The organism is Lentzea flaviverrucosa, from assembly GCF_003350445.1.
Taxonomy (GTDB): Bacteria; Actinomycetota; Actinomycetes; order Mycobacteriales; family Pseudonocardiaceae; genus Lentzea; species Lentzea californiensis.
Genome location: NZ_QQAU01000004.1, coordinates 511,971 through 619,319 on the forward strand (window position 1 = coordinate 511,971; position 107,349 = coordinate 619,319).

Annotated in this window: 112 protein-coding genes and 2 riboswitches (1 of these 114 cut by a window edge); of the genes, 48 read left to right on the forward strand and 64 right to left on the reverse strand. The window is 69.0% G+C overall.

Annotated features, from left to right (window positions below; translation table 11 throughout):
• Together DFR72_RS16120 and DFR72_RS16125 are read right to left on the reverse strand one after the other, a co-directional pair.
• Window positions 1-351 carry the 5' portion of a hypothetical protein gene (locus tag DFR72_RS16120; protein WP_030480709.1) on the reverse strand. Its footprint begins 60 nt before the window's first position, so the window shows 351 of its 411 coding nt (coding positions 1-351); it begins with the start codon at window positions 349-351; its stop codon lies beyond the left edge, outside the window.
• Window positions 352-356: 5 nt separating this feature from the next.
• On the reverse strand, window positions 357-2,000 hold the full coding sequence (locus tag DFR72_RS16125; protein WP_090065375.1) for an ABC-F family ATP-binding cassette domain-containing protein: 1,644 nt from the start codon (window positions 1,998-2,000) through the stop codon (window positions 357-359).
• 86 nt (window positions 2,001-2,086) lie between these two features.
• Between DFR72_RS16125 and DFR72_RS16130 the strand changes: the two genes are divergently transcribed.
• Window positions 2,087-2,707 (forward strand): superoxide dismutase, encoded by a 621-nt coding sequence (locus DFR72_RS16130; protein ID WP_090065374.1) that lies wholly within the window; start codon window positions 2,087-2,089, stop codon window positions 2,705-2,707.
• 147 nt (window positions 2,708-2,854) lie between these two features.
• Here DFR72_RS16130 and DFR72_RS16135 read toward each other — a convergent pair whose 3' ends face one another.
• Together DFR72_RS16135 and DFR72_RS46915 are read right to left on the reverse strand one after the other, a co-directional pair.
• Window positions 2,855-3,604: an ABC transporter permease gene (locus tag DFR72_RS16135; protein WP_090065373.1), complete on the reverse strand. Its 750-nt coding sequence runs from the start codon at window positions 3,602-3,604 to the stop codon at window positions 2,855-2,857.
• Window positions 3,605-3,610: 6 nt separating this feature from the next.
• A complete protein-coding gene (locus tag DFR72_RS46915) occupies window positions 3,611-3,874 on the reverse strand; it encodes a DUF2530 domain-containing protein (protein WP_342768650.1) in 264 nt (87 codons plus the stop codon).
• A gap of 16 nt (window positions 3,875-3,890) precedes the next feature.
• Here DFR72_RS46915 and DFR72_RS16145 point away from each other — a divergent pair, with 16 nt between their 5' ends.
• The 3 genes from DFR72_RS16145 to DFR72_RS16155 are packed head-to-tail and all read left to right on the forward strand — an operon-like array spanning window position 3,891 to window position 7,141.
• Window positions 3,891-5,324: an NCS2 family permease gene (locus tag DFR72_RS16145; RefSeq protein ID WP_090065371.1), complete on the forward strand. Its 1,434-nt coding sequence runs from the start codon at window positions 3,891-3,893 to the stop codon at window positions 5,322-5,324.
• Window positions 5,325-5,364: 40 nt separating this feature from the next.
• Window positions 5,365-5,790: a MarR family winged helix-turn-helix transcriptional regulator gene (locus tag DFR72_RS16150; RefSeq protein WP_425459891.1), complete on the forward strand. Its 426-nt coding sequence runs from the start codon at window positions 5,365-5,367 to the stop codon at window positions 5,788-5,790.
• Window positions 5,791-5,848: 58 nt separating this feature from the next.
• Complete coding sequence (locus DFR72_RS16155; RefSeq protein ID WP_090065370.1) at window positions 5,849-7,141, forward strand: MFS transporter; 1,293 nt, start codon at window positions 5,849-5,851, stop codon at window positions 7,139-7,141.
• A 291-nt stretch (window positions 7,142-7,432) separates the two neighbouring features.
• On the opposite strand, the gene DFR72_RS16160 is transcribed toward DFR72_RS16155, so the two are convergent.
• Together DFR72_RS16160 and DFR72_RS16165 are read right to left on the reverse strand one after the other, a co-directional pair.
• Window positions 7,433-10,207, reverse strand: coding sequence for a sacsin N-terminal ATP-binding-like domain-containing protein (locus DFR72_RS16160; RefSeq protein ID WP_090065369.1), 2,775 nt, complete (start codon window positions 10,205-10,207; stop codon window positions 7,433-7,435).
• A complete protein-coding gene (locus DFR72_RS16165) occupies window positions 10,204-10,941 on the reverse strand; it encodes a DUF3027 domain-containing protein (protein ID WP_245983019.1) in 738 nt (245 codons plus the stop codon). The genes DFR72_RS16160 and DFR72_RS16165 overlap by 4 nt, the downstream gene beginning before the upstream one ends.
• A 58-nt stretch (window positions 10,942-10,999) precedes the next feature.
• On the opposite strand from DFR72_RS16165, the gene DFR72_RS16170 reads away from it, so the two are divergent.
• From DFR72_RS16170 to DFR72_RS16180, 3 genes are read left to right on the forward strand one after another with little or no spacing between them, the layout of a single operon-like run.
• The gene (locus DFR72_RS16170; RefSeq protein WP_090065368.1) at window positions 11,000-11,752 is read left to right on the forward strand and encodes a glutaminyl-peptide cyclotransferase; all 753 of its coding nucleotides are present in this window, start codon (window positions 11,000-11,002) and stop codon (window positions 11,750-11,752) included.
• Between the two features lie 4 nt (window positions 11,753-11,756).
• Window positions 11,757-13,259 (forward strand): MFS transporter, encoded by a 1,503-nt coding sequence (locus DFR72_RS16175; protein WP_245983020.1) that lies wholly within the window; start codon window positions 11,757-11,759, stop codon window positions 13,257-13,259.
• 31 nt (window positions 13,260-13,290) lie between these two features.
• Window positions 13,291-13,725 (forward strand): DUF2771 family protein, encoded by a 435-nt coding sequence (locus DFR72_RS16180; RefSeq protein ID WP_090065366.1) that lies wholly within the window; start codon window positions 13,291-13,293, stop codon window positions 13,723-13,725.
• On the opposite strand, the gene DFR72_RS16185 is transcribed toward DFR72_RS16180, so the two are convergent.
• The gene (locus DFR72_RS16185; protein ID WP_090065365.1) at window positions 13,726-14,310 is read right to left on the reverse strand and encodes an HD domain-containing protein; all 585 of its coding nucleotides are present in this window, start codon (window positions 14,308-14,310) and stop codon (window positions 13,726-13,728) included.
• A gap of 13 nt (window positions 14,311-14,323) precedes the next feature.
• Entirely contained in the window at window positions 14,324-14,713 is a 390-nt protein-coding gene (locus DFR72_RS16190; RefSeq protein ID WP_090065801.1) for a cold-shock protein, read from the reverse strand.
• Between the two features lie 288 nt (window positions 14,714-15,001).
• Between DFR72_RS16190 and DFR72_RS16195 the strand changes: the two genes are divergently transcribed.
• Entirely contained in the window at window positions 15,002-15,205 is a 204-nt protein-coding gene (locus tag DFR72_RS16195; RefSeq protein ID WP_245983022.1) for a hypothetical protein, read from the forward strand.
• On the opposite strand, the gene DFR72_RS16200 is transcribed toward DFR72_RS16195, so the two are convergent.
• Entirely contained in the window at window positions 15,177-15,794 is a 618-nt protein-coding gene (locus DFR72_RS16200) for an HAD family hydrolase (protein WP_090065363.1), read from the reverse strand. The genes DFR72_RS16195 and DFR72_RS16200 overlap by 29 nt on opposite strands.
• A 52-nt stretch (window positions 15,795-15,846) precedes the next feature.
• On the opposite strand from DFR72_RS16200, the gene DFR72_RS16205 reads away from it, so the two are divergent.
• Entirely contained in the window at window positions 15,847-16,389 is a 543-nt protein-coding gene (locus DFR72_RS16205; RefSeq protein ID WP_143086696.1) for a TetR/AcrR family transcriptional regulator, read from the forward strand.
• A gap of 45 nt (window positions 16,390-16,434) precedes the next feature.
• Here DFR72_RS16205 and DFR72_RS16210 read toward each other — a convergent pair whose 3' ends face one another.
• Complete coding sequence (locus tag DFR72_RS16210) at window positions 16,435-17,388, reverse strand: Gfo/Idh/MocA family protein (protein ID WP_090065361.1); 954 nt, start codon at window positions 17,386-17,388, stop codon at window positions 16,435-16,437.
• Between the two features lie 21 nt (window positions 17,389-17,409).
• Between DFR72_RS16210 and DFR72_RS16215 the strand changes: the two genes are divergently transcribed.
• Complete coding sequence (locus DFR72_RS16215) at window positions 17,410-17,784, forward strand: YccF domain-containing protein (protein ID WP_090065360.1); 375 nt, start codon at window positions 17,410-17,412, stop codon at window positions 17,782-17,784.
• A 4-nt stretch (window positions 17,785-17,788) separates the two neighbouring features.
• Here DFR72_RS16215 and DFR72_RS16220 read toward each other — a convergent pair whose 3' ends face one another.
• The 5 genes from DFR72_RS16220 to DFR72_RS16240 form a co-directional block, all read right to left on the reverse strand.
• Window positions 17,789-18,181 carry a VOC family protein gene (locus DFR72_RS16220; protein ID WP_090065359.1) on the reverse strand — a complete coding sequence of 131 codons (393 nt, stop codon included), beginning with the start codon at window positions 18,179-18,181 and terminating at the stop codon, window positions 17,789-17,791.
• 107 nt (window positions 18,182-18,288) lie between these two features.
• Window positions 18,289-19,884: an AMP-binding protein gene (locus DFR72_RS16225; protein WP_090065358.1), complete on the reverse strand. Its 1,596-nt coding sequence runs from the start codon at window positions 19,882-19,884 to the stop codon at window positions 18,289-18,291.
• A 14-nt stretch (window positions 19,885-19,898) separates the two neighbouring features.
• Entirely contained in the window at window positions 19,899-20,684 is a 786-nt protein-coding gene (locus tag DFR72_RS16230) for a metallophosphoesterase (RefSeq protein WP_090065357.1), read from the reverse strand.
• A 53-nt stretch (window positions 20,685-20,737) separates the two neighbouring features.
• A complete protein-coding gene (locus DFR72_RS16235; RefSeq protein WP_245983024.1) occupies window positions 20,738-21,529 on the reverse strand; it encodes an HAD-IIA family hydrolase in 792 nt (263 codons plus the stop codon).
• Between the two features lie 4 nt (window positions 21,530-21,533).
• Window positions 21,534-21,980: a MarR family winged helix-turn-helix transcriptional regulator gene (locus DFR72_RS16240; protein ID WP_090065356.1), complete on the reverse strand. Its 447-nt coding sequence runs from the start codon at window positions 21,978-21,980 to the stop codon at window positions 21,534-21,536.
• Window positions 21,981-22,095: 115 nt separating this feature from the next.
• Here DFR72_RS16240 and moaA point away from each other — a divergent pair, with 115 nt between their 5' ends.
• Window positions 22,096-23,154 carry a GTP 3',8-cyclase MoaA gene (moaA, locus tag DFR72_RS16245; protein ID WP_245983026.1) on the forward strand — a complete coding sequence of 353 codons (1,059 nt, stop codon included), beginning with the start codon at window positions 22,096-22,098 and terminating at the stop codon, window positions 23,152-23,154.
• A complete protein-coding gene (locus DFR72_RS16250) occupies window positions 23,151-23,414 on the forward strand; it encodes a MoaD/ThiS family protein (protein ID WP_090014830.1) in 264 nt (87 codons plus the stop codon). The genes moaA and DFR72_RS16250 overlap by 4 nt, the downstream gene beginning before the upstream one ends.
• Here DFR72_RS16250 and DFR72_RS16255 read toward each other — a convergent pair.
• Complete coding sequence (locus tag DFR72_RS16255) at window positions 23,378-25,765, reverse strand: ATP-binding protein (RefSeq protein WP_090065354.1); 2,388 nt, start codon at window positions 25,763-25,765, stop codon at window positions 23,378-23,380. The genes DFR72_RS16250 and DFR72_RS16255 overlap by 37 nt on opposite strands.
• Window positions 25,766-26,236: 471 nt before the next feature.
• Here DFR72_RS16255 and DFR72_RS16260 point away from each other — a divergent pair, with 471 nt between their 5' ends.
• A complete protein-coding gene (locus tag DFR72_RS16260; protein WP_090065799.1) occupies window positions 26,237-26,881 on the forward strand; it encodes a transglycosylase family protein in 645 nt (214 codons plus the stop codon).
• Window positions 26,882-27,386: 505 nt separating this feature from the next.
• Here DFR72_RS16260 and DFR72_RS16265 read toward each other — a convergent pair.
• The 5 genes from DFR72_RS16265 to DFR72_RS16285 form a co-directional block, all read right to left on the reverse strand.
• Entirely contained in the window at window positions 27,387-27,812 is a 426-nt protein-coding gene (locus DFR72_RS16265; protein ID WP_090065353.1) for a molybdenum cofactor biosynthesis protein MoaE, read from the reverse strand.
• The gene (locus DFR72_RS16270; protein ID WP_245983027.1) at window positions 27,809-28,270 is read right to left on the reverse strand and encodes a MogA/MoaB family molybdenum cofactor biosynthesis protein; all 462 of its coding nucleotides are present in this window, start codon (window positions 28,268-28,270) and stop codon (window positions 27,809-27,811) included. Before DFR72_RS16270 ends, DFR72_RS16265 begins: the two co-directional genes overlap by 4 nt.
• Before the next feature lie 5 nt (window positions 28,271-28,275).
• On the reverse strand, window positions 28,276-28,749 hold the full coding sequence (gene moaC, locus DFR72_RS16275; RefSeq protein WP_090065351.1) for a cyclic pyranopterin monophosphate synthase MoaC: 474 nt from the start codon (window positions 28,747-28,749) through the stop codon (window positions 28,276-28,278).
• 114 nt (window positions 28,750-28,863) lie between these two features.
• Window positions 28,864-30,246, reverse strand: a complete 1,383-nt coding sequence (locus tag DFR72_RS16280) for an NAD-dependent malic enzyme (RefSeq protein WP_090065350.1) — start codon at window positions 30,244-30,246, stop codon at window positions 28,864-28,866.
• 107 nt (window positions 30,247-30,353) lie between these two features.
• On the reverse strand, window positions 30,354-30,539 hold the full coding sequence (locus DFR72_RS16285; RefSeq protein ID WP_090065798.1) for a hypothetical protein: 186 nt from the start codon (window positions 30,537-30,539) through the stop codon (window positions 30,354-30,356).
• A gap of 86 nt (window positions 30,540-30,625) precedes the next feature.
• Here DFR72_RS16285 and DFR72_RS16290 point away from each other — a divergent pair, with 86 nt between their 5' ends.
• Both DFR72_RS16290 and DFR72_RS16295 read left to right on the forward strand, forming a co-directional pair.
• The gene (locus DFR72_RS16290) at window positions 30,626-32,878 is read left to right on the forward strand and encodes a helicase-associated domain-containing protein (RefSeq protein ID WP_090065349.1); all 2,253 of its coding nucleotides are present in this window, start codon (window positions 30,626-30,628) and stop codon (window positions 32,876-32,878) included.
• Between the two features lie 120 nt (window positions 32,879-32,998).
• Window positions 32,999-33,325: a hypothetical protein gene (locus tag DFR72_RS16295; RefSeq protein ID WP_090065348.1), complete on the forward strand. Its 327-nt coding sequence runs from the start codon at window positions 32,999-33,001 to the stop codon at window positions 33,323-33,325.
• A gap of 96 nt (window positions 33,326-33,421) precedes the next feature.
• Here the strand turns inward: DFR72_RS16295 and DFR72_RS16300 are convergent, their stop codons facing one another.
• The 4 genes from DFR72_RS16300 to DFR72_RS16315 all read right to left on the reverse strand — a co-directional run bounded on the left by DFR72_RS16300 (window position 33,422) and on the right by DFR72_RS16315 (window position 38,557).
• The gene (locus DFR72_RS16300) at window positions 33,422-34,027 is read right to left on the reverse strand and encodes a GTP-binding protein (RefSeq protein WP_093605474.1); all 606 of its coding nucleotides are present in this window, start codon (window positions 34,025-34,027) and stop codon (window positions 33,422-33,424) included.
• A complete protein-coding gene (locus DFR72_RS16305; RefSeq protein ID WP_245983028.1) occupies window positions 34,008-34,592 on the reverse strand; it encodes a DUF742 domain-containing protein in 585 nt (194 codons plus the stop codon). The genes DFR72_RS16300 and DFR72_RS16305 overlap by 20 nt, the downstream gene beginning before the upstream one ends.
• A gap of 216 nt (window positions 34,593-34,808) precedes the next feature.
• Window positions 34,809-35,228 carry a roadblock/LC7 domain-containing protein gene (locus DFR72_RS16310; protein WP_030470879.1) on the reverse strand — a complete coding sequence of 140 codons (420 nt, stop codon included), beginning with the start codon at window positions 35,226-35,228 and terminating at the stop codon, window positions 34,809-34,811.
• On the reverse strand, window positions 35,225-38,557 hold the full coding sequence (locus tag DFR72_RS16315) for a sensor histidine kinase (protein ID WP_245983029.1): 3,333 nt from the start codon (window positions 38,555-38,557) through the stop codon (window positions 35,225-35,227). The genes DFR72_RS16310 and DFR72_RS16315 overlap by 4 nt, the downstream gene beginning before the upstream one ends.
• A gap of 484 nt (window positions 38,558-39,041) precedes the next feature.
• On the opposite strand from DFR72_RS16315, the gene DFR72_RS16320 reads away from it, so the two are divergent.
• Window positions 39,042-40,019 (forward strand): ABC transporter substrate-binding protein, encoded by a 978-nt coding sequence (locus DFR72_RS16320; RefSeq protein WP_090065344.1) that lies wholly within the window; start codon window positions 39,042-39,044, stop codon window positions 40,017-40,019.
• A gap of 58 nt (window positions 40,020-40,077) precedes the next feature.
• Here the strand turns inward: DFR72_RS16320 and DFR72_RS46350 are convergent, their stop codons facing one another.
• Entirely contained in the window at window positions 40,078-40,920 is an 843-nt protein-coding gene (locus tag DFR72_RS46350; protein ID WP_177224538.1) for an LppU/SCO3897 family protein, read from the reverse strand.
• 83 nt (window positions 40,921-41,003) lie between these two features.
• The gene (locus DFR72_RS16330; protein WP_090065343.1) at window positions 41,004-41,561 is read right to left on the reverse strand and encodes an LppU/SCO3897 family protein; all 558 of its coding nucleotides are present in this window, start codon (window positions 41,559-41,561) and stop codon (window positions 41,004-41,006) included.
• A gap of 223 nt (window positions 41,562-41,784) precedes the next feature.
• On the opposite strand from DFR72_RS16330, the gene DFR72_RS16335 reads away from it, so the two are divergent.
• The gene (locus tag DFR72_RS16335) at window positions 41,785-42,150 is read left to right on the forward strand and encodes a hypothetical protein (protein WP_090065342.1); all 366 of its coding nucleotides are present in this window, start codon (window positions 41,785-41,787) and stop codon (window positions 42,148-42,150) included.
• 55 nt (window positions 42,151-42,205) lie between these two features.
• On the opposite strand, the gene DFR72_RS16340 is transcribed toward DFR72_RS16335, so the two are convergent.
• Together DFR72_RS16340 and DFR72_RS16345 are read right to left on the reverse strand one after the other, a co-directional pair.
• A complete protein-coding gene (locus tag DFR72_RS16340; protein WP_090065341.1) occupies window positions 42,206-42,688 on the reverse strand; it encodes an LppU/SCO3897 family protein in 483 nt (160 codons plus the stop codon).
• A gap of 50 nt (window positions 42,689-42,738) precedes the next feature.
• Entirely contained in the window at window positions 42,739-43,326 is a 588-nt protein-coding gene (locus DFR72_RS16345) for an LppU/SCO3897 family protein (RefSeq protein ID WP_090065340.1), read from the reverse strand.
• 109 nt (window positions 43,327-43,435) lie between these two features.
• On the opposite strand from DFR72_RS16345, the gene DFR72_RS16350 reads away from it, so the two are divergent.
• Both DFR72_RS16350 and DFR72_RS16355 read left to right on the forward strand, forming a co-directional pair.
• A complete protein-coding gene (locus DFR72_RS16350; RefSeq protein WP_090065339.1) occupies window positions 43,436-45,076 on the forward strand; it encodes a DNA repair helicase XPB in 1,641 nt (546 codons plus the stop codon).
• Complete coding sequence (locus DFR72_RS16355) at window positions 45,073-45,501, forward strand: hypothetical protein (protein WP_090065338.1); 429 nt, start codon at window positions 45,073-45,075, stop codon at window positions 45,499-45,501. The genes DFR72_RS16350 and DFR72_RS16355 overlap by 4 nt, the downstream gene beginning before the upstream one ends.
• Here DFR72_RS16355 and DFR72_RS16360 read toward each other — a convergent pair.
• A complete protein-coding gene (locus DFR72_RS16360) occupies window positions 45,498-46,955 on the reverse strand; it encodes a trypsin-like serine protease (RefSeq protein WP_090065337.1) in 1,458 nt (485 codons plus the stop codon). The two genes, DFR72_RS16355 and DFR72_RS16360, sit on opposite strands and share 4 nt — an antisense overlap.
• A gap of 129 nt (window positions 46,956-47,084) precedes the next feature.
• Here DFR72_RS16360 and DFR72_RS16365 point away from each other — a divergent pair, with 129 nt between their 5' ends.
• The 4 genes from DFR72_RS16365 (at window position 47,085) to DFR72_RS16380 (ending at window position 50,813) form a co-directional block, all read left to right on the forward strand.
• The gene (locus tag DFR72_RS16365; RefSeq protein WP_090065336.1) at window positions 47,085-47,765 is read left to right on the forward strand and encodes a response regulator transcription factor; all 681 of its coding nucleotides are present in this window, start codon (window positions 47,085-47,087) and stop codon (window positions 47,763-47,765) included.
• A complete protein-coding gene (locus DFR72_RS16370) occupies window positions 47,762-49,138 on the forward strand; it encodes an ATP-binding protein (RefSeq protein WP_090065335.1) in 1,377 nt (458 codons plus the stop codon). Before DFR72_RS16365 ends, DFR72_RS16370 begins: the two co-directional genes overlap by 4 nt.
• 83 nt (window positions 49,139-49,221) lie before the next feature.
• A complete protein-coding gene (locus DFR72_RS16375; protein WP_143086695.1) occupies window positions 49,222-49,884 on the forward strand; it encodes a GerMN domain-containing protein in 663 nt (220 codons plus the stop codon).
• 8 nt (window positions 49,885-49,892) lie between these two features.
• Window positions 49,893-50,813, forward strand: a complete 921-nt coding sequence (locus DFR72_RS16380; RefSeq protein ID WP_090065333.1) for an o-succinylbenzoate synthase — start codon at window positions 49,893-49,895, stop codon at window positions 50,811-50,813.
• On the opposite strand, the gene DFR72_RS16385 is transcribed toward DFR72_RS16380, so the two are convergent.
• The 9 genes from DFR72_RS16385 to DFR72_RS16425 all read right to left on the reverse strand — a co-directional run bounded on the left by DFR72_RS16385 (window position 50,798) and on the right by DFR72_RS16425 (window position 59,869).
• Window positions 50,798-51,352, reverse strand: a complete 555-nt coding sequence (locus tag DFR72_RS16385) for a Uma2 family endonuclease (RefSeq protein WP_090065332.1) — start codon at window positions 51,350-51,352, stop codon at window positions 50,798-50,800. The genes DFR72_RS16380 and DFR72_RS16385 overlap by 16 nt on opposite strands.
• Window positions 51,353-51,414: 62 nt before the next feature.
• Window positions 51,415-52,506 carry a CapA family protein gene (locus DFR72_RS16390; RefSeq protein WP_245983031.1) on the reverse strand — a complete coding sequence of 364 codons (1,092 nt, stop codon included), beginning with the start codon at window positions 52,504-52,506 and terminating at the stop codon, window positions 51,415-51,417.
• Between the two features lie 26 nt (window positions 52,507-52,532).
• Window positions 52,533-53,129 carry an SRPBCC family protein gene (locus DFR72_RS16395; protein WP_090065330.1) on the reverse strand — a complete coding sequence of 199 codons (597 nt, stop codon included), beginning with the start codon at window positions 53,127-53,129 and terminating at the stop codon, window positions 52,533-52,535.
• Entirely contained in the window at window positions 53,126-53,950 is an 825-nt protein-coding gene (locus tag DFR72_RS16400) for an FAD binding domain-containing protein (RefSeq protein WP_090065329.1), read from the reverse strand. The genes DFR72_RS16395 and DFR72_RS16400 overlap by 4 nt, the downstream gene beginning before the upstream one ends.
• Window positions 53,947-56,373 (reverse strand): xanthine dehydrogenase family protein molybdopterin-binding subunit, encoded by a 2,427-nt coding sequence (locus DFR72_RS16405; RefSeq protein ID WP_090065328.1) that lies wholly within the window; start codon window positions 56,371-56,373, stop codon window positions 53,947-53,949. Before DFR72_RS16405 ends, DFR72_RS16400 begins: the two co-directional genes overlap by 4 nt.
• The gene (locus tag DFR72_RS16410) at window positions 56,370-56,903 is read right to left on the reverse strand and encodes a (2Fe-2S)-binding protein (RefSeq protein WP_090065327.1); all 534 of its coding nucleotides are present in this window, start codon (window positions 56,901-56,903) and stop codon (window positions 56,370-56,372) included. Before DFR72_RS16410 ends, DFR72_RS16405 begins: the two co-directional genes overlap by 4 nt.
• 80 nt (window positions 56,904-56,983) lie before the next feature.
• On the reverse strand, window positions 56,984-58,075 hold the full coding sequence (locus DFR72_RS16415) for an XdhC family protein (RefSeq protein WP_090065326.1): 1,092 nt from the start codon (window positions 58,073-58,075) through the stop codon (window positions 56,984-56,986).
• Window positions 58,068-59,042: a vWA domain-containing protein gene (locus DFR72_RS16420; RefSeq protein ID WP_090065325.1), complete on the reverse strand. Its 975-nt coding sequence runs from the start codon at window positions 59,040-59,042 to the stop codon at window positions 58,068-58,070. Before DFR72_RS16420 ends, DFR72_RS16415 begins: the two co-directional genes overlap by 8 nt.
• Window positions 59,039-59,869, reverse strand: a complete 831-nt coding sequence (locus tag DFR72_RS16425; RefSeq protein WP_090065324.1) for an AAA family ATPase — start codon at window positions 59,867-59,869, stop codon at window positions 59,039-59,041. The genes DFR72_RS16420 and DFR72_RS16425 overlap by 4 nt, the downstream gene beginning before the upstream one ends.
• Window positions 59,870-59,898: 29 nt before the next feature.
• Between DFR72_RS16425 and DFR72_RS16430 the strand changes: the two genes are divergently transcribed.
• Together DFR72_RS16430 and DFR72_RS16435 are read left to right on the forward strand one after the other, a co-directional pair.
• Window positions 59,899-60,282 (forward strand): VOC family protein, encoded by a 384-nt coding sequence (locus DFR72_RS16430; RefSeq protein ID WP_030480634.1) that lies wholly within the window; start codon window positions 59,899-59,901, stop codon window positions 60,280-60,282.
• 84 nt (window positions 60,283-60,366) lie between these two features.
• On the forward strand, window positions 60,367-60,597 hold the full coding sequence (locus DFR72_RS16435; RefSeq protein WP_030480632.1) for a PspC domain-containing protein: 231 nt from the start codon (window positions 60,367-60,369) through the stop codon (window positions 60,595-60,597).
• On the opposite strand, the gene DFR72_RS16440 is transcribed toward DFR72_RS16435, so the two are convergent.
• The 5 genes from DFR72_RS16440 to DFR72_RS16460 form a co-directional block, all read right to left on the reverse strand.
• Window positions 60,598-61,968, reverse strand: coding sequence for a beta-N-acetylhexosaminidase (locus DFR72_RS16440; RefSeq protein ID WP_090065323.1), 1,371 nt, complete (start codon window positions 61,966-61,968; stop codon window positions 60,598-60,600).
• Window positions 61,965-62,798: a carbohydrate ABC transporter permease gene (locus DFR72_RS16445; protein WP_245983033.1), complete on the reverse strand. Its 834-nt coding sequence runs from the start codon at window positions 62,796-62,798 to the stop codon at window positions 61,965-61,967. The genes DFR72_RS16440 and DFR72_RS16445 overlap by 4 nt, the downstream gene beginning before the upstream one ends.
• A complete protein-coding gene (locus DFR72_RS16450; protein WP_090065322.1) occupies window positions 62,795-63,679 on the reverse strand; it encodes a carbohydrate ABC transporter permease in 885 nt (294 codons plus the stop codon). The genes DFR72_RS16445 and DFR72_RS16450 overlap by 4 nt, the downstream gene beginning before the upstream one ends.
• Before the next feature lie 2 nt (window positions 63,680-63,681).
• Window positions 63,682-64,959 (reverse strand): extracellular solute-binding protein, encoded by a 1,278-nt coding sequence (locus DFR72_RS16455; protein ID WP_090065796.1) that lies wholly within the window; start codon window positions 64,957-64,959, stop codon window positions 63,682-63,684.
• An 85-nt stretch (window positions 64,960-65,044) separates the two neighbouring features.
• On the reverse strand, window positions 65,045-65,704 hold the full coding sequence (locus DFR72_RS16460) for a copper homeostasis protein CutC (protein WP_090065321.1): 660 nt from the start codon (window positions 65,702-65,704) through the stop codon (window positions 65,045-65,047).
• 354 nt (window positions 65,705-66,058) lie between these two features.
• Here DFR72_RS16460 and DFR72_RS16465 point away from each other — a divergent pair, with 354 nt between their 5' ends.
• Window positions 66,059-66,664 carry an RNA polymerase sigma factor gene (locus DFR72_RS16465; protein WP_090065320.1) on the forward strand — a complete coding sequence of 202 codons (606 nt, stop codon included), beginning with the start codon at window positions 66,059-66,061 and terminating at the stop codon, window positions 66,662-66,664.
• A 5-nt stretch (window positions 66,665-66,669) separates the two neighbouring features.
• Complete coding sequence (locus DFR72_RS16470) at window positions 66,670-67,146, forward strand: carboxypeptidase regulatory-like domain-containing protein (RefSeq protein ID WP_169746023.1); 477 nt, start codon at window positions 66,670-66,672, stop codon at window positions 67,144-67,146.
• 209 nt (window positions 67,147-67,355) lie between these two features.
• Here the strand turns inward: DFR72_RS16470 and DFR72_RS45560 are convergent, their stop codons facing one another.
• The 6 genes from DFR72_RS45560 to DFR72_RS16500 all read right to left on the reverse strand — a co-directional run bounded on the left by DFR72_RS45560 (window position 67,356) and on the right by DFR72_RS16500 (window position 72,739).
• Window positions 67,356-67,775 carry an Imm1 family immunity protein gene (locus DFR72_RS45560; protein WP_170176282.1) on the reverse strand — a complete coding sequence of 140 codons (420 nt, stop codon included), beginning with the start codon at window positions 67,773-67,775 and terminating at the stop codon, window positions 67,356-67,358.
• 62 nt (window positions 67,776-67,837) lie between these two features.
• On the reverse strand, window positions 67,838-68,557 hold the full coding sequence (locus DFR72_RS16480) for a DddA-like double-stranded DNA deaminase toxin (protein WP_245983058.1): 720 nt from the start codon (window positions 68,555-68,557) through the stop codon (window positions 67,838-67,840).
• A 112-nt stretch (window positions 68,558-68,669) separates the two neighbouring features.
• On the reverse strand, window positions 68,670-70,289 hold the full coding sequence (gene groL, locus DFR72_RS16485; protein ID WP_090065317.1) for a chaperonin GroEL: 1,620 nt from the start codon (window positions 70,287-70,289) through the stop codon (window positions 68,670-68,672).
• Window positions 70,290-70,513: 224 nt separating this feature from the next.
• Entirely contained in the window at window positions 70,514-71,734 is a 1,221-nt protein-coding gene (locus DFR72_RS16490; RefSeq protein WP_090065316.1) for a serine/threonine-protein kinase, read from the reverse strand.
• 68 nt (window positions 71,735-71,802) lie between these two features.
• The gene (locus DFR72_RS16495; RefSeq protein WP_090014840.1) at window positions 71,803-72,009 is read right to left on the reverse strand and encodes a cold-shock protein; all 207 of its coding nucleotides are present in this window, start codon (window positions 72,007-72,009) and stop codon (window positions 71,803-71,805) included.
• Between the two features lie 88 nt (window positions 72,010-72,097).
• On the reverse strand, window positions 72,098-72,739 hold the full coding sequence (locus tag DFR72_RS16500; RefSeq protein ID WP_090065315.1) for an AIM24 family protein: 642 nt from the start codon (window positions 72,737-72,739) through the stop codon (window positions 72,098-72,100).
• Window positions 72,740-72,810: 71 nt separating this feature from the next.
• On the opposite strand from DFR72_RS16500, the gene moeA reads away from it, so the two are divergent.
• The 5 genes from moeA (at window position 72,811) to DFR72_RS16525 (ending at window position 79,649) form a co-directional block, all read left to right on the forward strand.
• Window positions 72,811-74,052, forward strand: a complete 1,242-nt coding sequence (gene moeA, locus DFR72_RS16505) for a molybdopterin molybdotransferase MoeA (RefSeq protein WP_170176284.1) — start codon at window positions 72,811-72,813, stop codon at window positions 74,050-74,052.
• A 31-nt stretch (window positions 74,053-74,083) separates the two neighbouring features.
• Complete coding sequence (locus DFR72_RS16510; RefSeq protein WP_090065314.1) at window positions 74,084-75,508, forward strand: M48 family metallopeptidase; 1,425 nt, start codon at window positions 74,084-74,086, stop codon at window positions 75,506-75,508.
• 205 nt (window positions 75,509-75,713) lie between these two features.
• Window positions 75,714-76,409 (forward strand): phosphatidylserine decarboxylase, encoded by a 696-nt coding sequence (locus DFR72_RS16515; protein WP_089908648.1) that lies wholly within the window; start codon window positions 75,714-75,716, stop codon window positions 76,407-76,409.
• On the forward strand, window positions 76,409-77,377 hold the full coding sequence (gene pssA, locus DFR72_RS16520; RefSeq protein ID WP_090065313.1) for a CDP-diacylglycerol--serine O-phosphatidyltransferase: 969 nt from the start codon (window positions 76,409-76,411) through the stop codon (window positions 77,375-77,377). The genes DFR72_RS16515 and pssA overlap by 1 nt, the downstream gene beginning before the upstream one ends.
• Window positions 77,378-77,489: 112 nt before the next feature.
• The gene (locus DFR72_RS16525) at window positions 77,490-79,649 is read left to right on the forward strand and encodes an AAA family ATPase (RefSeq protein ID WP_090065312.1); all 2,160 of its coding nucleotides are present in this window, start codon (window positions 77,490-77,492) and stop codon (window positions 79,647-79,649) included.
• A 371-nt stretch (window positions 79,650-80,020) separates the two neighbouring features.
• Here DFR72_RS16525 and DFR72_RS16530 read toward each other — a convergent pair whose 3' ends face one another.
• Entirely contained in the window at window positions 80,021-80,641 is a 621-nt protein-coding gene (locus tag DFR72_RS16530) for a LytR C-terminal domain-containing protein (protein ID WP_090065311.1), read from the reverse strand.
• On the reverse strand, window positions 80,641-80,919 hold the full coding sequence (locus DFR72_RS16535; RefSeq protein ID WP_089910320.1) for a DUF3263 domain-containing protein: 279 nt from the start codon (window positions 80,917-80,919) through the stop codon (window positions 80,641-80,643). Before DFR72_RS16535 ends, DFR72_RS16530 begins: the two co-directional genes overlap by 1 nt.
• Window positions 80,920-81,027: 108 nt before the next feature.
• Between DFR72_RS16535 and DFR72_RS16540 the strand changes: the two genes are divergently transcribed.
• A complete protein-coding gene (locus DFR72_RS16540; RefSeq protein ID WP_090065310.1) occupies window positions 81,028-81,609 on the forward strand; it encodes a peptide deformylase in 582 nt (193 codons plus the stop codon).
• On the opposite strand, the gene DFR72_RS16545 is transcribed toward DFR72_RS16540, so the two are convergent.
• Window positions 81,606-82,550 (reverse strand): aldo/keto reductase, encoded by a 945-nt coding sequence (locus DFR72_RS16545; RefSeq protein WP_211335438.1) that lies wholly within the window; start codon window positions 82,548-82,550, stop codon window positions 81,606-81,608. The two genes, DFR72_RS16540 and DFR72_RS16545, sit on opposite strands and share 4 nt — an antisense overlap.
• A gap of 87 nt (window positions 82,551-82,637) precedes the next feature.
• Here DFR72_RS16545 and DFR72_RS16550 point away from each other — a divergent pair, with 87 nt between their 5' ends.
• The 4 genes from DFR72_RS16550 (at window position 82,638) to thiD (ending at window position 86,516) form a co-directional block, all read left to right on the forward strand.
• Window positions 82,638-83,240: a LysE family translocator gene (locus DFR72_RS16550; RefSeq protein ID WP_090065308.1), complete on the forward strand. Its 603-nt coding sequence runs from the start codon at window positions 82,638-82,640 to the stop codon at window positions 83,238-83,240.
• 301 nt (window positions 83,241-83,541) lie between these two features.
• Window positions 83,542-83,778 carry a hypothetical protein gene (locus DFR72_RS16555; RefSeq protein WP_147290331.1) on the forward strand — a complete coding sequence of 79 codons (237 nt, stop codon included), beginning with the start codon at window positions 83,542-83,544 and terminating at the stop codon, window positions 83,776-83,778.
• Window positions 83,779-83,949: 171 nt separating this feature from the next.
• Window positions 83,950-84,074, forward strand: a riboswitch (TPP riboswitch).
• Entirely contained in the window at window positions 84,064-85,704 is a 1,641-nt protein-coding gene (gene thiC, locus DFR72_RS16560) for a phosphomethylpyrimidine synthase ThiC (protein ID WP_090065306.1), read from the forward strand. Its footprint overlaps the riboswitch before it by 11 nt.
• Window positions 85,701-86,516: a bifunctional hydroxymethylpyrimidine kinase/phosphomethylpyrimidine kinase gene (thiD, locus tag DFR72_RS16565; protein ID WP_090065305.1), complete on the forward strand. Its 816-nt coding sequence runs from the start codon at window positions 85,701-85,703 to the stop codon at window positions 86,514-86,516. The genes thiC and thiD overlap by 4 nt, the downstream gene beginning before the upstream one ends.
• Before the next feature lie 323 nt (window positions 86,517-86,839).
• On the opposite strand, the gene DFR72_RS16570 is transcribed toward thiD, so the two are convergent.
• From DFR72_RS16570 to DFR72_RS16590, 5 genes are all read right to left on the reverse strand, one after another.
• Window positions 86,840-87,292: a type II toxin-antitoxin system PemK/MazF family toxin gene (locus DFR72_RS16570; protein WP_114773691.1), complete on the reverse strand. Its 453-nt coding sequence runs from the start codon at window positions 87,290-87,292 to the stop codon at window positions 86,840-86,842.
• Window positions 87,293-87,399: 107 nt separating this feature from the next.
• Window positions 87,400-87,843 carry a MarR family winged helix-turn-helix transcriptional regulator gene (locus DFR72_RS16575; RefSeq protein ID WP_229693556.1) on the reverse strand — a complete coding sequence of 148 codons (444 nt, stop codon included), beginning with the start codon at window positions 87,841-87,843 and terminating at the stop codon, window positions 87,400-87,402.
• Window positions 87,844-87,918: 75 nt separating this feature from the next.
• Window positions 87,919-88,674 carry a thiazole synthase gene (thiG, locus tag DFR72_RS16580; protein ID WP_090065304.1) on the reverse strand — a complete coding sequence of 252 codons (756 nt, stop codon included), beginning with the start codon at window positions 88,672-88,674 and terminating at the stop codon, window positions 87,919-87,921.
• A gap of 1 nt (window position 88,675) precedes the next feature.
• On the reverse strand, window positions 88,676-88,876 hold the full coding sequence (thiS, locus tag DFR72_RS16585; protein ID WP_170176285.1) for a sulfur carrier protein ThiS: 201 nt from the start codon (window positions 88,874-88,876) through the stop codon (window positions 88,676-88,678).
• A complete protein-coding gene (locus DFR72_RS16590; RefSeq protein ID WP_342768652.1) occupies window positions 88,873-89,820 on the reverse strand; it encodes an FAD-dependent oxidoreductase in 948 nt (315 codons plus the stop codon). The genes thiS and DFR72_RS16590 overlap by 4 nt, the downstream gene beginning before the upstream one ends.
• Window positions 89,821-89,823: 3 nt before the next feature.
• Window positions 89,824-89,935, reverse strand: a riboswitch (TPP riboswitch).
• A gap of 26 nt (window positions 89,936-89,961) precedes the next feature.
• On the opposite strand from DFR72_RS16590, the gene thiE reads away from it, so the two are divergent.
• Complete coding sequence (gene thiE / locus DFR72_RS16595) at window positions 89,962-90,600, forward strand: thiamine phosphate synthase (protein WP_090065301.1); 639 nt, start codon at window positions 89,962-89,964, stop codon at window positions 90,598-90,600.
• A gap of 31 nt (window positions 90,601-90,631) precedes the next feature.
• Window positions 90,632-91,393 (forward strand): dioxygenase family protein, encoded by a 762-nt coding sequence (locus tag DFR72_RS16600; protein WP_090065300.1) that lies wholly within the window; start codon window positions 90,632-90,634, stop codon window positions 91,391-91,393.
• A 6-nt stretch (window positions 91,394-91,399) separates the two neighbouring features.
• On the opposite strand, the gene DFR72_RS16605 is transcribed toward DFR72_RS16600, so the two are convergent.
• Together DFR72_RS16605 and DFR72_RS16610 are read right to left on the reverse strand one after the other, a co-directional pair.
• Window positions 91,400-92,350 (reverse strand): S1 family peptidase, encoded by a 951-nt coding sequence (locus DFR72_RS16605; RefSeq protein ID WP_342768651.1) that lies wholly within the window; start codon window positions 92,348-92,350, stop codon window positions 91,400-91,402.
• A gap of 583 nt (window positions 92,351-92,933) precedes the next feature.
• A complete protein-coding gene (locus DFR72_RS16610; protein WP_090065298.1) occupies window positions 92,934-93,422 on the reverse strand; it encodes a hypothetical protein in 489 nt (162 codons plus the stop codon).
• Window positions 93,423-93,485: 63 nt separating this feature from the next.
• Between DFR72_RS16610 and DFR72_RS16615 the strand changes: the two genes are divergently transcribed.
• Both DFR72_RS16615 and DFR72_RS16620 read left to right on the forward strand, forming a co-directional pair.
• Window positions 93,486-94,415 carry a threonine ammonia-lyase gene (locus DFR72_RS16615; RefSeq protein WP_090065297.1) on the forward strand — a complete coding sequence of 310 codons (930 nt, stop codon included), beginning with the start codon at window positions 93,486-93,488 and terminating at the stop codon, window positions 94,413-94,415.
• A complete protein-coding gene (locus tag DFR72_RS16620; RefSeq protein WP_090065296.1) occupies window positions 94,412-95,320 on the forward strand; it encodes a threonine ammonia-lyase in 909 nt (302 codons plus the stop codon). Before DFR72_RS16615 ends, DFR72_RS16620 begins: the two co-directional genes overlap by 4 nt.
• Here the strand turns inward: DFR72_RS16620 and DFR72_RS16625 are convergent.
• Window positions 95,294-96,754, reverse strand: a complete 1,461-nt coding sequence (locus DFR72_RS16625) for an MFS transporter (RefSeq protein WP_256238789.1) — start codon at window positions 96,752-96,754, stop codon at window positions 95,294-95,296. The genes DFR72_RS16620 and DFR72_RS16625 overlap by 27 nt on opposite strands.
• Entirely contained in the window at window positions 96,751-97,506 is a 756-nt protein-coding gene (locus DFR72_RS16630; RefSeq protein ID WP_030480591.1) for a GntR family transcriptional regulator, read from the reverse strand. The genes DFR72_RS16625 and DFR72_RS16630 overlap by 4 nt, the downstream gene beginning before the upstream one ends.
• A 224-nt stretch (window positions 97,507-97,730) precedes the next feature.
• On the opposite strand from DFR72_RS16630, the gene DFR72_RS16635 reads away from it, so the two are divergent.
• The 5 genes from DFR72_RS16635 to DFR72_RS16655 are packed head-to-tail and all read left to right on the forward strand — an operon-like array spanning window position 97,731 to window position 103,294.
• A complete protein-coding gene (locus DFR72_RS16635) occupies window positions 97,731-99,005 on the forward strand; it encodes an extracellular solute-binding protein (protein WP_090065295.1) in 1,275 nt (424 codons plus the stop codon).
• Window positions 99,006-99,015: 10 nt separating this feature from the next.
• On the forward strand, window positions 99,016-100,014 hold the full coding sequence (locus DFR72_RS16640) for a carbohydrate ABC transporter permease (protein ID WP_090065294.1): 999 nt from the start codon (window positions 99,016-99,018) through the stop codon (window positions 100,012-100,014).
• A complete protein-coding gene (locus DFR72_RS16645; protein ID WP_090065293.1) occupies window positions 100,014-100,832 on the forward strand; it encodes a carbohydrate ABC transporter permease in 819 nt (272 codons plus the stop codon). Before DFR72_RS16640 ends, DFR72_RS16645 begins: the two co-directional genes overlap by 1 nt.
• A 3-nt stretch (window positions 100,833-100,835) precedes the next feature.
• A complete protein-coding gene (locus DFR72_RS16650) occupies window positions 100,836-102,254 on the forward strand; it encodes a glycoside hydrolase family 3 protein (RefSeq protein ID WP_090065292.1) in 1,419 nt (472 codons plus the stop codon).
• On the forward strand, window positions 102,251-103,294 hold the full coding sequence (locus tag DFR72_RS16655) for an SIS domain-containing protein (protein WP_090065291.1): 1,044 nt from the start codon (window positions 102,251-102,253) through the stop codon (window positions 103,292-103,294). The genes DFR72_RS16650 and DFR72_RS16655 overlap by 4 nt, the downstream gene beginning before the upstream one ends.
• A 107-nt stretch (window positions 103,295-103,401) precedes the next feature.
• Here DFR72_RS16655 and nagA read toward each other — a convergent pair whose 3' ends face one another.
• On the reverse strand, window positions 103,402-104,601 hold the full coding sequence (gene nagA, locus DFR72_RS16660) for an N-acetylglucosamine-6-phosphate deacetylase (RefSeq protein ID WP_090065290.1): 1,200 nt from the start codon (window positions 104,599-104,601) through the stop codon (window positions 103,402-103,404).
• Window positions 104,602-104,790: 189 nt separating this feature from the next.
• Between nagA and DFR72_RS16665 the strand changes: the two genes are divergently transcribed.
• Window positions 104,791-105,465, forward strand: coding sequence for a FadR/GntR family transcriptional regulator (locus tag DFR72_RS16665; protein WP_090065289.1), 675 nt, complete (start codon window positions 104,791-104,793; stop codon window positions 105,463-105,465).
• Here DFR72_RS16665 and DFR72_RS16670 read toward each other — a convergent pair.
• Window positions 105,451-106,329, reverse strand: coding sequence for a LysR family transcriptional regulator (locus DFR72_RS16670; RefSeq protein ID WP_090065288.1), 879 nt, complete (start codon window positions 106,327-106,329; stop codon window positions 105,451-105,453). The two genes, DFR72_RS16665 and DFR72_RS16670, sit on opposite strands and share 15 nt — an antisense overlap.
• 71 nt (window positions 106,330-106,400) lie before the next feature.
• Here DFR72_RS16670 and dapA point away from each other — a divergent pair, with 71 nt between their 5' ends.
• Window positions 106,401-107,258 carry a 4-hydroxy-tetrahydrodipicolinate synthase gene (gene dapA / locus DFR72_RS16675; RefSeq protein ID WP_090065287.1) on the forward strand — a complete coding sequence of 286 codons (858 nt, stop codon included), beginning with the start codon at window positions 106,401-106,403 and terminating at the stop codon, window positions 107,256-107,258.
• Window positions 107,259-107,349 lie beyond the last annotated feature (91 nt).

A 107,349-nucleotide genomic window follows, 5' to 3' on the forward strand; every position in this document is an offset into this window, starting at 1 on the left:
CTCGTCGGGCGTCACGGCCTCGACCGCCAGCGTCAGCTCGCCCTTCACGCCGGTGTAGATCGACTCACCGCGCGACGCGAGTGAGGCGTGCACGCGGTTGGAGTCGGTGAAGTCGCGTTCGTCCTTCACGCGTTTCTTGCCGGTCTCCTCGGGCCTCGTCGCGCTGCGGAGGTTGACCTCCAGCCACGCGGCGACCTCGGCCGGCGACGTGAGCACTTCCTCTGGGGTGCGTTCCAGCCGAACCTGCCGAGGAGAGGCGTGATCGAGTGACGTGTGCTCCACATAGGCGTGCCAGTGGGTGTTGCGCATCGACCAGGTCTGTTCGACCGGCCAGTCCTCCTCGGTGGTCATGACTCCTATCTTCCACCCTTCACACGAGGAAACGTGAGAAGGTCGCGGACGTTGATCTCGTGATCCACCCGCACGGCCGATGCGAGCCGCCGATCGTGCGTGACCAGCAACAACGTTCCCTCGTAGCTTTCGAGCGCCTGTTCCAGCTGTTCGATGGCCGGCAGGTCGAGGTGGTTCGTGGGTTCGTCCAGGACCAAACAGGTCGTGCCACGAGCTTGCAACAAGGCCAAGCCGGCGCGGGTGCGTTCGCCCGGTGAGAGCTCCCGTGCCGGCCGCAGCACGGCGTCGGCACCGAGCCGGAACTTGGCCAGCAGCGTGCGCACCTCGACGTCCGGCAGCCCGGCCGCGTCCGCCACGATCCGCAACGCGCTGTCGTCGCTCGCGAACTCGGCCCGCAGCTGGTCGACCTCACCGACGACGACACCGGGGCCGGTCGAGCGATCTCCGCGCGTGAGCGGGATGCGGCCGAGCAGCGCGCCGAGCAGCGTCGACTTGCCGGAGCCGTTGGGCCCGGTGATCCGCCACCGCTCGCCGGCGCCGATCGTGAGGTCGATCGGCCCGAGCGTCACGTCGCCGCGGCTGACCACGGCCTGGCGCAGGGTGAACGCGACCGAGCTGCCGCGTCCCGCCGACGGGAGGGTGAGCCGGAGCTGCCACGCCTCGCGCGGTTCCTCGACCTCCTCCATCCTCGCGAGCTGACGGTCCACAACGGACGCTTTGGCGGTCAGGCCCTCCGCGCCGCGTTTGTGGGCGGCCCGGATGTTGCGGTCCGGTTCGTCGTTCTGCGTCTTGGCACTCGTCGCCCGGCGCACACCCTTGCGCGACCACTCCCGCACCTGACGGCTGCGCTGAGTCAGCGACTCGCGCTTGGTCTCGTACGCCTCGTACTCCTCGTGCGCCCGGCGTTCCGCGTTCGCCTTCTCCTCGACGTAGGCGTCCCACCCGCCACCGAACACGGCGATCTTGTGGGAGAACTCGTCGAGTTCGGCGATCGCGGTCGTGGTGCGCGCGAGGAACTCCCGGTCGTGGCTGACCAGCACGATCGCGCCCTGGTACGCCCCGACGTGGGACTCCAGCAGGTCGAGCCCGGCGGCGTCGAGGTCGTTCGTCGGCTCGTCGAGCAGCAGCACGTCGGCACGCGTGAGGAGGACCGCGGCGAGCCTGAGCCGCGCCTGCTGGCCACCGGACAACTCGTCCGGCTCCCGGCCGTCGAGCAGGTCGGCCCGCAGCCCCAGGCGTTCGCAGACGACGTCAGCGCGTTCGTCGAAGTCACCGGCACCGATGGCGGTCCAGTGGTCGAACGCGTCGGAGTAGCGCTCGCCGCCGCCGTCCGCGAGTGCCTCGGCCTCCCGCTGCAGCCACCGCTCGGCCTGCGCGACGCCGGTGCGGCGCGCGAGGTGGTCGCGCAACGACTCTCCGGCTACGTGGAGGGTCTCCTGCGTCAGGTGCGCGACGGTCCCGGTGCTGGAGACAGATCCGGATTCCGGCGGCAGCTCACCGGCGAGCAGGCGGAGCAACGTGGACTTGCCGACGCCGTTGGGCGCGATCAGGCCGACGCGGTCACCAGGCGAAACATCGAAATCAACCTCCGAGATCACGGTCCTCGGACCGAACGACAGCGAAACGTTCCTGGCTGTCAGCACGGACACGCTGTCGACGGTACGGCCCTCCGCAACTGGTTTACTCGGCCTTGTTGCTAGTAAGTTGCAAGTACCAATAGATTGCAGGAGACGTCATGGGCCAGTACGTGCTGCCGGATCTCGACTACGACTACGGCGACCTCGAGCCGGCGATCATCGGCGAGATCAACGAGCTGCACCACGGCAAGCACCACGCGGCCTACGTGAAGGGCGCGAACGACACGCTGGAGCAGATCGAGGAGGCCCGCGACAAGGAGTCCTTCGGCTCCATCGTCGGCCTCGAGACCACGCTGGCGTTCCACCTGGCGGGCCACGCGCTGCACCAGGTGTGGTGGAAGAACCTCTCACCCGACGGCGGCGACAAGCCGGTCGGCGAGCTCGCGGCGGCGATCGACGAGCACTTCGGCTCGTTCGACAAGTTCCGCGGCCAGCTCAACGCCGCCGCGTCCTCGATCCAGGGCTCCGGCTGGGGCATCCTCGCGTGGGAGCCGATCGGGCAGAAGCTGGTCACGCTGCAGCTCAAGGACCACCACTCGAACCTGTCGATCGCGACCACGCCGCTGCTCGCGTTCGACATCTGGGAGCACGCGTACTACCTGCAGTACCGCAACCTGAAGGCCGACTACATCTCGGCTCTGTGGAACGTCGTCAACTGGGACGACGTCAACGCCCGCTTCGAAGCGGCGCGTGCGGGCCAGAACGGCCTGCGGCTCTGACCCGCTGAGGCTTCGGCAGTGGATGCTCCGACAAGCTCCTGCTGCTGAAAAACGACGAGGCCCCCCTCTGCCCAGAGGGGGGCCTCGTCCGTTCCCGAACTGACTGCCGCTCCCACCACGAAGCGACGAGACTTAGGTTAGCCTAACTTAGCTGTCTTGGGAAGGCCTCCTGATCAGACCCCTCGCGACCAGTTCGACGACGGTCGCCACGGCGGCGGCCTCGACGGCCAGCAGGGCCAGGAGCACCACGATCTGCAGGGCACCGGCCTGCCAGACCGGCGCGCCGCCGAGCAGCATTCCGACGAATGCACCCGGAAGGGTGACAAGCCCGACCGTCCTGGTCTGGTCGAGCGGCGGCAGCAGCGCCTCGGCAGCGGGGTGGCGGATGATCAGGCAGACCGCGTCACGTTCGCCGAAGCCCATCGCGCGGGCCGCCTCGTACTCGCCGTGGCGGTCCCTGAAGGTGTCAAGGGCCCTCCGTGCGGACAGCGTGGTGGCGGTCATGGCACCACCGATCAGGATGCCGCCCACCGGGATCAGCGCGATGCCCTGGACGGGAAGCAGACCGATGGCGAGCAGCAGGCCGAGCGCGGGGACAGCGCCGACCAGGATCGAGAGCGCGACCCAGACACCCTTGCGGCCCGCCCCGGTGCGCCGGGCCGAGGTGGCGGTGGCCACGACGGCCATCACGCCGAGGAACGCCCACGTGAGCCCGAGGTGGGTCAGGACGAACGTGATCACGGCCGACACGGCCGCGAGCTGGAGGGCGGCACGTGCCGCCGCCTTGAGGAACGGCTTCGGCGTGGCGAGACCGGCGAACCACGCGATGGCACCGGCGGCGGCCGTGAAGACGACGCAGACGATCAGCAGCCGAACCCAGTCGGTGGCGAGGATCATGCGCGGCTACGCGTCTTCGAGGCCCTGCTGGGCCCCGCGTGACCCTCGCCTCGCGGCCCGGCGTTGCCAGTAGAACACTCCGTACCCGATGATCCCGAGCGAGCTTCCGGACAGGGTCGTCCAGATCAGGGTGCTGTTCGATCGATCGAAGAGCAGGACCACGAAAAACCCGAGGAACCACAGCGCGGTACCACCCAGCACGACAGGCACGGGATCTGCCAGCCTGTGCGGCAACGAAGGCGGGTGTGGGGCGGAGTCGCGTTCGGACACATCGTAAGGAGAGCAGATGCTGGACGGGTTCTTCAAGATTTCCGAGCGCGGGTCGACCGTGGCGCGCGAGGTGCGCGGCGGTGTCGTGACCTTCTTCACGATGGCGTACATCGTCGTGCTGAACCCGCTGATCATCGGCAGCTTCGCGCCGACCGGTCCCGGATCGCACCCGGACGTGCTCGGCAACATCCTCCCCGTCGGCCAGGTGGCGGCGGTGACGGCGCTGGTCGCCGGTGTGATGACCATCCTCTTCGGACTCATCGCCAACTACCCGTTCGCGCTGGCCACAGGTTTGGGCATCAACTCGTTCGTCGCGGTCTCCGTCGCGGCGAAGGTCACCTGGCCCGAGGCGATGGGGCTCATCCTCGTCAACGGCCTGGTCGTCCTCCTTCTGGTCGTCACGGGCGTGCGGACCGCGGTGTTCAACGCCGTGCCGAACGAGCTCAAAGCCGCGATCGCCGTCGGCATCGGCCTGTTCATCACCTTCATCGGCCTGGTCGACGCCGGCTTCGTCCGCCGCCTCCCGGACGCCGCGAACACCACGGTGCCGGTCGGTCTCGGCATCAACGGGTCGATCGCGAGCTGGCCGACCCTCGTCTTCGTCGTGGGCCTCGTCGTCACGGGTGTGCTGTTCGCGCGCAGGATCAAGGGCGCGATCCTCATCGGCATCGTCGCGACGGCGATCTTCGCGATCGTCCTCGAGGCGATCGTCAAGGCGGGCCCGTCCGCCGGCGTCAACGCCAAGGGCTGGAACCTCGGCTACCCCGCCCTGCCCGACCAGGTCTTCGGCGTCCCGGACCTCAGCCTGCTCGGCGACGTGTCGTTCGGCGCCTGGACCAGGATCCCGGCACTGGCCGCCGCGCTGATCGTCTTCACCCTCGTCCTGACCGACTTCTTCGACACCGTCGGCACGATGACCGGCCTGGGCAAGGAGGCCGACCTGATCAAGGAGGACGGCCAGCTGCCCAACGTCAGCAAGGCCCTGTTCGTCGACGGCCTCGGCGCCGTGGCCGGCGGTGCCGCGTCCAGCTCGTCGAACACCGTCTACATCGAATCCGCGTCCGGCATCGCGGAGGGCGCCAGGACGGGCCTCGCGAACGTCGTGACCGGCGTCCTGTTCCTCCTGGCGATGTTCTTCACGCCGCTCTACGAGGTCGTGCCGATCGAGGCCGCCGCGCCCGCGCTGGTGATCGTCGGCGCGCTGATGATGATGCAGATCCGCGACATCGACTTCAGCGACTTCAGCATCGCCCTCCCCGCGTTCCTCACGATCGTCGTCATGCCGTTCACCTACTCGATCGCGAACGGCATCGGCGCCGGCTTCGTCAGCTACGTGCTGCTCAAGGCCATGACTGGCAAGGCGCGCGGAATCCACCCGCTGATGTGGGTCGTGGCGGCCGCTTTCGTCGTCTACTTCTCACTGGGACCTATCCAGGCCCTGGTGAGTTGACCTTTCGGCAGGAAACTATTTCGTGAGGTATGCTAACTACGTGGCGATCGATCAGCACGGACTGGCGAGCAGGCTCAGGCTTGCCGTCGTTCGCCTCAACCGCCGCCTGCGGGCGCAGCGCACCAACTCGTCGGTGTCGCTCACCCAGGTGTCAGCACTCTCCACACTGCACAAGTGCGGCCCGCTGACCCCAGGCGAACTGGCGGCAAAAGAAGGCGTGCAGCCGCCGTCGATGACGCGCGTGATCGCCGCCCTGGAGGAGTTCGGCTTCGCAACCAGGAGCCCGCACCCCACCGACGGCCGTCAAGCCATCGTCGAGCTCACGGGCGAAGGCTTGTCGTACCTGGAAGACGAGATCACGGCCCGCGAAGCGTGGCTGGACAAGAGGCTGGCCGAGCTGGACCCCGAGGAACGGGAACTGCTCACACACGCCGCCGAAATCATCGACAGGATGGCGGGTCGGTAAGAACGTGTCGGGTTACGCGGGTGGTGGAGCAGACAGTTCGCCACCTCGTCGTACCGGAATGTTCGGATCGTTAGGCATATACAACTACCGCCTCTACGCCTCGGGCCAGATCATCTCGCTGGTCGGCGTCTGGATGCAGCGAGTGGCCCAGGACTGGCTGGTCCTGGAACTGTCCAACGGCTCCCCGATGGCCCTCGGCATCGCCGCTTCACTCCAGTTCCTCCCGGTCCTGCTGCTCTCCATGTGGGGCGGCGTCCTCGCCGACCGCATGGACAAGCGCAAACTCCTGCTCTGGCTGGAATCAGCACTGGGCATCTGCGCCCTGGCCCTGGGCATCCTCGACGTGACCGGAGTGGTGGAACTCTGGCACGTCTACCTGCTTTGCTTACTGCTAGGCGCCTTCTCAGCGGTAGAAACCCCAGTGCGCCAATCGTTCGTGGTCGAAATGGTAGGCCGCGACCAGCTGACCAACGCCGTGGCGATCAACTCGATGATGTTCAACCTGGCCCGCATCATCGGCCCGGCCATCGCAGGCTTGGCGATCGTGGCCATTGGCACGGGTTGGGTCTTCCTGGCGAACGCCATCAGCTTCATAGGCGTAGTGGGCGGCATCTGGCTGATGCGGACAACACAACTACTGCGCTCCGACCCCCTCCCAAGGGAAAAGGGCCAACTGCTCTCAGGCCTCCGCTACGTGAGAAGCCGCCCAGACCTCATGACGGTCATGCTCCTGGTGTTCTTCATCGCCACCTTCGGCATGAACTTCTACATGACGCTGGCGATCATGGCCCGCAACGTCTTCGGCGGAGACGCAGACGCCTACGGCCTGCTCTCCACCCTCATAGCGGTAGGCACCCTCGCAGGCGCAACCCTGGCAGCCAAACGAAAAACACCGAAGATGTCGGTCTTCATCGGCTCAGGCGTCATCTTCGGCGTACTGGAAATCATCTCGGGCATGATGCCGACGATGCTCCTGACCGGCCTGATGATGATCCCGGTGGGCGTAGCGATGATGACCTTCAACACCACGGCGAACGCCACCATCCAACTAGCAGTAGAACCAGAGATGCGCGGCCGGGTGATGGGCATCTACATGCTGGTGTTCCTGGGCGGCAACCCGGTGGGCGGCCCACTGATGGGTTGGCTGGGCGAGATCAACGGCAGAGCCCCGATCATCATCGGCGGAGCCGTGTCCATGCTGGTGACGATCACAGCGTGGATCATCCTCGTGAAGCGAGGGGACATCGGGAAGCCGCGGCTGAGAAGGCGACAACCCCCACGCAATGCCGAAGGCGAGCCGTCTTTACCAAGCGGGCCTGGCGGTGGGGTCCCGTCACGAGTCGCGCCATAGCTCTTGCTGCATGAGAGAAGGGGTGTCAAGCGGACACGCTTTTCGTCCGCTTGACACCCCTTCTCTCATGTGGCCCGCTCTTGGTGCGGCTCGTGACGGGACCCCACCGCCACAACGCACTCTCTGAGCAACCGGCGGCCGCCCAACGCAACAGGCGTGCCATCAACCCGCCCGTGGCGCCCTCCCCCGATCAGATTGCCGGGGGTCTGGGGGCAGCGCCCCCAGGAAAACGCACGCAACCGCGACCAGGCCGCTCGCAAGGCGACCGCCCGCATGGTCGCCGCCCGCAAATCAACCAAGCAACGTAGCCGCAGAGGGATCAGAAATCAGCGCAACAAAGGTGTGCCGATCCCCCCACCGCCCAGAAACCCAAGCCAACGCCCGCCCAAGCCCTTCAGGCGAGTCAGCAGCATGGGGAACCCCATCCACCATCCACCACTCAACCCGCTGCCCGTCGACCTGCAAATCCTCATGCACAACCACAACACCGTCAGGCAGCGCAACCTCGAGCAACTCACAGGCCATCCGAACAGCCCCAAGTTCCTGCCACTGAACAACCTCACCGACGTGATCCGGAGACCCCTCGAACTCCTCAGAGGCCAACGCCAGGTCCAACAGGTCAGCAAGCTCCTCAGACCCGTCAGCCAGCAAAACCCGGGAAGCCGGAACCACCCCGAGCAACCACGGATGATCCAGCACCACAACATCGTCAGCGGCAACGACGGCCCCGGACAACACCCGAACCCGCTCAGGCGGCGAAAAATCCCCCTCGGGCAGCCCCGCATGGGCCCGCAAAACCACAGCGTCAGCGACTACACGATCAGCATCCCCAAGCCGCTCCAACACGAACTCGGCATCGTCATCGTCGAGAATCTCCAACGAGGACCGAACCCCAGCCGCCCGCAACACATGCTCAGGCAACTCAAAATCCGGCACAACGTCGAAAAGCCCGTCCAACAACGACGCACCAGGAAGCCGGTACGAGCGAGGCGCGGCACCCCCGAGCGACGCGTAGCGAGCAATCCACCAGCCCGTGTACCCATCAGGCTCGGTGACCGCGCGCCAAGTCACCGGATCAGCGGCCAGCATCCGCAACGCCGCAGGCCAGTCGGCGACGAGGTCCAGATCCCGGACCCCCACCACCCGACGGGGCTCATCAACAACGGACGACCACCACGCCGACTCATCGGCAAGATCATGATCCGGCCCGGACGGCTCGTCATCGACCACCAACGAGAACCCGTCGACAACCCCGGCCGCAACCAACGCGGCACGCGAGTAAGTCTCAGCGATCTCCTTGGACAACAACGGAAAAGCATCAGCCTCGACCACACCGACCAACGGCGAATCAGGCAGAAGCAACTCATCGGCCCGATGCCATTCACCATCGGAGTCCGGCAGGGCAAGCGCCCCCAGCCAGGGCTCCTCACCGGCCCGAACCCCAGCGAGATCCACCAGCCGCAACACGGTCTCGACCAGGTCCAGCCCGTCGAGCCCGGCCTCAGCGTCCTCCAACGACCGAGCCACGTTCTCGCGCAACGAAGGATCGGCGAGCAACTCGGCAGCGCCGGCCTCGACAGCCCCCAGCCGCACCAGCAACGGATGCACGGCGTCGGGGTGGACGACCCGCAAGCCGGGCAACGGCTCATCGGCGATCAAAGTAGTGCGCGGCCCGGTGACCACACGCCCGTCGGCCAACGGCACCGGCAAAGCCGCCAAAGCCTCACGAACGTCCGGATCCACCTCGGCCAACGGCGAAAACGCCGCATAGACGTCACGCCACCAGCCGGGATCACCAGAGACCCCGGACAAAGCCGCGACGACCTCGGCGGTGGTGACCCGCGGAACCTCCAGCGCAGCCAAGGCAGCCGCGTGCACAGGGGCGGACAACTCAGCGTCCAGCAACCCGGGCAGAGCGTCCTCGACGAGGTCGACGAGCTCCTCGGAGCCGACATCGAGCACACGCGCCCGAGAAGGCTCGATCCACTCACCAGAAGCCAACGGCAACCAGGCGGAAGCCCGCAACGACCGCAGCACACCGGTACGCAGCCGATCGTCCACTTCGGACAACGGGAAACCGGGCAGCGGCACCAGCGAGGTCCGCTCGATGGCAGGAACGCGAGCGACAAGCGCCGGGTAGGCAGCAGCAGCGGCGTCCAGCACGGCCCACGCCGCAGGCCCGGGCAGGATCCGGCGACGAGAAGGCTCGACCGGCAGGGTCGCGATCAACCGAGCCGGCAACGACAACCGCTCGTCGGTCGGGGTCGGCGCGTGCAGCACGTCCTCACCCAACGGAGAATCCAGCGGGTAGGCCCAGGACACGGTCCACTGAGGACGCTGCTCGACACCCTGCACGAGCTCGGAAGGCAGCTCGCCGACGGTCCGCTCGACCAGCCAGCGCGCCGGACCGACCGTGACGACGCCGTCGTCGGAGACGGAGCGTTCCCACGACTGGGAACCGATCTCGATCCGCCGCAACCCCGGCAGGGCCAGCAGCAGGTCCGGGACCTCGGCAGCCAGGTCGTCCAGCGACAGGTCGACCTTCAACGGCAGCCGGACCTCGGTCGCGAACCCCTCCGGCACGTCCTCGACGACCGGCCAGACCAGGCGCAGCACCGGCACGTCGCCGCCGCGTTCGGAAGCGAGGTCCGGGACCTCGGCCTGCGTCCGCGCCAGGGAGAACTCGACGCCACCGGAGACGGACACCACGCGCGGGGCGTCCGAGACGGTCAGCACGGCCGCGAAGCCGACGCCGAACTGCCCGACGCCGGACTCCTTCGACGACGCCCGCAGCGAAGCCAGCGCGGCGACGCCGGCGGACGTCAGCGGAGCGCCGGTGTTGGCGGCACGCAGCTCACCGTCGATGAGAGTGATCCGCAACACACCCGGCGTGGAACCGGCCGCGTCGGAGGCGTTCTGGGCCAGTTCGACGAGCAGCCGGTCCCGGTAGCCACCGAGGCGCAGGTCTTCTTCGGCGTTCGCGTCTTCACGGAAACGGGTGGGCGAACCACGCCATGCGGCGAGGACCGAGGTGCGCAGGGCCTCGGTGCCGAACGGATCGGTCACTCCGAATCTTCCAGGACGTCCAGCTGCGCGTCGTCGTAGACGAGGTCGGCCACCGGCACCATCGGGCTGATGTCGACCTCGACCTGGGAGTGCGCGCCGCAGCCGTACTCGACGTGCACGACGTGGCCGTCCGCGGGCGCGATCTCGTTCGCGCAGACGCCGAACGCGGCGCCGAACGCGCCGGCCACGCGGGTGTAGAAACCGCAGGTGCCGCAGTGCGCGGGGGCGCTGCGGGCCATGTCGGAACGCGGGCCGAAGTCCGAGGTCTCCCAGCGGTCGGCAGCTTCGAGGCGGCCCTCGCGGGACAGGACGCGGGTGCGGCCGAGGCCGATCTCCAGCGCCACCTCCTCGATCGCGGGGTCGTCGGAGTGCACGTAGGCCTCGACCAGGCGCGGGTCGTTCTCCCGGGGCGGCATGAGGTCGCCCACGCCCAGGTCACCGGCACGGACCCGTTCGCTCCACGGCACCCACTCGGGGGCGACCAGGGCGTCCTGGCCGGGCAGCAGCACGACCTCGCTGATGGAGACGGGGGAACCCTCGCCTGCGTAGGCGACGGTCACGGCCCAGCTCCAGCCGCGGTAGCCGGCGTGCTCGGCTTCGAAGAGGTGCGTGACGGAGTACTCGTCCTCTCCGTGCACCCCGACATGAGCGCCGACGCTCTCCACACCCGCCTCTTCTTCTGCGGCGGCGCGGGCGAGATCAACGGCGTCGAGGAGCATCTCAGTCGCGGTCACGTCATGAATTGTGCCGCAGGACTTCGCCGGGACGAAAACTCGTGCCACCCTCCGTTGGGTGCGCTCACCCGTCTGGCTGGTCGTCGTCGCGGTCTTGGCCGCCTGTTCGACGCCGCAAGAAGCAAAACCGCAGGTAGAAGTCCTGCAGAAGATTCCGCATGATGCAACGGCGTTCACCCAGGGGTTGGAACTCGTCGACGGAGTCCTCTACGAGGGCACCGGCCTGGAGGGCCAGTCGACGATGCGCGCGCTCGATCCGTCGAGCGGCGACGTCCAGAAGAAGGTCGACCTGCCGCCGGACCTCTTCGGCGAGGGCATCACGGTCGTCGGCGACACCATCTGGCAGATCACGTGGCAGAACGGCATCGCGATCGAACGCGACCGCAGGACGCTGGACGAGCTCCGCCGCGTGAGCTACCAGGGCGAGGGCTGGGGCATCTGCGACGACGGCCGGCGCCTGGTGATGAGCGACGGCACCGCCAAGCTGACCTTCCGCGACCCCAGGTCGTTCCAGGAGACCGGCAGCGTGCAGGTCACCCGCGACGGCAAGCCGCTGACGCAGCTGAACGAGCTGGAGTGCGTCGGCGGCAAGGTCTGGTCGAACGTCTGGAAGACCGACGAGATCGTCCGCATCGACCCGGCCACCGGGAAGGTCGTGAACACCTACGACCTCGCGTCGCTCAAGCCCTCCGGTGACGTGGACGTCCTCAACGGCATCGCGCACGTCCCGGGGACCAACGAGTTCCTGGTCACAGGCAAGAACTGGCCGACCATCTTCCGAGTGAGGTTCAACGGGATGGGGCAGGATTGAGGGTGTGACCGGCGACCGCGGGTGGAGTGACGAACCGACTCCGAAGCGCTACCCGTGGCAGGACGACGAGTACCAGCCGCGGCAGCGTCGCGGAACACCGTCCGAGCACGGTTTCCAGCCGCCACCGAAGCGTCCCCAGAACACCCGTCCGCTGCCCAACCAGGACCAGCAGACGACGCCGACGCCCAAGCCGCCGCGCAAGCTGACGGTCACGCGTGTGGCGTGGTTCCGCAGCAAGCAGATCTCGCAGAAGGCGGTCGCGGCGTTCCGGCGCGCGGCCCGCGCCGACGGCGCCGGCAAGTCCGGCATGACGTCGGTCACCTACGCGGTGATGATGAACTACGCCGCCGACGCCGCGATGGCCGTCGCGCTGGCGAACACGCTGTTCTTCAGCGCGGCCACTGCGGAGTCCAAGACCAAGGTCGCGCTCTACCTGCTGATCACGGTCGCGCCGTTCGCGTTGATCGCGCCGGTGATCGGCCCGTTGCTCGACAGGATCCAGCGCGGCCGCAGGCTCGCCCTCGCGGCGTCCTGCGTGCTGCGCGTCGGGCTGGCGGTCGTGATGGCGCTGAACTTCGACAACTGGCTGTTGTACCCGGCTGCGCTGGGCAGCATGGTGCTGTCCAAGTCGTTCACCGTGCTCAAGTCCGCGATCACGCCGCGGGTGCTGCCGCCGGACATCACGCTGTCCAAGACCAACGCCCGCATGACGATCTTCGGACTCGCGGCGGGCGGGGTGTTCGGCGCGCTCGCCGCGGGCTTCGCGAACGTGTTCGGCTCACCGGGCGCGCTGTGGTTCACCGCCGCGTTGTGCCTGGTGAACGCGTGGCTGTGCATGAAGATCCCGTCGTGGGTCGAGGTGACCGAGGGCGAGGTCCCGGCGACGTTGACGGCCAGGCCCGCCAAGCAACGCATCTCCCGGCACGTCGCGGTCTCTTTGTGGGGCAACGGTTCCATCCGCATGCTGACGGGGTTCCTGACGCTCTTCGCGGCGTTCGTGGTCCGCGAGCAGACCGAGGGCGACGCCGTCCAGCAACTGCTTCTGCTCGGCGTGATCGCCGGCGCGGCGGGCGTCGGCAGCTTCCTCGGCAACGCGATCGGCGCGCGCCAGCAGTTCGGCAAGCCGGACGAGGTGGTCATCGCCTGCGTCGCGACGGCGCTGGCCGCCACCATCGTCGCCGCCGCGCTGCCCGGCCTGGTCACCGCCGCGATCGTCGGCCTGCTGGGCGCCACGGCGTCGTCGCTGGCCAAGATCAGCCTCGACGCGGTGATCCAGGACGACCTGCCGGAGGAGTCGCGCGCGTCCGCGTTCGGCCGCTCCGAGACGATCCTGCAGCTCGCGTGGGTCTTCGGCGGTGCGCTCGGCGTGCTGCTGCCCGCCACGTTCTGGGTCGGCTTCCTGGTGCTCGCCGTGCTGCTCGCCTTGGGCCTCGCGCAGACGTGGATGTACCGCAACGGCACGTCGTTGCACAGGCTGGTCCGCAGGCCCTCACCGGTGACCCCGTAGGCTGCCTGACGTGCGTCGACTTGCTTCTGTGATGGCTGCCAGTGTTCTCGTGCTGTCCGGCTGCTCCCTGCAGCGGCACGACCCCGAGGTCACGTTCTACGCGAACGGCAAGACCATCCGCATCGAGCCGACGATCTACTGCGACGTCGAGGGCTCCAACTGCGCCGAGAAGAACCCGCCGGGCGCGCTGAAGGTGCCGGCGGGCAAGGTCGTGCAGATCTCGGTGGACGGTCAGCTCGCCAGCGGCCTCTGGGAGGTCGTGTGCGTGTACGAGAACGCCGCCCGCGTGCAGGAGGGCTGCTCCTCGCCGTTGCTCGGCAAGGGCGACGACTACACGTACACGCTGGCCGTGCCGAACGACTCCGACCAGCTGCTGCGCATCGAGGTGCACGAGGCGGCCGGCGCGGTGCTGGAGACCGGCCAGCCGCTCATGCGCGGTTCGTGGGTCGTCGACATCACCCGCTGATCACCGCCTGCCGAACGCCTCCCACCACTCGCTGGGAGCGATCCGCAGAGCGGAGTCGAGCAGGGCCTTGCCGGTGTCGGTGACCACCGACTCCTGCATGGTCTGGATGAAGCGCTCCATCTTGGAGACGCCCGCGGCCTGGTACTCCCTGGCCTGCAACAACAACTCGAGCTTGTCCGCGTCACGCGAGCAGCGCGCCTCGGGCGTGTGGTCGAAGCCCTTGGCGGACTCGTGCTCGGCGACGAGCGCCTCGATGTGCGCGGCCAGCGGCGCGGGCAGGTGCTGGACCTGGTCGCGTGCCACGGCCTCCGGCGGCATCTTGACGTCGAGGTAGAGCTTGCCGACGTACGGGATGTCGCCGATGCGCGCCTCCGGCACGTCGTGGAAGAGGCCCAGGGTCGCCGCCCTGTCGGGGTTCGCGCCTTCCTGGACGGCGATCGCGAACGCCAGAACGCCCACCCGGAACGAGTGGGCGGCCACTGTCTCGGGGTTCTGCACCCCGGCGAAGAGCCACCCCGCTCTGGGCAGGCGTTTGAGCTGGCCGACCTCGTAGACGAAATCGACGATCCTGTCAGCGTCAGACATGACGCTGATCCTTTTACGGATCGAGGTCCCGCGCCACCACGCGGACGGCCTCGGCGACGAGCTTCATGGTCTTCTTGTCGGACGGGTAGCGGCCGCGGCGCAGGTCAGGCTGGACCTTGTTCTCGAGGAGCCTGATCACTTCCTCGATCAGGCCGTGCAGCTCCTCGGCGGGACGGCGACGCGCCTCCGCGACGGACGGCGCCGGGTCGACCAGGCGCACGGACAGCGCCTGCGGACCGCGGCGCCCTTCCGCCATGCCGAACTCGATGCGCTGGCCGGCCTTGAGGCCTTCGACTCCGGCAGGCAGGGCGGCTTTGCGGACGTAGACGTCCTCGCCACCGTCCTGGGTGACGAATCCGAAGCCCTTCTCCGTGTCGTACCACTTGACCTTGCCGGTCGGCACCGCGCTCACCATTCCCTTGCTTCTGCACAACGAACGCGCCCGGGGGCGTGCCCAGGACGCGTCCCACCAGAGTAGCCAGAAGACCTCGGGTAAGGCACCTCCGTTAGGGCCTGCATCGAAGTCCGGTCCGATGAGAATCGCGCTTGAGGTGGTTCCTGGTGGTGCGGCCGGATGGCCCGCATACCGGTGTTGTATGTGGGTCGTCCGGCCGTGCCGCCAGGGGCCGCCTCGGGCCCGGCTATCGCGGGCCGGACTTCGATGCAGGCCCTACCGCACTATCCTGGTCTTATGACCGCTTCGAAGTTGATGCCGCTGGCCATCGGCCTGTTCGCCGTGGGCGTACTGGCGATCATCGTGGTCTTCGCGCTGTTCCTCGCCGGCCACAGCGACCTGCCGGTGGCGCTGAACGTCGCGGCCACCTACCTGCCCGCGATCGGGCTGGGCCTCGGGATCATCGCGGTGGTCAGGAAAGCACGCCAGAAGAAGTCCTGAGCCACTCCGGGAACTCGCGCAGGTCCTCCAGCACGACCGCGGCGCCCGCCTCCGTGAGCTCGGCACGCGAGCACGGCCCCGTGACGACGCCGACGCCCAGTGCTCCGGCCCCGGCCGCACCCCGCATGTCGCCGACGTGATCGCCCACGTACACGGCGGCGCCGTGCAGCTTGAGCGACTCGGCCTTGCCCGTGGCCCACAGCTCGCCGTAGAGGTGGTCGACCTCCCAGCCCATCGCCTCGAGGTGCAGCGCGGCGTTCTTGCGGTACTTGCCGGTGACGACCATGGTGCTGCCGCCCAGTTCCCGCACGCACTGCAGGGCCATCGCCGCTCCCGGCAGCGCGACGGTCGACGGGATCACGACCTCCGGGTACAGCGCGCGGAAGAGCGACACCAGGTCCGGGACCTCCTCCTCGGGCACACCCATCTCGCGGTAGATCATGTCGAGGGGCGGGCCGAGGTTCGACGCGAACTTCTCGCCGTCGAGGGCGTAGCCGGTGCGGGCGCCCACCTCGTTCATCACCGCGGCCATTCCCGGTCGCGGGTCGATGAGGGTCATGTCCAGGTCGAAACCCACGGTGAACGGCACAGAACCCCACTTTACGTCTTTACAAGAACCATAACTGTGTAAAGCTGAGGTGGTGAGCGACATCACCGAGCTCTTGCTGGACGCGGCTGCCGACCTGCTGGCCGCCCGAGGCTTCCACGGGTTGCGCATGATCGAGGTCGCCGGCCGCGCCGGCGTGAGCAGACAGACCGTCTACAACGAGTTCGGCAACAAGGAGGGGCTCGTCCAGGCCGTCGCGGTCCACAAGACGGAGGAGTACCTGACCGGAATCGCGACCCGGCTCCAGGACGACCCCGACCCGTGGGAGGCGATGCGGTCGGCGTTCCGCTTCACCTTCGAGCAGACCGAGAAGGACCGGCTGGTCTCGGCCGTGCTGACCGGGCAGAACGCCGAGGACCTGCTGCCGTTCATCACGATCCGCGGCCACCCGATCCTGTTCCACGCGACCGAGGTCGTCGAACAGCACCTCAGCAGGCACTTCCCCGGCCGCCACGTGCGGTTCACGGCGGAGACGACCGTGCGGCTCGCGCTGAGCCACCTGCTGATGCCGAGCGGCGACCTGGACGGCGCGATGGACGCCGTCGTCAGGGTCGCCAGGGTGACGATGGACGCATGACCGAAGGCCCCTTGCTGCGTCAACCTGCGACAAGGGGCCTTTGACCTACTTGACGATGTCCGCGTAGGAGACGCCGAGCTGGCCGAGCGCGGTTTCGAGGATGCGGATGATCTCCAGCGAGTCGTTCCACGACATGTCGGAGTGCTCGATGAAACCCATCGCGACGAAGTCTTCGACCGACCGGATCTGGTGCGTGTAACCGCCGTCCTCGATCTCGTGCTCGACGCCGTTGATGACCACCTTGGTGGGGTTGTAGAACGCGTCGGGGATGTCGATGCGTCCCTCGGTGCCGACGATGGTGGCGCTGCTGCCGGTGTTCGCGGCCAGTGAGCAGCTGAGCAACGCCTGAGCGCCGTCCTCGTACCCCAGCAGGATGCCGGCGTCGGCGTCCACTCCGGTCGGTGCGATGCTGCCGTGCGCGTGGATGTGCGTTGGCACGCCTAGGAGTTGGTGCGCGAGCGAGACCGGGTAGACACCGAGGTCGAGGATCGAGCCACCGCCCGCTTCCTTGGCCCACAGGCGGTCGGCCGCGTCGAAGGTGTGCCGGAACCCGAAGTCCGCGCGGATCAGCCGCACGTCACCGATCTCACCGTCGTCGACGGCCTGCGCGATCTTCTGGATCAACGGGTTGAAGCGCGTCCACATGGCCTCCATGAGGAACAGCTGCTTCGACCTCGCCCGTTCGACCATCTCCTCGGCCTGCGCGACCGTCAGCGCGAGGGCTTTCTCGCACAGCACGTTCTTGCCGGCGTCGAGCGCGGCGAGCACGACCTCGTGGTGCTGGCCGTGCGGAGTGGCGACGTAGACGACGTCGACGTCCGGGTCGGCGAGCAGGTCGCGGTAGTCGCCGTACGCACGCTCGATGCCGAAGTGCTCAGCGAACTTCTGGGCCTTCGTGATGTCACGCGAGGACACCGCGAGCACCGTGACCCCCGCCTTCAGCATGTCGGCCGTCACGGCATGCGCGATTCCGCCCGTTGCGATCACACCCCAAGTCATGGCTTGAGCTTAGATGGAGGCATGCGCCTCATCCTGAACGTGATCTGGCTGGTGCTCGCCGGTTTCTGGATGGCCGTCGGCTACGCGGTCGCCGGCGTCATCTGCTGCATCCTGATCATCACGATCCCGTGGGGCATCGCGTCGTTCCGGATCGCGAACTACGCCCTGTGGCCGTTCGGCCGCGAGGTCGTGGACAAGCCGGGCGCGGGCACCGGATCACTGCTCGGCAACGTCATCTGGATCGTCGTCGCCGGCATCTGGCTCGCGATCGGCCACATCGTCACCGGCATCGCGCTGTGCGTGACGATCATCGGCATCCCGCTCGGCGTCGCGAACTTCAAGCTGGTGAAGGTCTCGCTGGTGCCGCTGGGCAAGGAGATCGTCGAGGTCCCGTGAGCACTCAGGTCTCACCGTCCGACAGCTCGTGCAGGCACAGGACGTTGCCCTCGGTGTCGTGGAACCAGGCGGCGCGCTCGGTGCCCATGACCGCGATGTGGTTCGTGGTCTTGAAGTCGGGCAGGTCGTAGTCCTCGAAGCGCACGCCCCTGCCTTCGAGCTCCGCGATCTCGCCCTCCAGATCGGGCACCTCGAAGCTCAGCACCGTGTGCCCGCTCTGCGCGCCCTTCCCGGCGGGCCTCAGGCCCAGCGCGTCGCCCTGGCCGAGCGCGAAGATCCGCGTGCCGTCCCCGGCCGTGGTGATGGGCTTGAGGCCGAGCATGTCGGCGTAGAAGCGGCCGGCGCGCTCGGGGTCTTCGACGGGCAGCATCGTCGTGGTCCTGGTGGCGGTGAGCATGCGCGCCTCCTTCGGCGGAATGCACTGATGCTGCGCCGGTCACACCTCCGCTCACCAGGGTCTTTAAGCCTCATCGCCCTGTAGCGCGGCGACCACGTTCCGTCCGCTCAGGCGTGCGTCGCGCCGTCTTCGAGACCGAGCAGCTCCACCGACTTCGCCCGCATCTCCACCTTGCGGATCTTGCCGGTGACCGTCATCGGGAACTCGTCCACCACGTGCACGTAGCGCGGGATCTTGTAGTGGGCGAGCTTGCCGGCGCAGAACTCCCGGACGGCCTCGGCGGTCAGCCCCGCAACGCCCTCGCGCAGGCGCACCCAGGCCATCAGCTCCTCGCCGTACCGGGTGTCCGGCACGCCGACGACCTGGGCGTCGAGCACGTCGGGGTGCGTGTAGAGGAACTCCTCGATCTCGCGCGGGTAGATGTTCTCGCCGCCGCGGATGACCATGTCCTTGATGCGGCCGGTGATGTTCACGTAGTCGTCGTCGTCCATCACCGCGAGGTCGCCCGTGTGCATCCAGCCGGCGCTGTCCACGGCTTCGGCGGTCTTCTCCGGCTCGTTCCAGTAGCCGAGCATCACCGAGTAGCCGCGCGTGCACAGCTCCCCCGGCTCACCGCGCGGCACCGTGCGGCCCGTGTCCGGGTCGACGATCTTGACCTCGAGGTGCGGGCCGACCCTGCCGACCGTCCCGACGCGACGGTCGAGGGAGTCGTCCACGCGCGTCTGCGTCGACACCGGCGAGGTTTCGGTCATGCCGTAGCAGATCGAGACCTCGCGCATGCCCATGCGATCGACGACCTGCTTCATCACCTCGACCGGGCACGGCGAGCCCGCCATGATGCCGGTGCGCAGGCTGCTCAGGTCGTAGCCGTCGATCAGGTCGAGCATCGCGATGAACATCGTCGGCACGCCGTACAACGACGTGCAGCGCTCTTCCTGAACGGCCGCAAGGGTTTTCGCCGGGTCGAACGCGGGCGCCGGGATCACGACGCACGCGCCGTGACTGGTGGCGGCGAGGTTGCCCATGACCATGCCGAAGCAGTGGTAGAACGGCGGCACCACGCAGATGCGGTCGTGCTCGGTGTAGTTGATCAGCTCGCCGACGAAGTAGCCGTTGTTGAGGATGTTGTGGTGCGAGAGCGTGGCGCCCTTGGGGAAGCCCGTGGTGCCGGACGTGTACTGGATGTTGATCGGGTCGTCGCGGTCCAGCTCGACGTCCGGAACTTCCTCACCGGTCCACTGTGGATCGTCGACGTACACGACGTGGCGGAGCCCGGGACAGCGCGGCCGGACCTCCTCGATCATCGCCGCGTAGTCCGACGTCTTGAACGACCGGGCGGACACCAGCGTGTGGATGCCCGCCTGGTTCAGCACGTACTCCAGCTCGCTCACCCGGTAGGCCGGGTTGACGTTGACCAGGATCGCACCGATCCGGGCCGTCGCGTACTGCACGAACACCCACTCGGCGCGGTTCGGCGCCCAGATCCCGACCCGGTCGCCCTTGCGGACGCCCAGCGAGTGCAGCCCGGCGGCGGCGCGGGAGACCTCCTGCGCGAGCTCCGCGTACGTCCAACGTCGATCTGTTGCTTTGTCGACAAGTGCCTCACGGTCGCCGAAGCGCGCGACGGTCGCCGCGAGGTTCGCGTGGATCGTGTCGCCCAGCAGCGGGGCGCCGGACGTGCCCGAGGAGTAGCTGGCGGTCATCCCCCAGACGGTAGTCAGGCCTCGGCGTATGGCAAGGGCACGACCAGGCACGGACCGCCGCTGTAGAGACCCGCGTCGATCGCCAGCACCTTGTCGCCGGCGTAGACGAGGGGCCCGTCGATCTGGTCCGGCGGCACCCCCAGCTGGTCGGCGATGACGCTGTGCCCGTGCACGATCGTGCTGCCGCCGAGGGTCGCGAGCAGCTCGTCCGCGATTTCGGGACCCTGCGGACCCCGGAACGCGTACCGGGTCGTCATCTTGCGCCAGCACTCCCACCAGTCGACGAGGTCGTCGCCCTTGAGCACGTGCCGGACGGCCTCGTTGACCTCTTCGATCGAGGACCCCCATTCGAGGTAGGCCGCCGTGTCGGAGTGCATCAGCAGGTGGTCGTCGCGCAGCTTCAGCACCGGCCGGTTCGTCAGCCACTCGACGTGCTCGTCGGTCAGCCGGTCCTGGTCGCTGCGCAGCCCGCCGTTGAGCAGCCAGCTGCGCGCGAACGACCGCGGCCCCATGCTGTCCGGCACCTGCTCGTCGCCGAACCGGTACATGCCGAGCAGCAGCACCTCGTGGTTGCCGATCAACGAGCTGACCGTGCCACCGGCCTCCGCGGCCTCCTCGCCGAGGCGCATGACCAGGTCGATCACGCCCACGCCGTCGGGCCCGCGGTCCACGAAGTCGCCGAGGAACCACAGTTCGGCCTCGCCACCCGTCCAGTGACCGTCCTCGTCGCACAGCTCCGCGACGTGCAGGGCCCTGGTCAGTTCTGCGAGGTGCCCGTGCACGTCACCCACGACGTACATCGGGCGTCGATCCGTGTCCACCTCCGCGACGATAGGTGATGAACCCTCGCGCGTCAGTGGTCAGTCCAGTCGCCGAACGGGTCCGCAGAGTGACCGACGAGGTCCGCGATCGACTTCAGCACGCGCGTCGGCCGGTACGGGAACATCTCGGCGGACTCGGCGGTGAAGACCCCGGACAGCACGAGGATGGTCGACAGGCCCGCTTCCAGGCCCGAGCGCACGTCGGTGTCCATGCGGTCACCGATCATCAGCGCCTGCTCCGAGTGCGAGCCCAGGGTGCGCAGGGCCGAGCGCATCATCAACGGGTTCGGCTTGCCGACGTAATACGGCTCACGGCCGGTGGCGCGCTCGATCAGCGCCGCCACGGCGCCGGTCGCGGGCAGCGAGCCCTCGCGCGACGGGCCGGTCGCGTCGGGGTTGGTCGCGATGAACTTCGCGCCCTCCTCGACCAGGCGGATGGCCTTGGTGATCGCGGTGAAGCTGTACGTGCGGGTCTCGCCGAGCACGACGTAGTCCGGGTCGCGGTCGGTCAGCACGTAGCCGATCTCGTGCAGCGCCGTGGTGAGGCCGGCCTCGCCGATGACGAACGCCGAGCCGTTCGGGCGCTGCGAGTCGAGGAACTTCGCCGTGGCCAGCGCGGACGTCCAGATGGACTTCTCGGGGATGTCGAGGCCCGTGCGCTGCAGGCGCGCACGCAGGTCCCGTGGCGTGTAGATGGAGTTGTTCGTGAGCACGAGGAACGGGGTCTCCGACGCCCGCAGCTCCGCGACGAACTCGTCCGCTCCCGGGATCAGGTGCTCCTCGTGCACGAGGACGCCGTCCATGTCCATCAAGTAGTGCCACATGGGTCTAAGTATCGATCACGCGCTTGCGAAACGTCTCGGTCTGGAGCTTGAGATAACGCTCGATCACCTGAAGTTCGTCCTCGTCGAAGTGGCCCAGGACCTCGACCAGGCTGTCCCGGGCCTTCTCGAACGGTTCGCCGAACTTGTCCACGTCGCCCACCGTGACCTCGACCAGGACCTTGCGGCGGTCGTGAGGGTCACGGACACGACGGACATATCCGGCACGCTCCAGGCGGTCGATCACGCCCGTGACCGCCCCGGTGGAGAGACCGGACAGATCGGCGATCCGGCCCGCGGTGAGCGGTCCGTCCGCCCGCATGGCGAGATCGAGGCACTTCTCGTCCGTCGCGGACAGGCCCATCTGCTCGGCGACCCGAGCGTGGAACATGACGGTGAGCGCGCTCTGCTCCCGCATGTACCAGGTGAACCTCTCCAGCACTTCAGGTTCCATGTTGAACATCTTAGCGGCTAAGACATTTCGTTGTCAGAGTGCTCCAAACGGGCGGAAGGTGAGAAACCTCGTTTGTGGAGTCACCTACAAGGAGTTGTTCATTAAGCTAAATAAGGTGACAGCAGTCGAGTTGGGCCTACCCATCGTGCGCGGTACGCCGGACGTGTCCGCACGTCCGGACTCGCCGCTGCTCGTCGACAGGTTCGGGCGGGTGGCGAAGGACCTCCGGGTCTCGCTGACCGACCGGTGCAACCTGCGCTGCACCTACTGCATGCCCGCCGAGGGCCTCGACTGGCTGCAGAAGGACGAGCTGCTCACCGACGCCGAGCTGATCCGGCTCATGCGCATCGCCGTGGTCGACCTGGGCGTGACGGACATCAGGTTCACCGGCGGCGAGCCGTTGCTGCGCCGCGGCCTGGAGCAGGTCATCGCCGCGACGGCCGAGCTCGAACCGCGCCCCCGCATGTCCATGACCTCGAACGGCATCGGCCTCTCGCGCCGCGCGCAGTCGTTGAAGGACGCCGGCCTCAACCGGATCAACGTCTCGCTCGACACCCTCGACCCGGACCGGTTCGCGACGCTGACCAGGCGCGACCGCATCACGGACGTGCTGGACGGCCTCGACGCCGCCCGCGAGGCCGGACTGGAGCCGGTGAAGGTCAACTCCGTGCTGATGCGCGGGATGAACGAGGACGAAGCCGTCCCTCTGCTGCGGTTCTGCGTCGAGAACGGCTACCAGCTGCGGTTCATCGAACAGATGCCGCTCGACGCGCAGCACGGCTGGACGCGCACGAACATGGTCACGGCCGATGAGATCCTCACGATGCTCACGACCGCGTTCACGCTGACCCCGTCGGAGGTCCCGCGCGGCGGCGCCCCGGCCGAACGCTGGCTGGTCGACGGCGGCCCCGCGGTCGTCGGCGTGATCGCGTCGGTGACCAGGCCGTTCTGCGCCGCCTGCGACCGCACCCGGCTCACCTCGGACGGCCAGATCCGCAACTGCCTGTTCAGCCAGGGCGAGACCGACCTGCGGGCACTGCTGCGCGACGGCTCCCCCGACGCCGCGATCGCCGACGCCTGGCGTGCCACGATGTGGGCCAAGGCGGCCGGTCACGGCATCAACGACGCGGGCTTCTCGCAGCCCGACCGTCCCATGAGCTCCATCGGAGGATGACAGTGACGGCCGTGAAGATCCGCTACTTCGCAGGTGCGCGGGCCGCGGCCGGGGTGGCCGACGAGGACCTGCAGCTCGACGCCTCCGAACCCACCGTGGCGCTCGTGGTCAGCACCATCGGCGAACGGCACGGCTCGAAGCTCGGCAAGGTCCTCGCGGCGTCGAGCTTCCTGCTGGACGGCGTCGCGGTGCGCGACACGTCGGTGCGCGTGCCCGCCGGTTCTCAGCTGGACGTGCTGCCGCCGTTCGCGGGCGGCTGAGCGCTCAAGAAAGCCTCGGCTCCGGCCACCACAGCACTCTGTTCGCGCACCTTCGCCAGTTCCAGTGCTTCTTTCGCGATGGCCGCGTCACCAGTCGCCTCGGCCAGCACCAGCAGCGCCTTGGACTCCATCAGCAGGTCACCGCTGTCCCGCACGTCCCGCACCAGCTCGCGTGCCAGTTCCACATCGTGTCTGGCGAGCACCAGCTGTGCCTTGTGCCGTCCCAGCGGGTAGTTGATCCGGTTCGCCAGCTCGACCGCCGCACCCAGGTCCCCCAGGACGATCAGCGCTTCGACCTCGACCCGAACGGCGGCGATCTGCCGTGCTGCTTCGAGAGCCCGTGACGCCAACGTCCGAGCGTGCTCGTCGTCACCGGTCGCCACCGCGATGTCGGCCAGGTTGACCAGCACGTTCGGCACGGGCTCCGCGGCGTTGGCCTCCTGGTAGCCGGCCAGCGCGGCCTCCAGATGCCTCCGCCCCTCCTCGTACTGCCCGAGTTCGAGGCGTGCGATGCCGATGCTCTCCCTGGCCACCGCGACCTTGATCTTGAACCCGTGTTCCTCCCCCAGCCGCACGGCCTCCTCCAAGTACCCGATCGCCTTGCGCAGTTCGGCGCGGGCACCGAGCACCGTGCCCAGGTTGAACAGCACGGTGATGTACAGAGGTGGCTCTCCCGGCGACAGGCGCAGCGCCTCTTCCAGGTCCGCGAGCGCGCCGGTGAGATCGCCGATCTCCCTCTTCACCGAGCCCATGTTGCTGAGCAGGACCGCTCTCATGAAGTCGGACGTGGCCAGGTCCGCGGCCCGGCCGAACGCCTCCAGCGCGTCGCTGTACGCACCTCGGATCAAGTGGAGCTGGCCGCGCCCGTTGAGCATCGCGATCTCACCATCGACATCACCCGCGGCACGCGCCGACGCGAGACCGGCGGCCAGCACCACGTCCAACTCGGGCCGGTAGGCGCCGTAGACGAGGTAGCCGCGCAACGAGTCGGCGAGATGGCTCGCGAACGGATGCGGCGCTGCCGCCACCGCCGCCACGAGCGTCGAACGCTTCGCGTCGAGCCACTCCTGTGCCTCCTCGGAGTTCGCGAACCTGCGACCGGTCACATCCAACGGCAGCGGGTCGAGCCGCTTGATCGGGGTGGCGGCGAGGTCACTGGCATGGCGCGCGGTGTCCAGGTAGAAGGACAGCAGCCGGCGCACTGCGGGTGGCCCCTCCGCACCCACCTGTTCGGAGGCGAAGAGCCGGATCAGGTCGTGCAGGTGGAACCGTTCTCCTGCCTGCTGGACGAGGCCGGCCCGCACCAGCACGCCCACGAGTTCCGCACTGTCCTCAAGGGACGACTCGGCGAGCACGGCGGTGTCCGGCAGGTCGAAGTCGCCGCCGGGATGGACGCTGAGCAGACCGAACAGGCGGCGCGCATCGTCCGGCAAAGCTTTGAAGGACAAGTCGAACGCGGCCCGTACTGCCGCGTCGCCCTCGATCTCCAGCGCGTCCAGCCTGCCATCGCCGCGCAGGTCTGCGAGGTAGTCGGGCAGGAGGCGATCGGCGAGGTGCGCGCCCGCGATCCGCAGCGCGAGCGGCAGGTTTGCGCACAATCTGATCAGTTCGGCGCGGTCCTCCGGCGAGCCGCCGATCTTCATCCGGTCGAGCAGCGCGCCCGCCTCGTCGTCGGCCAGCACGTCCAGCCTGACCTGACCGGCCAGCTCGTTGCGGCTTGTCACGATGGCCGTGCAACCCTCGACGCCCGGCACGAGCGGACCCACCTCCGTCGCATTGTCCAGCACCACCAGCACGCGGCGGCCGCGCAGCTTCGACCGGTAGAGCTCTACCTGCTCCTCGCGGTCGAGCGGGACCTTCGCGGGCGGCACGCCGAGGGCACGCAGGAACCGGCCGAGCGCCTGCTCGACGGTGACCGCCGGTCCTGTCGCGAACCCGCGCAGGTTGACGTGCAGCTGACCGTCGGGGAACCGGTCGCGGATCCTGTGCGCGAGCCTGATCGCGAGCGAGGTCTTGCCGACGCCCGGTGGGCCGGTGATCACGACGACCGGTGCGTCCATCGCGGACAGCGCGGCGAGTTCCGCTTCCCTGCCCACGAAGTCCGGCAGGTCGGCGGGCAGCTGCGACGGGCCGGGCGCACGCGCCACGAGCCGGTAGCCGGAGACGTCCGTGACGATCTCGTCCTCGGTCGACTGCCGCAGCCGGCGCATCAGTGTGCGGAGCGCGGGAAGAGGCTTGGCGGGCGGCTCGTCACCCCAGACCGCCTGGACGAGATCCCCGAACAGCACAGGTTCTCCCGCACGCGCGGCCAGAGCCCGGTGCAACGCCACCAACCGCGATTCTCCGTTCACAAGGGGCGATCGTAGAACCGACCGGGAGAGCGGACGACGAGCGGTTCCGAGGGGCGTTCCGGCGAGTCCGCCCGGCCGTCCCTCAACCGTGCGGAGCGTGTCTCCGACACCCGGAACACCGTGAGCCACGCCTCACTTTCCGTAATAGTTTTCGACTGATCTCAGAATGGAAACGGACCGGTAACGACACCTTTGAGCTGCGTGTTTGTGGACGTGACACAACGACACAAACCGTTACCGTGATGCGCGTCACACGCGGAAACCTTTGGTGAGGCCGCCATCGGTTACGTACGGTCGCTTCTCGGCTGGCCCGAACCAGCTACGAGCACGACCGGAGGACCAGCACCGAACCCAGTCCGAGGGTTCTCCGGAACACACCCCGAGCGAGAGAAACCGCCGGACTGGGACGCAGGAACGCACCGGGCCCCGAACCCGAGTTCCTGATCGGAGGTGCGGTGGACCGAGAGGCACATGGTTTTCAACCGAGGCAACAAGGGCAAGCAGAGTTCCGCAGCTCGCACTATCGCCAAGGTCGCGGTCGCCGGCATCATCGCCGGTGCCCCTCTGGGCTTGGCCGTTGGCACCGCCAACGCCGCCCCTGGAATGGACTGGGACGCACTCGCGCAGTGTGAAGCCAGTGGCAACTGGGCCGCCAACACCGGTAACGGGTACTACGGCGGCCTGCAGTTCACTCAGCAGACGTGGAACGGCTACGGCGGCCAGGGCAACCCGGCCAACGCCTCGCGCGAGCAGCAGATCGCTGTCGCCGAGCGCGTGCTCGCCGGCCAGGGCCGCAACGCCTGGCCTGCCTGCAGCGCCAAGCTGGGCAACTACACCGGCCAGGCCCCCAAGAAGGCCACCCCTGCCCCGCAGCAGCGCAAGGCGCAGCCGCAGCAGCGCCAGGCCGCCGCTCCGGTGCAGCAGGCACCGGTCGTGCAGCTCGAGGGCTCGAAGACGAACCCGAGCGGCAACTACGAGATCAAGGCAGGCGACACCCTGTCGAAGATCGCGGACGCCAACAAGGTCGCAGGCGGCTACCAGGCCATCGTGGAGAAGAACAAGGGCTTCGTCACGAACCCGGACCTGATCTTCCCGGGCCACAAGATCCTGATCTGAGCCTCGCAGGCTCGGACCGATCTTGATCGGTCGCACGAACGCCGGCCCGTAGACGTGGGCTGACACAGGACCAGGGATCTCACCGTTACCCCCCGACGGTGAGGTCCCTGCCTGCATTTCCGGGGTGGGGCAGGCCCACAGCGGGCCGGGCAGGCAGCCCCGCGCGGCGCCAACCGGCGCCCGCCACCGCAAAGCAACTACCCACGAGTCCTGGCGTGGCGATGCGAAGCGAGCCGTCTGAACCTGACGGGCTGGGTTAGCGGTTCAGGCCCTTCAAGGCGATTGGGGCTTTACCTTGAGTGGGCGGGATGCTCCCCTCAAGGGCACGGCCGGGCGCTTTTCAGCCCGGCCTCTTCCCGGAACGCGACCAACCCCGCTGGAACCGCCGCCAGCATTCGCAAGGCGACCCCTCAGCCGGTACCGGCGCCGACCACCGCAACCCGCCCCCCGCGGTGCCCACCGGCGCCAGCCAACGCAAGCCGACCCGCTCAGCCAGGCTCAGAACTCAGGGACAGTTCACCCACTCGTCCTCGCCCCCCGGAAAGACCTGCCTCTTCCACACAGGCAACCGAGCCTTGACCTCGTCCACCAGGTCAGCACAAAGGGAGAACGCCTCCCCCCGATGCTCAGCGGCCACAGCACAGGCCAGCGCCACATCACCGATCTTCAACGGCCCGACCCGGTGCGAGACAGCGATCCCGTGCACCCCGGAGTACTTGGCAGCCAAGGAGGAAACCACCTCGGCCACGACGTCCGAAGCCGAGGGGTGCGAGTGGTACTCCAACTCCAGCACCGCCCGCCCACCGTCGTGATCCCGCACGACGCCGGAGAAGGTGACCACGGCACCTGCCCGGTCAGACCCGACCAGGGCCGCGTGCTCCTCCACCGACAAGGGCTCCTCGGTCACGACGGCCCGCAGCACCACGCTCATTTGTGGTCACCTCCACGCAGTTGGTCGAGCGCATGCTCCAGCACGCTCGACAACACCTCCAGCCCGTCCCGCACCCCGCCGGTCGACCCGGGCAGGTTCACGATCAACGTCCGCCCGGCAACGCCGGCGACGCCACGCGACAGCACGGAGCCGGGCACTCGCGGCCACCCGGACATGCGAATCACATCGGCCAGCCCGGGCACCTCGTAGTCCAGGACCGCGCGAGTCGCCTCAGGGGTCCGGTCGGTCGGGTTGATCCCGGTCCCCCCGGTCGTCACCACCAGATCAGCACCGGCGGACACCGCGGCAGACAGCGCCTCGCGCACCGGATCACCATCGGGCACCACCACCGGTGAGGAAACCGAGAACCCGCGCCCGGCGAGCCACTCGACGATCAAGGGTCCGCTGCGATCGGCGTAGACGCCGGCGGCGGCGCGGTTGGACGCGGTGATCACCACCGCCTTCACGGGCGTTCCCACAGGCCGGACTTGCCGCCTTCCTTGCGCTCCACCCGCACCGCGTCCAGGGACGCGGCGGGATCCACCGACTTCACCATGTCGTGGAGCGTCAGGCCGGCCACGGAGACCGCGGTCAGGGCCTCCATCTCCACGCCCGTGCGGTCGGTGGTGCGGACGGTGGCGGTGATCAGCACGGCGGACGGTGCCAGCGCCAGGTCGACCACCACCGACGACAACGAGATCGGGTGGCACAACGGCACGAGTTCCCAGGTGCGCTTCGCGGCCATGATGCCCGCGATCCGGGCCGTCGCCAGGGCATCGCCCTTGGGCAGGCCGTCGGCGCCCAGCAACTCAACCACTTCGGCGGTCGTGTGCAGGACCCCTGTGGCCACGGCGGTCCGGGTGGTCTGCTCCTTGCCGGAGACGTCGACCATCCGGGCCGCGCCTTGGGAGTCCAGGTGGGTGAACTGCTTGGTCATACGGCGATCGTATGCCTGGCCCACGCAAACGGCCCGTGCCGAAAGAAGTCAGTGGGCACGCTTTTCGCCCGCCGACTTCTTTCCGGCTTTGGCTTGTACTGGTGTCACAGGCCCTCAGGAAGTCGCTGCCTTGCGCACCGCTTCGGCCACGGCCGGGGCGACGGTGTTGTCGAAGACCGACGGCACGATGAACGACGCGTTGAGGCGGTCGCCGTCCACCACGTCGGCGATGGCCTGCGCGGCGGCCAGCAGCATCGCGTCCGTGATGGTGCGGGCGTGCGCGTCCAGCAGGCCGCGGAAGACGCCGGGGAACGCCAGCACGTTGTTGATCTGGTTCGGGAAGTCCGAACGGCCGGTCGCGACGACGGCGGCGTGCTGCTGGGCCTCCATCGGGTCGATCTCCGGGTCCGGGTTGGCCAGCGCGAACACGATGGCGTCCTTCGCCATGGTCGCGACCTGGTCCGCGCCGAACAGGTTCGGAGCGGAGACGCCGATGAACACGTCCGAGCCGACCAGCGCGTCGTGCAGGCGGCCGGACTCGTTGCCCTTGTTGGTCGTCGCGGCGATGGACTTCAGGTTCGAGTCCAGGCCGGGGCGGTCGCGGTGGACGATGCCGTCGACGTCCACGGCGATGATGTCGCCGGGCTCCTGGGCCTGCAGCAGGCGGATGATCGCGGAACCGGCGGCACCGACGCCGCAGACCGTGATGCGGCAGTTCTTGATGTCCTTCTTCACGACGCGCAGGGCGTTGCGCAGAGCGGCGACGACGACGATCGCGGTGCCGTGCTGGTCGTCGTGGAACACCGGGATGTCGAGCTTCTCGCGCAGGCGGGCCTCGATCTCGAAGCAGCGCGGCGCGGAGATGTCCTCGAGGTTGATGCCGCCGTACACGGGAGCGATGAGCTCGACCGCGCGGATGATCTCCTCGGTGTCCTGGGTGTCCAGGCAGACCGGCCAGGCGTCGACGCCGGCGAACTTCTTGAACAGCGCGGCCTTGCCCTCCATCACCGGCAGGGCGGCGGCGGGGCCGAGGTTGCCGAGACCGAGCACGGCCGAACCGTCGGTGACGACGGCGACGGTGTTGCGCTTGATGGTCAGGCGGCGCGCGTCGTCCGGGTTCTTGGCGATGGCCTCGCAGACGCGGGCGACACCCGGCGTGTACGCGCGGGAGAGGTCGTCACGGTTGCGCAGCGGCACCTTGGACGCGATCTCGATCTTGCCGCCGAGGTGCACGAGGAACGTGCGGTCGGACACCTTGCGGACGACGATGCCGGGCAACGTCTCCAGCGTGTCGGTGATGTCCTTGGCGTGGTTGGCGGACAGCGCGTTGCACGTGAGGTCGATGACGACGCGGTCGTTGTGCGACTCGACGACGTCGAACGCCGTGATCACACCGCCGGCGCGGCCGACGGCCGAAGTGAGGTCACCCGCGGCGCTCGCTGACGGCGGCGCCTCCAGACGAACGGTGATCGAGTAACCAGGGCCGGGGACCGGCATCGTCGTCCTCCCACGAAGTACAGCTCAAGCGGGAAACGAGCCTATCCCCGGGCCCTTTGCGGTACTCACCCGACTCGGCGAGTCTTAAGACCGGCCTGACAATCCACTCAGGACTTGTTGATCTCGGTCACCGGGTGCTTGTACGGGAGGTCCTCCGACGGCAGCGGGAACGTCACCGTGCCGAACGGGGAGAGCGCACCCTGCAGGTCACTGGTCAGTTCGGTGACGGGATGGCTGCCGTCCGCACCCTCCGGCCAGTGCGGGTCGACCCGTCCCGGGCGTCCTTTCGCCACGTTCTCCTCCTCGGTGGTGCCTGCTGACGGGCACAAGTGTGACAGAGCACGACGTCATCTCCAGAGACCCATATACCGTGGTGAGAATGTCCGGCATCACACTCGCCGACTGGCTGCGCGCCCAGGACGACGTCGCTCTCGTCGCGCTGCTGCGTGCGCGCCCCGATCTGGCAACGCCCCCACCTGCTGATATGTCCGTGCTCGCGACACGGGTCGGCACCAGGGCATCGATCGCGCGCGCCTGCGAGGACCTCGACACCTTCACGCTGACCGTGCTCGAGGCCCTGGTCGTGCAAGGTGCGGACGCCGGGCCCGTGGCGTTGCCCACACTCGCGCAGATCCTCGGTCCGGACGTGAAGCCCCGGCCGCTCAAGCAGGCGGTCGCGAGACTGAGGTCCCTCGCTCTCGCCTGGGGCGACGACGACGCGCTGTCGGTCCCGCCGCTCACGCGCGAGGCGTTCGGCGCGTATCCGGGCGGCCTGGGCCGCGCGACCGGGCAGACCTACGACCTCGGCGGCATCACCGAGGGCGAGCAGCGGGTCCTGCAGAAGCTCGCCTCCGGACCGCCCATCGGCGACACCAAGGACGCTTCCCGCGTCGTGCCGCTCGACAAGGCCGACACCCCCGTGCAACGGCTGCTCGCCCGCGGTCTGCTGCTGCGGCGCGACCCCGGCACGGTCGAGCTGCCGCGGGAGATCGCTCTCGAACTGCGCGGCGACCGCCCCCTGGGCCCGGTCCAGGTCACCGAGCCGAAGCCGAAGACCACCACGTTCCAGCAGAGCAGCGTCGACGCGACCGGTGCTGGCGAGGCCCTGGAGCTCGTCCGGCACGTCGAGAACCTCATCGCGAGCTGGTCGGCCGAACCGGCGCCGGTGCTGCGGACGGGCGGTCTGGGCGTCCGCGAGCTGCGCAAGGCCGCCAAGGACCTCGACGTCGACGAACGCCGCGCGGCGCTGCTGATCGAGCTCGTGGTCGGCGCGGACCTGGCCGCGAACACCGAGGCCGCGGAACCCGAGTGGGTGCCGACGACCAAGGCCGACGTGTGGCTCGCCGCGACCACCGAGGTCCGCTGGGCCACGCTCGCGCACGCGTGGCTCGACCTGCCGCGGCTGCCCGCGCTGATCGGCCGGCGCGACGAGAAGGACAAGCTCTTCAACCCGCTCGCGGACGAGATCCGACGTGCGCAGGCCCCGCGCGACCGGCGGTGGATCCTGGAGGCGCTCGGCGCGTTCCCCAAGGGCACCGCGTTCTCGACCGCGGCCGACCTGGCCACCGTGCTCGGCTGGCGGGCACCGCGCCGGGGCGGCCGGCAACGCGACGAACTGGTGCGCTGGACGGTCGAGGAGGGCACGGCAGTCGGCGTGCTCGCTCTCGGCGCGATCACCAGCGCGGGCCGCGTGCTGCTCGACGAGGGTGCCGGCCACGCCGCGAAGTCCCTCGGCGACGCCCTGCCCGCGCCACTGGACCACGTGCTGGTGCAGGCCGACCTCACCGTCGTCGCCCCCGGCCGCCTCGAACCGGAGCTCGCGGACGAGCTGGCACTGGTCGCCAACGTCGAGTCGGCCGGCGGCGCCACGGTCTACCGGATCAGCGAGGCCACCGTCCGGCGCGCCTTCGACGCCGGACGCACCGCCGACGAGCTGCAGGAACTCTTCAAGACCCGCTCGCGCACGCCCGTCCCGCAGTCGCTGACCTACCTGATCGACGACGCCGCGCGCCGCCACGGCAGGCTCCGCGGCGGGGCGGCGGGCTCGTTCCTGCGCTGCGACGACCCGGTGCTGATCAGCGAGGTCCTCGCGCACCCGGAGGCCACACGGCTGGAGCTGCGCCGGATCGCCCCGACCGTGCTCGTCAGCCCGTTGCCGCTGGCAGAGGTGCTGGACGGGCTGCGCTCGGCCGGGTTCGCCCCGGCCGCGGAGGGCCCGGACGGCCAGGTCCTCGACCTGCGGCCGGGCGGCCGCCGGACCACGCCGAGGCAGCGCAGTGCCCGCAAACCGGTGTCACCCGCCGTGCACGCCGACGAGCGGCTGGGTGAACTCGTCCGGCTGGTCCGCGCCGGTGATCGTGCCGCCGCGACACCACGGGGTGAACGGATCTCCGTTCCCGGGCACCTCGGTGCCGGTCCGTCCGCGACCCTGTCGTTGCTCCAGCAGGCCGCACGGGCGCGCCGCAGCGTGCTCGTGGGGTTCGTCGACTCGCACGGCACGGCGGCACAGCGCGTGATCGAGCCGCACGTCGTCGGGGGTGGCGTGCTGGAGGGCTACGACCACAGCTACGGAGAGGTGCTCAGGTTCCCACTCCATCGCATCACGTCCGCCGCGTTGGTGGACGAGGCCTGACGGTCTGTCATCCCCCTTCGGGGGTCCGCAACCACACTTGAGTGGGCGCGCCGCGACCTAGCGTCGATTGACGTGGACGTACCCGAGACACGTCCGCCATCGACCTAGGAGGACTCCACAATGGTCAGCTCAAGGTCGGCGCTCCAAGCAGCCGCCGTCTTCACAGCCCTGGCATTCGCCTTGCCGTTCTCGTCCGGCACGGCGTCGGCCGATCCGATCCCGGACACGGACCGCGCGCAAGTCGCAGCCGTTCTCGCTCACCAGACCGACACCACCGACGGGCGGGACATCGGCCTCGGCCTCGGCATCGGAATCGGCGTCGGACACCACTGTCATGACTGGGACGACGACTGGGACGAAGATTGGGACTACGACTGCCACCACGGCCACCACGGCCTGCTCGACGGCATCTTGATCGGCATCGGTGTCGGCCTGCACATCGGCTAGCCGCCGGCGAACACGACGACGAGGCGAGCGCCGTACCCGAAGGTGGCGCTCGCCTCGTTCAGTCGTGCGTGCGGTCGTACTCCGGCGGAAGGAGTATCAGCCCGCGCGGACGGACATCCACTGGCGCATCGCGTGCTCCACCAGCGTGATGAGCGTCTGCTTCGTCGACTGCCGGTTGCGCGCGTCGCAGGTCACGATCGGCACCGACTCGTCGATCGTCAGCGCTTCGCGCACGTCCTCCAGCCTGTGGTGGAGGAGGCCGTCGAAGCAGTTGACGCCGACGACGTACGGCAGCTGCCGGTCGTCGAAGAAGTCGATCGAGGCGAACGCGTCGGCCAGGCGGCGGGTGTCGACCAGCACGATGGCACCGATGGCGCCGCGTACCAGGTCGTCCCACATGAACCAGAACCGGTGCTGACCCGGTGTACCGAAGAGGTACAGGATCAGGTCGCTGTCGAGCGACACACGGCCGAAGTCCATCGCGACGGTCGTGGTGACCTTGTTGGGCGTGGCGGAGAGGTCGTCCACCCCCGCGCTGGCCTCGGTCATCACCGCCTCGGTGGTCAACGGGACGATCTCGGACACCGAGCCGACGAACGTCGTTTTGCCCACACCGAAGCCACCCGCCACCACGATCTTGGCAGACGTCGTCGGCTTCCGTGCGCCCTCGGCGCCCTGGGGACTAGAGCTTGCGAAGCCCACTGAGCACCCTCTCCAGGAATTCCATGGAAGGCCGGTCCCCCACGACCAGACCGCCCTGGTGAATCAAAACCAAACCCATGCTTGCCATGTCGCCGATCAACACCCGCACGACGCCAAGTGGCAAGCGTAGGAGTGCCGCGACCTCGGCCACCGACCGCGTGTCCACACACAGCCCGCAGATCGACCTGTGCTCGGGAAGTACTGCGGCATCCCGTTCGAGGCCCTTTTCGCTGGTCGAAATCAGCGCCTCGATAGCAAGGTCGTAGTCGGGTCGTGTGCGTCCACCGGTGCGTGTGTAAGGCCGCACCAGTGAACCCGAGTCCGCAGAAGCATTCTCCTCCGGACGCACTTGAGGCTGCGCACCGGTGCTGTACGCCGGTTGGCCGCCAGTGCTGTACACCGGATGCGGACCGGTTGTGTACGGCAGTTGCTCCGGCACGGCCTCCGGCATCTCGTGCTGGCCGAAGAGGTCCGCGCCGGGGCCACCGAACAGCCCGGAGCCGTACCCGTCTATGTCGAACCGGTTCGGCACGTCGTCGTACGGATACGACGACGAGTCGTCCACCTCACGCTGAGACATATCGCCTAGCCCTTGCCCTGTAACCCGCTCATCGTGGGGCGCGTCCTCGGTTTCCTCTGGTTCTTGGGGTATCGCGTCAGGCTCGTCGAACTGAAACCCGCCAGAAGCCCACTCCTGGTAGTTGAAGTTCCTACCGAAGCCCCGGCCTCTAGCGCCAGATCTACCAGCCATTGGTTCTCACCCCTGAACTTCAGATGAGGTCTAGCGACGGACCACGCCCTGAAGCTGCGCGCGCAGCTCAGGGGTGAGTTGTTGACCGACTCTCTCCACCAACAGCGTCATCTCGTAGGCCACGAGGCCGATGTCGCAGTTGGGTGCCGCCAGGACGGCAAGGCAAGAACCGTCACTGATCGACATGAGGAACAGGTAGCCCCGCTCCATCTCGACGACCGTCTGGTTGACCCCGCCTGCTTCGAAGCAGCGGGCAGCACCCTGGGTGAGGCTGACCAGTCCGGACGCGACCGCGGAAAGCTGCTCTGCACGGTCCCGGGGCAGGCCCTGGGATCCCGCGAGCAACAGCCCGTCCGCGGACACCACAACGGAATGTGCCACTCCGGGCACCCTCCGCACGAAGTCGGTGATAAGCCAACCAAAGCTGCCTGGCTGCGCTGCGGTCGTCACTCCTGCTCCTCGTTCTGCCGGCTCGATTGGTCACCAGCGTATGCCTCGATCAATGCGTGCCGGCCTCGCTTGACACCACTCTGCAGGCTCGACATCCGTCCGCGCACCGCGTCTGCGGTACGGGGCGGCAGCGGCGGGCGCTGCGCTGTCGACGTCAGGGACTGCGGCTTGGGTGCTGCAGATCCTGGCACGAGCTGAGCCTTCGGTGTCCGTTTCGGCAGTCCTGCCGTGGTCTTCGTATCCGGCGTCTTGTTCAACAACGCCTGAGCCGCGTGCCATCCCTCATCGGCAGGCGATTGCCAAGCCGACTCGGAAGTAGGTGCCGCCGCTGGAGTCTCCTCCACAACGGGCTCGGGTTCCACAACTCGCTCCTGCTCGGCGGGTGCGGGTACTTCCTCGGCCGCCGGCTGGACCTTCGAGCGCGGCGTGCGCACCGGAAGACCAGCGGCCGACGTGGTGGTGGGTGCCACCGCCGGTACAGGCTTGCGAGATCGGGTCGGCAGCTCCGGTTCGGGCCCGTCCGAGAGCGGCGGGATCGTCGGGGGCTCGTCGATGTACTCGACAGAGCCCTTGTCCGTCCCTCCGAGCTTCGACGAGACGTGCCCGTTGGTGGCGGCCGGTGCGTCGTCCTCGGCGGTCGCACGGACCGGCTGAGCCGTCGATGCGGACGTCTCGCTGCCCACGGCCTGGAACCACTGCGACAGGACGGCCTCGTAGATCGGGAGGCGTTCGGTCGGGGCGTCCAGGTCGTGCTCGATCTTCTTGCGCGAGGCTTCCGAGGTCCCGTTGCGGTGACCCATCCCGATGTCGAGACGACCCTCGTCCGCCGAGGCGCGCGAGATGCCGTTGGACGAGACGGGCTCGTCCTCGATCGGCGGGATCGGCACGAACTGGGTGGTCTCGTAGCCCGGCTCGAAGGAGATCTCGCCGGCCTCCTCGTTGCGGTCCTCGTAGGCCGTGAAGAGGGTGGACTCGAACGAGGTCTCCGGGTCGACCGCCGCGAGCTGGTCACGACGCCACCGCTCGGACGGCGTCGCGTCCTCGATCGGCGGGTCGCTGTACACGGGGATCGCCGTCGCGCCCGCACCGGTGTCGGTGATCGAGCTGGGCACGAAGTTGACCGGGATGCCCGGGTTGCTCGGGCTCGACTCGTCGATCCGCGGTGTGACACCGGTCGCACCGCCGAAGGCGCCGGCGATGCCGCTGGCCCTGACCGCGGTGGTGCCGATCTCCGTCGTGTGCTCGGCCGGCGGCATCGGCATCGGCATGGGCATCGCCGGTGCCGACGCGGACGGCGACATGCCGAACGCGGAGGCCAGCGAACCCGAACCGGTCGGCGGGGTCGAGACCGGTGCCTGGCCGGGGATCGCGGTGAGCGTCTCCGGCACGATCACCAGTGCCGTCGTGCCGCCCTCGATGTCCTCGTTGCCGCGCAGGCGGACCTTGATGTCGTGGCGCTTGGCGAGCCGCGCGACCACGTACAGGCCCATCCGGCGGGAGACGGCGACGTCGACGTCCGGCGGGTCGGCCAGCCGCTCGTTGGCGTCGATGATCTCCTGCTCGCCCATGCCCACGCCGCGGTCCTGGATCTCGATCGCCAGCTCGCCCTTGCGGGTCTTCGCCGTGCGAACGGTGACCTTGGTGACCGGGTCGGAGAACGCCGTGGCGTTGTCCAGCAGCTCGGCGATGAGGTGCACGAGGTCGTTGACCGCGCGGCCCTGGACCGTGAGGTCCGGGGTCTGACCGACCTGCACGCGGGCGTACTGCTCGACCTCGGAGACCGCGGCGCCGAGGACCTCGGCGGCCGGGACGGGCCGGGTCAGGCGCCGCGAGAGGTCCGTACCCGAGAGGACCAGGAGGTTCTCCGAGTTGCGGCGCATGCGGGTCGCGAGGTGGTCCAGCTCGAACAGCGAGGCCAGCTGGTCCGGGTCCTGCTCGTCCTGCTCGAGCCGGTCGATCAGGTTCAACTGGCGCTCGACCAGGGCCTGCGAACGACGTGACAGGTTGACGAACATCGCGTTGACGTTGTCACGCAGGAGGGCCTGCTGGGCGGCCAGTCGCACCGCTTCACCGTGCACCGCGTCGAACGCGCGCGCCACCTGGCCGATCTCTTCCCGCGTGTGCACCGGCACCGGTTCGACGGCGGTCTTCGCCGCGTTCTCCGGGTTGGCGTCCGCGAGGATCCGCTCGACCGCGTCGGGGAGACCGTGGTCGGCGACGTCGAGGGCCGTGCGGCGCAGCGTGCGCAGCGGGTTGAGGATCGAGCGGGCGACGAACAGCGCCATCAGCAACGCGAGCGCGAGGATCACGAGGACGACGCCGGACTCGACGTACGCCCTGGTGCGCGTGTCGCCGGCCAGGTCGTCGGTCTTGGTCTGCAGCTGCTCGACCAGCAGGTTCTCGACGTCACGCGTCAGGTTGACCGTCAGCGTGGCGGCGATGTCCCACTTCTCGGGCGTGATCTGGGTGAAGTCCTTCGCACCCGCCTGCTGGTTGATCGCCGATTCCTGCATGTCGTTCGCGTTGTCGACGATGAGACCGGTGACGGTGTCGTCGTAGATCTTGGCCTGCTCGGGCGTCGCGGACTTGCGGAAGTCGTTGCGGGCCGCTTCGAGCTCGGCGTTCGCGGCCTGCAGGGAACGCAGCTGGGCCGGCGTGAAGGCCTTGCGCTGGAAGACGTCCAGGAGGATCGCCCGCTTGAGCGACTCCTGTTCCTTGATGCGCGCGATGGCGTTCGTGGTCAGGTGCAGTCGCACCAGTTCCGGGTCGTTGATCTCGGAGATCGTCTGCTCACCGAGGCCGATGAGCGTCTCGATGGACTCCGAGTAGGTGCGCTGGACTGCCTCGGCGGGGTACTGCGTGTCGCGCACCGAGTTGCGGAGGCTGTTCAGGCGGTCGAGCTGCTTGGCCGCGACCTGGAAGCGCTCGACGGCAGCCGAGTTCAGGTCGGAGCTGAGCTCGGCGATCCGGTTGCTGAACGCCTCGCTGGTGTCGTTCACGCGGCGCAGCTGCCGTTCGAGGACGACCCTGTCGACCCTCTTGTTCGACGCGACGTAGCTGACCGACAGGTCGCGTTCGCGCTGCAGCTGCTGCACCAGGTCCGCGACCGCGGTCTCGAGGCGGATCTGGTTCGCGAGGTTGTTGAACTCCGTCGCGGCCTGGAGGTCGCTGCGGACTCGCAGACCACCCAGGGCGAGCGCACAGACCGTCGGGATGAGCAGAACGGCGAGCAGCTTCGTGCGCAACCGCCAGTTGCGCAGGCGCCAGCCCGCGGATCGGGTGGATCCGGGGCCGGTGTCGTGCTTCACCGGGTCCGGTGTCACGTTCATCGGTCCGTTACCCAGCGCAGCCAGTCCGTCACCCGATTCGGGCCTTTCGGAGCGTGTGGTGTCACCCACGCCAAACTGGCTGGGACCTCTCTCACGTCGGGCCACTCTGGGCTTCCTCTTCCAGCAGCAGTGTCCCGGTCTCTCCCCAGGACCGAGCATGGACTCGTCAAACGGGCCGAATTGCAGCACAGAGGTCGTTCGCCCGGTGAGGCGCCCTACCCCGTCTGAAGACACGTCGGTCTACTACGACCAGTGCCACCCGAGCCGGAAGGGTAATGGTCACCCCCACCCCGGGGGAAGTCTCCAGAAGCACTCACCGTATCGGGATGGGGTGTCGTTTCATACGTTCAGGTGGTTAACATCCCCGGTTGTCGGCATGCTTCGCCTCCGTCGGAACGCCCAGTTGGGGCTGCGGAGGACCCGGTCTGTAACGACACTCACTGATCAAATCGATGCTACTTAAGCCCTACCGGCGAGAGGTGCCATGGCTACCCGAGCCACAGCCCTGCGGCTTGCTGCAGTGCTCATCACGTGTGTCCTGACCGCGAGCTGCGGCCTGTTCGGAAGTTCGTCGAGCGGCGGCGACGCGGACGTGGAGCGCAACGTCATCCGCATCGGCGTGCTGCCCGTCGTCGACGTGGCCCCGTTGCGCATCGCGCTGACCGAGAAGCTGTTCGAGAAGGCGGGCCTGCAGGTCAACCTGGTCCCGCAGCCCACCGAGGCAGAGGCCATCAAGCAGCTGGACACCACGCTCGACCTCACGTGGGCGACGCACGTCAGCCTCTTCCGCGCGGTCGCCGAGGGCACCGAACTGCAGCTGCAGGGTGAGGCCTACCAGGCCGGCCCGAACTCGATGGCGCTGGTCGCGGACGCGAAGTCGGACTACGACGACCCCGGCAAGAAGTCGGCTCCGACCATCGCCGTGAACAGCGAGACCGACATCGGCGCGCTGACCACGCGTGCCGTGCTGGACACCGCCGCGGTCGAGAAGCAGAAGATCAAGTTCAAGCCGATGGCGTTCGCCGACATGGAGGCCGCGCTCACGGCCGGCCAGGTCGACGCGGCGTTCATGATCGAGCCCTTCATCACGAAGGCGCAGCGCAAGATCGGCGCGAAGATCGTCACCGACACCGCCCGCGGCCCGACACTGGACTTCCCGATGTCCGGCTACGCGTCGTCGAAGAAGTTCGCCGAGGCGAACCCGAAGACGCTGAAGGTGTTCCGGGACGTGCTGCGCGAGGCGCAGCAGCGCGCGCAGGCCAACAAGCTGGCCGTGCAGGACTCGCTGACCAGCTACGCGGACGTCGACGCACCGACCGCGGCCCTCGTGTCGGTGGGCACGTTCCCGCTGTCGCTGAACCCGATCCGGCTCCAGCGCGTCGCCGACATGATGGACACCGAGGACGTGCTTTCCGGGCGTCTGGACGTGCAGCAGCTACTGCCACCGGGAACGACCAACTAGTTGTTCCTCGGCATGAGAAATGGCGGACCGGAGAACCGGCCCGCCATTTTTCGTGCGCTCACTGGCCGCCGGCGGCCGAGATGCAGTACGTGATGCCCGGCGCGGGTTCCGCGTAGGCGATGGCCGTCGCCTCACCGCAGTCCGCGGTCGCCGCCCTGACTACCTTCTCGACCTTCAGGACCTTCTGGACGGCGAACTCGTTGTTGCCCTTGGAGCAGTCGACGGGCTTCATGCCCTCCATGTTCATCTTCACGAGCTCTTCCTCGTAGCACTTGCCCTCTTCGAGCTTCTCGACGAGGCAGAGCTTCAGCGACGAGCTGCGGCGGCCGGACTCGGTGTACTCGGCGTAGTCCTCGCTCGGGCACGCCTCCGACGTGGACTTCATGACCTTCGCGATGAAGTAGTTCGCCTCGGCCGCGGAGCAGTCGACCTTCTTGTACTTCGGGCTGAACGTGGTGCCCGTGACGCTCGCGCAGTCGCCCGCCTTGGCCGACGGCTCGGTGATGGCGCTCAGGCCGCCGCCGATCAGGACCTTGACCAGGATGCCGACGCCGACGAGCACGACGATGGTGACGATCGAACCGATGATCTTGCCGGCGCCGCTCTTCTTGGGCGGCGGGCCGTAGGGCATCGGCTGACCCAGGGGCTGGCCTGGCATCTGGCCGGGAGGCGGGCCGTACTGGCCCGGCTGCTGGGCGTACGGGTCGCCGGGCTGACCGGGCTGGGCGTACGGGTCGCCGGGCTGGCCGTAGGGCTGACCGGGCTGGCCGGGATAGCCCTGCTGGGGCGGCTGACCGTAGGGGTTGGGCTGGCCGGGCTGCTGGCCGTACGGCTGCTGCGGCTGTCCACCGGGAGGCGGTCCGTAAGGCCCTGGCTGCTGGGGGTAGTTGGGGTCGGTCACTGGATTCCTCTCGGATGAGTCACGCGAAAGACAGCGAAACCGGAGCCGTGGGACACGACTCCGGTTTCGCTGGATCAAGCCTGTTACGCGGGAGCGCCAAGGCAGTAGTGCAGCTTCGCCTCGGGGAAGGACTGCGGCTCCTCACCCTCCGCGCACTGCGGCGCGGCGGTGTCCTTGACGGTCTTGGTCACCTTGAAGGCGGCCGACCCGCCGCACTCGACGGCCTTCGCGCCGACGCCGCCGGTGTTCTCGGCGTAGCACTTGCCCTCGGCGAGAAGCGGTGCGAGGCACAGCTTCGTCTTCGGCCCACGGCGCTGCGACTGCGTGTACTCGTCGTAGCCCTTGCCGCACACCTCGCTCGTGCCGCCGGCCTTGCCGACCGTGTAGTTCGCCTCGGCGGCACCGCAGTCGACCGGCTTGTACTCAGGGCTGGTCGACGTGCCGGAGACGACGGCGCAGTCGCCGGCCTTCGCCTGCGCGACGTCGCTGCTGAAGTAGTTGAACGCGTAGAACGCGCCGCCAACGACGATCAGGCCGACGACGTAGGTCAGGATCCGCTTGCCGATGCTCGACTTCTTCGGCGCGGGCTCCTGCGTGGGCTCCGGCGCTGACGCGGGCGAAGCGGATTCAGTCGTGCTCATGCGGTTCTCTCATTTCCCAAATACCCCAGATGGCCCATGCCCCCCGACACAGCCGGAGCAGACAGTGCCATGTGGCGCAGCAAAGCGCTTGGGCTTTACGGAAACGTTACGGCCGCCTGGATCACGTCACCCTCAGCACTCGCTCGCTGACCCGGCGGAGACCGCCGAACCTCAGTACGGTCCGATCCGGACAGTCGAAACGATCTTGAAGTCGAGGGTGCACATGAAGTTCGGGTCAGCTCTGCTCAGTGCGGCGGCAGTCGCCGGCATGGCCGTCGTCAGCGCGCCGGTCGCGCACGCGGACTCCTACACGCAGGTCGGCTACGCGAGCAAGGCGGGAAGGCAGGTGTACCTGTTCCGCAACAACGGGAACGGGTGCCTGCACGCGCAGGGCAGGAGCCTGCGCTGGGGCGACACGGTGTACGTGCTGGCCAGTTACGGCGGCAACGCGTCCGTGACCGCGAACGCCGACGGCATCGTGCTCGACACGCCGTCGCGCTGTGCCAAGCACGGCACGGACTACCAGGGCTGGGTCGACATCAGGGGTTCCGACGGCGGACCGATGACCGGGTCCTACCGCAACTTCTGAGACAGCGACTTCGGGGACAGCGACCCCCGGGACAAGGGCGGCGGTCAGGGGCAGGTCACTGCTTCTGGTCGCCGCGCTCCAGGCAGAAGGTGGTCGCGGGCTCGGGGAAGACCGCCGCGCGCGAGACCCCGCAGGCGGTGCGGTCGGCCTTGCCGCTGAACACCTTGGCGACCTTCACCGAGTCCTTCGTGGAGCAGTCGACCTTCGCGATGCCGCTCTCGGGGTTCTGGCCGTAGCAGGCGCCCTCGACGAAGTTCGGCATGAGGCACAGCGTGGCTTCGCCCGTGTACGTCGAGTAGTCCATGCCGCCGGACGGGCAGGCCTTCTCGTTCCAGTCGAGGACCTTGGCGATCTTGACGTTCGCCTGCTCGGAACCGCAGTCGAGCGCCTGGTAGGTCGGGTTGTCGAGCGCGCCGGAGATCCGCGCGCAGTCGCCCGCCCGCGCAGCCTTGGCCACGTCGCCGAGCTGGTTCACGACGAACCCGCCGAGCAGCAGGAGCGCGATGACAGCGGCGATACCCAGGCCGACCTTCTTCATGGCCTGGGTATCGGCGTCAGAAGGGGTGCGACTCAACCGAGTTCACCCGATCAGGATCCTTCGTGGACACCCATGCAGTAGACCGAGGCCGGCTCGCTGAACCTCAGCTCGCTGGAGCCCTCGGGGCACACCGAACCCTCCTCGGGCAGCCCGTCGACCTTCTTCACGATCTTCACGGGCGACTCCGTGGTGCAGGCCTCCTTCTTGAAGGCGCCGTCGTCGCTCGAGGTGTAGCAGTTGCCCTCGGCGAGGTTCGGCATCAGGCACATCGACTTGTCGCCGCCCGACTGCATCTGCTCGTAGATGCCCTCGGCGGGGCACTGGTCCTCCGCGTTGGCCAGCACGGCGGCGACCCGGTGCGTGGCAGCGGCGTCGTCGCAGCTCTTCGTCGAGATGTTCCAGTCGCCGTCCGGCTTGTCCACGTCCTTGGGCGAGGCGCTGACGCAGTCGCCGACACCGGTGGTGTTGAGCGCCGTCAGCGCCCACACGCCGCCGCCGACGAGCACGACCGCCAGCACACCGACGATGGCGAACTTCAGCCAGCTGTTCTTCTTGGGCGACTCGTCGGTCTCGGTCTCCGCGGGTTCCGGGGTCACCACGGCCGGCGGCTCGACGGGATCAGTCGACTCGGTGCTCATGGGCGAGAACGTACGACACGGCATGTTGGCTTCGTGTGTCGCCTCACAGTTGTCGTCACCAGTTGACGCAGGTCGAACGCATTTGGCGTCGTCAGGGAGACTTGTCGGCGTGACCGATGGCCCCTTGATCGTCCAGTCGGACAAGACGCTGCTGCTCGAGGTCGACCACCCGCTCGCGAACGACGCGCGCACGTCCATCGCGCCGTTCGCCGAGCTGGAGCGAGCTCCGGAGCACGTGCACACGTATCGCGTGACGCCGCTGGCCTTGTGGAACGCGCGAGCGGCCGGGCACGACGCCGAGCAGGTGGTCGACGCGCTGGTGCGGTTCAGCCGCTACCCGGTGCCGCAGCCGCTGCTGGTGGACGTGGTCGACACGATGGGCCGCTTCGGGCGGCTGGTGCTGACCAACAGCCCCGTGCACGGGCTGGTCCTGCACTCCAACGACCGCGCGGTGCTCGAGGAGGTGCTCCGCAACAAGAAGATCGCGCCGATGTTCGGGGCCCGCATCGACGACGACACCGTCGTCGTGCACCCGAGCGAGCGCGGGCGGCTCAAGCAGCTGCTGCTCAAGGTCGGGTGGCCGGCCGAGGACCACGCCGGGTACGTCGACGGCGAGGCGCACGCGATCGAGCTGGAGGAGAACGACTGGAAGCTGCGCGACTACCAGCGGATGGCCGCCCAGGCGTTCTGGGCCGGTGGCAGCGGCGTCGTCGTGCTGCCGTGCGGCGCGGGCAAGACGCTGGTCGGCGCGGCGGCGATGGCCGAGGCCCAGGCGACCACGCTGATCCTGGTCACGAACACCGTGGCGGGCCGGCAGTGGAAGCGGGAGCTGATCGCGCGCACCTCGCTCACCGAGGAGGAGATCGGCGAGTACTCGGGTGAGCGCAAGGAGATCCGCCCGGTCACGATCGCGACCTACCAGGTGATCACCCGCAAGTCGAAGGGCGAGTACAAGCACCTCGACCTGTTCGACTCGCGCGACTGGGGCCTGATCGTCTACGACGAGGTCCACCTGCTGCCCGCGCCGGTGTTCCGGATGACCGCCGACCTGCAGTCGCGCCGCCGTCTCGGGCTCACCGCGACGCTGGTGCGCGAGGACGGCCAGGAGGGTGACGTCTTCTCGTTGATCGGGCCGAAGCGGTACGACGTGCCGTGGCGCGACATCGAGGCGCAGGGCTGGATCGCCCCCGCCGAGTGCACCGAGGTCCGGGTGACCCTCACCGACAACGAGCGGCTGCAGTACGCGACGGCCGAGCCGGAGGAGCGCTACAAGCTCTGTTCGACGGCCCGGACCAAGATCGCGGTGGTCAAGCGGGTGCTGGAGCGGCATCCCGGCGAGCCGACGCTCGTGATCGGTGCTTATCTGGACCAGCTCGACGAACTGGGCGAGGAGCTGGGGGCGCCGGTGATCAAGGGATCGACGAAGAACAAGGAGCGCGAGGTGCTGTTCGACCAGTTCCGCAAGGGTGAGCTCCGCACCCTGGTGGTGTCCAAGGTCGCGAACTTCTCCATCGACCTGCCCGAGGCGTCCGTCGCGATCCAGGTGTCCGGCACGTTCGGGTCGCGGCAGGAGGAGGCCCAGCGCCTCGGCCGGATCCTGCGCCCCAAGGGCGACGGCCGGCAGGCGCACTTCTACTCGGTCGTCTCGCGCGACACGCTCGACACCGACTACGCCGCCCACCGGCAGCGGTTCCTGGCCGAGCAGGGCTACGCGTACAAGATCGTCGACGCGGACGACCTGGTCGGATGACGTCCTGGTGGATGTGGAACCCGGCCGGGACGCCGCCGGTGCGGCGGTTCCGGTCGGAGGAAGCACTCGCCAGGACGGCACCGGACGCCCAGGTCGTCCGGTCCGCCGACTTCACCTGCCCCGCGCAACGCCGCCGCGCCACCGCCGTGCGTTCGGACTTCCAGCGCGTGACGGGAGACCCGGTGCAGGTCGCCCTGGTCGAACAACGGCTGTGGACGCTGCTCGTGGCGTTGCGCCGGGCCCAGCCCCTGCGCGACGCGCTGGCGTCCGCCGTGCCCAGACCGGGCCGGGCGGCGCTGGTCGCGGAGCCGTCGCGCGAACTGGCCGAGTTCGACCGGCGCTTCGACCAGTTCGCGGACGCGGTGCGGGTCCTGGTCGCGGACCCGACCCCCGAGCAGCTGCGCCACACCGCCGCTCTCGACTAGCCGGGCCTTCCGGCCAGGTGCTTGACCTGCTGGCCGTAGCGGGTGCCTTGGCGCACGGTCACCGAGCCGTCCGCCGCGACCTCGCAGGGGTTGTTCGCCGTGCACCGCTCACCGCTGTCGTTGCCGGTGCTGTGCACGCCGACGACGGTGACGCCGTCCCTGAGCACGATCGGCGAGCCCGAACCACCGTGCGACGGCGAGCACTTCGGGTCGTAGCGGTAGGCGTTGTCCTGCGTGTAGCCCTCTTCGCGCAGATGCGGGACGACGGCGTCGATGGTGCAGCTGAAGCGCTTGCCGTTGCCCGCCGAGATGATGTCGACGCGTTCTCCTGGCCTGGCCGACCTGTCCGAGAGCTTGAAGATCTTCACGCCCTCGGCCTTGAGCTGGGCGTAGGTCTGGTCGAGCTCGAAGAGCGCGGTGTCGGTGCCGGTCATGGTCGCCGAGACGAGACGTCTCGTCTCGGTTTTGGCCTGCGGGTAGCCCTGGCGGTCGCCGATGGTCACCGGGAGCTTGATCGCGACGTCCCGCAGGGTCTCGCCGGGTGCGGGGCGTTCCGGGACGCAGTGGCCGTTGGTGAGCAGAAGCGCCGGGTCGCGGGGCTTGCTGCGATCGGTCCTGACCACGGACGCGGAGCAGACTCCCGCCAGTGACGCGGCGCCCTCGAGGTTCGGGACGGGAGTGTCCGGCGGGTTGATCTTCCCCGTGACGACGTCGTTGATCCAGCCTGTGAAGTGGTGGACGTCGGTGTACATGACCGGCCGGTCGTCGCCGCCGGAGCCGCTCACGAGGCCGGCGATCACCCAGCGGTCGCCGTCGCGGACGAGGGCGGGGCCGCCGGAGTCCATGTTCGTGGCGGCGACGCTGCCGTCCAGCGCGCCGATGCACAGCTCGCGGTCAGCGAAGATGCCGTCGCAGGCCGCTGCCGGCTGGATCACGGTGTCCGCCTCGCGCAGCTTCTGCGGGTAGCACTCGGGCGCACGGCGGTCGCACGTCATGCCCCACCCGAGGATCCGCGCCGTCGTGCCCTCGGCGGGCCGGGCCGACGGCAGCGTGACGGGCTTGGTCCGCGCGTTCTTCCTCAGCTCCAGCAGGCCGATGTCGCCGTCGTGGACGGGGTTGGGCGAGTAGGTGATGAACCGCTCGACCTCGACCACCTCGCCGCCGCTGCCCGCGTCGAGCGTGCCGAGCCGCACCGACCAGTTCTTCGGCCTGCCGACCTGGGCGAGGCTGGGGTTGTTGCGGGTGCAGTGGCCCGCGGTGACGGCCCAGCCCGGCGCGACCAGCGTGACGCCGCAGGTGTGGCCGTCCGCGCGAGGTGAGTCGGGGCGTTGCAGCGAGCCGGAGAACGGGTAGGGCGCCTGGGCTTCGACGCCGCCTCTGATGGCCAGCGCCGGGGCGGCGGTGGTGATCACCGCGATGGCCGCGAAGCTCATCGCCAGTAGCACTTTTCGCATGTCGCAGAGGCTGTCGAACCTGTGTCCGCACGGCGTGATGGCTCTGCAACAACTGCGCACGGGCGGTCGTTACGCAACGATGACGTCGCACGAACGTCCCCATGAGACCCGTCGGGAAGGCTGGAGGGCATGCCGCGCGTACTGCTGATCGAGGACGACGAGGCGGTCCGCGAGGGACTGTCGCTCGCCCTGACCTACCAGGGACACACCGTGGACGCGGTGCGCACGGGCGAGGAAGGCCTCGAGCTGCTGGGCAGCGTCACGCCCGACGTCGTCGTGCTGGACCTGATGCTGCCGGGCGTGGACGGGTTCGAGGTGTGCCGCCGCATCCGTGCCTCCGGCGACCTCCCGATCATCATGCTGACCGCGCGCAACGACGACATCGACGTGGTCGCGGGCCTGGAGGCGGGCGCCGACGACTACGTGGCCAAGCCGGCCCAGGCCCGTGTGCTGGAGGCCCGCATCCGCGCCGTGCTGCGCCGTTCGTCCGCCTCCGTCACCGAGGTCGTGGCCGAACGCCACGGCGACCTGACGATCGACCGCGAGGGCCTCGTCGTGACGCGGTTCGGCAAGCCGGTGTCGCTGGCGCCGACGGAACTGCGGCTGCTGCTGGAACTCTCGTCCTCGCCGGGCCGCGTGCTGTCACGGCAGCAACTGCTGAGTTCCGTGTGGGACCAGGGTTACCTCGGCGACTCGCGGCTGGTCGACGCGTGCGTGCAACGGCTGCGGTCGAAGATCGAGGACGACCCGGCCGCACCCGTGTACGTCCAGACGGTGCGGGGCTTCGGCTACCGCTTCGGACCGCTGTGACGCTCCGCCTGCGGTTGCTGCTCGCCTTCACGTTCCTGACCATCGTGACCGCCGCGGCCGTCGCCGGTGCGGGTTACGTGCGGGCGCGCGACGCGATCGTGCAGCGAGCACAGGACAACGCCGTCATCGAGACCACGAACCGCGTCGAGCAGCTCTACCCACTGCCCGCGCGAGCCGTGGACGCCGCCGTCCTGGAACGGGTCGCCGCAAGGGTTTCCGGGCGTGAAGGCCAGGCTTTGGCTTACGGCAACGGCACTTCCGCGGGAGGCATGAACCCCGCGGTGATCACGGCGGAGCTGCGTTCGCTCGTCTCGTCCGGACGCGTCGGCTGGCAACGCGTGTCGTACGCGGACAGCGTCTGGCTCGTCGTGGGCATGCAGCTGCGGGTGTCTTCCGGCGCCCCGTCGGGCATCGAGGTGTACGTGCTGCGGCCGTTCACGTCGGAGATCGCGTTCGTCGACGAACTCGCGCGCAACGCGTGGCTGATCGGCGGTGCCGTGCTGCTCCTGGCTCTGGGACTGGGTTTCCTGGCGGCCCGCGGCGTGCTGCGCCCCGTGCGGGAGCTGCAGCTGGCCGCCTGGAAACTCGGGCAGGGCGAGCTCTCCGCGAGGGTGCCGGTGCGCGGGCGGGACGAACTGGCCTCCGTCGCGTCGACGTTCAACAGCACGGCTTCCTCACTGGAACACCACGTGGGCGAGCTGCGCCGGATGGAGGCCGACGCGCGTCGATTCGTGGCGGACGTGTCGCACGAACTGCGAACCCCGCTGGCCGCGATGACGGCCGTGACCGACGTGCTGGACGCCGAAACCGCCTCGCTGCCAGGCGTGGCGGGCCAGGCGGCACGGCTGGTGAACCGCGAGACGCAGAACCTGACGCGGCTGGTGAACGACCTGATCGAGGTCACCAGGTTCGACTCGGGAACGGCGGCCCTCGCGCTCGACGACGTCGACGTGGCCGAGGTGGTGCGGACCTGCCTGCGCATGCGCGGCTTCTCGGAGGTGTCCGCGTCGCTGCCGGACGGAGTGCGCGCCCGACTGGACCCGCGGCGGCTGGACGTGATCGTGGCGAACCTGGTCGGCAACGCACTGCGGCACGGTTCGCCGCCGGTGTCGCTCGAGCTGTCGGTGTCGGGACCTGTGTTGGTGATCGAGGTGGCGGACGCCGGGCCGGGACTGCCCGACGAGGTCCTGCCGCACGTGTTCGCACGGTTCTACAAGGCCGACTCGTCGCGGGGGCGGTCCGAGGGCTCGGGGCTCGGGCTGGCGATCGCGTGGGAGAACGCGCGGCTGCACGGGGGCACGCTGGTGGCGGCCAACCGGGCGGGTGGCGGTGCCTTGTTCACGCTGCGGCTGCCGCTGGACGGTGGGTCTTGAGGCCGGGAACTGTCGGTGCCGCCTGGGAGGATGGAAACAGGGGGACCCCCGGGAGGGGACCCCTGCGTGAGCTTGGGCTCGCGGTGCCGCGGACAGGTGCTGGTGCGGGCGCACCTGCCCGCAACCTGGATGCCGTCCCCGGCGCCGGGCCTGATGCCGACGTGCCCGGCAAGAGCCCAGGCAGCATCCGCACCGCCGGTCCCGACATCGCTGCGCGCGACCGGAGCCGACGCAGCGCCCACCGACCACGCCGCCGGGGTACCGGGCAGCGGAAGGCGCCAAGGCGAACGCACCTGCGTGAGCTCGGGCTCGCGGTGCTCTTCCTCGCCGTCCTCACCGCCTGCGGCATCCGCCCCACCGACCCGATCCCGGGCCTCGAAGCGCCCAGCGGCGCCGTCGAGAACACCTCGCCGTCGCTCTTCTGGGTCTCCCCCGGCGGCGGCGTGGTGCCCGTCGGACGGCCGGAGGGCAGCCTGAGCGGGTTCGACGTCGTGGCGTTGCTCGCGCAGGGGCCCACCAACGCCGAGCAGGACCGCGGGCTGTCCACCGAGGTGCCGTTCGACGCCGCGCCCGCGACCGTCGACCGGGTCGCCAACGGCCTCGACGTGAACCTTTCGAGCGACGTCTCGCAGCTCAGTGGTGCTGCTGTGCAGCAGATCGTGTGCACGTTGCTCGCCGTGCAACCCGTCGGCACGGTGAACCTGCGTGGGGGCGGGCGTTCGCTGGAGCTGCAGAAGTGCGCTTGAATCGGGCCGTGCACGCCTACTCCATCCCCATGCGCGCCCGGTTCCGCGGCATCACCCAGCGCACCGGCCTGCTGTTCGAAGGACCGGCCGGGTGGGGCGAGTTCTGCCCGTTCGAGGAGTACGACGACGCCGAGGCCGCGGCCTGGCTCGCCTGCGCGCTGGAGGCCGCGGACGACGGCTGGCCGGCGCCGGTGCGAGACCGCATCCCCGTCAACTGCACCGTGCCCGTGGTCAGCCCTGAGGAGGCACACGAGATCGTGGCCAGGTCGGGCTGCTCGACGGCCAAGGTGAAGGTCGCCGAGTCGACGCTGGCGGAGGACTGCGCGCGCCTCGAAGCGGTGCGGGACGCGTTGGGGCCACAGGGGTTCGTGCGGGTCGACGCGAACATGCTGTGGGACGTCGACACGGCCGTCGCCGCGATCAAGGCCATGGACAAGGCCTCCGGCGGACTTCAGTACGTGGAACAGCCGTGCCACACCCTGGACGAACTCGCGGCGGTGCGGCGCAGGGTGGGCGTGCCGATCGCGGCGGACGAGTCGATCCGCAAGGCCGAGGACCCGTTGAAGGTGGCCGTGTCCGGGGCCGCGGACATCGCGGTGATCAAGGTGGCGCCGCTGGGCGGGGTGCGCAAGGCGTTGGAGGTGGCCGAGGCGTGCGGGCTGCCGTGCGTGGTGTCGTCGGCGCTGGAGACGTCGGTCGGGATGGCGGCCGGGGTGGCCCTCGCCGCCGCGCTGCCCAGCCTCGACTACGCGTGCGGGCTGGCGACGTTGCAGTTGCTGGACGGGGACGTCACGAGCGATTCGCTCCTGCCCGTGGACGGCTATCTGCCCGTGCTGCCGACGGCACCGAAGCCGGACCGGATCGCGGAGTTCGAGACGGGCGACCAGGCCTGGGTCGAGCGGTTCCGGCGGGTTCAGTCGACGAGCTGACCCAGCTCGATCTTCACCGGGAACGGGTCACGCGCCTCGTAGGTCGTGGTCGCGGGAGGCGCCTCCTCGAAGGAGCGCTCCGGGGTCAGGCGCAACGGGGTCAGCGAGACCGGCTCGGCCAGGTCGACCAGCCAGTAGAACGGGATGCCCGCTTCGGCGTAGTCGAGGCGCTTGGCGAGGCGGTCCGTGTAGTGCGAGTGCGGCGACAGCACCTCGACGGCGAGAACCACCTCGCGGGCCCGCACGAGGGCCTGGCCCGCGGCGCCGCGGTGGAACACGACCAGGTCCGGGCGCCGGACGAAACCGGGGGCGTCCGGTGGGGCCAGCTCCAGGTCCACGTCCGGGGCGTAGGTGACCTGGAGGTGCGCGGGCAGCTGGCCGGCCAGCTGCGAGATCAGGTTCCCGCAGGCGAAGTTGTGCTCGGCCAGACCGGCGGGAGAGAGGACCGGGCGGCCTTCCACGAGTTCGGTGTAGCCGGATTCGGCTGCTCCCAGGGCGGCGAACTGGGCGACGGTCAGCGGAACACCAGGTAGAGGCACTCAGTCACGGTCGCACATGGAGAAGCTCCAATCCCGCTCACAAGTACACACCTTCAAGCGATCTAAGGCTTGCCCCGAGCCAGCCCCTGCTTGTCAGCCCCCAGGCTGAACACGATCCCCTCGGTCCGGTTGATCGCCTCGGTCCGCCGTTCGGAAGCCGGCACCCGGGTCAGGTCCACCAACCGGATCGGCGGCCCCAGCTCCACCAGCGTCGGCGTGTAGGAAGCCTCGACCACGGACCACCCGGCGGCCCCCTGCTCGAACTTGAACCGAGCGATCGCCCCTTCCTCGGTCACGCCACGAGGCTCAGCGTGCCGGGCGACCTCGTTGCCGAGCCCGTAGGCGACCCACTTGTTGCCGATCTTCTCGAACGGCTGCACCACGTGCACGTGCGTGCCGATGATCAGATCGAGGGCGGGATCGGCCAGCAACTGCCGGGCCAGCGCCTTCTGGTCGGCGGTGGCCTCGTGCTGGTACTCGTTGCCCCACTGCACGGACAGCACGACGACCTCGGCGCCGGCGGCACGGGCGGCTCGGGCATCGGCGAGGATCTTGGCCGCGTTGATCTGGTTCGCGCGCCACGGCTGGGGCAGCGGGATGCCGTTGAAGCCGTAGGTGAACGACAGCTGCGCCACCTTCACGCCGTTCGCGTCCAGGATCAGCGGCGCCGCCGATTCCTCCTGCGTGCGGAACGAGCCGGTGTGCTTCAGGCCGACGGCGTCCATCGCGTCCAGGGTCGTCGTGATCGCGGAGACGCCGCGGTCCAGCGTGTGGTTCGAGGCCGTCGAGCACGAGTCGTAGCCCACGTCGACGAGGCCCTTCGCCACCTCGGGCGGGGCCAGGAAGGCCGGGTAGCCGAAGAACGGGCCCTCCTTCGGGCCCAGCGGCACCTCGAGGTGGCACAGCGAGAGGTCGGCCTTCAGCGTGTCCTTGATGCCCGAGAACAACGGCAGGAAGTCACGGCCGGCCGCGCCTCCGTCGGCGACGGCCTGGTCGGTCAGCGCCGGGTGGATCAGGATGTCGCCACCGGCGGTGAGCACGAACGAGCGTGGCGGGGGCGGGCCCTGGGAGGTCGGCGCCGGGGCCGGGGGTGCCGAGGTGACGACTACGGGCGAGCCGGTGCACGCGGACAGCAGCAAGCCGGTGACCAGCACGGGTGCCGACCACCGGACCGCACGCTTCAGCGCTGCCGCCTGCGTCGCAGGACCACCAACAGCACGACCGCCAGCGCTGCCGCCGCGAGGGGCAGCACGCGCTTCAACACCGGAACGCCTGCCGTGTCGATCAGGTCGATCGGCTCGTCGGGGACCACTCGGAGATGCTGCTGTTGCGCCACCTCGTCAGGATCCACGGATCCCAGCGTGCTCGCCAGGCATTCCGCGAACTGGTCGACGAGCCTGCCGCTGACCTCGGCGATCAGGCCGCGACCGAGTTGGGCCGGACGGCCCGTGATCGCCAGATCGGTCTCGACCTCGACCGAGTCCCCGACCACGAAGGTCACCACCGCCGATGCCGTGCCGTTGCCGCGGGTGTCCTTGCCCGCGGCTTTCATGACGGCACGGCGCAGCACCGGGTCGATCTCGACGAACTCGCCGGTCCCCCGGTACAGCAGCTGCACCGGGCCGAGCTTCACCTTCACCTCCCCGCTGAACGTCTTGCCGTCCACCGAGGTCAGGGTGGCGCCGGGCAGGCACGGCGCCACCCGCCCGGGGTCGATCAGCGCGTCCCACACCTCCTCGGCGGGCGCCGGCGACGTGAACGAGTGCGTCAGCTTCATCCCGCGACCGCCGCCGTCAGCGCACGGCCGGTGAGCACCCGAGCCAGGTTGTCCTTGTAACCGTCACCCGAGGACGCGCGCAGGGCCGCCTCGGAGATCGCCTCGGCGGAAGCCGGCTGCCCGACCAGGGCGGCCTCGACCCCGGTGGCGCGCAACGGACCGGACCCCACGTTGGTGAGACCCACCCGAGCGGCGGAAATAGCGCCGTCACGCACCTGCACGGCCGCCGCGACCGCGACGATCGACCAGGCCTGCGCGACCCTGTTGAGCTTCTCGTAGTGCGCACCCCAGCCCGTGTACTTCGGCACGCGGACGTCGAGCAGGATCTCGTCGGGCGCCAGCGCCGTCGTGAAGTAGTCGACGAAGAACTCCGCCGCGGGCACCTCACGACGGCCCGAAGGCCCAGCGATGATCATCACGGCGTCCAGCGCGAGCACCGGTGCCAGCAGGTCACCGGCCGGGTCCGCGTGGCACAGCGAGCCGCCGAACGTGCCGCGGTGCCGGATCTGCGGGTCCGCGATCGTGTCCGTGACCAGCCTCAACAACAAGGCGTGGTCCTGGACCAGATGATCGCGCTGCACCTCGTAATGCGTGGTCATGGCGCCGATGAGCAACGAGTCGCCGTCGTCGCGCACGCCCGTCAGCTCGGTCAGGCCACCGATGTCGATCAACGCCGTGGGCGCCGCCAGCCGCATCCGCAGCACCGGCACGAGCGACTGCCCGCCCGCGATGACCTTGGCGTCCTCGCCCTCCTCGGCGAGCATCCGCACGGCCTCGTCCACAGTGGACGGGAACAGGTACTTGAACTCCGCCGGGATCACGACTGTCCTCCCTGCGCGTCGATCGAACCGAGCCCGCCCGCGGCCACTTCGCCCGCGCCTTCGTCCGGCCTGCCCTGCAAAGCGGTCCACACCCGTTCCGGCGACATCGGCATCTCGATGTCCCGGACGCCCAGGTGCCGCAGGGCGTCCAGCACGCTGTTCACCACGGCGGGCGTCGAGGCGATCGTGCCCGCCTCGCCGACTCCCTTGGCGCCCAAAGGGTTGGAGGTCGCCGGTGTCGTCGTGCGGTCCGTGAGGAACGCCGGCAGGTCCGCCGCGCAGGGCACGAGGTAGTCGGCGAGCGTCGCCGACGTCAACGTGCCCATCTCGTCGTGCGTGGCCTCTTCGTACAGTGCCTGCGCGATGCCCTGCGCGAGCCCGCCGTGCACCTGACCGTCGACGATCAGCGGGTTCATGACCGTGCCGACGTCGTCCACCGCCACGTACCGGCTGATGCGCACCATGCCCGTCTCGGTGTCGACTTCCGTTGCGCACAAGTGGGTTCCGTGCGGGAACGAGAAGTTGTCCGGGTCGAACGTGGCGTCGGCGTCCATGCCGGGTTCCATGCCCTCGGGCAGGTCGTGCGCGACGTGCGCGGCCAGCACCACGTCACCCAGCGAACGGGCCGTCGACGTGCCGCGGACGGAGAACGAGCCGGAGGCGAACTCCACGTCCGCCTCGTCGCACTCCATCATGTGCGCGGCCAGCGTCCGCGCCTTGGCCAGGACCTTGTCCGCCGCGTGCACCAGCGCCGTGCCACCGACCGCCAGCGAACGCGACCCGTAGCTGTCCATGCCCTTGTGCGACGTCGCCGTGTCGCCGTGCAACACCTCGACGTCGTCGAACGGCACGCCGAGCTTGTCGGCGACGATCTGCGACCAGACCGTCTCGTGGCCCTGCCCGTGCGGCGAGGTTCCCGTGATCACCTCGACCTTGCCGGTGGGCAGCATGCGGATCGACGCGGTCTCCCAGCCACCTGCGGCATAGCGCAGAGCGCCCAGCACGCGGGACGGCGCGAGGCCGCACATCTCGGTGTAGGTGGAGATCCCGATGCCGAGCTGGACCACGTCACCGGAGGAACGGCGCCTCGCCTGCTCCTCGCGCATCTCCTCGTACCCGAACAACTCCATCGCGCGAGCCGTCGCGGCCTCGTAGTTGCCGGAGTCGTAGGTCAGGCCGGCGACCGTGTCGAACGGGAACTCCTCGTGCCTGATCCAGTTCATCTCCCGGATCTTCATCGGCTCCACGCCGAGCTCGACCGCGAGCTCGTCCATCATCCGCTCGATCGCGAACGTGGCCTCGGGCCGTCCGGCGCCGCGGTAGGCGTCGGTGGGCACCTTGTTCGTGAAGACGTTGGTGCAGACGAACCGGTAGGCGGCGAACTTGTAGATCGAGTTGAACATGAACGCGCCCAGGATCGGCACGCCCGGCGTGACCAGGCGCAGGTAGGCGCCCATGTCGGCGAGCAGCTCGACCTTGAGGCCGGTCACGGTGCCGTCTCGGCGGGCGGACAGCGTGATCTTCTGGATCTGGTCGCGGCCGTGGTGCGCGGAGAGCATCGACTCGGTGCGCGACTCCGTCCACTTCACCGGACGGCCCATGCGGCGCGCGACGAGCAGGCACAGCAGCTCTTCCGGGGTGACCTGGAGCTTGCCGCCGAACCCGCCGCCGACGTCCGGCGCGATCACGCGGAGCTTGTGCTCGGAGATGCCCGTGACGGCGGACAGCATCCAGCGCAGGATGTGCGGGATCTGCGTCGCCGACCAGACGGTGAACATGCCCGCGGTCGTGTCCACGACGACCGACCGCGGTTCCATGAACGCCGGGATCAGCCGCTGCTGCTTGAACGTCCGCTCGATCACGACCTCGGCGGACGCGATCTCGTCCTCGACGTTCGTCCCGACGCCGGCCTCGGCGGAGTCGAAGATCCACGTCGCGCACTTGTTCGTGCCGAGGTCCGGGTGCACGAGATCGTTGTCCCGCAACGCTTCTTCCATGTCGAGCACGACCGGCAGCTCGTCGTAGTCGACGTCGATCGCTTCGAGCGCGTCCGCGGCGTGGTAGGCGCTGTCGGCGATCACGAGGGCGACGGCCTCGCCGGCGAAGTTGACCTGGTCGACGGCCATCGCGGGCGCTGGAGGTGCCTTCATGTCCTCGGTGATGGGCCACGCGCACGGCAGCGAACCCTGCTCGGCGGCGAAGTCCTCACCGGTCAGCACCACGGCCACACCGGGCATCGAGGTCGCGCGGCTGACGTCGATGCCGGTGATGCGGGCGTGGGCGACAGGGCTGCGCAGCACGGCCATGTGCAGCATGCCGTGCAACTGGAGGTTGTCGGTCCACGTGGTCTGGCCGGTGATCAGCCGCGCGTCCTCCTTGCGGAGCCGGGCCCTGCCGATCTCCGGTTCCGCTGTGGCGGTCATTCGCCACCTACCGGCTGCTTGGAGCTGATGTGCTCATCGCTGTGCTGTTCCTGCACGGGGCCGGCACCCGGTTTCATCCGCTGCGCCGCGTCCTGCACCGCCCGCACGATGTTCTGGTAGCCCGTGCAGCGGCAGAGGTTGCCCTCCAGGCCCTTGCGCACGGTCTCGTCGTCGGGATCGGACTCGTCGGCGAGCAGGTCGATGGCCTGCATGATCATGCCGGGAGTGCAGAAACCGCACTGCAACGCGTGGTTCGAGTGGAAAGCCTCCTGCACCGGATGCAGCTTGCCGTCGCGAGCGAGGCCTTCGATCGTGGTGACCTCGTGCCCGTTCGCCTGCACGGCCAACACCTGGCACGACTTCACGCTGTGGCCGTCGAGGTGAACAGTGCAGGCGCCACAGTTGCCGGTGTCGCAACCGACCACGGTGCCGGTCTTGCTCAATCGCTCCCGTAGGTAGTGCACGAGCAGGAGGCGGGGTTCGACCTCGTCGGCGTATGTCACTCCGTCGACGTTGACCGAGATGTGCATTGACCCCTCCCAGGGGTGGTGGGCCTTGAGTGACGAGGGTCACTCAAGCTTGCTCCCTGTTTGCGGGTTCAACAACCCGATCAGTGATGAATCGGTTCACCAAGATCGACCAGACGCCGGCCGGATCCCTTCCACCGCAAGGAAATGATCTCCGCGGCGATCGACACCGCCGTCTCCTCCGGCGTCCGCGCTCCCAGGTCCAGGCCTATCGGCGAGGCCAAAGCCTCTAGCTCACCTTCGGTCAAACCTGCTTCCCGCAACCGTTGCAGACGATCTTCGTGCGTGCGGCGGGATCCCATCGCTCCCACGTAACCGACCTTGAGCCGCAACGCGACCTCCAGCAGCGGCACGTCGAACTTCGGGTCGTGGGTCAGGACCGCGATGACCGTGCGTTCGTCGAGCTTGGACGCTTCGGCCTGCAGGTACCTGTGCGGCCAGGCGACGACGACCTCGTCCGCCTCGGGGAACCGGCTGCGCGTCGCGAACACCGGCCGCGCGTCGCAGACGGTGACGCGGTAGCCGAGGAACGCGCCGAGCCGGGCCATCGCGGCGGCGAAGTCGATCGCTCCGAACACGAGCATGCGCGGCGGCGGTTCGAACGAGTTCACGAAGACGCTCATGCCCTCGCCCCGCCGCTGACCGTCCGGCCCGTACTGCAGCACGCCGCTCCGTCCTGAAGCGAGCATCCCGCGCGCGTCGTCCGCGACGGCGTCGTCGATCCGCGCGCTGCCCAGACTGCCGTCACGGCGGTCCGGCCAGACGACCATGCGCCGGCCGATGCCGTCCGGGTGCTCGATCACCGTCGCGACGGCCACCGGCTCCTCGGCGCGAACCGTCTCCACCACCTCGCCGAGTTGGGGGAACGTGCTGGCGTCGATCTTCTCGACGTAGATGTCGATGATCCCGCCGCAGGTCAGCCCGACCGCGAACGCGTCGTCGTCGCTGACCCCGTACCGCTGCAGAACCGGGGTGTCCAACGACTGCGCCAGTTCGTAGACGGCACCCTCGACGCACCCGCCGGACACGCTGCCGACCGCCTCGCCGTCCTGCGTCACCAGCATCGCCGCGCCCGCCGGCCGGGGCGCCGAACTGAAGGTCGCGACCACCGTGCCGACCCCGACCGTCTCACCGTTCGCCACCCGCTCGGCGAGGTCGTAGAGGACATCACGCACGGCGCACCTCCTTCAGCAGTTCTTCCAACGCGTGCACGCTGTGGCCCGCGACCATCGTGTCGACGTGCGGCAGCGCCGCCAGCACACCCTGCTGGACGGGCCGGTAGCCGGGCTTGCCCGCGTGCGGGTTGGCCCAGATGACCTTGTGGCTCACGCGCCTCAGCCTCGCCATCTCGGTCGCCAGCAGGCTCGGGTCGCCGCGTTCCCAGCCGTCGCTGAACAGCACGACCACCGCACCCCGCTGCCGCCACTGCTGGTTGAACCGCCGCAGAGCGTCGCCGAGCCGGGTGCCGCCCTCGTAGTCGGGGATCGCGCGGCCGGCGGCCCGCAGAGCCCGTTCCGGGTCGCGTTCCCGGAGCTGACGGGTCACGCGCGTGAGCCGGGTGCCGATCGTGCGGACCTCGACGGGCATCGCGTGGGCGATGACGTGCGCGAACCTCAGCAGCGCGTCCGAGTAGGCGGCCATCGAGCCGGAAACGTCGATCAGCAGCACCAGCCGGCGTGGCTTCGTGCCCCGCCTGCGGTGGCGCGGCAGGGCGATCTCACCGCCGGTCTCGATCATCGCGCGCACCGTGCGGGCCAGGTCCATCCGGCCGCGACGGGCCTTGCGCAGGCGGCGTGACCGCCTGCGCGGCGGGAGCGGGTTCAGCCGGGCGATCAGCGGTGCCGCGTTGAACTCCGAGATGTCCTTGTGCTTCACCACTTCCACGTCGGACGCGGCCACACCGACGGTCATCGAGTCGAGTTCTATCGTCGTGCGCGGACGGGGCGGGGTGCCGCCGAAGTATGCCCGGTACGCGGCGTCGTAGCGCGGCAGGTCGTCCGGGTCGGCGCACAGCGTGAGGCGCCCGGCCCAGTAGAGGTCGACCTGCTCGGTGGCCCGCAGGAACGCCTGGACGCGGTCGGGCCCGCACTGGAGTCCGGCGCCCCGCAGGACGCTCGTGAACCCGACGCAGGCTTCCGTCACCCCACGATTGTGCTCCCGATCACGCGTTCCGCGTCCTCCCGGTACTTCAGGACCGCGCCGAGGGTCGTCGTGTCCGGCTCCGCGAGGCCCAGCGCCTGCAACGCCCGTGCCCAGTCCAGCGACTCCGCGACGCCCGGCGGCTTGAGCAGGTCGAGCCCCCGCATCTTCTGCACGGCCTCCGCGACCCGGACCGCGAGCCGTTCGTCGAGACCGGGCAGAGTGCGGCGCAGGATCGCGACCTCGCGCTCCAGGGACGGGTGCTCCAGCCAGTGGTAGAGGCAGCGGCGCTTCAACGCGTCGTGCACCTCGCGGGTCCGGTTCGAGGTCAGCACGGTCAGCGGGGGCGTCGTCGCCCTGATCTCGCCGAACTCGGGGATGCTGACCGCGTTCTCGGACAGCACCTCCAGCAGGAACGCCTCGAACTCGTCGTCCGCCCGGTCGACCTCGTCGACGAGCAGCACGCACGGTGCGCTCTCCAACGCCTGCAGCAGTGGTCTGGCCAACAGGAACCGTCGCGTGTAGAGGGACGCCTCGTCCACCTCGCCGCGCGTCTCCAGCACCCGCAGGTGCATGAGCTGACGCGGGTAGTCCCAGTCGTACAGGGCCTGTGTGGCGTCGATGCCCTCGTGGCACTGCAGGCGGATCAGCGGCACGTCCATCGACTTGGCCAGCGCGAGCGCGAGCGAGGTCTTGCCGGTGCCGGGCTCGCCTTCGAGGAACAGCGGCCGCCCCATCCGGACCGCGAGGAACGCCGCCGTGGCGATCCCGCCGTCCGGCAGGTACCCCGCGGCGTCGAGCCCCGACGCCAGTTCCTCAGGGGACTGCATGGGCCTCAGGGTACGACTAACCTGGACGGATGGGGTCGATCAAGAAGGTCCAGATCACGTTCGACTGCGCGGAACCCGTTCGCGTCGCCGAGTTCTGGAGCCAGGTGCTCGGGTACGACGCTCCGCCGGAGAGCGACGGTTCGTGGTCCGCGGTCGCCGACCCGACGGGTGAGGGCCCGCGGTTCTACTTCCAGCGCGTTCCCGAGGGCAAGGTCGTGAAGAACCGGGTGCACGTCTGCGTGCGGGCGGGCACGGGGCTCGTCGGTGCCGAACGTCTCGCCACGCTCCAGGCCGAGCGGGCCCGGCTGGAGGCGATCGGCGCGGTGTGCGTGCGCGTGATGGAGGCCGACGAGGAGAACGAGTCCTGCATCGTGATGCAGGACGTTGAAGGCAACGAGTTCTGCCTCGACTGACCCCTGGGGTCGCCGCCCCGGATCAGGGTCGGTTTCGGGGTGGTCACCGATGTGCCGGAGCTCGAAACCGGCGAATCTCGGTGCATGACGAACAACGTGCTCAACGACGCGACAGCCCAGGTCAAGAAGCTCCGCAGGAGCCGCAGCGACAAGATGCTCGCCGGCGTCTGCGGTGGCGTCGCCAAGATGATCGGGGTGGACGCCGCGATCCTGCGGATCATCCTCGTGGCGGCGACGCTGCTCGGGTTCGGCACCGGAGCCCTCCTGTACGTCGCCGCCTGGATCCTCATGCCCGAGGAAGACGCTGCGATGTGATCACCGTGGGAAACCGGGCACGCCGGGTAGCCGTTGCCAGGGGTGGGGACCGTTGAGGGGCCGGTACTCCACCCCCAGGGCGTCGAGCCGGGGGAGGTGGTGCTCCCGCAGCCGCCGCACGAACCCGGGATCCTTCTCCGCCGGGGACCACACGACCTCGGCGAACGCGGCCAGCCTCGGGAACGCCGCGTAGTCCACCCGCCGGGCCGAGTCGAGGTGCTCCGTCCAGATGTTCGCCTGCGCGCCCAGCAGCCGTCCGGGCTCCTCGCCCGTGAGGCCTTCGGGCACCGGCTCCCACGCGTAGACGTCCTCCAGCGTGGTCACCGTTCCCACCGGGATCGGTTCGTCCGGCGAGTCCGACTGCCGGTAGTCCAGGTAGACGTGCTGCTCAGGGCACATGACCACGTCGTGGCCCTCGCCCAGCGCCGTGATGCCGCCCTCGACGCCGCGCCACGACGCGACGACCGTGCCGGCAGGCAGCGGACGCGCGTCCAGGACCTCGTCCCACCCGTACGGTCGCCGGCCCTTGCTCACGACGTGCTCCGCGACGGCCCGGACCAGCACGCCGTCCTCGTGGCCGGGCGCCTCGTCGCCGCCGAGCCCGATGACCTCCGCCGGGAAGACGTCCATCAGCTCGTCGAACACGTTCCGGTAGAAGTCCACTGTGGACTCGTCCGTGTTGAGCACGCGTTCGTTGACGCCCCAGTCGGTCCAGACGCCGCCGCCGTGCACGCCCAGTTCCGGATAGGCCGCGATCGCCGCCTGCGAGTGACCGGGGACGTCGATCTCCGGGATCACCGTGACGTGCCGCGCCCGTGCGTACTCGACGATCTCCCGCAGGTCCTCCTGCGTGTAGAAACCGCCGTGCGGACGGCCTTCCATGCCCGCGGAACGCCGGTCGCCGAACCGCGAGTCCTCCCGCCACGACCCGACCTCGGTGAGCTTCGGGTAGCGCTTCACCTCGAAGCGCCAGCCCTGGTCGTCGGTGAGGTGCAGGTGCAGGACGTTGAGCTTGTGCACCGACAGCAGCTCGACGTACCGCAGAACCTCCCGTTTGGGCAGGAAGTGCCGCGAGACGTCCAGCATCACGCCACGCCACTCGAACCGCGGGTAGTCGACGACCTCGCAGGCGGGGATGACCGACGGCTTCTCCCCCGCGGCCCGGAACGCCTGAGCGCCGAGCAGCTGCCGCAGCGTCTGCAGCGCGTTCATCTCGCCGGCCGCGTCGTTCGCCTCGATCAGCACACCGTCGTCCGACGAGAGCAGCCGGTAGCCGCCGGGAGGACCGTCGACGAGGACGGTCTCCCAGCCCTTGTACTCGCAAAGCCTTCCGCCGTCCACGTAGGACACCGGGCGTGGCAGCAGGTTCATCCCTTCACCGCCCCCGCGAGGCCGGACACGAGCCGGCGTTGCACGAGCACGAAGAAGATGAGCACGGGGATGGTCATCAGGGTGGAGCCCGCCATGATCGCGCCCCAATCGTTCTGGTCGGGTTTGACGAACACCTGGAGAGCCAGCGGCAGGGTCTGGTTCTCCACGGCCGAGATGATGAACGTCTTGGCGAACAGGAAGTCGTTCCAGGCGTGGATGAACGACAGCACCGACGTCGCCACCAGGCCGGGCGCGACGAGCGGGAACAGCACCTGCCACAGGAACCGGAACCGCGAGGCGCCGTCCAGGGTGGCGGCCTCCTCCAGTTCTACCGGCACCGCGGCGACGAAGCCCCGCAGCATCCAGATCGCGAACGGCAGGCTGAAAGCCAGGTGCACCAGCACGAGCGAGCCCAGGTGGTTCAGGCCGAACACCGGCACGCTGTCGCCGACGGACCGCATCAGGAAGAACAACGGCACGGTCAACGCCTCGACCGGCACCATCTGCACGACCAGCAGCATGATCAGCAACGTCGTGCGGCTGCGGAACCGGAAGCGGGTCAGCGCGGTCGCCGCGAGGAACGAGATCAGGATGCTCAGGGCGACCACGATCAACGCGACGATGATGCTGTTCATGAAGTAGCGCCCGAAGTTCGCGACGGTCAGCGCCCGTGTGAAGCTGTCGAGCGTCGGCCGCGTCGTCCACGGCACCGGGTCGGCCGAGATGATCTCGTCCGCCGGCTTGAAGGCGCTGAGCACCATCCAGAACAGCGGGAACGCCACCACCGCGGCGATGATGAGGACGAAGCCCTCGGTCAGCCAGCGCCTCACAGGACCTCCCCCGACCGCCGCAGCGCGCGGAGGTAGAACATCGTGATTCCCAGCAGCAGCACGGTCATCACGACACCGATGGCCGCGCCCAGTCCGTACTCCGACGCCGCGAACGCCTGCTGGTAGGCGTAGACGTTGAGCACGAGGTTGCGCCCGGCGATGCCGCCGCCGTTGGTCATCACGTAGATCTGCGTGAAGACCTTGAAGTCCCAGATGATCGACTGGATCGTCACCACGAGGATGATCGACTTCAGCAACGGGAGCGTGACGCTCCACGCCGTGCGGAACGCCGACGCGCCGTCCAGCGCGGCGGCCTCCAGCACCTCGCCCGGAATCGCCTTGATGCCCGCGAAGAGCGTCACCATGACGAACGGGAACGAGCACCAGATCACCTGTGCCGCGACGAGTCCGAACGCCGTCCACTTGTCGAACGTCCAGGAGAAGCCCTGGATGCCCAGGACCTCGTTCACGAACCCGAAGTTCGCGTCGAACAGGAAGAGCCAGATCGTCGAGCCGGCGACGGCGGGCGTGGACCACGCGCCGAGCGCCGCCAGGAACAACGTCATCCGGACCCAGGTGCGGACCCTCGTGGCGAGGATCGCGAGGAACGCGCCCACTAGCAACGTGCCGACCACGCAGACCGCCGCGAAGGCGACGGTCTGCCCGAGCACACCCCAGAACTGCTGGTTGCCCAGCAGGTTCCGGTAGTTCCCGAGACCGAGGAACTCGAGCGGCGCGCCGCCGCTCACCTGTTCCTGGCCGTAGTCGTAGAGCGAGATGAGCACCAGCTGGTAGATCGGGTAGGCCAGCAGGCCCCCGAGGATCAGCAGCGCTGGAGCCAGGTAGGCGAACGCGGTCCGCCCCTGGCCTTTGGCCGTCATGCTCACGACGTGAAGGCCGCGTTCATCGTCTTGGCGGCGTCCGCGGTGGCCGTGTCGACGTTCTTCGCGCCGGTGACGATCTCCTGGAGCATCGTCGGCACCACGGTCTGCGCCTCGATCTTCGCCCACGCCGGCGTGACGGGGACGAACTTCGTGCCGGACTGCAGGGTCTTGGTGAACGGCTCCAGGAACTTGTCGGACTCCGCGACCTGCTTCTGCACGTCGCTGAACGTCGGCAGGTTGCCCATGGCCGTGTACATCTTCTGCTGGTACTTCTTCGACGCGAGCAGCTGCGTGAACTCGTTGGCGAGCGTCTTGCGCTGCGTGCCCTTCATGACGCCGAGCAGGTTGCCACCGGCGAACGCGGGTGCGACCGAGCCCTTGGTCTTGCCGGGCAGCGGCACGACGCCGTACTTGCCGGCGGCGCTGGACGCGTCGACCGACTTGCGGTTGAAGTCGCCGCCGATGGTCATCGCGGCCTTGCCCGCGCGGAACGCCTCGACGCTCGCGTCACCGCCGTTGCCCGCGCAGGTGGCGGGCGGGCAGATGTCGTCCTTGATCAGCTCGGTGTACTGGGCGACACCGGCCTTGGACTCGGCGCTGTCGATCGCGGCGGTGAACTTGCCACCGTCGGACTTGGCGATGTCCCCGCCCTGCGCCCAGATGAACGGCAGCGCGGCGAACAGGTACTTGCCGCCGGCCGAGATGCCGATCAGCTCCGGCTTCTTCTGCCGGATCTCACGCGCGAGCGGCGCGATCTCGTCGAGCGTCGCCGGCGGCTTGAGGCCGAGCTCGGTGAACACGTCCGTGCGGTAGTACAACGCGCGCACGCCGACGAACCACGGGACGCCGTACGTCTTGCCGTCGACCTTGGCCGTGTCGAGGATCGACGGGACCAGGTCCTTCGACTCGTCCCACTTGCCCAGGTCGAGCTCGGAGAACCCGCCCGCGGAGACGTAGCCCGCGAGGTCGGTGTTGCCGAACTCGGCGACGTCCGGGGCGCTCTTCGGGTCGCTGAAGGCGGCCTTGAAGCGTTCCGCCCGGCTGGACACCTGGATGTACTGCACGTCGACGGTGACGCCGCTGTGCTTGCCCTGGAACTCGGAGATCGCCTCCTTGACCACGGCCTCCTTGGGGCCGCGGTTGACCTCGTCGAACAGCCAGACCCGCAGCTGTCCCGTCTGTTCGTCCGTGCCCGAGCTCGTCGGTCCCGACTGCACCGGTGCGCAGGCGACCACCGCGCCCACGCCCAGCACCGCCACAAGTGTCTTCATCCGCATCGTCGTCGCGCCCTTCACGTTGCGTATGTTGCAACAGCTATTTCACAGGAAGCAACGTGACTGTAGAACGGACTAGGGCAAGGGTCTAGACCAGACGATTGACCCATTCCCGAACTGATGCCGAATCGACCGGGGAGTCCCATCCGGACGGACGAACGGCGCTGCCGACGTGAAATCCGTTCACGCCCGCCGCCAGCAGTTCCGGCACGTGCCGGGCCTGCAGACCGCCGCCGACGAGCAGCGCGGGCGGAGCCTGGGCGACGAGCTCCTTCAGGTTCTCGATGCCGTCCTCGACGCCCTTCGCGCTGCCGGCGGCGAGCACGGTGTCGCACCCGAGGGTCTGCACGGTCGCCCAGGACCGGAAGACGTCGTTGGAGTTGTCGAGCGCGCGGTGGAAGGTCCAGGCGCACCCCTCCAGTTCGGCGGCGAGGTTGAGCGTGACGCCCTCGTCGATCTCACCGCCCGCGTCGAGGAAGCCGAGGACGAACTCGGTGGCGCCGGCCTCCCTGAGTTCGGCCGCCGCCCGGCGCAGCTGCTTCAGGTCGGCGGGCGCGAACCCCTTGGCGTCCCTGAGCATCACGCGGACGGGGATGTCGACGGACGCGAGGACCTCCTTGAAGGTGGCGACCGACGGCGTGAGGCCGTCCGAGGCCATGTCGGCGACCAGTTCGAGCCGGTCGGCGCCGCCCGCCTGTGCGGCCACGGCGTCCTGCGCGTCCAGTGCGATCACTTCGAGAATCGGCATGGTCTAGACCATAACGGTCTTCTTCATGTGCTTTCGCGAATCGGGAGCGCGCGGGCCGTCCGGTGCGTCGGAGGCTGTATCTGCTCGCCTGCATTCCGCTCTTTCCCGATGAGCGCTTTGTTCAGGCGTGGAGCACGCGTCAGCCGGTTCGAGGGGTGCCGGCCGGCGCGGGCTCCCACCACTGGCGGCCCGTGACTCGGAGGGGGATTCACGGGCCGCTGGCGTACCCGGAGGAAGATGAGGCCATCTTGGCGGCGATACTGCTCCAATCGAGTGAATTTGGTATCTACCGCCCAGTTAGCCCTTCATGAGTTGGCGGACGGCGCTGACAGGGCGGCCGATCGGAGGTGCTGCATGGACGAGCTGCACACGGCGGATGACCGTCCGCCGTGGGACGGGCTTGAAGGCACCGAACGACACGCGGTGTGCGTGACGGCGGCACGCGAGGGCAACCGGGACGCGCTGAACGTTCTGGTGGACGAGCTGACTCCGCTGCTGTGGCACGTGGCGCGCGGACAGGGCCTCGACCGAACCGCCGCGGAAGACGTCGTGCAGACCGTGTGGCTCGCGTTCTTGAAGAACATCGAGAACATCAACGAGCCAAAAGCCCTGGTCGGCTACCTGGTTGTCACCACGAGGCGTGAAGCGCGCCGAACTTGGACACCCAACAAGCGTGAGACGCACCTGTCCGACGAATACGCCGAACAGCTCGAGTCCGACACCGGCCTGCCCGAGGACGTGACGCTCCTGGACGACCGCGACCGCCGCTTGTGGCTCGCGTTCGGCCGCCTCACCACGAGGTGCCAGGAACTGCTGCGACTCACCGTGCTCGCGGGCCGCGCGGAGTACCGAGCAGTCGCCGAGGCACTGGCCATGCCCCACGGCAGCATCGGTCCGACCAGGGGACGGTGTCTGACTCTGCTGCGCAACTACCTGGAGACGGAAGGAGGATCGCGGTGACCGAGATCGACCCGCGCGACGACCGCAGGGGCCCCGAGGACACCGCAGTCCTCTCCGAACTGAACAGGCTCGTCGACGAACTGGACCCGCCACCCGCCGACCTGGTGGACCGCGTGAAGTTCGCGATCGCCCTGGAGTCCCTGGACGTCGAAGTCGCCCGGTGGGAACGCGCCGGCTCGTTCGCCGGTGTCCGGGGCGGGCAGACCGGCACGATCACCTTCACCGTGGACAACCTGACGTTGATGGTGAACTTCACCTCGACCGGGTCACGGCACCGGATCGACGGGTGGCTGGTGCCGGCCGGGGAGCACGAGGTCGAGGTGCGGGTGGCCGATCATCAGTCGTCCTGTACGCGGGCTGATGATGGCGGGCGGTTCGTTCTTCCCGATGTGCCGGCTGGGACTACTCAGATCCTGGTGCATTTGGTGAATTCTCGCGGGGAGCCTGGGCGGACTGTTGTCACGCCCACGATCATGCTTTGAGTTTTGGGGTTGTTTTCGGTTTTTCTGGGGTTCTGGGGTTGGTCACGGGCTGACTTTTGATTGTTGGTCGCCGTTCCAGCGGGGCGGTTGCCTGCCGCGCTTTCGGTCGCCTTGCGCAGGTGGCTGGGCAGGCCGTGCCGAGCCGGGTTGATTCCCGGCAGGTCTTGGTTCACACGCCATTGCCTTTGTTGTCGCGGGGGTCTCGCCACTCAGGAAACGTCCGACTCCTGCCAGTCCACACAGGTCGGACGTTCTCCGGTCTGACGGAACTCCTCCAGTGCTGCGAGGATTCGGGCGAGCGGCAATGCCGAATTCGGCGGAAACGGCGTCTTCGTGTCGGTGTCGACGTACAAGGTCGGCGAGTCCGACATCGACTGGTCGCCACGGGTGGCGTACACGCCGGTCGAGTCGTCCCCATCTGCCGGCGGTTCCCAGGACTGCGGGCTGAGGAACAGCAGTGCGCCCTGCAGCTCGGGAATCGCCACGGCGACTTTGATCAGGGTGTCCGGCTCTTCGTACGGACCGACCCTTGGACGCTCACGGGCGACGATCTGCGGCGGATGCGGTTGCTCGTGCGTCAGCAGGTATTCCAACAGCTCCTGCAATTCGGAGCTGGAGGTGACGGCCACGGGAACGTTCGCAGGCCTGGCGACGTCGTCGTCGCGGTAGTACCAGACATCAAGTGTGTAGCTCACCGGGTGCCTTTCCCCTGGAACGTGTGGGACCTTACCGGATCGTGCACCACCAGCGTTTGCCCTGGCAGGAGCAACAAAGGCAGCAGCTCGAAGCAGGACAGCGGCCCCTCGCAGAGCCGGTTGTTCACCACCACCTCGGCGCGCCGGACACCAGATGTGCGCATGCGCCACCCCACCTTGATCTCCACGTGCTGGGCCGCGGTCGGGAACGTCCGCGGGCGCACCCGGCCGATGGCGACCAGGTGCTGGGCGATGGCTCTGTCTTCGCCATTGGGCTCGGCTCCGCTCTGGACCAGATCGCCGTGCCCCTCCTCGTCGCGATGGAAGCCGCTGGTGACGTAGGTCGGGAGTTGTGCGCGCTGGCGCTCGATCCACGTTGTCGGCGGGAGGCTCGAAGGCGGCCCAGCCGATGCCGTGGGACCTGCCGCGTTCGACGAAGCCCGGTCGGCTTCAAGAGTCCTGCGGTAACTCTCGACGCGTTGTCGGACCGCTGTGACGGCCTGGGACAACTCCGCGGCTCTCGTGGCGACTTCCGACCACTGCTGCACCGCTTGGCCGAACTCGCCCTCGAGCTGGCCCGCTCCCCGCATGACAGCCGTCAACAGCTGCACGGCCTCGTCAGCGAGCTGCCCGGCCTGTTCCAGGGCCGCTGCCACCTCTTCGGACTTGGCGACCACCCGGTTCAGCTCGGCTGACACCTCTTCGAACGACGCCATGCGCACCCCTGACCACAGCATCGCATTCGCTCACCCGAAGCCCCGGCATGCCGAAAGGCCCGGCTCGCCGAAGCGAACCGGGCCTTTCAGAGGTGGTGCGGAGCGGACGGACTCAGAAGTCCATGCCGCCGGCGTCCGGCGCGGCGGGCGCGGCGTTCTTCTCCGGCTTGTCCGCGACGACGGCTTCCGTCGTCAGGAACAGGGCGGCGATGGACGCGGCGTTCTGCAGCGCGGAGCGCGTGACCTTGGCCGGGTCGATGATGCCGGCCTTGATCAGGTCCTTGTACTCGCCGGTCGCGGCGTCCAGGCCCTCGCCCGAGGGGAGGGACTTGACGCGCTCGACCACGACGCCGCCTTCGAGGCCGGCGTTGATGGCGATCTGCTTCAGCGGAGCCTCGACGGCGACCCTGACGATGTTGGCGCCAGTGGCCTCGTCGCCCGTGAGCTTCAGGCCCGCGAAGGCGACCTCGGCGGCCTGCAGCAGCGCGACGCCACCACCGGCGACGATGCCCTCTTCGACGGCGGCCTTGGCGTTGCGGACCGCGTCTTCGATGCGGTGCTTGCGCTCCTTGAGCTCGACCTCGGTGGCCGCGCCCGCCTTGATGACGGCGACGCCGCCGGCGAGCTTGGCGAGGCGCTCCTGGAGCTTCTCGCGGTCGTAGTCGGAGTCCGACTTCTCGATCTCGGCGCGGATCTGGTTGACGCGACCCTGGATCTGGTCGGCGTCACCGGCACCCTCGACGATGGTCGTCTCGTCCTTCGTGACGACGACCTTGCGGGCCTTGCCCAGCAGCGAGATGTCGGCGTTCTCCAGCTTCAGGCCGACGTCCTCGGTGATGACCTGGCCACCGGTGAGGGTGGCGATGTCCTGGAGGATGGCCTTGCGGCGGTCACCGAAGCCGGGCGCCTTGACGGCGACGGACTTGAAGGTGCCACGGATCTTGTTGACGACCAGGGTCGCCAGGGCCTCGCCCTCGACGTCCTCCGAGATGATCAGCAGCGGCTTGCCGCCCTGCATGACCTTCTCGAGGAGCGGGAGCAGGTCCTTGACCGTGGAGATCTTGGAGCCGAACAGCAGGATGTACGGGTCCTCGAGGGTCGCTTCCTGACGCTCGGGGTCGGTCACGAAGTAACCGGAGATGTAGCCCTTGTCGAAGCGCATGCCCTCGGTGAGCTCCAGCTCGAGCCCGAGGGTGTTGCTCTCCTCGACGGTGATGACGCCTTCCTTGCCGACCTTGTCCATCGCCTCGGCGATGAGCTCGCCGATCGTGGGGTCAGCGGCGGAGATGGACGCGGTAGCAGCGATCTGCTCCTTCGTCTCGATCTCCTTGGCGTTCTTCAGCAGCTGCTCGGCAATGGCCTCGACGGCCTGCTCGATGCCGCGCTTGAGGCCGAGCGGGTTCGCACCCGCGGCCACGTTGCGCAGGCCCTCGCGAACCAGCGCCTGGGCGAGCACCGTCGCGGTGGTGGTGCCGTCACCAGCGACGTCATCGGTCTTCTTCGCGACCTCCTTGACGAGCTCGGCCCCGATCTTCTCCCACGGGTCCTCGAGCTCGATCTCCTTCGCGATGGAGACACCATCGTTGGTGATGGTCGGCGCGCCCCACTTCTTCTCGAGCACGACGTTGCGGCCCTTGGGGCCGAGCGTCACCTTGACGGCGTCAGCGAGGATGTTCATCCCGCGCTCGAGACCGCGACGGGCTTCCTCGTCGAACGCAATCATCTTGGCCATTGCGGTGTGTTCCTCCGCCTATGTGGTTTCTGGGCCACTGCGAGCACACGCCCGCAGCGGAACACGATTCGCGTGGCCAGGCTCGGTGCCCGCGACGGACGACCCCGGAGGGCCTCACCAGTCCTAGCCTCACTACTTGGCACTCGACGTTGCCGAGTGCTAGTTCGTGTTTAGCACTCGGGCACGTCGAGTGCAAGCGAACCCGGAGGACTCCCAGGGGACTTTCAGCGTGATGTGCGCACCGGCACAGAGGTCGGCAGCGGCTTGTTCGAGGTCGTCTCGTCGCCGATGTTCAGCGACGGCGCCGAGCTCGTCTTGGGCTGCCTCGCGGGCTCGTCACCAGGCGAAAGGATGACGACCACGATGATGATCACCACGATCGCCACGGCGGCCGCGATCACCGGCGCGAACCACGCGGGACGTTCTTTCCTGCCGGACGACGTGAACGCGCTCACTCCCACCTGGTTCGGCGGGCGCAGCCGGACCGGGTCCTGCAACTGCTGCTGGTAGCCCTGGTACTGGCCCTGCTGCACCGGCATCGGCCCGGAGACCGGCGGTTGAGCGGGGAACGAGCCGGACTGCGGCCCGAGTTGAGCGGGAGCCGAGCCCTGCGCGACCCCGGCGAGAGCGACGCGGGCGGCGTTGACGAGCTCGGCGCAGTTCGCGTACCGCTGCGCCGGGTCCTTCGAGGTGCCCTTGCGGATCACGTCGTCGATCGCCGGCGGCAACGCCACGACCTGGGACAGCGCGGGCACGACGTTGCTGAGGTGGCCCGCGATGACCTCCTGCACGCCGCCCTGGAACGGCGGACGGCCGGAGAGGCAGGCGAAAAGCATGCACGCGAGCGCGTACTGGTCGGTGCGGCCGTCGACGGGCTCGCCGCGCAGGTGCTCCGGCGCCGCGTAGGTCGGCGAACCGAGGAAATCACCCGTTCGGGTGCGGTGGCCGGTGGCGCCGCGGCGGGTCAGGCCGAAGTCGGCGACGTAGACGTGCTCGCGCACGCCCTCCTTCTGGGTCACCAGCACGTTGGCCGGCTTCACGTCGAGGTGCACGAGGCCCTTGCCGTGCAGCATGTCGAGCGCTTCGGCCACCTGGGCGAGCAGCGACAACGTGCGCGCGGGGGTGAGCGGCCCCTCCTTGATGTGCCCGGACAGGTCCTGGCCGTCCACGAGCCGCATCGCGATGTAGAGCAGGCCGTCGACCTCGTCGAAGTCGTACAGCGGCACGATGTTCGCGTGGTCGATCGCGGAGGTGTTGCGCGCCTCGTCGACGAACCGCTCGCGGAACTCCGCGTCGGGCGCCAGGTGCTCACCGATGACCTTGAGCGCGACCTTCCGGCCCAGTCTCACGTCCGTGGCCCGGTACGTCACGCTCATGCCACCGCGACCCAGCACACCGTCGATCCGGTAATGGGCGATTCGCCGTCCGCTCAGGTCCTCCGACACGCAAGGCAGCCTAACGTCCGGCCGGATCGGCGTGCCGGGGGTTGGCCCAAGCTGTGATCAGGTCGGTTCTAACTGGCGCGGCGCACGTCCGAGGCCTGGCTGCGCCCGTCCCGGCCCGCCTGCACCTCGAACTCCACCCGGTCGCCTTCTGAGAGCGTCCGGAAGCCTTCCATCTGGATCGCCGAGTAGTGCACGAACACGTCGGGCCCGCCATCGGTCGCGATGAAGCCGTATCCCTTTTCGGAGTTGAACCACTTGACGGTACCGAGAGCCAAGACGTCCTCCTTCAGATCACGCATCACGCGCAAAGCGCAGAACGCAACGCTAAAAGAAGAAATCTCACGCGGATACCTCCTTACGGAGTCATGAACGAGGGCTGACTCCGTTGGCGCGCAACCAGGTGGTGAGCCGGCGGGGACCGCGCGCCTGGGTCAGCACGGCACCGGGACCGGCGAAGTCGAACACCAGGCCCTCACCTGTCTGAATGGATTGCACGCCATCCGGTGCCGATGGCCGAAGACGGCATTGCACGGTGTCCGCGAACGCCACGACGTGATCGCTGCTGATGGTCACCGCTTCTCCCGCTTCCAGCGTCACGAGGTCGAGCGCGCCGTAGCAGGCGAGCACCACCGCGCCCTGGCCGTGCGCGTAGTTCATGAAGCCCTCGGCGCCCCCGAAGATCGCCTGCATCGGCGGCGCCTCCGGGTTCATCGCGACCGTGCTGCTCGACGCGATCCAGCTGTGCCGGGCGAGGCACCAGCCGTGCGTCCCGTCGAGCTCGACCTGGTGCAGGTCCCCCGGCAGCACGGGCGCCGCGTCGATCCAGCCGCCCTCCGTGCCCGCGGTGCACAGCGCGACGGCCTTGGCGCCCGCGCCCTTCACCTCGACGGCGAGCCCGTAGCTGGTGGCCGCGATGGTCAGCGGGTCGGCCAGCACCGCCTCGCCGGGCGCGAGAACGAGCCTCGCCACGCCGAACGTCGGTGTGTGCCTGGTCCTGACCTGCACTAACAACACCTCCGGGAGGAAACGGGGCAGAGCGGTCGTCACGGCCACCGCGACGTTGGCAGTATGCAGTCGTGTCCCCCACCACTGTCGCCGAACACCGCAAGCGCGTCGCGGAGCTCGTCGGGTCGATGCCCGTGCTGCAGCTCCCGCTCGAGGAGTGCCTCGGGCTCGTGCTCGCCGCCGACGTCATCGCGCCGCTGGACCTGCCGCCGTTCGACAACTCCGCGATGGACGGGTACGCGGTGCGTGCCGCCGACCTCCGCCGAGACGAGACGGTCCGTCTCGTCGGAGCCGTAGACAGTCCCGCACGAGACGAGACGGTCCGTCTCGTGGTGGCCGACGACATCCCGGCGGGCCGCACGGAGCTGAACCCGCTGGAGCCCGGCACGGTGCAGCGGATCATGACCGGCGCCCCGCTGCCGCCCGGCGCGGACGCGGTGGTCCAGGTCGAGTGGACCGACGGCGGCACCGAGACCGTGACGATCAACCGGGCCGTGGAGCCCGGCCAGAACATCCGCACCGGCGGCGACGACGTGCGGAAGGGCGACGCGGTGCTGGCCGCGGGCACCGTGCTGCGCCCGTCCACGCTCGGCCTCGCCTCCGCCCTCGGCCTGCCCGAGCTGCCGGTGCGCCGCCGCCCGCGCGTGCTGGTCCTGTCGACGGGCTCCGAGCTGGTCGAACCGGGCCGGCCGCTGGAGCTCGGCCAGATCTACGAGTCGAACGGCATGATGCTCGCCTCCTCGGTGCGGGACGCGGGGTGCGTCGCGATCCAGCTGCGGTTCGTGCCGGACGACGTCGAGGCGTTCCACCAGGCGCTGAAGCCGTACCTGGGCTCGGTGGACGTGATCATGACGTCCGGCGGGGTCAGCGCGGGCGCGTACGAGGTGGTCAAGGACGCCCTCGCGGACCACGACATGCAGTTCATCAAGGTCGCGATGCAGCCGGGCGGGCCGCAGGGCTCCGGCCGGTACGAGGGCGTGCCGGTGCTGTCGCTGCCGGGCAACCCCGTGAGCGCGCAGGTGTCGTTCGAGGTGTTCGTGCGGCCGGCGCTGCTGGCGTCCATGGGTCACGAGCAGACCGAACGCCCTACCGCACAGGCCAGGATCACGACGGGTCTGACCTCTCCGGCGGGCAAGACGCAGTTCCGGCGCGGCCTGCACGACCCGTCGTCCGGCCAGGTCGTGACGCCCGTCGGCGGTCCGGGATCGCACCTGCTGTCGGCGCTCGCGCTGTCGAACTGCCTGATCGAGGTGCCGGAGGACGTGACCGAACTGGCTGCGGGAGCAGAGGTCACCGTGAGATACCTGCAGTAGCAGGCAGAACGATCTCTGGGGGAAGCAGGACATGAGAGCAGCGCTGGCGTTGGTGATGCTCGCCGGGTTCTTCGTGCTCGCGGCGGGCATCGTCACGGGGTTGGGTGTGCTCGCGGCCGTCCTCTTCGGCCGGGGACAGACCGAGGGCGGCTGGTGGCTCGTGGCGCTGGCGCTCCTGGTGGGCGCACCGATGCTGTACGCGGTCGTCGTGGCGGTCTGGGCGCGCCCGCGGGCGGAGGGAGTCCCGCTGACCCGCGCGACGCACCCGGAGCTGTGGCAGCACGTCGACGAGCTCGCGGTGATCGCGGGCACCCGCAGTCCGGACGAGCTCCGGCTCGTCGACAAGGCGAACGCGGCTGTGTGGGAACGCCGGGGCGCCCGGTACATGGAGCTCGGCCTGCCGTGGCTGGCCGGGATGACGATCGGCGAACTGAGGTCGGTGCTCGCGCACGAGCTCGGCCACTACGGCGGTGGACACACGCGGGTCTCCGCGCTCACCTCCCGCGCGCAGACCGCCCTCGGGCTGGTGTCGAGGACGGACACCGCCTTCGTCGGCGTCCTCTACGCGTGGGCGAAGCTGTACGCGCTGGCCGCGGCCTCGGAGAGCCGCAAGCACGAGCGCTTCGCCGACGAGGTGTCCGTGGCGGCGGCCGGCCGCGAGGCGTCGACGCGGTCGTTGCTGCGCGGCGGCCCGCTGGGCGTCGCCTGGGAGGACTACAAGCGCTGGTACGTGTCGCTGGCCGTGCTGGCAGGGCGCACGCCTCCGTTGCTGGAGGGCTTCCGCGCCTACCTCGACCACCCGCGACGCGTGCACCAGCTGCGCGAGATCGAACCGCTGCTGGCCGCGCAGGAACCGTCGTCGGTGTTCAACAGCCACCCGCCGATCCGGGAACGGGTGGCCACCATCGCGCGGCAGCACCCGCGGACCGGTGGCGTCGCCGAGGCGATGGACGAGCGCTCGTCGTGGCCGTTGCTCGGCGGCACGCCACCGGAGGAGGTCGCGGCGCTGGTCGGCGTGCAGGGGCCGCCGATCACCTGGGAGGAGCTCGCCCCGCTGGCCGGGCCGGTGCTGGTCCGCCGTCACGCCGACCTGCTGCGGCACGCGGGCAGGGTGAGCAAGGTCGGCGAGACGGTCGCCGACGTGCTCAGGGCGTTGGAGGGCGCGCAGCTGCACAAGCTGACCGGAGCACCGGTGGACGCGTCGCTGACCCAGGCCGAGGTGCACGAGGCCGCCGTCGACGCCGTGACGGAACTCTTCGGGTGCATGGTCGCTGACATGCTCGTATCCGCTAACCGCGCGACGCTGGAACTCAACTGGGGCGGACTGTTCGTGCTGCGGATGCCGGACGGAGCTGCGGTCTACCCGGAAGACCTGGTCGCACCGGCTGTGCGTGACGCTAACCAGGTGCCGAACGTCCGCTTCAGGCTGCGGGCCCTCGGCATCGACGGATTGTGACGGAACGCTCACCCAGCGACGTTGTTAACGCCATGTGACGGGGATTACACTGACCGCAGGTGCCGGTCGGGCCCGTGCGTTCGTCGGGGGATGCACGGGCCTACCGGCCACTTGTCTTTCCGGCAGTCCCGATGGGCGGTTTGGCGTGTTGCCGTAGCGTGATGCCGCCCGACAATCCACGGAAGCTACGGAACCCACAGACACGATGAGCAGCGAGAAGCCCGTCTCCCACTTCCTCGAACTCGCGCGCGGCATGGTGCCGCCGATGCACCCGGCTGGGCGCCCGTTCGTCGCCGGTGCGGCGATCGCGACCCTCCTCGTCCGGCTGCGCTTCAAGCGCCTGGGCGTCGTCCTCGCGCTGGTCACGGCGTGGGTGGCGTGGTTCTTCCGCGAGCCGAAGCGCGTGACGCCGACCCGTCCGAACCTCGCCGTGGCCCCGGCCGACGGCACCGTCTCGCACGTGGTCGACGCCGTCCCGCCCGCCGAGCTCGGCCTCGGCTCGCAGCCGATGACGCGCGTCAGCGTGTTCCTCTCGGTCTTCGACGTGCACGTGCAGCGCGTGCCCGCGGACGGCGAGGTCGTCCAGGTCTCGTACCACCCCGGCAAGTTCCTCTCGGCCGACCTCGACAAGGCCTCCGAGGAGAACGAGCGCAACACCGTGTGGCTGCGCACCGTCGACGGCCACGACCTCGTCGTCGTGCAGATCGCCGGCCTGGTCGCGCGCCGCATCGTGTGCGAGGTCGCCGAGGGCGAGAAGGTCACCGCCGGTCAGACCTACGGCCTGATCCGCTTCGGTTCGCGCGTCGACCTCTACGTCCCGCGCGGCAGCCGTGTCCTGGTCGAGGCCGGCCAGCGCACGATCGGCGGCGAGACCGTTCTCGCCGAACTCCCGGAGGCCTGATGGCGCCCAGCGGGCCCGGCGTTCGCCTGCTGCCGAACGCGATCACGGTCCTGGCCATGTGCTCGGGCCTGTCCGCAGTGCACTTCGCGAACGTCGGCATGTGGGGCGCGGCCATCGCCGCGATCGCGGCAGCGGCCGTGTTCGACGGCCTGGACGGCCGCATCGCCCGCATGCTGGACGCGACGTCGAAGATGGGCGCGGAGCTCGACTCGCTGGCCGATGCCATCTCGTTCGGCGTCGCACCCGCGCTCGCGATCTACCTCTGGAAGTTCGAGGGCAGCCGCGCCGGCTGGGTCATCGCGCTGATCTTCGCGGTCTGCATGGTGGTCCGCCTGGCCCGCTTCAACACGTTGCTGGAGAAGGAACAACCGCCGTTCGCGAAGGAGTTCTTCGTCGGCGTCCCCGCTCCGGCAGGCGGCCTGTTGCTGTTGCTCCCGCTCATCATCGAGGAGCAGGTGCGCGTCGACGGCTGGTGGAACGAGCCGATCGCCGTCGGCGTCTGGACCGTCGTGGTCGCGATGCTGCTGGTGTCCCGCATCCCGACGCTCTCCGTGAAGACCGTGAAGGTGCCGCCGCGCGCGGTGGCACCGCTGCTGGTCCTCATCGGACTGCTGGCCGCCGCGATCATCACGTACCCGTTGGTGGCACTGATCATCGCGATGGTCGTGTACCTGGCACACCTGCCGTACTCGGTGCGCCGGTACGTGTGGCTGTCCAAGCACCCCGAGGCGTGGACCGTCACGGGCGCCGACCGCCGCGCCATCAAGCGCGCCCACGGTGTCGCCGCACGCCGCCTCGGCCTGCGTCAGCCGTTGCACGGTCGCGTCGCCGGCGCGGCCATGCGCGCCGTACGCCGCCCACGGCGTGACGCTTCCACCGCTGCGGCGGCGGAAGGTGCGGTGCCCAGTGCCAACGGACGCCGCCGTTCGTGGCGGCAGCTGGGACTCAGGCGCCAGCCGAAGCGCTGATGGTCAGCACTTCCAACCGGGGGCCGGACACGTCGAACGTGTCCGGCCCCCGGTCTTTGCCCTCACCGCCAACGAACTCCGCATTCGCACGAGGTCAACTAGAGTCGGCGTCGTGATCACGCTGACGGCTCGCCTGTCCCCGTCCGCACTGGACACCCGGCGCGGCGTAGTCCGCCTCCACCCGGAGGTGCTCGACGCCCTGGGCCTGCGCGCCTGGGACGCGGTGAAGCTGACCGGCTCCCGCGTGAGCGCCGCCCTGGCCGCAGCCGGTGAACAACCGCCCGGCGTCGTCCTGGTCGACGACGTCACGCTCACCAACCTGGGCGTGGTCGAGGGCTCCGAGATCGTCGTGGCCCCGGTCCAGGTGACGGCCGCGCGCTCGATCACCGTCGCAGGCTCCCGCCTCGCCACCACGGCACTGACGCCAGAGCACGTGCGCATGGCGTTGACCGGCAAGGTCCTCACCGTCGGCGACAACGTCTCGCTGCTCCCCCAGGACCTGGCCCCGCCGCCCGGTGCCAACGTCTCCGAGACGCGCCGCAGGCTGTCCAACGCCATCGGCATGACGTGGACCAACGAACTCATCACCATCACCTCGACCGACCCGGCGGGCCCGGTGGCGGTGCAGCCGTCGAGCGTCGTGGGCTGGCGCTCAGCCCAGGCCCCCGCCGCCGAAGTCACCCCCGTCGTGGTGCAGGAGAAGCACGACGCACTCCCGGTCGCCGACCTGGTGGGCCAGCGCGACCAGGCCCGCCGCCTGACCGAGTGGCTGGAACTGATGTTCCGCCAGCCCGACCTCCTCACGAAGCTGGGCGCCTCCGCGAGACTGGCCGCAATGGTCAGCGGCCCGGAAGGCGTGGGCAAGGCGACGCTGGTCCGCGCGGTAGCAAGGTCCGTAGACGCCACAGTGGTGGAGTTGGCGGCCCCCAGCATCGCCGTCCTGGAACCAGGCGCGATGGCAAAACAGCTGGGCGACGCGATCGCAGGCGTCCCACAAAAGCCCACGGTCCTGCTGATCACCGACATCGACGCCCTGCTGCCGACCACCCCACCACCGGTGGCCACAGTCGTCCTGGACATCCTCCGCACGGCGATCTCCCGCCCGAACCTGGCCCTGGTGGTCACCTCGGCAAGGGCAGAGTCAGCAGACGCCCGCCTACGCGCCCCGGACCTCGTAGACCGCGAACTGACACTGCCCCTCCCGGACACAGCGGGCAGAACAGAACTGCTGCGGGTCCTGCTCCGCGACGTCCCCCTGGAGTCCGATGTGGACTTCGGCGAGGTGGCGGCCCGCACCCCGGGCTTCGTAGCGGCAGACCTCTGCGCCCTGCGCCGAGAAGCGGCAGTACGAGCAGCACTGCGCCAACGCGAGGTAGCAGAACCCCGAGTGGGCCAAGAAGACCTGCTGGGCGCCCTGAACACGGTCCGCCCGATCTCCATGTCCGCCTCCGACACCGTGCAAACCGGCGGCCTCACGCTGGACGACGTGGGCGACATGAAGGAGGTCAAGCAGGCCCTCACCGAGGCAGCCCTCTGGCCCCTGCGCTACCCGGACTCCTTCGCCCGCCTGGGAGTAGAACCCCCACGAGGCGTCCTGCTCTACGGCCCACCGGGATGCGGCAAGACGTTCCTGGTCCGAGCCCTGGCAGGCTCGGGCCAGCTGAACGTCCTGACGGTCAAGGGCGCAGAACTGATGGACAAGTTCGTAGGCGAGTCAGAACGAGCGGTACGAGAACTCTTCCGCAGAGCAGCAGACGCAGCCCCGGCCCTGATCTTCCTGGACGAGGTGGACGCCCTGGCCCCACGCCGAGGCCAATCATCAGACTCAGGAGTAGCAGACCGAGTAGTAGCCGCACTCCTGACAGAACTGGACGGCGTAGAACCCCTCCGCGACGTGGTGGTCATCGCAGCAACGAACCGCCCAGAGCTGATCGACCCAGCCCTACTACGCCCAGGCCGCCTGGAACGCCTCGTCTACGTGCCACCACCAGACGCAGAGGCCCGCACAGAAATCCTCAAGGCCTCGTCCCGCAACACACCACTGTCCAACGACGTGGACCTGGCCACCCTGGCAGGCGAACTGGACATGTACTCAGCAGCAGACTGCGCAGCCCTAGTACGAGAAGCAGCACTAACGGCAATGCGCGAATCACTGGACGCAGCAGAAGTAACACAAACCCACCTGGCAAAAGCACGAACGGTAGTGCGCCCATCCCTGGACCCAGCACAACTGGTGTCACTAGCCGCATACGCAGCAAACCGCAGCAAATAAGCCAGCCTGATCGCACGCGAAGCCGAAGGCGAGCCGTCCTTACCGCACGGGCTGGGCGGTGGGTCCCGTCACGAGTCGCGCCATAGCTCTTGCTGCATGCAGGTAGGGGTGTCAAGCGGACACGCTTTTCGTCAGCTTGACACCCCTACCTGCATGTGGCCCGCTCTTGGTGCGACTCGTGACGGGACCCACCGCCAACGCAACCCTCTAAGCAACCGGCGGCCGCCCAACGCAACAGGCGTGCCATCTACCCGCCCGTGGCGTGGACCCCCCGATCAGATTGCCGGGGGTCTGGGGGCAGAGCCCCCAGGGGAAGCACGCAACCGCAAGCCCGCCAACGCAACAGGGGAACGCATCCCAACCGACGCGCCCTACTTGTTCTTGGAAACACCCTGATAGTCATTGGTGACGATCAAAATGATCCCAGGCGCAGAAGACTGGATCCCGTCGAACCGAGGCTCAACCCGAGCCCTCAAAACCGAGGCCAGCTCCTTCGCAGAAGCCTCCTCCTCAGTCCCAGGTCGGAAGTAAACGGTAGTAGTGGGGATAGTCCCACCGGAGTAGTTCCCAGTCCCCTCGACCGCCCACCCATTGGCCCGAACCTCATCCGAGGCCTTGGACGCCAACCCGGTGATGGTCGAGTTGTTGTAAATCCGAACCGGAGCCTTGGCAGTCCCAGGCTGGGTAACAGGCGGAGGCGGCACAACAGCGGACGAAGCAGGCGCGGTGGGCGCGGTAGGCGAAGCCACCGTAGTAGTCGCAGCAGACGACGGCGGAGTAGAAGCAGGCGGCTGCCCAGAAGAGGCCTGCTCAGAAGTAGTAGCCGCAGGAGGCGCTGTAGAAGACCCCTCAGCAACAGGGGGCGTGTCAGAACCCCCTCCGCTGAAGAGGCTGACAACGCCGATCACCAACGCGACGGCGGCAACGCCGAGCAGGGCGAAACCGGCGGCCTTGGCCGGACGGGACGGGCTTGCGGACTCGGGGGAGGTCATCAGTCCTCGGTGCTCCTGGCGCGGGCGCGAACCCTTTGGCGGCCTGTCCGGACACCGCGCAGCCGTTTGACGAGCATCGGATCGGCAGCCAGGGCGGCTTCGGATTCAACGAGCGCGTTGAGCAGCTGGTAGTAGCGGGTCGCGGACATGTCGAACAGTTCCCTGATGGCCTGTTCCTTGGATCCCGAGTACTTCCACCACTGACGCTCGAACGCGAGCATCGTGCGTTCGCGGCTGGTCAGCCCGTCAGCGGAGGTGAGCGTCTCGGCGTGATCCATCTGGCTCCCCACGGTCGCCACACCATCTCAGGTGCGGGCAATTCAATCACGTGATCGTTCCAACCTACCGCGCGACACCGACAGTTTTGGACCGCATAAAGTTCAGCCATGGCCGTCCACCGCATCCGCATCGCCGGCGACCCCGTGCTCCACAACCCGACGCGCGAGGTCACCGAGTTCGACACCGAGCTGAAGACCCTCGCCGCCGACATGTTCGAGACGATGGCAGCAGCGCGCGGAGTGGGGCTCGCGGCCAACCAGATCGGCGTCGACCTGCGGATCTTCGTCTACGACTGCCCGGACGACGAGGGTGTCCAGCACCGCGGTGCGATCGTGAACCCGACGCTCGAGACCTCCGAGGTCCCGGAGACCATGCCGGACCCGGACGACGACTTCGAGGGCTGCCTGAGCGTGCCCGGCGAGGCGTACCCGACCGGACGCGCCCACTGGGCGAAGGTGACCGGCCAGGACCTCGACGGGCAGCCGTTCGAGGTCGAGGGCACCGGCTTCTTCGCGCGCTGCCTGCAGCACGAGACCGACCACCTCAACGGCTACCTCTACACCGACCGCCTGATCGGCCGGTACAAGAAGGAAGCCAAGCGGATGCTGCGCGACAACGAGTGGAACCAGCCGGGTCTCTCCTGGGACCCGACCGATCCCGCGAACTTCGACGAGGACGACGAGGACTAGGACTGCGGCCGGAGCACCGACTCCACCTGCCCCAACTCCTCCACCGTCAGAGCACCGAACTCCAGCGCCGCGGCGTTCTCCTCGACCTGAGCCACCGTCCGGACCCCCGGAATGGGCACCAGCCGGGGAGAACGCGCCCAGAACCACGCCAGCGCCCCCTGCACCAACGTCCGCCCACCCGACGTCAGCACGTCCCGAACGGCCTCACGAGCCGCGAAGTACTCGGGTGACGGCCGCCCGTCGACGAAGAACCGCAGCCAGGACGGGTTCGTGACGCGCACGTCGTCCGCGGGCAACTCCGAGAACGTCTCCCGCGCGAGCAGTCCCATCGCCAACGGCCTCCGGCACAGCACCGCGAAGTCGCCCGCGTACATCGCGGGGTTGTCGAACAGCAGGTTGATGTCGGCCTGCGCCGCGATCCCGTGCTCGCCCTCGCAGAAGAACCGCGCCCGCTCGACGTCGTCGGTGCTCCACCCGTAGGCGCGGATCTTGCCGGCCGCGACCAGCGCCTCGCACTCGTCGCGCAGCAGCGCCGCCTCCTCCAGCCCGAGGTCGCCCACGTGCAGCTGGTAGAGGTCGATCCGGTCGGTGCCCAGCCGCCGCAACGACCCCTCGACGGCGCGGCGCAGGTACTCGACCGACCCCTCGTTCCCGGTCATCCGCTTCGAGGAGGCATCGAACCCGCACCCCCACTTCGTGGCGATCAACACCTGGTCACGCATGTCCGCAAGCGCTTGCCCCACCACGGTCTCCGCGTGCCCGCAGCCGTAGACGTCCGCGGTGTCGAACAGCGTCACGCCCAGTTCCACCGCCCGCCGCAGTGCCTTGACCGACTCGCCGTCGTCCGCCGGTCCCCAGCCGACCGGCAGGCCGTCCGGGCCCGAGAACGGCCCACCCATGGCCCACGTGCCGAAACCCAACTTCCCCAGTTCCAAGGTCATGGGGACACCGAACATCCTGGAGTGCACTCCAGGTCAACCCGCCGCTTCCAACAAAAAGAAATTGCAGCGACCAGCGACCATCGAGGCATGCCCATCGAAAACATCGTCGCCTTCGTAGCGGCCTCGTTCCTCATCGCGCTGTCGCCCGGACCTGGCACGGCCATGGTCCTGCGACAGTCGGTGCACGGGCGAAAAGCCGCGCTGGCGACGGTGTTCGGCATGGAGGTCGGCGTCGCCTGCTGGGCCGTCGCCGCCGCCCTGGGCCTGAGCGTGCTGCTCACGGCGTCCGAGATCGCCTTCCACGCGCTGCGGATCGCGGGTGCGGCCTTCCTGATCTACCTGGGCGTCAAGGCCCTGATCAGCAGGAGCCTGCCCGACGCCGCGCCGCCGCCCGCCAGCCACGCGTTCCGCAGCGGCCTGGTCGTGAACCTGGCCAACCCGAAGCTCGGCGTGTTCGCGATCTCGTTCCTACCGCAGTTCGTGCCTGCCGGGGAGGCCGGCCAGGGGGTTCTGCTCTTCCTCGCCGCCGGATGGGTGCTGATCGACACCGTCTGGTACCTGGTCATCGTCTCGGTCCTGCACACGATCAGGGGCTGGCTCGGCCGGCCGCGCGTCCGTCCCGCGCTCGAGAAGCTGTCGGGCTGCGTGCTGCTGGCGCTCGGAGTCCGGCTGGTACTCGACCCGCGTTGAGATCGGGTTGCCGCGGCGCCAGAAGAGCTCCGGCAGCCCGGCCAGCTCGTCGAAGGTGTGGCAGCCGGCCATCGACGCGTAGCCGCCGGCCAGCACGTGCGCACGGATCCGGTCGAGACGGCCGAACTCGATCACCTCACCGGCGATCAGGAACGGCAGCACCAGCTGCCAGGCCTGCACGACGGCCGGACGACGCCGGTGAGGTGCGCGCAGGGCCGCGCGGGCCACGCGAAGCAAGTGCTCGTTCGCGCTCATCGTGTACGGGTGCGCCGCGTGGTCCCAGCTCCACCGGCGCTCCTCGGTGACCGCGCACCGCACGCACTCGACCGGCCCGGTGCCCAGTTCGGCTCCGCAGCGTGAGCACGCCAGCAGCGTCATCGCCCAGTCGACGCACGTCCACGGGTACTGGCCGACGTCCGCGGAGGTGACCAGTTCGGCCAGCTCCCGGTCCGCCAGCTGGGACGACGTTCTCAGCGCCTCCCAGTCCGCGAGCCAGAACTGGTCGAGCAGTTCCGCGCAGAAGCCGCAGTCGGGGTAACCCCGACCTGCGAGTTCCCCGCAGGAAGGGCATGCCGAGACCACGGCGGGGCGCTGACCGCGACGCGCGCCGGGCGGGAACGGCTGGTGATCAGCCACGAGGAAGAGATTAGGGGCAAACGACGCCCTTGGCAGCTACGGCGCGCTCTGACTATGGTCGGTTCTCGACAACTCAACACAACGCGGGAGCTCGCGCCTGAGCGGGCTGAGAGGGTGACTGGCCGTAGTGCCGGTGTCACCGACCGCCTGAACCTGACCGGGTAATGCCGGCGTAGGGAGGAATGTCGTGACGGCACTTGACGACCGTTCGGTCAAGCCCAGTGTGACCACAGGCCCGATCTCGGGGTCTCGCAAGGTGTACCGCGATGGTGTGCCTTTCCGCAGGGTGGAACTGACCAACGGCGAACATGTCGATCTGTACGACACTTCCGGTCCGTATACCGACGACAACGCGACCATCGACGTCCACAGTGGACTCCCTGACCTGAGGTCGGGGTGGATCGCCGCACGGGAACCGATCAACGGAGCTGTCAGCCAGCTCGCGTACGCGAAGGCCGGGATCATCACCCCGGAGATGCGCTACATCGCGGTGCGCGAGAACCTCGACGCGGAGTTCGTGCGCGAGGAGGTGGCCATCGGGCGTGCGGTCATTCCGTTGAACCGCAAGCACCCCGAGGCCGAGCCGATGATCATCGGCAAGAAGTTCCTCGTCAAGATCAACGCCAACATCGGCAACTCCGCGGTGTCGTCGTCGATCGAGGACGAGGTCGACAAGATGGTGTGGGCGGCCCGCTGGGGTGCCGACACGATCATGGACCTGTCCACCGGCAAGCGGATCCACGAGACGCGCGAGTGGATCCTGCGCAACTCTCCCGTGCCGATCGGCACCGTGCCGATCTACCAGGCGCTGGAGAAGGTGAACGGCGATCCGGCGGCGCTGTCGTGGGAGGTCTACCGCGACACCGTGATCGAGCAGGCCGAGCAGGGCGTCGACTACATGACGGTCCACGCGGGCGTGCTGCTGCGGTACGTGCCGCTGACGGCCAAGCGCGTCACCGGCATCGTCTCGCGCGGTGGAGCGATCATGGCCGCGTGGTGCCTCGCGCACCACAAGGAGAGCTTCCTCTACACGCACTTCGAGGAGCTCTGCGACATCCTGCGCACCTACGACGTGACGTTCTCGCTGGGTGACGGGCTGCGGCCGGGTTCCATCGCGGACGCCAACGACGAGGCGCAGTTCGCCGAGCTCAGGACCTTGGGCGAGCTCACGCACATCGCGCGCGCCAAGGACGTCCAGGTCATGATCGAGGGCCCCGGCCACGTGCCGATGCACAAGATCGCCGAGAACGTCCGGCTCGAGGAGGAGTGGTGCGGCGAGGCGCCGTTCTACACCCTCGGGCCGCTGGCCACGGACATCGCACCGGCGTACGACCACATCACGTCCGCGATCGGCGCGGCGCAGATCGGCTGGCTGGGCACCGCGATGCTCTGCTACGTCACGCCGAAGGAGCACCTGGGCCTGCCGAACCGCGACGACGTGAAGACCGGCGTGATCACGTACAAGATCGCGGCGCACAGCGCGGACCTCGCCAAGGGCCACCCCGGCGTCCAGGACTGGGACGACGCGCTGTCGAAGGCGCGTTTCGAGTTCCGCTGGGAGGACCAGTTCAACCTGTCGCTCGACCCGGACACCGCGCGCTCGTTCCACGACGAGACGCTCCCCGCGGAGCCGGCGAAGACGGCGCACTTCTGCTCGATGTGCGGGCCGAAGTTCTGCTCCATGAAGATCACGCAGGACGTGCGGCGCTACGCCGAGGAACGCGGACTGTCCACTGTGGATGCCATCGAGGCGGGCATGGCGGAGAAGTCCGGCGAGTTCGCCGACACGGGCAACAAGGTCTACCTCCCGGTCGTGGAGACTTCGTGACCGAGCCACCACCCAGGGTCCTCACCATCGCCGGAAGCGATTCCGGCGGTGGTGCGGGCATCCAGGCCGACCTCCGCACGCTCTTCGCGTGCGGGGTGCACGGCTGCGTCGCGCTGACGGCCGTGACGGTCCAGAACTCGCTGGGCGTCACGGGAGTCTCCGAGATCCCGGCGGACACGGTCGCGGCGCAGATCATCTCGGTCGCCGAGGACATCGGCGTGCAGGCCGCGAAGACCGGCATGCTCGCGTCGGCGGCGATCATCGAGGCCATCACACCGGCCCTGGACCGCGTCGGCATCGGTTCGGGCAAGACCCCGTTCGTCGTAGACCCGGTCTCGGCGTCCATGCACGGCAACCAACTCCTCGCCGACAACGCCCTGGACGCGTTGCGCGGCCTGCTGTTCCCGCGCGCGACGCTGGTGACGCCGAACCTCGACGAGGTGCGGCTGATCACCGGCATCGAGGTGAAGGACCGCGTGGACCAGCGCGTGGCGGCGGAGGCGTTGCACGCGCTGGGCCCGGAGTGGGTGCTCGTGAAGGGCGGCCACATGTGGGACGACCCGGAGTGCCTCGACCTGCTCTACGACGGCCGTGAGTTCATCGAACTGCCCGGCCCGCGCTACGACACCCAGAACACGCACGGCAGCGGCGACACCTTGGCGTCGTCGATCAGCTCGGCGCTCGCTCGTGGTGCTTCGGTGCCGGAGGCAGTGCGGTTCGGCAAGGACTTCATCGTGAAGTCCGTGGAGGCCGCCTACCCCCTGGGCGCCGGCGTCGGCCCGGTGTCGCCGTTCTGGAGCCTCGACAGGTAGCGGGGGTACATCGCCCTCAGGTCGGTCGTCTCCGGATCGAGCAGCCAGACCGTCAGCGCGCCTTCGAGGAACGCGATCAGCTCGGTCGCGGCCGCTTCGCCCAGTCCCGCGGCGAAGCGGCCGCGGAGCAGGCGGTTCCTGGTGCGGAACCGGTGCGTGATCTCGTCGTCGAGGATCGCCTCGAGCAGATCTCCTTGGACCCGCAGTGGTAAATGGCGCGCACACCAGGGTGAAGGCAGCGAAGGGCACGCCGTCCGAACGCGACTTCGACGGCGAGATCATGACGATGGAGCCGTACGTGCAACCAGGCGTTGCTGCGTCGCCTAGTGCTCCAGCCGTAGATCGCGATCTTGTTCGTTGCTTCTTCCCGCGGCTGCCCGAGTCCGCCGGCGGAGGGAGTCTTTGATCTCGCTGAGCCTGGCCGCTGCGGCAGGGGTCCACTCCGCTTGTCGCCGGCTGGCACGCAGGGCGTCGTCGATCTCGTCGAGTTTGGCTGCGGACACCACGCCTGCCCGCTCCACCAGGTCTTCCCGGCGCAAGGTGGTCAGCCAGGTACACGAGACAGAGCCCGGCCACGGAAACCCGAACCGCAGCACGCCGTCGAAGGGCAGTCCTTCATGGGCGCCGACCGCGACTTCGATTCCAAGACCGGAGATGTCGGTATCCGCCGGGGCGACGACCTGCATCGCCCGGAAGCTGGATGGATCTTCGCCGGACAACAGCACGACAGGCCGTCGCTCGTCGAACTCGGCCCACCAGACCTCGCCTCGCCGCATCCGTCCTCCAGCAGCCACCCAGCCATGAAGATCACGATCTACTGCTGAAGCACTGGCCGGGTACGCACCTCGTCGTGCCCGGCTCGGGCGGCCCGCGGGAGCACGACCTACTTCGGCTCCTCGCCCACCAGCGTCTCCAGTGCGTCGAGAGCGCCCACGAGGGCCGAGATGTGCTCCGGCGTGAGCTGTTCGATCCGCCGCTGCAGCTCGCGCACCCGCGCGGACCGCACGCCGGACACCATCGTCTCGCCCTCGGGCGTGGGTGTGGCGAGCCAGGCGCGGCCGTCCTGCGGGTCGGGTTCGCGCTTCACGTACCCGGCTTCGACCAGCGCGGCGACGATGCGCGACAACGTCGGGGGTGCCACGCCTTCCTTGTTCGCCAGGTCTCCCAGGCGCATGGGGCCACAGCGCGCGAGGGTGGCCAGCGCGGAGACCGCGCCGGGGCCGAGTCCGGGGGAACCGGTGCGTCGCAGCAACCGGGCCAGCCGGCCGATCGCCAGGTACAGGCGCGCGGTCGCGTCCTCGACCTCGGCGTCAATGGGGGCCGTCACGGCTAGTCGTCCTCCTCGGCGGATTTCAGGTAGTGCTCAATCATCCCCCAACACGTGAGTACCCAAGGTAGCGACTCAGAGACCCGGCGAAGACGCTTGGGCCCAAAAGCGCTGCGGAATTCGTCCGGCCAAGCGCGCCAGCCGTCCGCCCTCGACCGCACAACGCATGGCGGCGCCCATCCGTTCCGGATCCTGGGCCCTGGTGACCGCGGTCGCCAGCAACACCGCTGAGCAGCCGAGTTCCATCGCCAGGGCCGCGTCCGAGGCCGTGCCGATGCCCGCGTCCAGAACTACTGGAACAGAAGCACGGGAAGTGATCAGCTCGATGTTGTGCGGGTTGCGGATGCCGAGACCCGTGCCGATCGGAGAGCCCAGCGGCATGACGGTCGCGCACCCGATGTCCTGGAGCTTCAACGCCAGCACCGGATCGTCGTTTGTGTAGGGCAGGACGACGAAGCCGTCGTTCACCAGCCGCTCGGCCGCCTCGAGCAGCTCGACCGGGTCCGGCAGCAGGGTCTCCTCGTCGTGCACGACCTCGAGCTTGACCCAGTTCGTCTCCAGCGCCTCGCGCGCCAGCTGGGCGGTCAGCACGGCCTCGGCGGACGTGCGGCAGCCGGCCGTGTTCGGCAGGACCTCGATTCCAAGGCGCCGCAACAACTCCAGCACACCGGTCTGACCTGCGGCGTCGACGCGGCGCATCGCCACGGTGGTCAGCTCGGTGCCGGACGCGACCAGGGCCCGTTCCAGCACCGAGAGGTTCGCGGCACCGCCGGTGCCGGTGATGAGCCTGGACCGGAACTCCCGGCCCGCGATGATCAGCGGATCGTCCACGTCAGCCTCCCTGGACCGCGGTCAGCACCTCGACGACGCCGCCGTCCGGCACGATCGTCCTGTCCCACAACGCCCTCGGCACCACGGCACCGTCGAGCGCCACGGCCACGCCCTTCTCGGGTGCTCCCACCAGCGTCACGACCGCGGCCACCGACGTGCCGTCGGCCAAGTCACGGGAGGTCCCGTTCACCTGTGCCTTCACGAACTTCCTCCCTGGAGCAGGCCGACGACGACCTGAGCGGTGTGCGGGGCCAGCAGCAGGCCGTTGCGGTGGTGGCCCGTCGCAGCAATGACGCCCGGCTCCAGCCATCGCACCACCGGCACGTTGTCCGGGCTGCCCGCGCGGAACCCGACGGCGGCCTCGGTCAGGGCGTACTCGGCGATGCCCGGCAGCACGGTTTCCGCGTCCCGCAACAGGTCCCGCACGCCCGCGACGGACACGTCGGTGTCGAACCCGGCCTCGTACTGGGTCGCGCCGACGACCAGGCCGTCGTCGCGCGGCACCAGGTAGACCGGACGGCCGGAGACCAGCGCTCGGATCGTGTGGCGAGGGGGCGGCAAGGCGCCGGGCCGGTGCGCGAGTCTCAGGATCTCGCCCTTGACCGGCCGGATCACGTCCTTCAGGACGGGGTGCAGCCGGCCGCTCCACGCCCCGGCCGCGATCACCGTGATCTTTCCCTCCACTGAGGACACGACTCCGGCGTCCCGGCAAGCCTTCCACAGTGCGGAGAGCAGCACCCTGTTGTCGACGGCGAGATCCCCGGCCGCGTACACGCCACCGCGCACCGCCGGGCCCAGGGAAGGTTCGAGCGCCCGGATCTCCCGTGAGGTCAGCAACTCCCCCGCGTGCCGCAGGTCGGCGAGGTCACCCGGCTGCGTCCCGACCGCCAGCGTCCCGGCGTCGAACAGCGGGACGCCGATCGAGGCGGCGAACTCCGGCCACATCGCCAGGGCCTCGACACCCTGCGCCACCACGGCTTCCTCGCCCGGCCAGGCCTCCGTCAACGGCGCGAGCATGCCGCCCGCGACCCGCGAACCCGCGTGCGGCGAGCCCTCGTCGAACACGGAGACCGAGAACCCGGCCCGTGCCGCGGCCAAGGCCACGGACAGCCCGATGACACCGCCACCCCGGACGGCCACTTCCACACTGCTCAAGGCATTCACGCTCCCTGCGCCGGCATGACCCGGATCAGGTTCGACGGTCGGAGCGAACCACGCTCCCTCTCAGCCCGGTGTTCTCCAGGCTCCCGTGCGGACCGACTTCAACATAACGGTTAACGTGCGTACGTGCCAGGACTCGACGGAAACCTGATCAGGCAACGACTCGCCGACGCGACCCTCTACCTCTGCACGCCGGACCGGCCTGATCTGGCCGAGTTCGCGGACGCGGCGCTCGCGGGCGGCGTCGACATCATCCAGTTGCGGGACAAGTCACTGGAGGCGAAGCAGGAGATCGAGGCGATCGAGATCCTCGCCGAGGCCACCGAACGCCACGGCAGGCTCCTCGCCGTCAACGACCGCGCGGACATCGCCCACGCCGTGCAGGCGGACGTGCTGCACCTCGGCCAGGACGACCTGCCCGTGCCGCTCGCCCGCCGGATCGTCGGCGACGACGTGGTGATCGGCCGCTCCACCCACGACGTGGACCAGATGACCGCGGCGGCGGCGGAACCCGGCGTGGACTACTTCTGCACCGGCCCGTGCTGGCCGACCCCGACCAAGCCGGGCCGTCCGGCGCCGGGCCTCGACCTCGTCCGGGCCACGAAGTCCGAGCGCCCCTGGTTCGCCATCGGCGGCATCGACCTCACCAACCTCCGCGAGGTGCTCCAGGCAGGAGCCACCCGAGTGGTCGTCGTGCGGGCCATCACCGACGCCGAGGACCCCCGCAGGGCCGCCGAGTCGTTCAAAGTTGAACTTAGTAGTTGAAATTTGAACTAACAGGCGTACTCTCGGAGACGTGAGCGCACCTGTGCTGTACCTGAGCCACGGGGCTCCCCCGCTGGCTGACGACGAGACGTGGACCAGAGAGCTCGAGGACTGGTCCGCCACCCTCCCGCGCCCGGAGGCCGTTCTGATGGTCTCCGCGCACTGGGAGGAGGCGCCGACCACCATCGGCGCGACGACGACCGTGCCCCTGGTCTACGACTTCTGGGGCTTCCCGCAGCGCTACTACGAGGTGAAGTACGAGGCGCCGGGCGCACCGGAACTCGCGAACGACGTGCGCAAGCTCCTCGGCGGCCACGTCGAGCAGGACGAGGCGCGCGGGCTCGACCACGGCGCCTACGTGCCGCTGAAGGAGATGTTCCCGGACGCCGACGTGCCGGTGCTGCAGATGTCGATGCCCACGCTCGACCCGCGTGAGCTGCACGAGATCGGCCGCAAGCTGGCGCCGTTGCGGGACAAGAACGTCCTGATCGTCGGCAGCGGGTTCATGACGCACAACCTGAGCTGCGTGAACTTCCCCGCCGGACCGGACTACGAGCCGCCGTCGTGGTCGAAGGAGTTCGACGACTGGGCGCACCAGCAGCTCGCGAACGGCGACGTCGACGCGCTGCTCGACTTCCAGGTGAAGGCGCCGGCCGCCGGGATCGCACATCCGAGGACCGAGCACTTCGCACCGTTGTTCGTGGCGCTCGGCGCTGCGAGCGACGAGAAAGCCCGTACCAGCGTTGAAGGCTTCTGGTACGGGCTCTCGAAACGGTCAGTGCAGTTCAGCTAGCTGGTCCTAGCCGCGCGTGAGGGTCAGGCCGTAGCGCGACAGGATCGGGTTGAGCGGCTGGAAGTACGTGGTGCCACCGGACGAGCAGTTGCCCGAACCGCCGGACGTCACGCCCTGGGCCTGGCCGAAGCCGGAACCCGCCACCCACGAACCACCCGAGTCGCCACCCTCGGCACAGGCGTTGGTGCGGGTGAGGCCCCGGACCGAGCCCTGCGGGTAGTTCACGGTCTGGTTCTTGGCCTGGACGGTGCCGCAGCGCCACCCGGTCGTCGAACCGGAGCGGCAGATCTGGGCGCCGACAGCGGCCTCGGTGTTGCCACGGACGATCACGTTCGTGCCGTTGTAGCGGTTGACCCACGGACGCGGGGTCCAGTTCGCGTTGGTGCGCACCCAGGCGTAGTCGTTGCCGGGGAACACAGAGCCGGCGAACGTGCCCTGTGCGACGCGGTTGTAGCCGGAGACGGCGGTGCCCGTGGTGCCGCAGTGGCCGGCGGTGACGTAGCCACCGGACACCGAGAAGCCGAGCGAGCAACGGCCGCCGCCCATGTAGATGGCGTCACCGCCGCGCAGGTCGTACAGCGGGGTCGGGCTCTCGGTCACCTCGGCGACCTTGACCGCACCGCTGATCGACTTGGCGGTCGCGATCCACTGGTCCGCGGCCGCGTCGCGCACGTTCTTGTTGACCTCGACGACGACGCTGTTCGACTGCTCGTCGACGCGCCAGCTCGTGATCGCCGAAGGGGCGGTCATGAGGTCGAGGACCGACTTGGTCCCGGTCAGCTGGGAGAGCGAGTTCGAGACGACCTTGGTGTCCGCGCCGGTCACGGAGAGTCCCGACTTGGTCACCGCCACCGTCAGTCTGCCGCTCGCCTGGTCGATCCAGGCTCCGCCGAACGCGTCGCCCAGGGAGGACTTCGCGGTCTCCGCAATCTGGCCTGACTGGGCGTCATTGGCCAACCGGACGCGTGCCTGGTCAGCGTTCAGGCCCAAATCACGCTGGACCGCTTGGAGCAATTCGGCCGGGTAGCTCTCCGTATCGGAACCGGATGGGGCGACCGGTGCGGCAGGGGCACCAAACGCCGGTACGCTGAGAGCAGTGACGACTCCGGTGGCGAGAATCAGGGCACCGGTTACACGGGCCGCACTCGTGCGGTTCATCAAGACGTCTCCCTCACTTTCGGGTGCAGGGGAACCCGAGAGATCGGTTGCAGGGACCTCTCTCGGGGGCTCTAGGGGGACGGGTGGTGGGGCGGCGGCAGGGGTCGCCCCACCCCTCCCGTCCTCAGTTGCCTCTCAAATCCGGTGCAGGCGCTGTGTCCTCCACCGAAGGCGCCGGGCTCAAGCGGACGTGCCACGAGCCTCATTGCGCCTCCTCCCGGTCTCTTTCGGACCGAATCTTTTCGCCCGTTCGAGTGAAGTTGCGGGCCTATCGGCTATGACGCCCCGCCTCGAACGTGAACGAAGTGTGTCACAGCTCACGACAGATCAACTGCGGCGCGTAGCAATTGACAGTTAACTATCGCTCAACGTAGTGACGTGATCACCGAATGGGGTCGGTGGTGGACGGTGGCGTCGAGCTGCCCGTCGGCTGCTGTGATTCCGTCGGCGTCGACGAGGGCGCGGTCGTCGTCGTGCCGCCGGACGAGGACTGGCCGGACGTGCCCGGAGGCGGCGTCACGGTGATCGTCTCGATCTTCGTCGTCTCGGTTTTCGTCTCGGTGCGGGTGCTCGTGGACGGTTTGACCGGATCGGCCGTCACGGGCTTGCCGGTGACCAGCTGGACGCTCGTCGCTGTGAGGACGGTCACCACGAACACGAGCAGTCCACCGACAGCGATCACCTGCCAACGCTTCTCGCGTTCCATCGACCGTTGGTAGAACACGGCGCCGACTGTGGTCACGACGCTCGCGAGGATCGCGCCGACGATGGTGCCGACGAGGTTGAGGCGAAGGCTCAGCACGGCCGCTGTGGCGGCGGCGAGCACACTCGCGATGAGCTTGACGGGGGTGATCTTCTCCTTCTCAGACATGACACACGTAGGACGTTGGGCACAGTTCACCGGTTGTGCCCCGGTGACGTGCATCATCGACGCATGCGCCTGGTGACTCTCGAAGACGTCCACGCGGCCGCCGCCGCGATCGCCCCGCATGTCGTCCACACCCCGTTGCTGTCCTTCGACTCCGGCCTGTGGATCAAGCCCGAGTCGCTGCAACCGGTCGGTGCGTTCAAGCTGCGCGGTGCGGTGAACGCGTTGTCCCGCATACCTTCCGAGGACCGGGCGCGCGGTGTCGTGGCGTATTCGAGCGGTAACCACGCGCAGGCGGTCGCCTACGCGGCCAAGACCCTCGGCATGCCGGCCGCGATCGTCGTGCCGGAGAACACGCCGCAGCTCAAGATCGACGCGACGCGGGCGCACGGCGCCGAGGTGTTCGTCGTCGGCATCACCGAACGCGAGTCGCGCGCCTACGAACTGGTCGAGGAGCGCAAGGCGACGCTCATCCCGCCGTTCGACCACCCGGACGTGATCGCCGGGCAGGGCACCATCGGCCTGGAGATCTGCGCCGACCTCCCGGACGTGGCGACGGTCCTGGTGCCGGTGAGCGGCGGTGGGCTGGTCTCCGGTGTCGCGGCGGCGGTGAAGTCGTTGCGCCCCAACGTTCGCGTGATCGGTGTGGAGCCGGAGCTGGCCGGTGACACCACAGCGTCGTTCGCCGCCGGTGAGCTCGTCCGCTGGGACGCGCACGATCGCGCCCGGACCGTCGCGGACGGACTGCGGGCCGAGCCCTCCGAACTGACGTGGGCGCACATCCGGCAGTACGTGGACGACGTCGTGACCGTCTCCGAGGACGAGATCCGGGAGGCGGTGAGGCAGATCGCCCGCCGCACGCGGATCGTGTCCGAGACGAGTGGTGCCGTCGCCGTGGCGGCGTACCTGAACCGCGAACTGCCGGCCGGTCCGGCCGTCGCGGTGGTCTCCGGCGGCAACATCGAACCCGAGCAGCTCGCGTCGATCCTCGGATGATCGCGCTCCCAGACATCCGTTCGGCGGCGGCGGTCATCGCACCGCACGTGGTGCGCACGCCGCTGCTGCCGTTCGGTCCTGGATGGATCAAGCCGGAGAACCTGCAGCCGGTCGGCGCGTTCAAACTCCGGGGTGCGCTGAACGCGTTGGCACGCCTGGAGAATCGAGCGAACGGCGTAGTCGCCTACTCCAGCGGCAACCACGCGCAGGCCGTGGCGTTCGCCGCCCGCCTGCACGGCGTGCCGGCCGCGATCGTGATGCCGGACAACACCCCGGCGGTCAAGGTCGAGGCCACGAAGGCGCTGGGCGCCGAGGTCTTCATCGTCGGCATCACCGAACGCGTCGAGCGCGCCGAGGCCCTGGTGGCCGAACGCGGCGCGGCGCTGATCCCGCCGTTCGACCACCCCGACGTGATCGCCGGGCAGGGCACCATCGGCCTGGAGGTCCTGGAAGACCTGCCGGACGTCCAGGCCGTCGTGGTGCCGATGTCCGGCGGCGGGCTGATCTCCGGTGTCGCCACGGCGATCAAGTCGCTGCGCCCGGACGTCCGCGTGATCGGCGCGGAGCCCGAACTGGCCGCGGACATCGCGGAATCGCTCGAAAAGGGCGAACTGGTGCGCTGGGATCCCCTGAAACGGGCTCAGACGGCCGCTGACGCCCTGCGGGACGAACCCTCGGCGCTGACCTGGGCGCACATCCGCGAGTACGTGGACGACGTGATCACCGTGTCGGAGGACGAGATCCTCGCGGCGGTGGCCGGCCTGGCCCGGCGGGCGCGACTCGTCGCCGAGCCGAGCGGCGCTGTCGCGGTGGCGGCGCAGGCGAAGATCGGCGGAGGTGGGGTCGCCGTCGTGTCCGGCGGCAACGTCGACCCGGCGCTACTGGCGCGCCTTCTCGCCACCTGACCGGATGTGCGTCGGCGGGCCCTCCACGCCGCAGTGCAGGCACTCACCGGGGTGCGGGGCCTCCTGCTGCTCCGGCGCCGCGGCGAGCACCCGGTTGTCCACGCCGACGGCCAGCAGACCGCCGATGATCGCGGCGACCGAGCACAGCACGAGGGCCATCTGCCAGCCGTCCGTCATCACGGCGGGGTTCGTGTAGTCCTCGCCCATCAGCCCCACGGCCGCGGGCAGCACGGCCATGGCGAGCAGGCTGCCGGTGCGGGCCACGGCGTTGTTCACGCCGGACGCGACACCCGCGTGGTGGTCGGACGCCGAGGCCAGCACCGTCGCCGTCACCGGGGCGACGACGATCGCGAGACCGATGCCGAACAGCACCACGCCGGGCAGCACGCCGGTCACGTACGAGGCGCCCGGAACGGCGTTGCGCAGCAGCAACATGCCCAGGCCGACCAGGATCGGGCCGACGATCAGCTGCAACCGGGGCCCATGGCGCTGGGCGATCCGCCCGGACGTCGAGGACGCCAGCAGCATGATGATCGTGAGCGGCACGCTGGCCAGGCCGGACGCCGTCGGCGAGTACCCGAGCGAGATCTGCAGCTGCAGCACCAGCAACACCATCACGCCGCCGAGTGCCGCGTAGACCAGGAACGTCAGGACGTTGGAGACCAGGAACGTCCGGTTGCGGAACAGCTCCGGCGGCACCAGCGGGTCGGCGGAGCGCTTCTGCACCACCCCGAACGCGATCATCGCGGCCAGCCCCGCGGCCGCCAGCACGTACGACTGCTCGACGAGGCCGCCCGTCAGCAGGGCGAGGCCCAGCGCGCCGACCAGCGCGGACAGGTAGTTCGGGTGCCCGGACGACTCGTCGTTCGACTCCGGCACGAACCGCAGCGCGAGGTACACGCAGAGCGCGGCCACCGGCAGGTTCACCAGGAACGCGAGCCGCCACGACCAGGCCTGCACCAGCAGCCCGCCGACCAGCGGCCCGACCGCGGTGGCCACACCGGACAGTCCGGACCAGGCGCCGATGGCGCGCGACCGGTCCTCCCGGTTGAACGACGACTGCAGGATCGCCAGCGCGCCCGGCGTCAGCAACGCCGCGCCCACGCCCTGCAGCACACGTGCCGCCACCAGCACCGGAACGCTCCACGCGGCACCGCACAGCAGCGAGGCCACGCCGAACCAGATCACGCCGATCACGTAGACCCGCCGCCGGCCGAACCTGTCGCCGAGCGAACCGGCGATCAGGATCAGCGAGGCCAGCGCGAGCAGGTACCCGTTGAGGATCCACTGCAGGTCCGTCACCGACGCGGAGAGCTCCGCGCCGATCCGGGGCAGCGCCACGTTGACGATCGTCCCGTCGAGCATGGCCATGCCCGAGCCGAGGATCGTCGTCGTCAGCACCCAGCGGGCGCGTGGCGTGCCCCAGGCGATCAAGACGGCCGGTTCAGCGTGGCGACGAACTTGTAGCGGTCGCCGCGGTAGACCGACCGGACCCACTCGATCGGATTGCCCTCCGTGTCGAACGAGTGCCGCGACAGCAGCAGCATCGGCAGGCCGATGTCGGCGCCGAGCAGTTCTGCCTCTTCAGGCGAGGCGAGCGCTGTCTCGATCGTCTCCTCGGCGTGTCCCATCTCGACACCGAACCGCTCGGACAGCACCTGGTACAGCGAGGCGCCGGGCGCCAGGTACCGGCGCAGACCGCGGAAGCGGCCCAGCGCGAGGTGCGTCGTCTCGATGGCCATCGGCTCGTTGTCGGCGAGCCTCAGGCGGTGCAGGCGCAGGACCTTGGCACCGGGGCGCACGCCCAGGTACCGGGCGAGCTCGGCCTCCGCCGGCATCTCCGAAGCCTCGATCAGCTTCGACGACGGCACGCGGCCCTGGGCTCTCATGTCCTCTGTGTACGAAGACAGCTGCAACCTCTGGGCGACCTTGGGTTCCGCCGCAAAGGTGCCCTTGCCCTGCACACGGAGCAGGCGCCCTTCCACCGTCAGCTCGGCGAGAGCCTGGCGGACGGTCGTCCTGGAGACGTCGAACTCCGCGGCCAGCGACCGTTCCGTGGGGATCGGCGAGCCGGGCGGCAACGCCCTCAACAGGTCGAGCAGGTGCCGCTTGAGACCCCAGTACTTGGGTTCGCGTTGCGCCCGTGTCCTGGCGTCCACGCCTGATGCAGGCGTCGTCTCCAGCATGGCCTCCTCCTCGCACTCCATGTCACGCATCACAAGGATGCCTTGTCCGTGTCGATTCGTGCGTCCGAACCCCCGACATCCGCCTCGAAATTCGTCCGATGACTTCGCAACGTCTTGGCAACGCGCTTGACAGACGCGGTGACGCAGCACACGCTGTTCCGCATTGGTCTACACCACTTGGACGTTCCGGCCGGTGTGCCGGGCTTGGTGAAAGGGCGCGAATTGTGAAGGGCTGGAGAGGACTCGCTGCTGGTGCCGCCGCACTGGCAGTGGCCGTGTCAGGCTGTGGCACGAGCACGAACAGCGGTAGCAACACGGAGACCAAAGAGATCACCGTGTGGCTCATGGACGGCTCCGCGGCGCCGACCCTGACCGACGCCTTGAACAAGGAGTTCGAGTCAGCGAACGGCATCAAGGTCAAGTACGAGGTCCAGAAGTGGACCGGCATCCAGGAGAAGCTGACGACCGCTCTGGCGAGCAGCACGCCGCCGGACGTCATCGAGCTCGGCAACACGCAGATCGCGGGCTTCGCCGACCAGGGCACCCTGGCCGACCTGACCGCGGACGCGAGCCAGTTCAACAGCGGTGAGTGGCTCGGCGGTCTGAAGGACTCGCTGACGCTCAACGGCAAGCAGTACGGCGTTCCGTTCTACGCCGCGAACCGCACCGTCATCTACCGCACGGACCTGTTCCAGGCCGCCGGCATCACGACGCCGCCGACCTCGCGCGCCGAGTGGATCGACGCGATCAACAAGCTCAAGGCCGCGAACGCGTCCAACCCGGACTTCCAGGCCCTGTACCTGCCCGGTCAGTCCTGGTACTTCCTGCTGTCCCTGATCTGGGACGAGGGCGGCGACATCGCCAAGCAGGACAACGGCAAGTGGACGAGCACGCTGGACAGCGCGCAGTCCAAGGCCGGCTTCGAGGCCTACAAGGCCCTCTACGACGCGTCGGCCGCCAAGAAGGCGCCGGCTGACACCGACGAGGCGAAGCCGCAGCAGTACGAGGTCTTCGAGACCGGCAACGTCGGCATGATGATCGGCCTCCCGTGGGAGCTCGGCAGCGCCGTCAAGGACAAGCCGGAGCTCAAGGACAAGACCGCGGCGTTCCCGATCCCGTCGAAGAAGGCCGGCTCGTCCGCCCCCGTGTTCCTCGGTGGCTCGAACCTCGCCATCCCGACGGCCAGCAAGAACGCCGCCGCGGCCAAGAAGTGGCTGTCGCTGCTGTCGTCCAAGAAGTACCAGGACATGCTCGCCGAGGGTGGCGCGGTTCCCGGCACGTCGAAGGACACCTCGAAGCTCGAGACCAACGCGGTCGGCAAGGCGCTCGCCGCCTCCGCGCCGAACGGCAAGGTCACCCCGAGCTCGCCGAAGTGGGGAGCCGTCGAGGCGGGTCAGAACCCGCTGAAGGACGCGCTCACCGCGTACCTGTCCGGCGCCAAGCCGCTGGACCAGGCGACGAAGGACGCGAGCGACGCCATCACCAAGGCCCTGGGCTAGCCCAGCTGAGATGACGGCCGTCAAGACGACCGAAACGGCAGCGCCGGCAGGGGACATCCCGCCGGCGCTGCCGCCTGCCGTGACGGGTGGGGCGCGCCAGCGCCGCCGCCGGGGCAGTGCCTTCGACCGGGCACTGCCCTACCTGCTGCTCGCTCCCGCACTGATCGCGATCCTCTGGCTCATCGGCTGGCCGGTCGTCTCGGTGTTCGTGACGAGCTTCCGCCAGCTGAACCTCGGCGAACTGGTCCGCGGCGAGATCGTGTGGACCGGCCTCGACAACTACGTGACGGTGCTGCAGGACGAGCGCTTCTGGGACGTCTCGGTGCGCACCCTGGTGTTCACCGTCTCCGTCGTCGTCGCCTCGGTGGGCATGGGCCTCGGGATCGCACTGCTGATGCGCGTGCTCACACCGTGGGTGCGAGTCGCACTGCAGATCGCGATGCTCTGCGCCTGGGCCATGCCGATCCTCGCGTCGACCACGGTCTACCAGTGGATGTTCGACCAGAACTACGGCATCCTGAACAAGACGCTGGTGCAGCTGGGGTTCGACTCCTTCGCCGGCTACTCGTGGTTCTCCTCCGGCACGTCGACGCTGTCCGTCGTCGGCCTGCTGATCGTGTGGCAGGCGATCCCCTTCCTCGCCTTCTCGCTCTACGCAGGGCTCGTCGGCATTCCCCGCGACCTCTACGAGGCGGCGGGCATCGACGGCGCGACGGGCTGGCAGACGTTCCGCGCGGTGACGTGGCCGGAGATCCGGTCGCTGCTGATGATGGTGACGTTCCTGTCGACGTTGTGGGACTTCAAGGTCTTCGCCCAGATCTGGGTGTTCCGCGAGGGCGGTCCCAGCGGTGAGAGCACGACGCTGCCGGTGCTGCAGTACCTGGAAGGCATCGCGAAGAGCCACTTCGGCGTCGCGGCCGCGATCTCCGTGCTGATGATGGTCATCCTCGGCCTGATCACGTTCCAGTACCTGCGCAAGCTGCTGCAGACGGAGGAGGGCAAGCTCTGATGCTCAAGAAGTCTGCTGCGAACTTCGCAGGGATCGCGCTGGCGTTGTTCTTCATCTTCCCGACGTACTGGATGGTCACGTCGGCGCTGAAGCCCAAGGGCTCGACGATCACGTCGGACTACGACCTGATCCCGTTCTCGGTGACGTTCACGAACTTCGTGACGGCGTGGACGAAGCCCGGCTTCCTGTCCTCGCTGGGCAACAGCCTCCTGGTGACGCTGACCGCGGTCGTCGCCGCGATCGTCATCGGCATCACCGCGGCGGTCGCCATGTCGCGCTTCGCGTTCCGCGGCCGCAAGAGCTTCGTGCTGCTGATGCTGGTCGCGCAGATGGCGCCGTTCGAGGCGTTGCTGATCCCGATGTTCCTGATGATGCGGGACCTCCAGCTCTACGAACATCTCTCGTCGCTGATCCTCGTGTACTTCGCGGTGACGCTGCCGTTCTGCGCGTGGACGTTGCGCGGGTTCGTCAACGGCATCCCGATCGAGCTCGAAGAGGCCGCGATGGTCGACGGCTGCGGCCGTTGGGGCGCGTTCCAGAAGGTGACCCTGCCCCTGCTGGGGCCGGGCCTTGTGGCCACGTCGGTGTTCGCGTTCATCACGGCGTGGAACGAGTTCCTCTTCGCCAAGGTGCTGATCCGCAGCCAGGACAGCGAGACGCTGCCCGTGTGGCTGTCCGGTTTCCAGACCGCCTTCGGCACCGACTGGGGTGGCGCGATGGCCGCCTCGGCGCTGTTCACGGTGCCGGCACTGGTGTTCTTCCTGATCGTGCAACGCAAGATGGTCGCCGGCGTCACCGCCGGTGCAGTGAAGGGATGACGCGTGGATCAGTTGGCCGCTGCCGTTCTGCTTCCCGGCTTCACCGGAACGACCGCCCCCGACTGGTTGCTGCGGCGGGTCGCTGACGGCCTCGGCGGCGTTGTGCTCTTCGGGCGCAACGTCGTCGACGACGCCCAGGTGACCTCGTTGTGCACCGAACTGCGTTCGGTGCGCCCGGACGTGGTGATCGGCATCGACGAGGAGGGCGGTGACGTCACGCGTCTCGACGCGGGCCGCGGCTCCGAGGTGCCGGGCAACCACGCCCTGGGCGCGGCGGACGACCTGGACCTCACGCGCTCGGTGGCCGCGTCCATCGGCGCGCGGCTGGCGAAGTGCGGGATCTCGCTGAACCTCGCTCCGTCCGCCGACCTGGTGCTGACGCTGGACGACCCGATCATCGGCGTCCGCGCGTTCGGCTCCGACCCGGTGCTGGCCGCCCGGCACGTCGCCGCGTGGGTCGAGGGGCTGCAGACCGTGGGCGTCGCCGCCTGCGCCAAGCACTTCCCCGGCCACGGAGCGTCCACTGAGGACTCCCACGAGCAGCTCCCGGTGCTCCCCCGCACCGAGGAACAACTGCGCGCCGTGGAGCTCGTCCCGTTCCGGGCGGCCGTGAACGCGGGCGTCCGCTCGATCATGACCGGCCACCTCGTGATCCCCGAGTGGGGTCCGGCGCCGGTGACGCTGAACAAGCACGCCATCGACCTGCTGCGCACCGAGCTGGGCTTCACCGGCGCGGTGATCACCGACGGGCTGGACATGAAGGCGGTGGGCGGCGACCTGGCCGTCGGCGCCGTCCGCGCCCTGGCCGCCGGTGTGGACTCGTTGTGCCTGGGCGGCATGGCCCTGGACGACGACGACCTGCAGTGGCTGATCGACTCGATCGTCGCGGCGGTCAAGTCCGGCGAGCTGTCCGAGGAACGCCTGACCCAGGCGGCCGCGCGCTCGCTGGCGCTGGGCCTCCCGCCCTCCACCGTCGACGCCCACGACGCCGAGATCGGTCTCACAGCCGCTCGACGCGCTGTTTCCGCACGTGGCCGGGTTAGTGTCGGAGCGGACCCGGTGGTGGTCGACCTGGTGGTGGACTCCTCGATCGCGGTCGGCGACGTCCCGTGGGGGCTCGGCCCGTACCTCAGGGAAGTCCTTCCGGGCACCGAAGTGATCGCCGCACGCGACATCTCGGCTGAAGAAGTTGCGGAAGTCGCGGGTGGCCGCACGATTGTGGTCGTCACGCGCGACGCCCACCGCCACTCCGGTGCTCGACAACTGGTAACAAACTTAACTAATCTGCAGCTGGACGTGGTGCACGTCGAAACCGGCGTGCCTGGTCCAGACCTGGGCAGCGTCGCCCGCATCGACACCCACGGCGGTTCTCGGGTGAGCCTCCGAGCCGCGGCCGAGCTGATCCTGAAAGGCACGACATGACCACGCCCCAGCCAGGCCGGCACATGGCAGCGGAGATCGCCGCGCAGCCGTCGATCTTCTCCGACCTCTACGACTCGCGGTCCACGATCGCCGAGGTGGCCGCCGTGATCCGCGAGCGTGCGCCGCGCTTCGTGCTCTTCGCGGCCCGCGGTTCCAGCGACCACGCCGCGATCTACGCGAAGTACCTGACCGAGATCCTGCTCCAGCTCCCCGCCGGCCTGGTCTCCGCGTCCACCACGACCCTGTACGGCGCGGAGCCCGACCTGCGCGACGTCCTGCTGGTCACGGTCTCCCAGTCGGGCGGCTCGCCCGACCTGCTGGAGGTCACCGCCGCCTACCGCAGGCGTGGCGCCCTGACCGTGGCCGTCACCAACACGGCGAACTCCCCGCTGAACGCGGCCGCCGAGCTCTCGGTGGACGTGTCGGCGGGCGTCGAGCACGCGGTGGCCGCCACCAAGACCTACTCGGCCACGCTGCTGGCCCTCTACCTGCTGATCGACGCGGTCCGCGGCGGCAACGGCGAGGCGGCGGCGTCACTGGGCGAGCTCGCCCAGGTGACCCTCGACCAGTCGGCGCCGACCGTCGACGAGGCCGTGCGCCGCTACCGCTTCGTGGACCGCGTCCTCACCACGGGCCGCGGTTACTCCTACGCGACGGCGCTCGAGGCGTCCCTCAAGCTCGCGGAGACGTCGTACCTGGCGGCCCGCGCCTACAGCGGCGCCGACCTGCTGCACGGCCCGGTGGCCGCGGTGGACGGCGAGACCGCGGTCCTGGCCGTCACGTCGCTGGGCAAGGGCGGTGACTCGCTGCGCGACGCCCTGGACGTGGTGCACCAGCGCGGTGCCGACGTCGTGGCCGTCGGCTCGGCCTCGGAGAAGGTGGGGGCGACGCTCGCCATCGCCATCCCCGAGACCGCCGAGGAAGTGGCGCCGGTGCTGGAGATCCTCCCCGTGCAGCGCCTGGCCCACGGCCTGGCACTGGCCCGCGGCGGCGACCCGGACAGCCCGCGCGGCCTGAACAAGGTCACGCGCACCCGGTAGTTCCCGCGAAGACGAGAGCCCGCCTGGTCCCCCCAGGCGGGCTCTTTTTCGTTCCACACAGGCAAAAGCCCGCCCGGTCGGCAACCGGGCGGGCTTCTGCTTCGCGCTTACTGTCCTGCGGTGGCGTACCCGGCGACGACCGGCGCCACGGGCACCTCGGCGTCGAACACGACCCGGCCGTCGACCCAGACCTTCTTGGGCCGCAGGTCGTCGTCCCACCACACCAGGTCCGCGACGGCCCCCGGTGCGAGCCGGCCGAGACCGGACTCGCCGATGACCTCGGCGGGCACGATCGTCGCCGACGCCAGCGCGTCCGCGACCGGAACACCCACGGACACGATGTTCCGCACCGCGCGGTCGAGCGTGAGCGCGGAACCCGCGATCGTGCCCTCCGGCGACCGGGGCACCCCGTCCTCGGTGAGCAGCACGTCCGCCCCTCCGAGGTGGTAGCGCCCCGGCGGCATCCCCGCGGCGGCGACGGCGTCCGTCACCAGCGCGACCCGTGCTCCGGCGGCGTTGAACACGAGACGGCACACGTCCGGGCCCACGTGGGCCAGGTCCGCGATGAGCCCGAGGGTGAAGCGCTCGTCCACCAGCGCCACCCCGGGAACCCCCGGCTCGCGGTGCCCCAGCGGGCGCTGGGCGTTGAACAGGTGCGTCACCATGCGGGCACCCGCGTCGGCGGCGGCGCGGGTCTGCTCACCCGTGGCATCGGAATGGCCCACCGCGACGAGCACGCCGGCCTCGACGAGACGGCGGACCGCCTCCAGACCACCGGGCTGTTCGGGAGCCATCGTCACCATCCGCAGGGCGCGGCGGATCAGCTCGTCGTCGAGCAGGGCCGAGATCTGGTCAGGACCAGGCGCGACCATGAACGACGGGTCGTGCACCCCTGCCCGTTTGGGCGACAGGAAGGGGCCTTCCAGGTGCACGCCGAGGGGGCGGGCACCTACTCCGTCCGGTAGAGCGGCGGATGCGGCCAGGACCGCCCGCGTCTGCCTCAAGATCACGTCGACCGGTGCGGTGATCAACGTGGGCAAGAACCGGGTCACACCGGTGGACGGCAGAGCTTCGGCCACGGAACGCATTCCGGCGGCGTCCACCTCGGCGAAGTCGACGCCGACGGCGCCGTTCACCTGCACGTCGACCAGGCCCGGTGTCAGCAGGCCGTCGGACAGGACCTCCGCGCCGGGTGGTGCTTCACCGGTGGTCACCTCGACGATGCGGCCGTCCCTGATCCGCACCGAGGCAGGACCGACGATCGTGCGACCGAGCAATGCGCGCGGTGCTGCGACAACGGCGTCCAAGATCCCTCCTTGAATGGTCCAGACCATTATGGCCACAACAGAGGTCCGCGTCACCCTTCGTTAAGAGATAACCATCTTACATCTGACTTGGTGAATCAGGTCCGAAATGACCGGGATGGCACGAAGATGACCATCGGTGGCGCATACTGGCCTCCAGACATCCGAGGTCTACGACGAGTTGAGGGTGCCGTGGCAGTCACTGACGATGCGATCCTGCGCGTCAAGGAGATGATCGTTTCGGGCGAGCTCAAGCCCGGCGACCGCCTCCCGCGTGAGGCTGACCTGGCAGAACGTCTTGGTCTGTCGCGCAACTCGCTGCGCGAGGCCGTGAAGGCCCTGTCACTCGTCCGGGTGTTGGACGTCCGCCAGGGCGACGGCACGTACGTCTCCTCACTGAGGGCCGACGACCTGCTCGGCGCACTTTCCTTCGTGCTCGACCTGCACCGCGGCGAAGATTCGGTGCTGGAAGTCCTCCAGGTGCGCCGGATCCTCGAACCCGCGGCGGCCGCGATGGCCGCCCAGCGCGTCGACCAGGAAGAGATCATCAAGCTCCGCGCCCTCTGCGACGCCGCCGAAGGCGCCAAGTCCGTGGAGGAACTGGTCGAGCACGACCTCGACTTCCACCGCGCCATCGCCCAGTGCTCGGGCAACGCCTACCTGGCCCAGCTCCTCGACACGCTGGCCGGCCCGACGGTCCGCGTCCGCATCTGGCGCGGCATCACCCAGTCGAACGCCGTCGACCGCACGGTGGCCGAGCACCGCGCCATTGTGGACGCGCTCGCCGCGCACCAGCCGGAACTCGCGCGCAGCTGGTCCACTGTGCACGTGGCCGGCGTCGAGCAGTGGCTGTCAGACCTGGCGTAGCTGCTCCAGCACCGCGCGCACCGCGGGCTGCCCATCAGCCCTGTTCCGCACCACGGCCGAGACCGTCCGGAACACCTGCTGCGTCAACGGGCGCAACGCCACCCCTGGCCGCCGCGCCACGGACGGCACCAGGGCAACGCCCAGTCCGGCCTCGACCAGCCCGCACATCACCCCGAAGTCGTCGCAGTAGGCCTGCGCGCGAGGCACGAACCCGGCGGCACCGCACGCCCGCTGGGTCAGCTCGTGGCAGGACGCGTCGGTGCGCGGCATGATCCACGGCCGGTCGGCCAGCACGGACAGGTCCACAGAGTCCTGCTGCACCAACGGATCGCTCAACGGCAGCGCCACGTTCACCGGTTCCACGAACAGCTCGAACGACTCGCACGACGTGGGCAGCGAGCGCGGCATGATGTTGTACGAGTGGATCACCGCGATGTCGATGTCCCCGCGCCGCAACGCGGGCAGTGACGCCTCGGGCTCCATCTCGTGCACGAAAAGCTCCACATCGGACCCGTGCGCCGACCGCAGCACCTGGATCACCCGCGGCAGCAAGGCGGCGACCGACACGAAGGCCCCGACGCGCACCACACCGGACACGGACGTGCGCAGCGACGCCAGGTCTGCCTCCGCCGCGGCCAGCTGGTCGAGGACCAGCTGCGTGTGCGCCGCCAGCACGTGCCCGGCTCGGGTCAGCGCCAGCCGGCGGCCCTCCCGTTCGACCAGGGCGACGCCGGCCTCGCGTTCCAGCGCGGCCAGTTGCTGGGACACGGCCGGAGAGGTCACGTGCAGGGCCTCCGCGGCGGCGGTGACCGTGCCGTGGACCGACAGGGCGTGGAGCAATCGGAGCCTTCGCACATCCAACACAAAGCTCAGCTTAACGTTCCGGACAGAACTTCTAACTGGAACTTTGCGAAGACTAGAGCCACGCTGGAGTCATGTTCGGACGAGTGCTCGTAGCGATGGTCACCCCGTTCACCCCCGACGGTGACCTGGACCTCAAGGGTGCGCAGGAGCTGGCGGCGCACCTCGTCGACAAGGGTGGCGCGGACGGGCTGGTCGTCAACGGCACGACCGGCGAGGCCCCCACCACCACGGACGCCGAGAAGGCGCAGATCATCAGGGCCGTCAAGGAGGCCGTCGGCGACCGCACGCAGATCCTCGCGGGCGTCGGCACCAACTCCACGCGCCACACCATCGAGCTCGCGCGAAGCGCCGAGGAGAACGGCGCCGACGGCCTGCTCGTCGTCACGCCGTACTACAGCAAGCCCACGCAGGAGGGCGTCGAGAACCACTTCAGGCAGGTGGCGGACGCCTCCGGCATCCCGGCGCTGCTCTACGACATCCCCGGCCGCACCGGCACGGCGATCGAGACCGAGACGCTGCTCCGGCTCTCCGAGCACCCGCGGATCATCGGTGTGAAGGACTGCAAGGTCGACCTGCTCGCGACCGCGCGCGTGATCGCCGAGACCGGCCTCGACTTCTACTCCGGCAACGACGAGCTGATCCTGCCGCTGTACTCGATCGGCGGCGTCGGCACGGTCAGCACCGTCGGCCACGTAGTCGGCAACGAGATCAAGGCGATGCTCGACGCCTACGACGAGGGCGACAACAAGGAAGCCCTGCGCCGCCACCAGGCGTTGCTGCCGGTGATCACCGCGATCATGACCCGCGAGCCCGGTGCCGTCGCCGTCAAGGCCGCGCTCAACCTGCTCGGCCTGCCGTCCGGTCCGGTCCGCGAACCGCTCGTCGGAGCCACGCCGAAGCTGATCAACGAGCTGAAGGCGCTGTTCTAGTAGACCGTCGCTTCTAATCTTTGGGGTAGAGGTGGCGGAGTCGGGTGCGGGCGTCGTCGGTGGTGAACTGCCAGTCGATCCCGCGCTGGTT

Bases quoted from the DNA above. Each gene is read 5' to 3' on its own strand.
- DFR72_RS16130 (WP_090065374.1), top strand. From the start codon at position 2,087: ATGGGCCAGTACGTGCTGCCGGATCTCGACTACGACTACGGCGACCTC.
- DFR72_RS16135 (WP_090065373.1), bottom strand. From the start codon at position 3,604: ATGATCCTCGCCACCGACTGGGTTCGGCTGCTGATCGTCTGCGTCGTC.
- DFR72_RS16145 (WP_090065371.1), top strand. From the start codon at position 3,891: ATGCTGGACGGGTTCTTCAAGATTTCCGAGCGCGGGTCGACCGTGGCG.
- DFR72_RS16155 (WP_090065370.1), top strand. From the start codon at position 5,849: ATGTTCGGATCGTTAGGCATATACAACTACCGCCTCTACGCCTCGGGC.
- DFR72_RS16180 (WP_090065366.1), top strand. From the start codon at position 13,291: ATGGCTGCCAGTGTTCTCGTGCTGTCCGGCTGCTCCCTGCAGCGGCAC.
- DFR72_RS16185 (WP_090065365.1), bottom strand. From the start codon at position 14,310: ATGTCTGACGCTGACAGGATCGTCGATTTCGTCTACGAGGTCGGCCAG.
- DFR72_RS16195 (WP_245983022.1), top strand. From the start codon at position 15,002: ATGACCGCTTCGAAGTTGATGCCGCTGGCCATCGGCCTGTTCGCCGTG.
- DFR72_RS16210 (WP_090065361.1), bottom strand. From the start codon at position 17,388: ATGACTTGGGGTGTGATCGCAACGGGCGGAATCGCGCATGCCGTGACG.
- DFR72_RS16215 (WP_090065360.1), top strand. From the start codon at position 17,410: ATGCGCCTCATCCTGAACGTGATCTGGCTGGTGCTCGCCGGTTTCTGG.
- DFR72_RS16220 (WP_090065359.1), bottom strand. From the start codon at position 18,181: ATGCTCACCGCCACCAGGACCACGACGATGCTGCCCGTCGAAGACCCC.
- DFR72_RS16225 (WP_090065358.1), bottom strand. From the start codon at position 19,884: ATGACCGCCAGCTACTCCTCGGGCACGTCCGGCGCCCCGCTGCTGGGC.
- DFR72_RS16230 (WP_090065357.1), bottom strand. From the start codon at position 20,684: ATGTACGTCGTGGGTGACGTGCACGGGCACCTCGCAGAACTGACCAGG.
- DFR72_RS16235 (WP_245983024.1), bottom strand. From the start codon at position 21,529: ATGTGGCACTACTTGATGGACATGGACGGCGTCCTCGTGCACGAGGAG.
- DFR72_RS16240 (WP_090065356.1), bottom strand. From the start codon at position 21,980: ATGGAACCTGAAGTGCTGGAGAGGTTCACCTGGTACATGCGGGAGCAG.
- DFR72_RS16250 (WP_090014830.1), top strand. From the start codon at position 23,151: ATGACAGTGACGGCCGTGAAGATCCGCTACTTCGCAGGTGCGCGGGCC.
- DFR72_RS16260 (WP_090065799.1), top strand. From the start codon at position 26,237: ATGGTTTTCAACCGAGGCAACAAGGGCAAGCAGAGTTCCGCAGCTCGC.
- DFR72_RS16265 (WP_090065353.1), bottom strand. From the start codon at position 27,812: ATGAGCGTGGTGCTGCGGGCCGTCGTGACCGAGGAGCCCTTGTCGGTG.
- moaC (WP_090065351.1), bottom strand. From the start codon at position 28,749: ATGACCAAGCAGTTCACCCACCTGGACTCCCAAGGCGCGGCCCGGATG.
- DFR72_RS16280 (WP_090065350.1), bottom strand. From the start codon at position 30,246: ATGCCGGTCCCCGGCCCTGGTTACTCGATCACCGTTCGTCTGGAGGCG.
- DFR72_RS16290 (WP_090065349.1), top strand. From the start codon at position 30,626: ATGTCCGGCATCACACTCGCCGACTGGCTGCGCGCCCAGGACGACGTC.
- DFR72_RS16295 (WP_090065348.1), top strand. From the start codon at position 32,999: ATGGTCAGCTCAAGGTCGGCGCTCCAAGCAGCCGCCGTCTTCACAGCC.
- DFR72_RS16315 (WP_245983029.1), bottom strand. From the start codon at position 38,557: ATGAACGTGACACCGGACCCGGTGAAGCACGACACCGGCCCCGGATCC.
- DFR72_RS16320 (WP_090065344.1), top strand. From the start codon at position 39,042: ATGGCTACCCGAGCCACAGCCCTGCGGCTTGCTGCAGTGCTCATCACG.
- DFR72_RS16330 (WP_090065343.1), bottom strand. From the start codon at position 41,561: ATGAGCACGACTGAATCCGCTTCGCCCGCGTCAGCGCCGGAGCCCACG.
- DFR72_RS16335 (WP_090065342.1), top strand. From the start codon at position 41,785: ATGAAGTTCGGGTCAGCTCTGCTCAGTGCGGCGGCAGTCGCCGGCATG.
- DFR72_RS16340 (WP_090065341.1), bottom strand. From the start codon at position 42,688: ATGAAGAAGGTCGGCCTGGGTATCGCCGCTGTCATCGCGCTCCTGCTG.
- DFR72_RS16345 (WP_090065340.1), bottom strand. From the start codon at position 43,326: ATGAGCACCGAGTCGACTGATCCCGTCGAGCCGCCGGCCGTGGTGACC.
- DFR72_RS16355 (WP_090065338.1), top strand. From the start codon at position 45,073: ATGACGTCCTGGTGGATGTGGAACCCGGCCGGGACGCCGCCGGTGCGG.
- DFR72_RS16360 (WP_090065337.1), bottom strand. From the start codon at position 46,955: ATGCGAAAAGTGCTACTGGCGATGAGCTTCGCGGCCATCGCGGTGATC.
- DFR72_RS16365 (WP_090065336.1), top strand. From the start codon at position 47,085: ATGCCGCGCGTACTGCTGATCGAGGACGACGAGGCGGTCCGCGAGGGA.
- DFR72_RS16395 (WP_090065330.1), bottom strand. From the start codon at position 53,129: ATGAAGCTGACGCACTCGTTCACGTCGCCGGCGCCCGCCGAGGAGGTG.
- DFR72_RS16405 (WP_090065328.1), bottom strand. From the start codon at position 56,373: ATGACCGCCACAGCGGAACCGGAGATCGGCAGGGCCCGGCTCCGCAAG.
- DFR72_RS16410 (WP_090065327.1), bottom strand. From the start codon at position 56,903: ATGCACATCTCGGTCAACGTCGACGGAGTGACATACGCCGACGAGGTC.
- DFR72_RS16425 (WP_090065324.1), bottom strand. From the start codon at position 59,869: ATGCAGTCCCCTGAGGAACTGGCGTCGGGGCTCGACGCCGCGGGGTAC.
- DFR72_RS16430 (WP_030480634.1), top strand. From the start codon at position 59,899: ATGGGGTCGATCAAGAAGGTCCAGATCACGTTCGACTGCGCGGAACCC.
- DFR72_RS16435 (WP_030480632.1), top strand. From the start codon at position 60,367: ATGACGAACAACGTGCTCAACGACGCGACAGCCCAGGTCAAGAAGCTC.
- DFR72_RS16440 (WP_090065323.1), bottom strand. From the start codon at position 61,968: ATGAACCTGCTGCCACGCCCGGTGTCCTACGTGGACGGCGGAAGGCTT.
- DFR72_RS16450 (WP_090065322.1), bottom strand. From the start codon at position 63,679: ATGACGGCCAAAGGCCAGGGGCGGACCGCGTTCGCCTACCTGGCTCCA.
- DFR72_RS16455 (WP_090065796.1), bottom strand. From the start codon at position 64,959: ATGCGGATGAAGACACTTGTGGCGGTGCTGGGCGTGGGCGCGGTGGTC.
- DFR72_RS16460 (WP_090065321.1), bottom strand. From the start codon at position 65,704: ATGCCGATTCTCGAAGTGATCGCACTGGACGCGCAGGACGCCGTGGCC.
- DFR72_RS16465 (WP_090065320.1), top strand. From the start codon at position 66,059: ATGGACGAGCTGCACACGGCGGATGACCGTCCGCCGTGGGACGGGCTT.
- DFR72_RS16480 (WP_245983058.1), bottom strand. From the start codon at position 68,557: ATGGCGTCGTTCGAAGAGGTGTCAGCCGAGCTGAACCGGGTGGTCGCC.
- groL (WP_090065317.1), bottom strand. From the start codon at position 70,289: ATGGCCAAGATGATTGCGTTCGACGAGGAAGCCCGTCGCGGTCTCGAG.
- DFR72_RS16510 (WP_090065314.1), top strand. From the start codon at position 74,084: ATGAGAGCAGCGCTGGCGTTGGTGATGCTCGCCGGGTTCTTCGTGCTC.
- DFR72_RS16515 (WP_089908648.1), top strand. From the start codon at position 75,714: ATGAGCAGCGAGAAGCCCGTCTCCCACTTCCTCGAACTCGCGCGCGGC.
- pssA (WP_090065313.1), top strand. From the start codon at position 76,409: ATGGCGCCCAGCGGGCCCGGCGTTCGCCTGCTGCCGAACGCGATCACG.
- DFR72_RS16530 (WP_090065311.1), bottom strand. From the start codon at position 80,641: ATGACCTCCCCCGAGTCCGCAAGCCCGTCCCGTCCGGCCAAGGCCGCC.
- DFR72_RS16535 (WP_089910320.1), bottom strand. From the start codon at position 80,919: ATGGATCACGCCGAGACGCTCACCTCCGCTGACGGGCTGACCAGCCGC.
- DFR72_RS16540 (WP_090065310.1), top strand. From the start codon at position 81,028: ATGGCCGTCCACCGCATCCGCATCGCCGGCGACCCCGTGCTCCACAAC.
- DFR72_RS16545 (WP_211335438.1), bottom strand. From the start codon at position 82,550: ATGACCTTGGAACTGGGGAAGTTGGGTTTCGGCACGTGGGCCATGGGT.
- DFR72_RS16550 (WP_090065308.1), top strand. From the start codon at position 82,638: ATGCCCATCGAAAACATCGTCGCCTTCGTAGCGGCCTCGTTCCTCATC.
- DFR72_RS16570 (WP_114773691.1), bottom strand. From the start codon at position 87,292: ATGCGGCGAGGCGAGGTCTGGTGGGCCGAGTTCGACGAGCGACGGCCT.
- DFR72_RS16610 (WP_090065298.1), bottom strand. From the start codon at position 93,422: ATGTCTGAGAAGGAGAAGATCACCCCCGTCAAGCTCATCGCGAGTGTG.
- DFR72_RS16615 (WP_090065297.1), top strand. From the start codon at position 93,486: ATGCGCCTGGTGACTCTCGAAGACGTCCACGCGGCCGCCGCCGCGATC.
- DFR72_RS16620 (WP_090065296.1), top strand. From the start codon at position 94,412: ATGATCGCGCTCCCAGACATCCGTTCGGCGGCGGCGGTCATCGCACCG.
- DFR72_RS16630 (WP_030480591.1), bottom strand. From the start codon at position 97,506: ATGCTGGAGACGACGCCTGCATCAGGCGTGGACGCCAGGACACGGGCG.
- DFR72_RS16640 (WP_090065294.1), top strand. From the start codon at position 99,016: ATGACGGCCGTCAAGACGACCGAAACGGCAGCGCCGGCAGGGGACATC.
- DFR72_RS16645 (WP_090065293.1), top strand. From the start codon at position 100,014: ATGCTCAAGAAGTCTGCTGCGAACTTCGCAGGGATCGCGCTGGCGTTG.
- DFR72_RS16655 (WP_090065291.1), top strand. From the start codon at position 102,251: ATGACCACGCCCCAGCCAGGCCGGCACATGGCAGCGGAGATCGCCGCG.
- dapA (WP_090065287.1), top strand. From the start codon at position 106,401: ATGTTCGGACGAGTGCTCGTAGCGATGGTCACCCCGTTCACCCCCGAC.